Here is a 115343-nt window from a genome sequence, read left to right on the forward strand (position 1 = left end):
GTGTATTTTTAATAATACCCTATACCGATACTTATTATTTAAAAAATTTATCGCTGCTGGTGATGGGCCAAGAATTTCAAATTCCTTTTTGTCTACACCTACATTTTTTTCCTGGATACAAGTAGTTAAGCTACTTGGATGACAAAGAAGAGATTTTACTATTTCATTCGCTGCTTTTTGTGTTGCAATCTGATTCTTACCACAAATGATAAGCGCTATTAATCTGCTAAATGGTGGCATTTTGGCTTCACGTCTTGACTTAAGTTCAATTTCATAAAATGAGTCCCTTTTTTGATGCAGCAATGCTTTTATTATTGAACTTTCAGGGTTATTGGTTTGCACTATTACCATTCCTTTTTCATTAAACCTTCCTGACCTGCCTGCAACTTGGTGCAATAATTGATACGTCTTTTCCGCTGCTCTCAAATCAGAATTTTCGAGGCTCAAATCTGCATTCATTACTCCAACCAAAGTTAATTTGGGAAAATTGTGCCCTTTAGCAATTATTTGTGTGCCGATTATAATGTTCACCTCTTCTTTCAACACTAAGTCAATTACGTTACTAACCGACTTTTGATCGCTGCTTATCATCGCAGTTTTTGCGTTTGGTATTAATTTCACCATTTCTTCAAGTAACTTTTCAATTCCTATGCCGTAGAGGGACAACGGCTGTTCACTTTGGCAATTAGAGCATTTTTCTGGAAGTTTCAATTGATAAGAGCAGTGGTGGCACAAAAGAGCATTTTTTTTCTTGTGATATGTAAGCCAAACAGCACAATTTAAGCAGGAAATTTTATATCCACACTTTTTACAAACTGCCAGTTGTGCATACCCTCTGCGGTTTAGAAAAAGCATAACCTGCTGTTTTTTCTCTATGGTTTGTTTGATGCTTTCAAAAAGCTCAGAGGAGATCCATTGCTTGTTGTTCCTCATATCTACTACTTTAATGAGTGGCAATTCTGCACCACCAAATCGTTTAGTTAGCTTTACATGATTGTAATTCCCGTTTTTAACATGATGAATCGTTTCAAGCAGTGGAGTAGCTGATGATAAAATAATCGGAATATTTTCAAATTTGGCTAAGATTATCGCCATATCTCGAGCATTATATATAATTCCCTGTTCTTGTTTAAAAGATGAGTCGTGCTCTTCATCAACGATAATCAATTTTAGGTTTTTATAAGGCAAAAAAAGCGCTGACCGTGCACCAATAATTATCTGCGCATTTCCATTTGCTATATTGAGCCAATTATTCCGGCGAGTTTTTGGAGTGAGCCCTGAGTACCATTCAACTAAGTTTTTTGATATCTGACCGCGAACACGATTTACCAATTGTGAAGTTAAAACAATTTCAGGTAGGAGGATTAAAATTTGTGTATTACCTTCTCCTGATGTCATTTCAACATATTCTGGTGTCATACTAGTACGTGGCAAAGACGGTATGCTAAATGTTACAGTGGGTTTTGCCTTGAGTATAAAGGTGTCATTCCAGTGCTTGACACTGGAATCCAGGAATTTTGATTGTAAATTAGGTATTGGTTTTAAGTTAAAATAAACATTTGTAATGAGGTTATATGAAAAACTGGATCCCAGTGTCAGGCTACTCGGATGACACCCTCTTGGTAGACCCAAATCACAATGTTCGTACAGTTGTGTCTCTGGGCACTGGGATGGTAAAGTCTGAGCAGCATTTGGAACGGCAGTGTAATTCTTAATCAATTGTGCAATCACAGAGAGATAAACTTCCGTTTTTCCAGATCCTGTCTCACCGTCAAGCAAAGTCACTGAATACTCGTTCAAATTGCTGATTATTTTATCACTAGCTATCTGCTGTTCAGGGCTTAATTGGCAACTTATTTCACTTGTTTCCTGCTTTTGTTCAACACAAACTAATTTATCTATGTGATTTACTTTTAACACTCCTCCCATTATCACTTTGGCAAGCATACCAATAGGTATTAAATTGTATTGTGCAACCCACTCTGCAAATGCAATCAATTTTGGTCTAATATTTGGTAAATCGATTTTTTGCTCAATAAATTTTAATTCTCGGTTACTTTTATCACTGTATTTCCAAACTATTCCGATTAAGCGTTTTTTGCCAAATGGCACCACTACGTAATCTCCAAGTAAAATCTCAGTATTTTCCTCAATTGCATATGAAAATAACTGATCAATTGGAAGTGATAGTAATACGTCAACTGTTTTTGCCATAGTGATTGAGTTTAACATTGTTTTAAAGAGCTTGTAACTTTATTAAGCTTGGCAATATAGATGAATCGGTACAGAGAAAATCTTAACGTTTAACACATTTTTCATAGTACAGACCGTATGATTGATAAATAAAATGATTTATAGAATTTGTGGAGGCTACCAATGGTCAACGACAAGATTACTTTGAACTTTGAAATAGAAAAAGGCGAACCTATAGATCGATACTACTTTTCTGCACATATAAAGCTTACAGATGAAAGCAAAAATCTTTTGCGCGAGAAGCTTGGCAGTACAATTCAATTCGATAATCTAGATGATCACTTCAATCTTAACCATGAGAATTTTTATATCTACTACAACAAATATAGTGAGCACAATGGTAGAAGTGAGCTACACGTTAGGGATGATAACGGTAAATATTTAACCTCCAATCTTCCACTTAATTACTATGGATTCTCAATGGAACTATCACCTGACGGAGCGTCAATTGCAGATTATGGTTTTTATCCTCTGTATGCAATCTATAACCCAAATCACTATGATAAAGCAAAGGAAAAAGTATTTGATGATCACGGTGAATTGTCACCAATTGCATCAAATGTGTTAGATAATTTTTTAAGCAACACAAATAGCTTAACCACACAAGATATATTACAAAATGTATTCTCACAACTGCAGAAGAAAGCTGATGAAGAAGCAGAAAGATTGGCAAGAGAGAGAGAAGCAGAAAGACAAAGGGAGGAAGAGTTAAATGAAAAGAACGAGGAGTTAAAAGAACTTGTAGAAAAGGATGAGATTAAAATATTCAAAGTGGTAAAAGGTAATGATTTAGGTAATGGGCATTCAGCAGTAGTTTTACAACTTGATGGGGAAGAAGGTGACAAGATACCTCTCGACTCTAGTAAATACTACATAGCAGAGTATAGACACCACCCAGAATGGGAAGGCGATGAATATTTAAATTTTGTTAGCCCTGATAGTGATATGCTGGTTAATTATGAAAACTTATTTTTTGTGCTCAATCAAAGCTCCTACTCAGACTTTGAAAGTGGGTTTTATTCAGAAAACAGAACCGATCCCCATAATTATGCTAAATATTCAAAGGAACCATATTTGAGTGGTGACCAGCTATCTGAAAAATTATCTAATGAATTGGAGGAAGATAGCAATCAGATAGGTACTGAATTTACAATTGATGATGAGCAAGTAGACGAAGAAGTTGTGGTAGAGAGTGAAGCCAAGTCTGGGGAGAAAGGAACGGTTGGTGAGGATAACGCAAAAAATACTATACAGGAAGAAGAATCTAACTATATAGATCAAATGCAAGCGGATGATAGCAGCAGTTATAAACCAGCTTTGCAAAGCAATCGTGATGATTATGCTGATACGAAAAAAGCTCTGCAGGAAAAATTGCATGGAGATGAAATACACAAGCAAAGTAATGAGAAAGCTCAAAAAGATATAGAAGTAAAAAAAGTAACTGTGGAAACTGACAGTAGCAGTAATAAGACTGAAAAACAAACAAAACCAACAGAAGATGAACAAGAAACTGTTATGGCAAGTGTGATAGAAAATATGGATAAAAATTCTGATATTGAAGCAGAAACTTCTAACAGTGTTGCAAATTCACAACATCCCTTAAAAATAAAGACAGGAAGTCCTCTTGAAGTGGGAAAGTATAAGGTGGAGCTGCAAGTGACATATGATGATGTAAAGAATTTTTATGATACCGTACGTGGTAAATATCATGCTGGCGATGGATATAACTACGAACAAGTAATGGTTTTATATAATGAAATTGTTAGGCCCGCTCACAATCATCATTACGAGCTGTTTACTCTTGATGAAGCACATGTTGCTAATGATCACCTGTTTATCAAGGGTCAGGATTTTGGAACTCTAAATGATTTTAATGAGATGTTCTATAAAAGTGATGAGTTAATGTGATGTAAAAAGCAAGATTCAATCTGGTGAACGAGAGTTAACTGACAGAGGAGATTGACACGTATGCCTTTATCTTTAAGATTGTTTATCAAGTATAGACATCAGCTCGCCCCATTCTCTTTTACCAATATTACTTTCTTCTCTAGTAACGTTTTCCCCTTTAATTAATTTGCGAATTATTTCTAGACCAGTTCTTGAAATACAGGCTGATTCTAGGCAATATTCAACAAAGGCATTGTAGGCCAGTGGAACCCATTTTTTTATTATATCCAGCATAACTTCTGCATAAACTCTGATTTCATATTGGGCATGCTTATCAGCTCTAAGCTTCAAAAAATGAAGGAGATTATGCAGATCTATTTTCCAATAAAATTGCGTGTAGTAATTAAGCATTAGGTTAGTTCTGGCAATTTCTCTTGCAAGCCCCTGCTCAATAAATTTTTCATAATGAGAATATACTAAATTAGAGTCATTTGTTAGAGAATCTATTATTTCCTTTGAGGTATCTGGATCAAAAGCTTCCCCGCTACCTTGTTTATTATTGTCAGATTGTTTTGCAACTTGTTCTGGTTTAGGTGTATAAAATTCATTATCAAGTATTGAATACCTTGCTGAATATTCATTCACATTTGCAGTTCTATGCCTTATCCATTGCCTTGCAACAAAAATTGGAAGTTTCACGTGAAACTTAATTTCACACATTTCAAATGGAGTTGTATGATGATGTCTCATTAAATACTTTATAAGTGCTTCATCCTGACTTATCTGTTTTGTTCCCTTGCCATAAGAAACACGAGCAGCTTGAACTATAGCGCTATCAGAGCCCATATAATCCACTACTCGAATAAATCCATGGTCTAATACCTTATGTTCTTCATATAAGATTGCATCTATTTCTTTTACTATAGTTCGTTTGGTTGCTTCATTCATAAAATATCCTCAAGACGAAATGGAGATATCAGCTCCACATGAATTGAGTTTTTCATGCATTGCTTCATATCCTCTCCATAAATGATGTGAATTGTTTATTATAGTTTCTCCACCGGCTACCAAAGAAGCAAGCACCAAAGCTGCTGTTGATCTTAAGTCAGTAGCATATAGATTAGCTCCAGATAAGCTTTTTATTCCACTTATAGTAGCTTTGCTTTTCTCGATGCTGATATTAGCACCTAACTTTCTCAATTCATCTGCATGTGTAAATCTGTTTTCAAAAATGTTCTCTTCAATTACTGATATCCCATCAGCGATGCACATTGCAGACATCAGTTGTGGTTGCATATCACTGGGAAAATTGGGATATGGATCTGTCGCAACGTTAGCAGACTTAATAGAGCCATTTTTTCTGGAAATAACAATGCCTCCATCATACAGTTCAACCATAGCTCCTATAGTCTCCAACTCATTTGTAATACACCTTATATCAGATAGATTTATTCCTTCCAACTCCAACTTACCACCGGTTATTATAGCAGCTAGTGCATAGGTGCCTGCTTCTATGCGATCTGGTATTATTTTATGAACACATCCATTTAGTGCTTCAACTCCTGTTATTATGACCTTTGTATTATCAATTTCAATATCAGCACCCATTTTCTTCAGAAAATCTATTAAATCAAGAACTTCCGGCTCAGTTGCAGCATTGTTTATTGTTGTCACTCCTTCTGCAAATGTTGCTGCCATTATTACATTTTCTGTTGCGCCAACACTTATTTTCTCAAATGTGATTTCTTTTCCTTGTAGCTTTCCTTTCACTGTTGCAATTATATTATAGCCGTCAATTTCAATTTTAGCTCCCATTTCTTCTAATGCTTTAATATGCATATCAACGGGACGCTTTCCAATGTTGCATCCACCAGGAAATGCTGTTCTCGCTTTGCCAAATCTGCTAAGCATTGGACCCAATATTAGAAAAGAAGTTCTTAGCTTACTTGCGGTTTTATATGGCATCACGTGATTGTTGATATTGCTGCAGTCAATTTTCAAAGTATGGTTCGCTTTATAATTTTTATTGTGCATAAAGTTCACTTCTGCTCCAAGACTTTCAAGCAACTTAGACATTAGATGCACATCAATTAAATCAGGTACATTATGCAAAATTACCGGGGAGCTACTTAATAGACTTGCTGCCATTATTGGTAAAACAGCATTTTTTGAGCCATTAATCTTGATTTTTCCGACCAAAGGTTTGTAGTTATTTCTTATTAATATCTTGTGCATTTAATTAGATATAAAGTATAATTCATTAGTTTATTGAAGTCTTACTAAGTATAATAGATTGACCGTAAAAGGCAAAATTTGCTTTTTCTTCCTCATCATCCCAGTGTCATGCTACCTGCATGACACCTGATGCGAATTGCCCCCGAAATTTTATACTATGAATTACTCAAATGACGCTCTCGAGCTTTATCAAACCAAATAACACCAATTGCAACAATGAAATAACCAGCTGCTCCTAATGTAAGGCGAATTACTGCATCGAAAGTTGACAGAGGAGGAGACGGCATTAGAATGCTCAAAACACTATACACAAGATTATTTGTTGCATGAGCAATAGTTACTGGCCAAATCGAGTTGTCTTTTTCAAACAACCAGGTAAACATTATAGACATTGCACAAATATAAAGGGTATAAGCACAAATAGTCGGGAATGTAAAGCCATCCATACGCGTCAAGTTAAGAGATTGTGAGCAAATTTAGAGAGGTTAAAGTGGATACTCTAGCCCTTCTACGTTTGTCTTTTAATGAAAATCGCGACCAAGTTATAGTGAGTTTTTTAAGAAATGCTTTTAAACTATTAATTTTGGTTAATACTAAAAATAACTCTCTAACCCGCCTTTTTAGCTCAATAAATGCCTTTGTTAAGCTAAGTTCTGTATTCTTTTTCACTTCTGTGCAACCAACTATGCCGTGAAATATATGAATTGCGCACAATTTAGCATATAGTTCACATAATACTCTGCATGGCTTTCCTTTTAGCTTATCAAGCCTGATATGGCTTTTATACAATTTAAATAATAACTCAATTTGCCACCTTACTCTGTAAATCGTTAATACTTGCTCAGCACTAATTTTATTTTCTGGAACATTAGTTATAAATATTGACCAGTTCAACAATTTTTGATTTCTTTTAGAGGATGTATATCCCTGCGATCTTGCTAATCTATTAGCTTTCCTTCTTCTGGCCATAGACTGTTCTTCAGTTAGTTTCTGACATATAATTCTTACTCTAATTTTTGCTTCTTTTCCTAACAATACCTCGTTTTCTAAAAATAACTTATCCTCTAAACATTCTAATAACTCCATTTTTTGATTTGTTTCTACATCATATATGTTGGTATCGGATTTATAACGACTTATGAAATAAGCTCCTATTTCATTGATTTGTTTAAAAGAACTTGGCACAAAATAACCGAGATCAGATATTAGCAAATCATTGCTTAATATATTACTTAAATGTTTCCTATATCCCTGGTCTGATCTTACCCCCTCCGTTAAATTAAGTTGGTCTATTATCTGATTCATGTAGTCGAAAACTAATTGTAACTTTATTCCAGACTTAGTATTGCTTTCATAGCCACTGTAGCTAGTACCATAACCTTTATACATCTCTTCCATACTGTTAGGTAGAGTAATATAGCTACTGTCCAATAATTTAACACTATTAAATTGCTGTAAGATTTTGCAATCAACTTGCAAGATATTTTTAAAGAGAATCACAGATTCATTATACATCCTTTTCATAAATTCCACTGCTTCTTCAGTAAATCTAAAATCCAAACCTTGTTTTGTTATATCTATCGAGTCCTCGTTTAGTAATTGACACATTGTTTCTACGCTACAATTATCAACTCCTATATTACCCAAGACCATGGCTTTTACGAATGATGAACCTTTTAGCTTTCTCTTTCTTTTTATAAACCTTGTTGTAATTGAGATTTTCTCTGCTTTTTCATTAAAAAATTCTTTGAGCTTTTTTGATAAGCAAGTTATTTTATTCATTGGTTCTCTCACTAAAAGTATATCTGGGAGAACTTATACCTTATTATTCTATCTCTTTCATACCTTTATTTCCTTAACTTGACGCGTATGGTAAAGCCATCCTTCCACAAAGCTGAGCCAGCAACCACATAAGTTGGTATGTGCCATACTGACCAAATAATACCGACAATAATTGCTCTGATATAAAAATTTGATATTTTGCTTTTAAGATTTTTCAAAAGATAGCCACGCCAACCGATCTCTTCACCAAGAGACATAATGATCCACATCACAAAGGTTGATAATAAAACAAATAACATCACTAATGGACTCAAAACTGCACTCAAATCCTTTACACGGTCTAACGTAAAAGACTCTCGGAAAAATGAAAAACCGCAGTAAATTGACAAAAGACCATTGGAAATTAGCATACTTACCAGAATAAGTATAAACCCTAATAGACAGTTTTTTGGCGAACTAAGTTTAAAAAGATCCCTTACCTTCTGTTTATTATAAATGGTTAGCAAAATTGCAACTGAAGCCGGAACAAATGTTGTTAATAATGTTATGTCTTTGAAAGGTAAGCACCAAGCTATAATGCACGTCAAAAAATATGTAATTACAAAAAATAATGTACAATTAATAGTGGTTAAATTCATGCATACGCCCATCAATTCCTTTTCTGCATTATTGATCTTTATTCATAAATTGTCAATAAAATACTTCTTCAGGGATGAATAGAATATTTTTTCTTTTTGAATTGCTATTGATAGTTTAATTTTTATATGTATTCCCTTTCACAACCGTTTGTCATCCCAGTGTCACGTGCTGGGATGACAGTAGGAGAGCTGCTTGCATGACAAGAGGAGGGTACTGGAATGACAAGAGGAAGACACTGGGGTGACATCAACTAAACTTGTCCAAATATGAGCGATGCATTAGTGCCACCAAAACCAAACGAATTAGAAAGTGCATATTGAATTTTATGCTCCTGAGCTTTAAACGGTACAAAATTTAAATCACATCCTTCTGAAGGCTTGTGTAAATTTAAGGTTGGCGGAATAATTCCATTATTTAACGCAAGAATACTGAATATTGCTTCAACGCTCCCTGCAGCACCAAGTAAATGTCCTATAGAAGATTTAGTTGAAGAAACAGGTATTTTATAAACGTAGTCACCGAATAACTGTTTCATTGCTATTACTTCAATTTTATCTCCAAGTGGCGTTGAAGTTCCATGTGCATTGATATACCCTACTTGATTGGGATTAATTTGTGCGCTCTTTAAAGCAAGCTGCATTGCCTTAAATGCGCCTCTTCCTTCTGGATGTGGTGCTGTAATGTGGTGCGCATCTCCTGTGAGTCCGTACCCAACCAGTTCAGCATGTATTTTTGCCCCCCTTTTTTTCGCATGTTCGTATTCCTCCAGCAGCAATATACCTGCTCCTTCACCCATAACAAAACCATCGCGTTCTTCATCCCATGGCCTTGAAGCTTCTTCCGGTTTATCGTTAAATTTAGTTGATAACGCCTTCATAGATGCAAAACCTGCAATTCCAACTCTACACAGTGCACTTTCTGCTCCACCTGCAATCATAACATCCGCTTCACCAAGTTTTATAGTTCTTGCTGAGTTTATGATTGCATGCGCACCTGTTGCACATGCGGTTACTGCTGAATCGTTTGGACCTGTAAATTCGTATTTAATAGAAATATGGCCAGATATCAAATTTATTAGACTTGCAGGGACAAAAAATGGACTGACACGTCTGGGCCCTTTTTCCTGCATGGTAATAACATTTTCCTGAATTGACGGAAGACCACCTATACCAGAGCCAATAGTCACACCAACACGTTCCCGATTGATATTTTGGCTTTCCAAAATTAATGAATCATCTACTGCCTGAATAGCTGCTGCAATACCGTAATGGATAAAACGATCTGTCCTTTTTGAGTCTTTCTCAGAAATATAATCTAGTGGATTGAAATGGTGCTCAATGTTGTCTGATTGCAACGGCACCTGCCCTGCAATTTTGCAAGCAAGATCAGAAGAGTCAAATCTATCCGTATTGATTGCTTTTATGCCAGACTCACTTTTTATTAGCCTTGACCAAGTGTTGTCAACATCTGCCGCTAGTGAAGTGATTAAACCAACACCAGTGACTACTACTCTTCTGCTCATTTAACACTAACTATTAGCCTTTTTTATTATTAATGTACTCAACTATTTGCTCCATAGTTTCCATTTTTTGTGCGTCTTCATCTGGAATTTCTATTCCAAACTCTTCTTCTGCTGCCATGATGATTTCAACTGCATCTAAGCTGTCTGTACCATGCTCCGAAAGCTTTGAAGAGCTGTTGAATTTCTCTACATCCTTACTAATATGCTCTAGTATAATCTTTTTCACTTTTTCTTCTATGTCTTCTCTAGTGCTCTTTGCTAGTTCGCTATTCACATTTCTTACCAAAAAAATAACCTATTCTTTGATGTTATAAAAAATTTTTATGTTTGCAATATCTTTTATAACTGGTAAACTACAGTAAAGTTTTCTACTGCCCTAGCTGGCTAGCGTTACGTGCTAAACAATTAACAATTCAAAAATGCTAGACGAAACAACAAAAAATTTGCTTATTGTAGAAGTAAATAAACTCTTACCCGAAAATAGCGAGAATAAGCTTATATCAGCTATGCGTTATATACTCCTTGCTCCTGCAAAACATATACGCTCCTTTTTAGTCGTAGCTTCATCGCGAGTGTTTAACGCGGAAGCTAAAAAAGTAATATCAGTTGCTGCAGCAATTGAATTTGTTCATGCTTACTCTCTAATTCACGATGATTTACCGTGCATGGACAACAGTGATACTCGCAGAAGCCAGCTAAGCTGCCATAAAAAATTTGATGAAGCAACAGCAGTGCTTGCCGGAGATGCACTACTTACTCTGGCTTTTGAGGTATTATCTTCGTTAAATGAGAAACGCTGTGAGATCATAAAAGTTCTTTCTCAGGCAATAGGAATTAGGGGAATGGTGGGAGGACAGGCTTTAGATATTAACAGTGAGCATATAGATTTTAGCCCCCAACCCTCTGTCATTCAAGTAGCTGACACTGGGATCCAGAAGGCTTTGCCTACAAGCATTTCGTGCAAAAAGCCATGCGATAGTGGAGCTGAACATGAAATGGATTCCAGTGTCAGCTACTTGCATGACACCCTTTCTACCTTAAAACTACAACATTCGTACGGCTGTATGTATGACGCTGGAATGACGTCGGGCCAAGCTGATAAAATAAAAGAAATTCATTTGATGAAAACCGCAAAACTATTTGCAGCTTCATGTGAAATAGGTGCTATAATCGGGGGTGCTACAGACAAGCAACGTAAAGCGTTATATAACTATGGAATAAATCTAGGGCTTATCTTTCAAGCTAAGGATGATATTGAAGACTACGAACAAGATAAAACAAATAATCTTATGTCTGTGCTTGGTAAAAGTGAAGTAGAGGACTATATAGACGGCCTCTTTAAACAAGGCTTGGATAATTTGAGTGCGCTTTCAGGGGATACTAATTATTTATATGATTTATTGAATCAAGTAAAGAAAGATGGTTAGAAAAATTATATTACAAATGCTTATTTCCGTAGTAATGATTCTCACTTTAACTTCTGCTTTTGTGTTTACTATTGTCTATATAAACAAAGGTAAACCGGAAAAAAAGGACAAGCTTTATGAGATAAATGCCACGCATGGTGGTTTGATACAGACGATAGCACATTACCTAGTGAAGCCAATACTTGAATCAGCACTTGACCGCTATATTGAAAAGCATGGGCTGACAGAATATTTAGAAGAAATAACGCAGCAAAAGGAAGAAGATTCAATAAATTTTTATGAAATTACTGAAGGCAGTGGCAGCAAGGCTTTTTGTGGCCTGGAAGTCCTATTGCAAATATATAAAATTTCTAATAATAACTCAGCAACACTCCCTAGCAAAGTTTCTGATGTTACTTTGAAAATAGGTCAAGATGACCTAAAAGAAGTGAGTTTAGGGGTAATAGGTATGAAAGAAGGCGGAGAGCGTGTAGTTACTATTGCCAATGAGAACAAAATGAATTTTAATTCTTATTACGTCAAACTGATCGAAGTAAAGGATAAATATCCCGACTCAGTAAATAATCTGATGGTTTTTAATGACTTAATTAACAAGACTGGAAAACAAGTAAGGTGCGGTGATGAGATATCGGTTAAATATAGCGTAAAGGAGCATAATGGGGAATATATAGTCAAAGATCAAACAGTGCAATTTAGGGTTGGCGATAAAAAAATACCACTTGCTATAGAGCTTGGAGTTGTGGGAATGAGAGCTGGTAATAAAAGAACTATTCTTTCTCCGCCTGACCTTTTGACTATTACTGACGATATGTTAATAAAAGACATAGATTATGATGAAGAAAATATCTCAATAATTGACTTAAGCTTAGATGTTAAGCAAGAGGTCGCAGCACACCATTCTACTGTTGAAAAACAGCCTAAAGAATATAGCTGAAATTTTAGGTCTACTGGCTAATCTTCTGAACACTCTCTATACTACTTAAAGTAGGCTTTTCGTTTTTCCTAAAGTATAAACTTAGATAAATCAAGCTGCTTCGAAATTGACTCAAGTTTATCTTTTACATACTTGCTGTCTATAATGAATTTTTCGCTATTTTTCTCAGAAGCAATGAAACTTATTTCATCTAAAAGCTTCTCCATGACAGTGTGAAGCCTTCTTGCGCCTATATTTTCCACTTGCCTATTAACTGTAAACGCTATTTCAGCTATGGTTTTTATACCATCATCAGTGAACTCAAGTGTCACATTTTCTGTTTTCATTAAAGCTATGTACTGCTTTAACAAACTAGATTCTGGTTCCTTTAATATTCTTATTAAATCCTCTTGAGTAAGTGCCTTAAGTTCTACCCTGATCGGTAATCTGCCCTGCAATTCCGGTAAGAGGTCAGATGGTTTAGACTGATGAAAAGCACCAGATGCAATAAATAATATATAGTCTGTTTTTACATGGCCATACTTAGTTGTAACAGTTGTTCCTTCAAGTAATGGTAACAGATCGCGTTGCACTCCTTCTCTGTTTACTTCACCTTTTACTTCTGTACGCGCTGCAATTTTGTCTATTTCATCCAAAAATACTATACCGTCATTACTAACAAGATCAATGGCTTCTTTGATTATCTTATCTTCATCCATTAGCCTTTCACTTTCTTCATTAATTAATATTTCACGCGCTTCTTTTACCTTCACCGTAATAGTTTTTGTTTTTTTGCTCCCGTTAAACATCTTGCCCATTATTTCTGTTACATTCATCACACCAACTTGCCCACCTGGCATGCCTGGTATATCGAAAGTAGGTAACATACTCTTGCTCTCTCTGACGTTAATAGAAACTTCTCCGTCCTCAAACTCTTTATTCCTCAACCTTTCTCTAAAATTTTTTTTACTCTCTTCGGTTGCATTTTCGCCTACCATAGAGTTTACTATTGTTTTCTCAGCTAAAATTAAAGCCTTTTTAGCTAAGGCTTTACGGGCTTTCTCTTTAACTAAAACTATTGCTGCATCAACTAAATCGCGTATTATCGAATCAACGTCACGTCCAACGTACCCTATTTCAGTAAACTTCGTTGCCTCAATTTTTATGAACGGTGCACCGGCAAGTTTTGCTAAGCGACGAGCTATTTCAGTTTTACCAACCCCTGTATGACCGATCATCAATATATTCTTAGGTATGATTTCATCACGCAATGGAAATGGAACCTGATTGCGACGCCAACGATTTCTGAGCGCAATAGCAACAGCACGCTTTGCATCATCCTGTCCGATTATGAATCTGTCCAATTCTTTAACTATCTTCTGTGGTGGCAGGTCATCTAACAAAACTTGAGTGCTGTCATTAACTTGAACATCGCTGTTATTTGAATCAAAACCACTCTTAGTATCTTTATAGAGGTTATCTTTTTCATCGTAGGTGTCACTACTACAAGACCGCCCTTCTGAAAGGGTTATAGGCTGATTGGAAAAATTGGTGCACAAAGTTTTTTGTTCAGAAGACATATCACTCCTCTATTTTTTCAATAATTATATTATGATTTGTATAAACACATATATCAGCAGCTATCTTCATAGCCTTTTTCGCAATTTCCTCTATTGATATTCCTTTAATGTCAATTAAAGCTCTTGCTGCAGATAGAGCAAAATTTCCCCCAGAGCCAATAGCTGCAATTCCATCTTCAGGTTCAAGAACATCACCTGTTCCCGTAATTACTAATGAAATAGATTTATCTGCAACAATCATCATAGCCTCTAATTTTCTTAGATATTTATCCATTCTCCAGTCTTTTGCAAGTTCAACACATGCCCTCATTAATTGCCCTGGGTGCTTGTCAAGTTTAGATTCTAGTCTTTCAAAGAGAGTAAATGCATCGGCTGTTGCTCCAGCAAAACCGGCAATTACAGAATCACCAGAAAGACGCCTAACTTTTTTTGCTCCGGATTTTATAACAGTGTGGCCCAGTGAAACTTGTCCGTCACCTATTACCACTACGCTTTCACCCTTTCTAATTGATAATATAGTAGTGCCATACATTTTACTGTTGTCGTGTTGAATCATTTTTCTATCACTTTAAATAAGAATCTCATTATACTTTAATCTTTAGTCAAATTTGCTAAATATGTTTAATTATAGCTTATAATATAATACCTTCCTTATAACATTTAAAGTGTAGATGCAAAACATAATTCACCCAGATTTGGAAAAAAGTATAAATAATTGGTTCGGAGCAAAATTTAACGGCCTTACATTGCCATTTTATAGCTCTATAGATCTTAGAAACTCTGGCTATAAAATCGTTCCAGTAGACGCTAATTTATTTCCTGCGGGGTTCAATAACTTAAGTGAAGAATCAAGAACGATGGCAGCAAGATTGATAAAAAGCTATTTTAAAAGACATCAATACAAAAAGGTTCTTATAATACCGGAAAATTATACACGCAATAAAATGTATATAGAAAACGTATTTGTTATAGAGAAAATACTACAACTCGCAGGTTTTGAGACTAGAATTGGCCTTTTATATAATGAAGTATACAATTTAATAGAACAGTATGAAACTGTTGTGAAAGAAAACTCTCTGCTAAAGACAACTTCAGGATTTGTGCCTGATGTTATTATACTGAACCGTGATATGACGAGCCACATTCCAGACACGCTGAAAGACGTAAAGCAAGATATAGTACCAAGCCCACTATACGGTTGGCATAGCAGGCAGAAATTTAAGTATTTTGAAATCTATCAAGAATTAGCATCTGAGTTTTGTGGCAAATTTAAAATAGACCCATGGCTAATTTCTGTGCTTACAGAGAGCTGTGATGGAGTTGATTTTGATGATGATTTGTCACTAGGAGCAGTAGCAACTAAAGTTGACCAAATATTATCTCTAGTGCAAAAAAAATATGAGGAATATGAAATAAAAACACAACCTTACGTTTTTATCAAAGCAAGCAATGGCACATATGGGATGGGCATTATAACAGCAACAAGTGGAGAGGAAATATTAAACCTCAATAAAAAAAAGCGTCATAAAATGAAAAAGATAAAAGAAGGAATAGCAATCAATAGCGTTATTATACAAGAAGGTGTACCAACCATTGACATGTTTAAAAGCAGTTCTGCAGAACCGCTAATATACTATATAGGAGATACTCCAACATGTTACTTATACCGATGTAATAGCAGAAAAGATGTATATTCTAGCTTGAATGCCACTGACTGTGAGTTTCATGATGTTAGCCAGGTTGTAGAAGGTAAAATTCTATCACTTTGGAGTATTGTTAGCAAATTAGCAGTACTAGCGTTGGCAGTAGAAATAAAATCTTTTCATCCCTAATTCTTATACCTCTACAGTGCTGTCATTAGAATGACCGTTTATATTATGAACATCATCAAGTTCAGTGGAAGGATCATCATTGACAGGTTGTTGAAACAATTTGTCAAGCTGAACTGCAAGAAATACTGCACTATATATTATGCTGACTGTTACGCTTAAGTTGAAATTATAGATTATACCACTACCTAAGTTTATTGGTATAGTTGGAGTCTCTATCCTTCTTAATATGAAGTTTAATAAACCTAACGACAAAGTTAATGTGCTAATAATAAGGTCCTTCTTACACTCAGCAGACTTTTCAGGATCCTTATTATCCAGATATTCCTTGCATGTATAATAATAGCTTATAGGTTCTGAAATGAACAAAAATAGGATCGTTGAGGTTAAGTTAATATAACTTATTATGTCTGTATTGCTTCCAGTGCAAAAATGGATGATTTTCAACATCATTAGCGCTTCTATGGTGCTGCTTGCAAGATTAGCCGATTTACCCACAATTTTTGCCAGCTCTTTTTTACTCTCAGGGTTTCTGTAATCCTTAATTAGATCCTGTAGAGTAAATGCAGAATGGGCAATGTATAGAATAGATGTCGGAAACTTTACTAGTCGAGCAACATTCCGTATAAGAAAGATATTGGATCTATTATTGTCAATGAACTCGCAGCAAAATTGCAGTGAAATCTTACACAATAGGGCTGTTAAACCTGTTGTGATGCAGATTACCTTCCTGAAATCATGATCATAAATATCATGCACCCTTTGTGCGAGTATGTTAGATTTCTTTTTTAGCTTGTTTGGCATGAAATAGTTAATAACTTCCTGTTATTCTATCACATAAAATCCTAAAAGAAAAGCCCTATGAATCAGGACTTTAAGGGAGATTTATGCACAAATCGGCCAGGCATTTTATAAACAAGGGATCGGTACTGAGAGTTGGCACACGAAAGTAATATCCATCCTTAATAATTGCTTTATATTCTATATCAAGTTCAACTAGAGTTTCTGAATGCTCAGAAACAAAAGATATAGGTGATAGAACTACAGGTACACCATCAGCTTTTGCGCGTAATAGCTCACTTTCAGTGCTTGGCTCTAGCCATTTTACAGGACCAATCTTACTCTGATAACATATTGACCAATCTAAGTTATTGATAGCTAACTTTTCTACTATTAACTCTACGCTTCTTTCTACCTGTGAAGCGTAAGGGTCGCCCTTTTTAATGATACTAAGAGGTAAGCTATGGGCTGAAAATAGGACTCTTGGTTTACCGATTTTTCTAGCCAATTTATAGTACTTAGCTATCAGATTAGTGTGAGCTTCAATAAAATCTTGGTTATCATAATAACGGTGAATCATTTTTGTATTGCATTTTAGGCCATACCGTTTAGCATTTTTTTGCCAATTCTCGATGGATGACAGAGTTGTGGTAGTTGAATATTGTGGATACAGTGGCAGCAGAATTACTTCGTCAGGATCAAACTGTTTTACACTTTCAATAACTTCGTCAGCAAATGGACGCCAATAGCGCATGCAGATGAATACCTTGTGTACATGGTTTCTATTTTCGTTTAATTTTAGTTCTAAAGCATTAGCTTGCATTTTTGTATTCTCTAGAATTGGCGATTTACCTCCAATTTCCTCGTATATTTTTCGTGCAGTATTTTCTCGTTTCGCAGATATAAACTTTGCTAAAAGAAACCGAAAGGGATTCGGTAGATTGATTATTCTCCTGTCATAAAAAAGGTTGAATAAAAAAGGACGGACCGCATTTAGTGAATCAGGCCCGCCAAGATTAAATAAGATAACTGCCTTTTTCACCTACGCACTACTACAACAAGTTACTTCTGGGGTGCCTATAAAATTAGCTACACACTCATCAAATTTAGTTATAGGCACTAAATTTCTTACACTGGCATACAATAAGTGGCCTGATCTCTTCAGGTTACTCTTGGTGGATGTGAAGTTCCAATCGAAAAATGTATCGACAAAAAGACTTGGTACCGTTTCAAGAAGTTCAACAGCAGCTAAAGATAGCATTATACAACTTTGCAGGACATTCAGAAGAACCTTGAGGGGAAAAAGTAAAACTTTAACGAAAAGAGAGGTGCTACTTGTTTCATCCAGTAGTCGCCCTGAGTTAGGCGAATTATACTCGGTGTGTTTTCTATTTTGATCAAAGATAGGAAATTTTATAGTATCTTTCTTAAATTCCGCGTCTATTTCTTTTCTACTATGGTTAGTGATTTTTTCCATTAACTTCTCACGCAGATGAAAAGTTCTGACAATAAAACATGTGGCAATCATTAAGGAAGCACATAAAAGTGCGCATTGCATGAGGCTCATACTGCCTAGCATAGCTGGCAGTGCAAAACAAACAAGCGGTGCTATGATTGTCATTTCAAGAAATGGAATAGTGTTTCTTTTCATTGCAAAAGCAGCACCTTTTTTTAATTCTGTATTATGATGTAAGCTATATTCCAAAAAGCTTAAAAAGGCCAAATTAAAAGTTAAAAATCCTTTTGTTCCACAAAAAAGTGATGACTTAAAGTTACTTACTAATTTTTTAGTAGTAGATTCAGCTTGTTTAGTAGTGTTATTTTTACAACATTCACCCATACAATACCTCCTTGATGATTTGTCCTTAATTATAGATAAAAAATCACTTCTATGAAATTAAAATTTGTAATAAAATAAATCTATAAATGTACTATTCTATATAAGGAAATAATATGGCAATTGAGAAGACACTTTCAATCTTAAAACCTGATGCAGTAAAAAATAATATTACAGGCAATATAAATTCCTACATCGAACAATCTGGGCTGAAAATCACAGCACAAAAAATGATGTTACTAACAAAAAAACAAGCAGAGCTGTTTTATGAAATTCATAAAGATAGGCCTTTTTTTGGGGAATTAGTAGAGTTTATGACCTCTGGTTCTGTGGTAGTTCAAGTTTTAGTTGGTGAAAATGCAGTAAGTAAATACAGACAAATCATGGGAGCTACCAATCCAAAGCAGGCAGATAAAGGCACAATCAGGGGTGATTTTGCTGATGATATTAGTGAAAATAGAGTCCACGGCTCGGATAGTCTAGAAAATGCTCGTAAGGAGATAGCTTTCTTTTTTGCTGAATGTGAGTTGGTGTAGTTAACTCAGATTGGCGTCATCCAAGTAGCTGACAACATAGAAACGAAAAAACTTGCTTGACACCCTCCGCCAGCCCCCTTATCATGAAACTGAAGCTATTGTATTTGCTTTCGCCAATCTGCAGATTAAAAGGTAAGGATTACTTAATGTATCGGCGTCTTATGTTCAATTTTTTGCAGTATATAGATACTGTATGTCTTTACAAAACTTCATCTACATCTAGGTTTTTATCTAAATAAGCTGAACGCGCTTATAAAGCGTTACAAGACATCAAAAAATGCCAATACTCGACAGAGATAGTAAAAGACTAGCTAACTCGGGGATTCTTTGTCTTTTTTTCTGCTTAGTAAATTTCTTAAACATTTGCAGCGTAAGTTAGTTGCAATTAAAAGCGGCTGAATCTCGCTTGTCAAGCGTTTAAAACATAAAAAACGCCAATATTTTAAAGCGGATAATAACCCCAGGGCTTCTTTTGCCTTTTTTTTCATTTGGTAAATTTCTTAACGTTTGTAGCTAAACGACAACCGTCATCCCGCTACGTGTTAGCGGCTAAGAGATACCGCGGCGGTATGACGGTTTGCGGCGGCATGACCTCGTCATTCCCCTACGTGTTAGCGGGATCTAGAGATACCGTGACGGTATGACGGTTCGCGCGGTGGCATGACCTCGTCATCCCGCTACGTGTTAGCGGGATCTATGCTTTGAGATACCGCGAATGAATCGCGGTATGACATAGGGAACCCTTTCTTGGGTTAGCTATAGATTTACTTCGCATATTCAGCTAATTTTTATTACAATTACAACAAAATAATTTTGGCTTTGATGAAAACTGTATATGTATGTCAATTGTGTGGTCATAGCACTGGTAGGTGGGTAGGGAAGTGCATTGCATGTGACAATTGGGATACAATTGTTGAGGAAATAGCAGTAAAAACGGGCAAAAGAAGTATATCTGCGCCAATTTTAATAAAGACGTTATCGGGTAGCGAAATTATCACTCCAAGTCGTTTTCTAACAGGAATAGAAGAATTAGATAGAGTTTTTGGTGGGGGTATCGTTCAAGGTGCTAGCATTTTAATTGGAGGCGAACCTGGTATTGGAAAATCCACCCTTTTGCTTAGAATTGCAGCTAATGTTGTGCAACTTTCCTCTTTTGAATGTCTTTATGTATCTGGCGAGGAATCTTTAGAGCAAGTGAGTCTCAGAGCAAAGCGTCTTAAGATAAATGAACCTAAAATTAAGCTTTTGTCTACAGTGTCTTTAACTGATGTAGTAGCAACAATAAAGGAAAACAAAAGTATTAAATTCTTAGTAATTGACTCTATACAAACAATGTATGATAGCAGAATTACATCAGCACCAGGCACTGTAACTCAGGTCCGCACTTGCGCTCATGAATTAACCATTCTTGCGAAACAATATGGTGTTTCTCTTTTAATAGTTGGTCATATAACTAAGGATGGACAAATAGCTGGACCTAAAACTTTGGAGCATATGGTGGATACGGTATTATATTTTGAAGGTGAAAATAGCAATCAATACCGCATTTTACGCACTATTAAAAATAGATTTGGCCCTGCAAATGAAATTGGTGTTTTTGAGATGTCTGAAGCAGGACTTGTGCCTGTTGATAACCCATCATCATTGTTTCTGATGGCCCATGATAGAGAAGTAGTTGGCAGCGCCGTATTTGCAGGAATTGAAGGTTCAAGACCAATTTTAATGGAAGTTCAAGCGTTAATAGCAGGAACTAATATGGCAACCCCAAGAAGGGCAGTAGTTGGGTGGGATATTAATAGATTGGCTATGATCATCGCGGTGCTAAATGCTCGTTGCAAAATGTTTTTGCATGATAAAGAGGTATACCTAAACATTGCAGGGGGACTCAAAATACAGGAACCATCGGCTGATCTTGCTGTTGCTGCTTCCCTTATTTCAAGTGTAGTAAATTTACCGCTGCCAACTTCTTCAATAATCTGCGGTGAAGTTGCACTTTCAGGAGAAATTAGGAATGTCTCGCATGCTGATCTCAGACTAAAAGAAGCACAAAAGTTAGGATTCAAAAAAGCAATTATGCCTAAAAATGGTAATTACTCTTCTCACGATATTGAGATAATTAAGCTTGGTCACGTAAGGGAATTAAGAGAAATTTTTAATTACAATTAAATAACGCTTCAGCAAATTCTTTGCTAGTAAACTCCCTTAAGTCCTCTATACTTTCGCCAATTCCTATAGCATGTAACTTTATCTTATAAGCTTCTGCAAGTCCAATTACCACTCCGCCCTTAGCAGTGCCATCTAACTTTGTTACGATTAGCCCGGTAACATTAACCATTTTGCTAAATGCTTCTAATTGGCTATAAGCATTTTGGCCGGTAGTTGCATCAAGAACTAAAATAACGTCATGAGGGGCAGTATCATCCAATTTCTTTATCGTTCTATATATTTTTGATAACTCCTCCATAAGGTTCACATTATTTTGCAGCCTTCCTGCTGTGTCAATTAGAACAACATCAATGTTATCTTTTATAGCTTGACTTACAGCTCTATATGCCACACTTGCAGAGTCGCTACCATACTCTCCAGTAACAATCAAGCAATCAGAACGTTCTGCCCAAATGTTTAATTGCTCACTAGCAGCAGCTCTAAATGTGTCGCATGCAACAAGCATAACGGATTTTCCCATTTTCTTATATTTATATGCAAGCTTACCTATAGTTGTGGTTTTACCGTTACCGTTTACTCCACATACCATTATTATATGTGGTTTTTTATTTAAAATTAACGGCTGTACAACTGGGCTAAATATAGCTTCTATTTCGTTCATTAACTGCTGTGTGATAATGTTATGTTCAACTTCCTTGTCAAATTTGATGCTTGTGAGCCTGTCAATAATTAATTTGGAAGTTTTATGACCAATGTCCATGCTAATTAGCAATTCTTCTAGCTCATCTAAAAGCGACTGATCTAATTTTTTTTTGTCAGAGAAAATACTTTTCACCCCGTCGCTAAAGCGAGAAGAAGTTTTTAACAGGCCTTTATAAAGATTACCAAATAAACTCAAGGGAATACTCCTTTTAAATTATAAACTTAACGACAACATAGAGACGCTGGTTGTAAAGAAATACACGTATTATGTGTATTTGTAAAGTTAAATAGTCGTTTTACGGGAATTTTGAAAGTAAAATTCCCGTGATACTAGTGTATTTTACTTTAGTTTTTAACCTAAATATGTTATAATGTAGAATAGCGGTTTACAGGTAATTTTATGAGTTATAATGAGAAAATTTTAGATCATTACGAAAATCCAAGGAATGTTGGCTCTCTGGATAAAAATGATCCAAGTGTTGGCACTGGTTTAGTTGGTGCACCATCGTGCGGTGATGTAATGAAATTGCAGATAAAGGTCAATGACAAAGGTGTTATTGAAGATGCAAAATTTAAAACTTTTGGCTGCGGTTCTGCCATTGCTTCAAGTTCCTTGTTAACAGAGATGATAAAGGGAAGAACCATCAGTGACGTTACACAGATAAAGAATACTCAAATAGTGGAAGAATTGTCTTTACCTCCAGTGAAAATACACTGTTCGGTACTTGCTGAAGATGCTATAAAAGCCGCTATTCATGATTATCAAAGTAAGCAAAAGAATTAAGAAGCATGAGTGAATATCAAGAAGTAGGCGGAGGTGAAACTGTAAAAAAGAATAAAAAACTTATCACTATAACTGCGGAAGCAGTAGAAAGGATAAGGTATTTATTGGACCAAAAGAAGCATACTAACCTTGAGAAACCGGAAGAAGCAATAGGAATAAGAGTGCTAATTAAGCAAAAAGGATGTTCTGGTTTAAAATATGATATTGAATATGCATATGATACTCGTCCTTTAGAGTCGGTAATTGAAGAAAACTGTAGTGATGGCCAAAAAGTTAAAGTGTTGATCGACCCAAAATCCGTCATGTTTATTCTTGGCTCTGAAATGGATTATGTAGAAGAAAAATTTTCATCGGGTTTTGTTTTCAAAAATCCTAATGAGAAAGGAAAATGTGGTTGTGGAGAGAGTTTTCATGTCTAGCAACTATTTTGCATTGTTTGAAATTGAACCAGCTTTCAATATCAGCTTTGATGAGTTAGAGAAAAAATATATTGAGCTAAGCAGGACTGATATAAATGAAAGACAGTCCCAAAACATGGAAAATATTAACAGAGCTTATCAGATACTAAAGTCACCGCTAAAACGTGCTGAGCATTTGCTGGATTTTTTTAATGTGAAAAGCCAAAAGGACCACTTAAATTCTGAAATATTAAGTGAATCAATGGAAATAAGAGAGTACTTACTAGACTGCGACGATCTACAATTTGCAAGCAGGATGATTGATGAAAAAATAAAAGATTGCGTTAAAAACCTAATTAACACTTTTGCTGTAAAGAATTTTGATAGAGCTGCTACACAAGTCTTAAGATTGAAATATTTATATAAGTCATTTGAGGAGGTGAAGAAAAATGCAACCAATTCAAATTTCTGAACCAAATTCAAATGAAGTAGTTTTTGGTATAGACCTTGGCACCACCAATTCTTTGATTGCTATGGTGAATAAAGCTGGCAACGTGGAGATATTTAAAGATGAACAAGGAAGAGAACTGCTGCCTTCTGCTCTTTCATATGAAAATAATACATTGAAAACTGGCTACGATGTCGGTCAAAATGCAATCTACTCAATAAAGCGTTTAATGGGTAAAAGTGTTGAAGAATTAAATAAAGAAGGCGTCAATTTTGAAATAGATCATGAAAGCGAAAAAGTTATTAGAATAAAATGCGCAGAGGAAAAGTATCTGACTCCTGTTGAGATTTCTGCTGAGATATTAAAAGCTTTACGTGAGAGGGTAAAAAAGTCTAAGGGGCTGGAAGTAAAAAAAGCAGTGATTACTGTGCCAGCTTACTTTGACGATTCAGCACGTAACGCAACTAAATATGCGGCAAAATTAGCTGGCATAGAAGTTCTTCGCCTCGTTAACGAGCCAACCGCTGCAGCGCTTTCTTACTCCATTGAAAAGAACAATAGCAGTGGAATATATGCAGTGTATGACCTTGGTGGCGGAACGTTCGATATTTCGATATTGAAATTGCACCAAGGAGTGTTTCAAGTCCTTGCGGTTGGTGGTGACACCAACCTCGGCGGTGATGATTTTGATCATTTGCTGAGTTCAATTGTGATTGATAAGTATAGAGAAAAGACGGCTAAGCAACTAAATTCCTTACTTATCGAATCACGCTCTGCGAAAGAGTACCTAAGCAATCACACTATAGGTATCTTCGAATTTAATGTTAACGGCAAGCCATTTGAGTGCGAAATTACCAGAGAAGAATTCGAGCAGGCAATCAGTTCTTTGGTCAATAAGACTATCAATATAGTCACTCGTACTATAAGTGATATAGATCTTAAAATTGATGATATAAAAGGAGTAATTTTAGTTGGTGGTGCAACTAGAACACCATTGGTTCAAAATTCACTAGTCAAACTCTTTGGAAATAAAGTACTAAATGACGTGGATCCAGATAAAGCAGTTGCCATTGGGGCAGCTCTGCAGGCTCATGATTTAACTTCGAGCTCAAAAGATAGGAATATTCTCCTGGATGTTTTACCTCTATCACTTGGCATAGAAACTATGGGAGGCATAGTTGAAAAAATCATACCAAGAAATACGCCACTGCCAGTTTCAGAAACAAAAGAGTTTACAACTTATATTGATGGGCAAACAGCAATGAAAATTCATGTTTGTCAGGGAGAACGTGAAATGATAGAGGATAACAAATCTCTAGCGCAGTTTGAACTAAAAGGTATACCGCCACTGCCTGCAGGTTCTGCAAGAGTTGAAATAGAATTTACAGTTAACGTTGACGGAATCTTGACTGTTACTGCAAGAGAAAAAACTACTGGAATTGAGCAGACAGTTAAAGTAAATTCAAGTTTTGGCTTGAGTGAAGCTGATGTTCAAAATATGGTTAACCAGTCAATAAACAGTTTTGACGAAGATATGAAGGCTCGTTCCCTTGCAGGTGCTAAAATTAATGGAAATAAACTCATACACTTGGTTGAAAACAATAATAACCTTTCCACTGATCAAAAGTTGAAAAACCTATTACAAAATGCAAAAAACGCTTTACAAGGCAATGACTTGAATGAAATTAACAACACTATCGCCGAGTTAGAAAATTCTTCTTTAGAGTTGTGTGAATTAACAAATAGGTAGAAAAAGCTTACACAACCTTGTGCAATACCCTATTTAATCTCAAAGCAACAGGTAACCTGAAATTAAATGGTAACCAATCGACCTTTCCTAATTTAAATGATAAACCAACTATGCTTACACGCCCAATGATATTTTCCATTGGTACAAAACCAACTTCAGGAAACCTACTATCTAAAGAATTATTTCTATTGTCTCCCATAACGAAAAATTGATCGTTAGGTACATAATAAACCGGAGTGTTATATGATAGCTTATTAGAAATGTCATCTACCAAAATCTCATGTTCCTTGCCACTTAAAAGCGTTTCTATATATCTTGGTATGTTACGATTTGACTCATAATCAAAAAAACTTTCAATTTGCCTTCGCTCTACTTTCTGATCATTTAGGTATAATTCTCCCTCTATCATTTGCACTTTGTCACCTGGTGTTCCTATTACTCGCTTAACAAACCTGATGCTGTCATTTCTTGTGGGTTTGAAAACTACTATGTCGCCACGCTTTGGAGGGGTATAAAAAATCCTGCCGCTAAAAATGTTTGGAGAAAATGGAAATGAGTGTTTACTGTAACCGTATGAATATTTACTAGTAAAAATGTAATCCCCTTCAAGTAGGGTGCTTTTCATTGAACCAGAAGGTATATGAAATGGCTCGAATAAAAAACTACGTATTGACAGCGCAATCAACAGTAAAAAAAACAATGAAGATAAAAATCTTCCCGTTCTTATCACCCAGTTTTTGCTTAGTTCTTCCAACTTTGTTTTTCTTATAGATTAAGCTTATTATAATACATAAATTAAAAAATGGTAATATGAAATTTTACTTGTGAATGTTATTCCTCTATTCAAAACGATTTTGAAAAGGCGGTTCATTTCTTTCAACGGTGTCATCCAAGTAGCGTGACACATAACTGTACGAACATTGCAATTTGCAGGTGGCAGATGAAAGTAGCTGATGCACATCTGTACGAACATTTGCTTTTGTTAAGGTAATATGGTGTTATGAAAGTAGCTGACACTGGAATGGCTTTGTTGCATCGCTACTTATGAAAGGCTAACTATAGTTAGGATTATAAGCAACCTATTGAAAATCTTGTTTTTTTGCAATCAATCTGATCAAATTTAAGAATAGTAATTTGTTATTTATATTAATAAATTTAATTCTATTGAAAATAGCTAAAGCATTGAAATTCTTGAATTTTAGCCGGATTGGTAAATGGTAGTGAAATTTCTTTTACTCAAATTTAGGTATTCATTGACCGTTCTTGTTATAAATACCAGAATAATAAGCTACTGATATTCCCTATCTTTTTTATCTTTAATCCATCATAGCTAGCGATGCAACAAAGCCCACTGGAATCCAGGTTGTAACCGTTCACGGATTGTGAGAATGAATAAAGAACTAAGCAGTCGTAACTTTTGGAAGGGATTTTGGCCATTGAGACGTGATGTCAAAAATATCGACAACATTCTTTCCACAAATCTTTCTCCATGTTCCGACCAGGTGAAAAAGCTGTTTTTACGATAGCCGTCTAATTTGCCGTTCTGCAAGGTTGTTGATTGACTTCAGGCTTTCGTAAAAACTTCCACACCATATCCTCGGCCTTAACATCTTAATGGCCATTCTCAAACCATTTACAAGCCTTGTCATTTCATGCCCCCCCTTTTTGCATTAGTTGTGTAGCATCTTTTAATATTAGCAAGGCCTATAATAGTGCAACACTGCCTTACGTATTGCCAATCCAAATTCTACTTGCTGTAAAATAACACAATCTGCTACATCGCTGCTAATCTCAATCCCTCTGTTTATTGGCCCTGGGTGCATAACAATCGCATCTGGTTTTGCGTATGATAGCTTTTGTGAATCAAGTCCATACAAATAAAAATATTCTTTCTCTGAAGAACTATTATTCATGCGCTCTTTCTGCAATCTCAAAAGCATAATTACGTCAGCATCCTTTATACCTTCAATTAATGAATAATGGACTGAATCTACTTCAGGAAAATGCTTACAAATCAAAGTTGGTGGTGCGACCAAGTTTATCTCTGCTCCAAACATTTTTAGCAATCTTATATTTGATCTTGCAACTCTACTGTGCAGAATATCTCCACATATCACAACTTTGAGGTCCTTTATTTGCTTTTTGTGATTGCTGATTACAAGATAGTCTGCAAGAGCTTGAGTTGGATGTTCACTACTTCCATCGCCTGCATTGATTAGCGAGCAGTTAACATACTTTGCCAGTGTATTAATGATACCACTACTTTTATGCCTGATTATTATGTAATCAGGATTCATTGCATTTAATGTTTTGATCATGTCTTTTAGATCTTCTCCCTTGTTAATAGAAGAAGATCTTATTGGCAAAGTTACAACATTTGCTCCAAGGCTTTTTGCTGCTATTTCAAAAGACGCAAGTGTACGCGTTGAATCTTCAAAGAATAAATTTATTACTGTCTTATTTTCCAAGATATGACTATTTGCAACTTCTTTTTTAAGGTACTGGTTGGCCAACTTAGTTATATTTTCTACATCATCGACTGTAAGGTCTGAGATGTTTAACAAATTCCTTCTCTTGTTCATAGTTTCCTTTTCAACTACTTGAACCTATTCTACTTTCTTATTACCTTTTTTCAATAGACTTCTTGTGCAGCAATTGTTTTGGTGAAAGAACGGAAAAAGATAGTAAAGTCAAAATTAAGTTAGAAGGAAGAAAAAGTTCAGCGAGTCAAGAGTAAGGTATATTAGCATAAATCTTTCATCCCAATGTTTAGTGGCGCTGGGGATTACTTCCACTTACACTCATCCGCTATCATAACAGCCTCAAAAAGATGCTTCTCAAGTTCACTTAGAGGCAAATCACTTTGTGAATAATTTCCCCAAGATTTTAGTATATCGGAAGTTTCAACGCCTTCAATAATAGGATATTCTTGGTTTTTTTTAGCGTATAACTCTTGAGCCTGCTTGCTTACTAAAAATTCCAATAAGACTATAGCATTTTCCCTGTTTTTTGCGTTTTTTGTTACTGCTGCACCACTGATGTTTACCATTACACCGTGATCGTTGCGATTAGGAAAAAAAGCCCCTAGCTTGTCTGCAACATTCTTTTTATTTTCTGATGAAAGAATTCTCGCAAAGTAGTAGCTGTTTACTATTGCAACATCTCCCTCACCCGCTGCTACGGCGTAAATTTGATCAGTATCACCACCACTTGGTTTTCTTGCCATATTGCTCACAATTCCGCTTACCCATTCTTTCGTCTTTTCAAAACCATTATTTGCAATCATAAAAGCAATTAACGATCTGTTATATGGACTTGTAGAAGAACGCACTAATATTTTTCCTTTCCATTTTTCATTTGCTAAATCTTCATAAGTACTTAAGTCCTTAGGGTCTACTGACTCTTTATTGTAAACCAATATCCTAGCTCTTTTTGTAAGACCAAACCAATAATCTTCACTGTCTCTAAATCTTGCAGGTATAACACTTTTTAAAACCTCTGAATCTACTTGAGATAAAAGTCCTCTTTTTTTTGCTAGAATTAAGTTGATTGCATCAGCAGTCAAAAATAAGTCAGCTTCACCACCGTTTTCCATTCGTGAAAGTAGCTGAGAATAATCATCAATGATGTAACGTACTTTAATACCTGTATTTTTCGTGAATTCATCAAACAAAGTACGTACTAATTCTTCTTTGCGCGATGAATAAACATTTACCACTTGTGAGTCATTAGTTCCGTCGTTTCTGTATAAATAAGTAATAACTATCAATATAATTGCTATTAAGGATGTGAATATAAAGGCTTTTTTCATATTGGATAAAAAATAACTTCTTTCAGTTAAAGTTACCAAGATGGTACAACTTTAGCAAGTGTAAAGTTCGTTAGATAAATCATAAAAACTTCCTTGACAAGCTTCGCCAGCCCCCTTATTATAACACTGAAGCTATTTATTTATCTTCGCAATCTCTGCAGTGGATTAATGACAAAAAACTTAATGTATTTGGCGTAAATCATGCTTAATTTTTTGCACTATGTGCACCTTATGTCTTTATAAAATTTCTAGGTTTTTACCTAATATAAGCTGAAATGCGCTATTTAAAACATTAAAAAACGCCGATTTAAAAAATGGATAGTGAATAACTAGCTACCCTAGGGTTTCTTTTGCCTTTTTTTCTGTTTAGTAAATTTCTTAATGTTTATAATTTAGATTAGTTGCGGCTTAAAAGCAACTAAATCGCGGTTATTAAGCGTTTAGAATAAAAAAACGCCATACTTGAAAGTATAATGTAAGTAATTAGCCAACCACGGGGCTTCTTTTGCCTTTTTTTTCGTTTGGTAAATTCCTTAATATTTATAGCTAAGAGAGCCCAAGAGAGGTGTCATTCCAGCGCGTGACGCTGGAATCCCAAAAAAAGGATGATGTCATTCCAGTGCTCCTTTTTTTGTCATCCCAGTGCTTGACACTGGGATGGCTTTGTTGCATCGCTAGCTATGATGGATTAAAGATAAAAAAGATGGAGAATATCAGTAGCTTATTATTCTGGTATTTATAACAAGAACGGTCAGTGAATACCTAAATTTGAGTAAAAGAAATTTCACTACCACTCACTAATCCGGCTAAAATTCAAGAATTTCAATGCTTTAGCTATTTTCAATAGAATTAAATTTATTAATGTAAATAATAAATTACTATTCTTAAATTTGATCAGATTGATTGCAAAAAAACAAGATTTTCAATAGGTTACTTATAATCCTAACTATAGTTAGCCTTTCATAAGTAGCGATGCAACAAAGCCATCCCAGTGCGTGACACTGGGATGACACTCTCTTGGATGGAAAGCTACTTTCATGACATCATTCTTTTTCCTGGATCCCAGTGGGCTTTGTTGCATAGCAGCAGAAAAATTAGTGATTACTGACAAAATTCATTATAAATAGCGATTTAACTGTTGAAGAAAAAATATGCCACAAAAAATGAGGGTCAGTAACCATAGCGAATATAACAAATTTCTAGAAAAAAGAGGAAATATTTTTCATTATATCAACGAAGCCATAGAAAAGTGGTACGAGAATGGTCCAAAAATACCAGGTGGCAACAATATTTATAGCGATAAAGTTGTAATTTTGGTGCACATAATAACTTGTTTATTTAGAATAGGCCTGAGGCAAACAGTTGGGTTTATAGCAGGATACCTTGAGCAAATTGGGAAAAATTTGCAAGTTATCAGCTATTCACAATCATCAAGAAGGTTTAAGAAACTCAATATTAAGATCAATGATTGCAGAAAATAATATGGAAGATATCGAAATTGCTATAGACAGTACAGGAATTAGTATATACAACAACACTCCTGGTCATAGCAAAGAAAATAGCGAAGATAGAAAGTATCGCAGCTATGAACAGACAAGAAAATTGCATGTAATGTTGAATACAAACAGCAAAAAAGCCATAGCTGTAAAATACAGTAACGGCTGATCACTATGGAGCTTGTGATTTGCTAAAAGAAGTCGATTTTCAGTATGTCATAAAAGTACTATATGCAGATAGGGCATATGACAGAGAAAAGCTCTATAAGCTGTGTAATCAATATGGTATAAAAACGAAAATTCCTCCGAAAAACAACGCAGCAGAGCATCCAAAGTTAGACTATATGGCTGAGAGAAATGCTGCAATTAGACTAATAAAATCATGCAGCGAAGATGGAATGAAGAGGTGGAAAAGGCAAACAAACTACGGAAAAAGATCTTATATAGAAAGTTTTTTCTCGCGACTGAAACAAACATTCGGGTTTAGTTTTAGGAATAAATCTGAGACAAATAGAGAGAAGGAACTACTTGTTAAATGCTATTTGCTCAATAAGTTCACTGATATTGGTATGGCTAAATTTGAGATAGCTTCATAAATTTATTGTGCGTTACCTACTATCCGAAGAGCGATGCAACAAAGCCATCCCAGTGTCAAGCACTGGGATGACAAGAAAGGGGCTACTTGGATGACATCTTTCAACATTATATCATGAACTTTCTAAAATTCATTGAACTGTGCTTTCAAACGGTGGTGCCGGGGTGTGAGTATAATGATTATCAGTATATAAAAGTCATAGCAGACAGACTTGAAGCGGCAAATGTTGGCAAAATGAGGCGAATAATATTCAATATGCCTCCGCGTTCAATGAAGCATACGCGTCAAGTTAAGGAAATATCGTGAAATATAGCAACATTTGAGATGGGCATTTTATTTGTTACATTTATTTTTTTAGGGAGTTCTTATCTAGAAGAAGATAATTTTTTCAGAAGAATCTATAAATTAATAACTTTATTACTTAATATATAAAATAGTTTTTTCGTTTCCTTTCTTCCTTATACCACTTTTCCTTAACTTGACGCGTATGGCTTGAGATACATTCCCGAGCTGTTTTGCTAGCTCTAATAAACCTAGTTTTGGTTTTAATATTTTTGTTTGTATTGTATTCATTTCTAACACTCCTTTCTTTTATTATTTTATAACTTACTTTTTTAAAGTGTCAGATTAAATCTTGTTTAATACATCTTAGCAGCGTGTGGTAGTTTATGCTTGTTTTGTCTACTAAGTCTTTCAGAGTATATTTTCTCTTTAACCTCCAGCTCCTTACTTTTTGTGCTATTTTGTACCTTATCGAGATATTTGCCATAAATATTATACAGGTTAATATAGCACTTCTCGCAATAGTCCGAATAGGATAAGATATGTGCTTATGGCTATGGTAGAGCAGTAGCATATTATGATCTGTTCGGATTATTGTAAAAAGAGCTATACTACCAAATAAAGATATACAAGAGGGATGCTTCTTTCTATGTTTGAATTTTAGTTGAATATTTCTTCATAATTGTGTATAATTATTAATGCTTTTTAGTTTTTTTTCTCATGGCTCTTTCGAAATTTCTTGATGCACGCAATGATTATGCTTTTAAAAGAATATTTGGCACTGAAAAGAATAAAGATATCCTCATTCATTTCTTGAACGATATTTTAGGCTTTACTGGTTTAGCTGCTATTCACGATGTTGAATTCTTAGCTACCATTTTGGACCCTGAAATTGCCGCTAAAAAGCAGAGTATTGTTGATGTTCTTTGTAAAGACTCTCAAGGTTCCAGATATATTATAGAAATGCAGTTCACTAGGACCAAAGGCTTCGAAAAACGTGCTCAATATTATGCTGCTAAAGCCTACTCAAGTCAAGCTGATCAAGGTGATAATTATCATAATCTCAAGGAAATTATCTTCATAGCTGTTGCTGATTGTATTATTTTTCCAGATAAGACTGAGTACAAATCTAATCATGTCATTTTAGATCAAAATAGCTTTGAACATGACTTAAAGGATTTTTACTTCGTATTCATAGAACTACCTAAATTTATAAAGACAAAAGAAGACCAACTAGAAAATATAGTAGAAAAATGGTGTTATTTTTTCCGATATGCAGCAGAAACAAGGGAAGAGGATCTAGATAAGATAGTTGGTAGTGACGTAATAATAAAACGAGCTTATGAAGAAATGAATAAGTTTAATTGGTCAGAAGAAGAGTTACTAGCATATGAACAAATGAAAAAACGTATAATGGATGAGGTAGCTGCTTTAGCTCAAAAATTTGATGAGGGTCTTAGGTTAGGTCAAGAAAAAGGTAGACAAGAAGAAAAAATCGAAGTTGCAAAAAACTCACTCAAGGCCGGTGTCTCTATTGATGTTATCGCTGAAATCACTGGCCTCTCTTTAGATGAGATCCGAAAATTAAAGGATTAATACGAAAATGTTCAAAAAAGCATATACATCAAGTTAAGGGAAAGTGGCATAAAGAAAAAAAGGGGATGGAAAAAACCACTTTAGATAGTAATTAATAAGGTTAGTGGTTTATACGATTACTCTAGATAAAAATGCTCTAAAAAATAAATGTAACAAATAAAACACCTACTTTAAATTTTGCTATACTAGACAATCTTTCCTTAACTTAACGCCATTGCTTGAACGGATACCTTTTGATTGAATAAGATAATACGATAGTAAATAAAAGGTTGTATTAGAGCTGAATTTTACATCAAAAAATATTTTTCATGATATAAAAAATTATTATTGACTTTTATGCAATTAGAGAACTTATATACAATTACACTTTCATAGAAGATATAAACCTAAATAAAATTTTTATCCTTATTTTAGTCAAATAATTTTTGACAATAAAAGCATAGTTGATATCGTAGTCTTATAAGTAAGTGGCTTGCAGTATTGTAGGCAATTAATTAATCGTGGTGTTGATTGTATGATAGTGATTTCGTTGTTGTATTGGTTGAAGTAAGTTTTTGTATGTTTATTTGTGAGGGTGTTTATGCAAGAAAATGAGCCAGTTTTGCCTCCCATACGCGTCAAGTTAAGAGATTGTGAGCAAATTTAGAGAGGTTAAAGTGGATACTCTAGCCCTTCTACGTTTGTCTTTTAATGAAAATCGCGACCAAGTTATAGTGAGTTTTTTAAGAAATGCTTTTAAACTATTAATTTTGGTTAATACTAAAAATAACTCTCTAACCCGCCTTTTTAGCTCAATAAATGCCTTTGTTAAGCTAAGTTCTGTATTCTTTTTCACTTCTGTGCAACCAACTATGCCGTGAAATATAAGAATTGCGCACAATTTAGCATATAGTTCACATAATACTCTGCATGGCTTTCCTTTTAGCTTATCAAGCCTGATATGGCTTTTATACAATTTAAATAATAACTCAATTTGCCACCTTACTCTGTAAATCGTTAATACTTGCTCAGCACTAATTTTATTTTCTGGAACATTAGTTATAAATATTGACCAGTTCAACAATTTTTGATTTCTTTTAGAGGATGTATATCCCTGCGATCTTGCTAATCTATTAGCTTTCCTTCTTCTGGCCATAGACTGTTCTTCAGTTAGTTTCTGACATATAATTCTTACTCTAATTTTTGCTTCTTTTCCTAACAATACCTCGTTTTCTAAAAATAACTTATCCTCTAAACATTCTAATAACTCCATTTTTTGATTTGTTTCTACATCATATATGTTGGTATCGGATTTATAACGACTTATGAAATAAGCTCCTATTTCATTGATTTGTTTAAAAGAACTTGGCACAAAATAACCGAGATCAGATATTAGCAAATCATTGCTTAATATATTACTTAAATGTTTCCTATATCCCTGGTCTGATCTTACCCCCTCCGTTAAATTAAGTTGGTCTATTATCTGATTCATGTAGTCGAAAACTAATTGTAACTTTATTCCAGACTTAGTATTGCTTTCATAGCCACTGTAGCTAGTACCATAACCTTTATACATCTCTTCCATACTGTTAGGTAGAGTAATATAGCTACTGTCCAATAATTTAACACTATTAAATTGCTGTAAGATTTTGCAATCAACTTGCAAGATATTTTTAAAGAGAATCACAGATTCATTATACATCCTTTTCATAAATTCCACTGCTTCTTCAGTAAATCTAAAATCCAAACCTTGTTTTGTTATATCTATCGAGTCCTCGTTTAGTAATTGACACATTGTTTCTACGCTACAATTATCAACTCCTATATTACCCAAGACCATGGCTTTTACGAATGATGAACCTTTTAGCTTTCTCTTTCTTTTTATAAACCTTGTTGTAATTGAGATTTTCTCTGCTTTTTCATTAAAAAATTCTTTGAGCTTTTTTGATAAGCAAGTTATTTTATTCATTGGTTCTCTCACTAAAAGTATATCTGGGAGAACTTATACCTTATTATTCTATCTCTTTCATACCTTTATTTCCTTAACTTGACGCGTATGGTTTTGCCTCCAGGCTTTCGTGTAGGAAAAGCAACTACAGATGGAAACTGTTTTTTTGATTCGTTTAAGCAAGGACTAGGACAATTAGGAATGAGCGCTGCTGTTGAGGAACTGCGAGAATATTGTAAAGAGTTTGCACAAAATAACCCACCAGAATGGTTCATAAATGCTATTGCTAACAGTTATGACAATAATGGTGTAGTGCGTAGGAAAACTCCAGATTCTTATGCAAAAAATATTCTAAATAACAATAGATGGGGTGATTCCGAAGTTGAAGGTAGAATACTTTGTGGAAAGTATGGTGTAAAACTGTATGTTATGGAAAGACATGTTGTGGATGGAAAAGAGGTATGGACAAATCAGATCATAAATAGTGAAGAAGGTTCTAAGAATGTGGACAACATAGATTATAATGAGGAAAATACTATACACATAATAAATAGAGGCCATGGTCATTTTATTCCAATATTGAGAAAACAAAACGACAGAGGAAGTGGTGAGCCTCTTAATGATCTTGAAAAAAAGATCGAAGGTTACCTTGGCGAATCTTCGCATTTTGTTGATATATTTGGGAACGTTGAAGTAATTTATTTAGGTCGTTACAATAATCAAGACTGCGTTGAAGAAAGAAATTTGAAGTTTGCTGTTTTAACTAATAAAAGAGACTCAGAAGGTCAACAAATTGTAAGGTGCTATACTATTTCTTATAGAATAAACAGTCCTGACTCAAGATTCAGTGAAGAAGAGATGGAATTGGTAAGAAACAAACTACCTGATAGCGATACTGAAGGGAAAAAACGAGCATTTGTGTTTCAAGAGTATAAAATGTTCACAGGAAAAGAAAGGAAGGGGAATGATAGAGAATTAGTCTGTAAATCATTTTCTGAAAAGCAAGAATTTACTAGAGAGTTGAAATGTCCATATAATGAATTTGTAGCATCAATCAGGGGCTTTGGTTCACGTAGTCTTTTTTCTCCTGTACGTGCTTCTACACCAATTGCCCGAAGAAATATACCTAAAGGACATGATAAGGCTTACGCGTATAAGTTTTTAGAAAATCTTCTTAGAATAGAGATGAGTCCTGATGTGCTAGTAGATATTATAGTTGATAGTAAAGATGATACTAAAATCGCTGTAGTAGGACGTCCAAAGGTATTGGGAAGTTCTACAAAACAAATGCGTCATGTTATATCATATTCTTCGGTAAAGAGTGCTATTGAAAGTGTAATAAAAGCAGAAGGTGACTACGAGTTATATGTGAAAAACATGGTAGAACAAGTTATGACTCCACTAGTAATGAGCAGAGAAGGTTTGTGTTTGACAGAAGAACAGTATAATAATCTTAAAGAGAAAGAGGTTATTTCTTCTGGTAAATATGATGAATTTAAACTCACGACTGAAACTAAAAAAGGACAACGTAAAAAATATCACTTAATATACGATAAAGAGATTATAGAAGCCATTAATAGCAAAAAAATTTTTACAGAAGAAAAAATAAAAAAAGCTCGCTCTGATTTTAATGCAAGACTTAGAAAATACATAAGCCATGGAATTGATTATCTAACTGATGGATTAGCTGCAGAAGATATAAACACTGTTACAATAATGTGTGAGGGAGTTGCCAGAATAATATTAACTATGTTTAATCAAGACATACATGCTGCTTTTCCTGAAGAAGGTAATACTCTATCAGAAGAAATTCGTTTATATGAGAGCCAAAACGATGCAAAAGAAACTAAAGCAAAGGTGTTTAGTGTATTGCTACATGACGAAATCACTCAAGAGATAGTCGGAGATTATAATCTTCGTATTAGAATTGTGAATAATGAAGGATATATAGTAAAGAGAACAGCATGTGCGTTGAGTGTTTTAAATTCTTTACTAAAAACTACTTCATATAATATCAATGAAAAAGAAAGTAAGAAATATTTGGATGATTATAATGAAAAGTGTAATTCTACTATTAGAACACATAGTCAAGATTTAGGTAATTATAATGGGAAGATTAATAAAAATAATCTAAATGATGTTCTTTATAATCATGTAGCAAAACATTTGTATGAAGTATTTGATTTTAAACCGTTGGAAAAAAGAGTATTAGCGCCAAGAAGAGAGGCAGGGGATGCTATCAAAGTATATCCTTCTGCTGGTGGTATAAGAGAAGCAGAATATTTAGTACAAGAAGGAGATGAATATAGAAGGTTAAAAATAAATGAAGCAAAAGGTTATAATGATAAAGCAATATTTCGTTCAGGAATGGCTAATAAATTAATAGGAAAAATACTATCTAGTAAAATTGTTTCTCATGTTATTATTCATCTAGTGCCATACAGGTACTTGAAGGATGGTTTTATGGAAAGTGCAGTGGAAGAAGGATTAGGAAATGGAATGCAAAAGATACTAAAGTCTTTTATAGATTTAGTACAGCAAGACTATATTAATGCGCCATTTCACGAAAGAATTGGAGAAGTACTAAATGATGATTGGGTAAATCGAACACTTGAAAAATATCAAGAACAAAATCAGTCTTTTTCTGAAGCAAGCAGTATCATTATAGAGGAAAGTGATACTAAAAGACCGCCAGAAGAAGGTGGTATCGATGAGACTCATATTGAAAAACTACCAAGAGAAGGCGGTGTCAGTGATATTGAACAACGCTTAAAAGGAAAAGGTATTAAGGAAAATATATATAAAGGAGGTTATATGAAAAAACGTAAAAGTAATTTACAGGTGGCATTTGAAGGAGCACACTCAGATTTCTTATGTGATGCAGTGAATAATAATAACCCTGACTTGATTACACAATGGGTGGAAAATAACCTAATGAAAGGTGACGACCAAATAAGAGGTGGTAAAACATCAAGAACTGCTTTTTATGAGGCAGAAAAATCACTAATTAGGAAGTATATTCGTGAGGGTAAGTTTGGTAGTATTGTCACTCTTCTTGATGCGGTTCATAATGAGAAGTTCAAAAATGAGGATAGCTATAAAGAATTAAAAATAAAAGAATGTGAAGTACTGACAGGTGCAATAGTAATGGCAAGAGGGTCTTTGGAAAGAGATGACACTATGCACAAGAATCTGAATGATTTGTTAAAAGATAAACAAGAGAAATTAAAAAAAATGGAAGATATAGATCTTGAAAAAGATGGAGTATCTACTAAAATAACAGAAGCCCTTAACATAGTTCAGGTTAATTCTGCAGGTAGTTCTAAGGGTAAGTAGTAAATTTCAATGTTTTATTAAGGTTTTACAAGTGTGTGGTAGGGAATACTATATTAATTTCGTTTTCCTACCATGTCACTGGTAGTAGGTTTATAAATTCTATATAGTTTTGCGGCGTTTTTATGTTGAGTGATCATGCAGTACCAGACTGATACTACTCCAATAAATAACGATCTCTTAACTATAAAAAACCTCAAATTGTTCGTTCCATATGTGTGATTATGTTTCATTAAAAATGCCTTCCTTGATTTTTGGATGTCAGATAATTTAAACGTAAGATACGCTGTATATGTCAAATATTTATTGTAGAACATAGTGGCCTTAGTCAGAAAAAGTTGTAGAGGAGTTTGGAATATTTCTATACAAGTATTAATAAAAAGAATTGCATTCTATACATTTGCAAGTGGAGTAATAATGATTTATTAATGTATTTTACTAAGAACTTAAATAAAACAGCCATTTCCAGCGCTCAAAACCAAGGGCCGTGAGAAGAGTTTGTTTTGGGATGTGTTGGTCTACCATGTGTACCGTACGAACTTTTTTATACGGTAATTTTATTATACGCTAAAACTAACCACATTAGCCCATTTCACCCACATCTACATACGAACTATTTTGCCTAACTTTATTGCAAAGATTTCAAACTTCTATTTTTATAACCTTATTTTTAAGCTGCTTGTTCTCACAAAGATACGCCCTTTTTTGAAGGAGTAAACAATTGAATTTTTTATAACACTAACTAGCATGGTACTTTCACTAAAATATGTTTTGAAAAAGTTAGTTGACCTGTAAATAGTTCTCTACTAATATTGGCATGTATTTGTTTATTCTGCTGAAGTTGCTCTATACAGGTTTGCTGTAAAAACTTCAGCAGTTTCCGTACTCCTTTAAAGCATCATATTCCTATATATTCAATATAGCTGGTGTTCTCAATTTTGTTGATCTATAGTAAAATTGGCTAAAACTTCCAGTAATAAACAACTTTTAACCTAGCAGTACTCACCATAAAAACTTAACAAAAATATGAGTAGTAAAAAGATTATGTTGAAATTAGCTTGACACATACTACACATTCTATATAATATATTCTATATCTAGGGCTAGGAGGTAATATGGGTATAGGGTCAGTAAAATATATTTCAGAACCTATCAGTGAACAAAGTAAACACACTGATGAGCAAAAACTGAAGTGTGACCTAAGCGCTGGACAAGAGTGTTCAGAAATAGGTAGCCCAAAAACAGAAGCAACTGAATTACCAGTAGATAGTTATTATGAATTCATTAAGCGAGATTTATTTTGGGCTGATAGAAGTTTGATAGATGATAAAAAATACTTAGAGGATTTAATAGATGAGTGGCTTATTCATGCACCTCACTTAAAACTGGAAGAGAGTCAAAAAGAGTTAAATCAAAAATTACTCAATAGTATTATAAAAGATTTTAATATGGGAAATTATGACTCATTTTCAAATCTTAAGCAATTTTTAGAAAGTAACGAGAAAAATAAAGACCTGAAGTACGTTCTTAATCTAAAAAGAGGGCATCTAGGAACAACAGTATTGAATGTGTTTGTCGCACACGATGAAGCCATTCATCCTCTTCTCAAAGCTGGTGCTGATCTAAATATGCAGGATAATAAAGGTAAAACACTTTTGCATGATACTGCTATTTATTCCAGTGAGTATGAAGGTCTAAAGTATCTCTTAGATGCAAAAACTGATCCAAATATACAAGATAAAAAAGGTAATACACCTTTACACTATTATGCTGCTAATTGTAATGATTATAGCAGAAAGGTTATGGATTTACTCATAAGCAAAGGAGCTGATTTAAACATAAAAAATAACAATGGAAAAACCCCACTGCAAATTGCAATTGATAGCAACAATATTATAGAGTGTTTTTTAACTGACAACCAAAAAAAGTTAAGAGACCAACTACGTAAAATGGTTAAAGCTACAGATTCTGATGAAGATTGGGATAATCCTTATGGTCCAGGTGTTGAAGATCTGAAAAAATTTTTAGATAAACATAAAAATAACCAAGATTTAAAGATAGTTTTAAATGTTAAGGGTGATAGTTCAATTTGGCCGTTTTGTCAATTTCCTGATGTAAAAGCTTTACTCTTAAAAGCAGGAGCAACTGACTTTGTAGGTAATAAGCAAGATAATTGTGAAAAATGTGATAGTCTCTTGTCAGAGATGTATCAAACAAATCAACTTGCTAAGCTAAATAAGTTTTTGAGTAAGGTAGTAAAAGCTAAAAGCATGATTGAACTACAGGAAGTTGTAAATGAGATTATAGCTTCTGGAATGAGATTAAATTTTGCTAAAGACAAAGATTATTACTTTGCAGATCACGTACTAGAAAAAATTGCTAAGTTAGAAGGAAGCTATGGAATTGCCAGTGATATAGTATGTGCATTAATATCGAGAGGAGCAAAGTTAAAAAACTCAGATAGTTTAAAAGTCATTGATACAATAGAACGAGAGTTTAAAGATCATAAAGCTAATGTAATCAAGGCTCATGTAGAGTACATTAATTATGCTGAAGAATTTTTTAGAGTTGCAAGGGATGCTACCAGTGGTCAACTGTGTGATGGAAAAATCGATAACAGTGTATCTTACTTAGAATACTCAGAGGATAGTATAATAGATGTTGCAAAAATCACAGATAGAACAAGGAATTTAGGAATACCTCAAGGAGAAAAAGGATATGGAAGGAGTGTAATAAAAATTGGCAAAAGTGAGGTGGAAATTATAACCCAAGATGGCATAAGGAATTACACAGATCTTACAGAAGGCAGCGATATAGTATTAACTTTCTATACCAGTTTGGGAAATATAGACGTTAGACTGTATCCTGACGTACAAGATAAAAGCAAAATTATAGTAGAAGTGAGTAATAGAGAGGAAGTATTGGAAAAATTCAAAGGTCATGAAGAAGAATTAGGCGAGGATTGTGCACTTGGTGATTATTGTGTCTACTGTGCTATTGAACAGGGATATTTTGAAAGGTCTGGAAAATTAATGCATCCTGAAGTAATAAGCGAGTCTAACAACAAATGGACAGAACGTGAAGAGTTAAGAAGGGATTCTATGGAGGAAATTGCTAGAAGGCATAAGTTATTACAAGATTTACGCAATATTGAGTCTAATATTGTAAAAAAGGAGAAGAATTTTGACGTAAAAACTTACCTGATAGATATCTTTAAAATTTTATCTAGGTTCTATGAAGAAAAAGGGGATATTTCTAAAACAGACTTAGCTAAAGCAGCAGAAAAGGAAAGTAAAAAATTGGGGTTAGAAGGTAAATACAACTGGAGTAAGATTTTTGGTTTAGAGGAAGAAATTATTGAAAAGGCAGAAAAACAAGGTGATAAAGAGCAAAAATCAAACATACCTGATGATTTCTATTTAGGGCACGCAATCAATAATGGAAGCTGTTTTTTTGATTCATTCAGGCAAAGTCTGGAACAACAGAAGGGAATCAAAGTTACTGTAGAGCAGTTAAGGAATGAGTGTAAGAGATTTGCGCAAGACAATCCTCCAGAGTGGTTTATAAGTAAAATTGGCAATGACTTTGATGAGGTTGAAGGTGAGTTCGTAAATCGTGGAATTACGTGTAACCAATATATCAATAGCATTGGAAAGAATGAATTTTGGGGACGTTCCGATATCGAGGGCAGAATACTTTGTGATAAGTATGGTGTGAAATTGCATGTTGCAGAAAGTAACCCATTGCACACTATTGATAAGCAACAAGATCCGTTCTTGCATCAGTTAATAGATAGCTCAGGATCAAAAGCAGGTAAGATAGATTATAGTCACAATAGTGTCTTACATATGGTAAATGGAGGCCATGATCATTTTCAACCCCTACTTTATAGAAATAAGGCCTTGGCAAAACAAACGCAAGAACAAAAAGATTCCTTATGCTATTCAAGCTTGCCAAGCTGTAGTATGGATGAGTTAAAGATAGAAAAAGCATCTCATCAACAGAAGGCACTGCTTGTAAGTAGACCATAGCTTTGTATATGATTTGTTACACAGCAATGATGGGAGAAGTTTATTTAGTAAGTTGAAAAAGAAACTATTTTATTTAAAAAGTTTACTTAATGTTTATGGATTTTCAAGTACACTCTCAGATTCAAAAGGGGCTATAGATTGCTCGACATGTACTATTTCCTGGAGTTGTGTGCTGAAGTTTAGAGTATTGCCTTTTTTGATGTTTAAAGAATTTTCCTCTAAATCTACTATTAAAATATGCAGCTAAAATTGGATACATCTTCTACCATTGTTGCACCTAATATGCTAAAATCTTCATCACTTATATTGATTTTCTACATAATTGATTTTGTAACATTTATTTGCTCTTCTATATCAATTTCAACATCTTTTTGTGTGGCCCTTTGTAGTAGCTCCTTTTGCAATAACCTCTTTTAATTTTCTGGCACATACTTTTTTCGATGTTTTTTCATATTGTTGTTTTTATAAACGTTACGACGCTGAGCCGTAAAATTTCTCCCTTTGCTCACTCCACAGCATCGGTATTTCTCTCAAATCAACTAATTTCAAATCTCTTGGCTGTCTCCCATTTACTATGTCTTCTTTAATCTTTGGTGCTAAATAGTTCAACCTCAAAATTTGCTGTATACGTCTTGTACCTATATTAATTTTGGCACTCAGCTCTTTCACACTTTCGTATTTTCCTTCCTCCAGTTGCCGTTTCCACAGGTAGGCTCTTACCACTGCTTTCAGTAGCGCATTATTTGTTTTTCCTTCTGGTTCTACTACTGTGCATTTGTTCCCTTTCTTTTTTATTGGTATAAATTTTTCCTCTGATTCAGAATGCACCTCTATTCCATCTTCTCTCACAAATACTGCTTTTATTAACTTTTTCACTACTTCTTTTTGCTTTCCAAAACTTAAATTTTTCCACTCTTCCGCTTTTTCTTCCCATTTTTCATATAAATCTTCTGCTCTCTTCATTACTTCTTTTTCTACTTCTCCTGCTATTACATTTCGGCTTCCTGATTCACAACCCTTTCCCCTTAAATGATTGTTGCATACGTAATATCGATATCTCTTATTCTCTTTTTTTGAGTATGTCAGCGTCATATTTACATCACAGCTCTTACATTTAATTATTCCCTTTAGTAGCGCTTCCTCATATTTTACTCCTCGATACGGTTGATTACTTATCAATTCTTGTGCTTTTTTCCACTTTTCCTCTTCTATTATTGCTTCATGCTTTCCCTCATACTGTTTGTCATAATGTCTTATCTTTCCCACATATATTGGATTTGTTATTATTCTTCTCACCGTCGCTTTTTTAAAGATATCTGATTTCGTATGGTACCCTTGGCTATTTAACTCTCTTGCCAACTCTGCCATTGACTTCAGCTCCAAATATCTTGCAAATATATGCTTTACTATTTTTGCTTCTTTCTCATTTATTATTAATTCTTTATCTTTTACATCATACCCAAACGGCAAAGTTCCTCCCATCCATAGTCCGTGTTCTTTTGATGTTGCTATTTTATTTTTTACCCTCTCTACTATCATTTCTCTTTCTAGTTGTGCGGCTCCTGATAACACCGTTTGTACGAACTTTCCCATTGGCGTATTATTGTCAAATATCTGCGTTACTGCTACAAAATTTACTCTATGTCTTCTAAAAAATGATGTTACTTCGATGCTGTCTTTTGTTTCCCTTGATAATCTATCTAGCGTATATACTACTACACAATCTACTTCTCCTTTTTTTACATCTTCAAATAATTCCTTTATTGCTGGTCTTTCTAAATTCTTTCCTGAGAAACCTCCATCGTCGTACCTTTTGGCCAATGCTACCCAGCCTTCTTTGCTCTTTATGTACTTCTCACATGCTACTCGTTGCGCATCTAAACTGTTAAACTTCTGCTCTAGACCGTCTTCATTTGACTTTCTCGTATATATTCCACATCTTATCCCTTTACACATTTTCCCTTCCCTTTTGATCACGCAAACCAAATAGGAGCGGCCCATTGTAACTCATTCCCATTATTTTTCCGGCTACTGCTGATAATGATGTGAAAAATTCTTCTCTGTAGATTAAACCCTTATCTGTTACCATTACTGCGTGAGTCTCTTCCCCTCTCTCTAATATTAGCTCTGTTCCCTCTACCATACGCGTCAAGTTAAGGAAAAGTGGTATAAGGAAGAAAGGAAACGAAAAAACTATTTTATATATTAAGTAATAAAGTTATTAATTTATAGATTCTTCTGAAAAAATTATCTTCTTCTAGATAAGAACTCCCTAAAAAAATAAATGTAACAAATAAAATGCCCATCTCAAATGTTGCTATATTTCACGATATTTCCTTAACTTGACGCGTATGGTTAGGGTTAACAGTACCAAACGTTTTGTTAACTACTGCCATAGGGTTCAGCATTGTCATCAAGTGAAGCAAAAATGGTCTGTTTATCAATTCTGGGTGAGGAATCTTAAGGTAGGGTGTATCAAGTGTCAGGTCATCCCATAACAAAATATCCAAATCAATAACGCGAGGTGCCCATTTTTCATAGACCTGCAGACGGCCAATGTCACATTCAATTTGTTTAAGGCCCTTTAACAGCTCTTCAGGAGAAGAAGAACAACTTCCATACACAACCATATTTAGAAATGGCCTGTCCCACCCAGGTGAAGCATCATTTGGTAAAATAGCCTTAGTTTCCAGAATAATTGAAGATTTTAAATTTTTAAAATAGCGTTCCTGCAGTAACTGAGCAGCCTTTTGTAAATGGGAAAAGCGATTCCCCATATTTGAGCCAATAGAAATGTAAATCATTCTTGCAACGCATTACGATAAGTAAAGAAAACACCTCCATGCACACTGGGGACAGGTGGTGCAACTTTGTGAATAGTTACGCCTATAGAAGAAATAATAAGCTTTTTTTGCATCACAAGGTTATTAATGGTCCTGTATATATCATGAGTTAAATGCTCGATTAAGTTGAATTGCTTGCTTTGAACGAGAGATTGAATACTCTGAACTACCTCCAAGTAGCATATAGTATCCTCAAGCCGGTCAGTTGTAAGTCCTAAAGGGGGGGATTTAAAGGTAAAATCAATATTAACACTAACTAATTGAGAATGATACTTCTCTTCTGCACTATAGCCTAAATGAACCCAAAGCCGTAAGTCAGATATAAGAAGATTACATGCAGACATTGCATTCCAACATCACTCAGTTTAAGCTACTTACAACTACTAACACACGCTAGCATTCATCATTCCATCAAGAAAACCCCACAAGAGCCTTGCTCCCTTTTGAGCACCCTGCATAACTTTATCTTGCTCTTTTTCATCTAGATCTTCAATAAGATTTGCACATTCCTCAGAATGCCATTCATCAGCATGCATATGGACCGTAAAAAATTGAAGAGAACGCTCATCACTTATTGAATAGTGTTTTTTTAAACCTTCAATTTTAGACTTGGAAACCTCTGGAGTTTGACGTTCGTAAGCGTACAAGGCTCCAAGACCTGCCGCAAAACCTGATCTTACAATATCAAAGTAACCATCAACTAACTCCTGTGTCTCTTTAATCTGTGCACTTTCACGAAGATCAGATCGCGCAACGCCAAGCCCTTCAGCAAAACGTTGCCATAATTCTGGATGATTTTCATCACCTTGTTCCTCTTCTATTAAATTACCAAGTAAAACCTGTCGCATTTTTAGATCTGGGCACAAAAAATGTATACCACTGATGTAACGAGGAAACGCAGCAACGTGGTGATAATATTCTTTAGCATAGGTTTGTAAAGCTTGCAAGCTTAAGCTTCCTGTATTCCATGACTGGTAAAATGGATGATTTAGTAAGTGCAATTCATCTAACTTGTTATTTAGAGACTTAGTAAATTCCATCATTTCCCCCATTACATTAATATATAGTTCATATACTATAGTTTTCTCATTGTTACGATCATGCTAAGATCAATACAATGGTGGGATTGGTAGGACTCGAACCTACGGCCAATTCGTTATGAGCGAACTGCTCTAACCTACTGAGCTACAATCCCTTTTATCAATATTTATAATACACACAAAAGCAAATTTGTCTATTAGCTTATTTCACTATCAACCCAACTTGACAAATCATTTGTTGCACCAATTTTGCGTGCAATTTCCTTACCATCTTGAAATATGATTAAAGTGGGTATAGATTGCACTCCATACTTACTTGGCGCTTCAGTCCCTTCATCTATGTCGAATTTGCAGATCTTAATCTTGCCTTTTCTATCCTTAGCCAATTGTTCTATACGTGGCATTAGACTTTTGCATGGCCCACACCATTCTGCCCAAAAATCTACCAGCACGAACCCTTTATAGTCAGTGACTTCAGATTTGAAATTTTGATCATTTACCGATGTAATATCATCACTCATAAAATACCTAAATTTTTGTAAAATATAGCGTATCTATTAGCAGTTAATCAACTAAATTCTTACCGCAGAGCTTGAAAAATTGCCCTAAAGTGTTTTGCACAAACAAAAAACTTCTATTACATCTGGTGGTTAAAGATATCCACGTTTTCCCAACCCATTAAGTCTAACTCAATACGAGTAGGAAGAAATTCAAAGCACTTTTGGGCCAATTCTTTTCTATTTTCACGTTCCAGCATTAAGTCTAGCTTTTCCTTTATCCTGTGGAGATACAAAACATCAGATGCAGCATAACTTTTTTGTTTGTCTGTTAAATTTTCATTTCCCCAATCAGAAGATTGCTGCTGCTTATTTAGTTTGGTATCAAGCAGCTCTAAGCACAACTCTTTTAAGCTATGATTATCTGTGTAAGTGCGAACTAAACGTGAAGCTATCTTTGTGCAATAGCACGGAAGTGCCCAAGTTTCCAAGTAATAACGTATTATGCTCACATCAAATCGCGCGAAGTGAAATATTTTAGTTATATTTTTATCCTCTAATATTTTTCTCAAATTTGGCGCTGTATAATCGTTCTTGAGTTGAACTAAGTGAGCGTTGCCATCATTAAAAGAGAGCTGCACAAGGCATAATCTATCTCTGCTATGAAGTAGCCCCATTGCCTCGGTATCAACAGCTATAGACCTTACATCATCTGGTATTGAACTAGCTGGCAAGTCGTCTTTATATAAAAATATTCCCATAAAGCTTTGTGGAATAATTAAAAACTTATGATAATCAAAAATGAGCCTTAAGTATACGAAAAGATCATAGAAGGAACCACGCAAATTTATGGGCTCTCACATTTTTCATGTACACGGGGTTTACAAATCGCTGTATATGCCTATAATTAAGTAAATTTAGGTTAATTTAATTGCGGGAGTAGCTCAGTTGGTAGAGCGCAACCTTGCCAAGGTTGAGGTCGAGGGTTCGAACCCCTTCTCCCGCTCTTTGCTTTCAAAATCATTTCGTCAAAAATCCCTTGACAAACTCCGCTAGCCCCCTTATCATGAAACTGAAGCTATTGTATTTGCTTTCGCCAATCTGCAGATTAAAAGGTAAGGATTACTTAATGTATCGGCGTCTTATGTTCAATTTTTTGCAGTATATAGATACTGTATGTCTTTACAAAACTTCATCTACATCTAGATTTTTATCTAAATAAGCTGAACGCGCTTATAAAGCGTTACAAGACATCAAAAAATGCCAATACTCGACAGAGATAGTAAAAGACTAGCTAACTCGGGGATTCTTTGTCTTTTTTTCTGCTTAGTAAATTTCTTAAACATTTGCAGCGTAAGTTAGTTGCAATTAAAAGCAGCTGAATTTCGCTTGTCAAGCGTTTAAAACATAAAAAACGCCAATATTTTAAAGCGGATAATAACCACGGGGCTTCTTTTGCCTTTTTTTTCATTTGGTAAATTTCTTAATGTTTGTGGCTGAACGACAACCGTCATCCCGCTACTTGTTAGCGGGATCTCTTGTTAGCGGCTGAGATACCGCGAATGAATCGCGGTATGACGTAGGACTGCTGTCATTCCAGCGCGTGACGCTGGAATCCAGTTCTTATTACCTGGTGTAAAGTTAAGTTTCCTGGATCCCAGTGTCTGGGCACTGGGATGACAAGAAAGGAGCACTGGGATGACAAGAAAGAGGCTACTTGGATAACAGAAGAAGGAGGCTACTTGGACAACACCCTGACAACCATCATCCCGCTACGTGTTAGCGGGATCTGGAAATACCGCGGCGGTATGACGTAGGACTGCTGTCATTCCAGTCTGGAATCCAAAAAAGGATGATGTCATCCCAGTGCTTGACACTGGGATGGCTTTGTTGCATCACACTTTATGAGATGGTGATTTATGGTAAATTCATGTAACTATCTCAAATTTAGCCATACCAATATCAGTGAATTTATTAAGCAAATAGCATTTAGTTCTTTTTCTCGATTTATCTCAGATTTATTCCTAAAACTAAATCCGAATATTTGCTTTAATCTTGAGAAAAACCCTTCAATATAAGATCTTTTCCCATAATTTACTTCTTTTTTCCATTCTTTCATGCCATCTTCACCGTATAATTTTATTAACCTAATAGCAGCATTCCTGTTAGACATATAATCTATTTCTGGATGTTCTGCCGCATTGTTTATTGGTGGAATTTTTGTCTTTATATCATATTCGTTACACAACTTATAAAACTTGTGCCTATCACATGCTCTATCTGCATATAGTGCTTTTATGGCATGCTGAAAATCAACTTCTTTTAGCAAATCACAAGCTCCATAGTGATCAGCCGTTACTGTATTTTACAGCTATGGCTTTTTTGTTGTTTATATTCAACATTACGTGCAATTTTCTCGTTTGCTCATAGCCACGATATTTTCTGTCAGTGCTATTTTCCTTGCTGTGTGTTGTTGTATATACTAATTCCTGTACTGTCTATAGCAATTTCGATATCTTCCATATTATAGCTCTTTCCATAAAAGTCCGGATGTGATAGGATAAGGGTAGATGATGATAAGGAGGTTGAATGCCAGCAGCATATAGTTATGATTTAAGAAAAAAAGCAATGGAAGCGCTAGACGAAGGAGAAAGCAGAGAAACAGTGGCAGCAAGATTTAAGATTGGAAGAACTACTTTATGGGAGTGGCAGCAAAGAAGAAAAGAAACAGGAGACTTTCAATCAAAAAAACTTGGAAATGGGGGTTACAATCACAAAATTACCGACTGGGATACCTTTGCCAAATTTGCCAGAGAACACGGAGGAAAGACTCTATCGGAAATGGCTAAACTTTGGAACAACGTTAGTATCCAAACGATCTATCGAGCCCTTAAAAAAATTGGATTTACGCGCAAAAAAAGACATATGGATACAAGGAAAGAAACGAAGAAAAACGTGCTGAATTTTTGAAAATTATAGCGACAAAAGAACCTAAAAACTTAGTGTATATAGATGAGTCTGGCATTGATAACACCGAAGACTACCCCTACGGATATTGCCAGAAAGGACAGCGGTTTTATGCCTTAAAATCTGGAAAGAAAACTCAACGAATCAGTATGGTTGCAGCCTTAAGTGGAAGAAAGATAGTTGTTCCGTTAACCTTTGAAGGCCACTGTAATATGGATGTTTTTAATGGATGGTTTGAGCAATTTTTGACACCGATCTTGGAACCTGGACAGACTGACCTTACCCAGAAAAAGTGGAGAGAAAGAAAGGAGTTTTTTTGGGTAAAATAAAATTTTGGAGGATTAGAAATGGCAAGAGAATATACGGCAGAATTCAAATTGGAAGCTGTTAAGCTGGCAAATGAACAAAGAAAGGTAGGTCAACCAGTTGCAAAAGTAGCAAGAGATCTAGGAATAAGGGATAGTGTATTAGGAAAATGGATGAAGAAATATAACGAAAAAAAGTCAGCGGCAAATGCATTTCCAGGTAGAGGTAACATGGCTCCTTACGACAAAGAGAGGTTTGATTTACAAAGCAAGAGTAACAAGGGAAAGAGACATTTAAAAAAAAGCCCTGGCCAGTCAAAAAGAGTAAAATATTTTTTTATATAGTAACTGCTATAAAGTACAGGAATTATGTAGGATTTTCTGCTAGTGGCTACTATAAGTGGACCACAAGAAAAATAAGCAGTAGAGAATCAGCAAATAAAGAGCTACTCGCAGCTATTCAAAAAATATATCAAGTTTCTAAATGTAGATATGGAGCTCCTAAAATTCATGCTGAATTGAAGGCTTTGGGTAAAAGTTGCAACTTAAAAACAGTGCAAAGTATTATGCAGAAAAATGGTATTCAGGCTATATTGAGAAGAAAATTTAAAATTAAGAAACAACAAACGGACAGTAGCTCCCAATATATTAGACCAAAACTTTATTGTCGATCAACCAAATAAAGTATGGGATTACTTATATAAAAACCAAAGAAGGATGGCTATATTTGGCAACAATAATCGATCTATATTCACGCATGGTAGTTAATGAGCAGTTCAATAAATAAACAATTGGTTATGGACTCTTTATTAATGGCCGTTAACAAGCGTAAACCTGCCAAAAATCTACTATTACATAGTGATCAAGGTTCACAATATACTTCGCAAGGTTATCAATATCTCTTATCCATAAAAAACATAGATGAGTCATAAAGGTTGTTGTTACGACAATTCTGTTGTGGAAAGCTTCTTTAGCTCATTGAAAAGAGAAATACTTATTGATACTTCACAACACTCTGCTCAACAAACTAGAACTGCAATATTTGAATACATAGAAATTTTTTATAACAAACAACGTCACTATTAACTATTGCATTCCTGAGCATTTTGATTCATCATTCTCTTTGTGAAAAACATTCCAAACTTTCTCTCCACTTTTTCTGGGTAAGGTCAGTCAGCTACTTGGATGACAGGGGAGGGAGGTGCTACCCTGACAATCGTCATCCCGCTACGTGTTAGCGGGATCTAGAGATACCGCGAATGAATCGCGGTATGACGGTCTGCAGCGGTATGACGTAGGGCTGCACTAGCTATATCATGCATTTTATTAACCGACACTATAAACAATATCCTTACAATTATGAGATTGAACCACAACTTGCTCAAGCGTTAAGCTGCTGCGTTTAGCGTCTTTACTGTGATTTTCCCCAAGAACATTTGTTCTTTCTCGTTTTATTTCCTCAATGAATTTCCCATTAACATCTTTAGGATCAATCTCTTCTTCAGAATATATAAGGTTAGTGCAATTTGTTTTTCTATAATAATGCACGCCAAGACATATAATTGATAATGCAAGTATACCAGAACCTATAAGTAATGATAATCCTATGTTATTAGTCAAAGGGTTTTGGTAAAATTTTTGTACACCATTAACACCATGTGTTGCAAGTAGCCCTAGAGGAAACGCTATATTTGCAGCAACTACACCAGTAAATAATGCAGTAAATATTGGTCTGTCGTTAATTACTGATTTTATTTTATTAGTTCTAGTAATTACTTTTTCGTCAATGTTAGTGAAGCCTTGTTTAGCTTCCCAAGCATTAAGTACAAAATTTGAATGAGTGCCATTGCTATATTCCAGTCTTACAGATTTTATAGCTTTATCTTTTGGCTGGTGCTCCAACACCTCAGCTAAAATTTTATCCGCATCTTTTTTTTGAATGGAATGTTCTTCAGTATCTATAAATTGCCTTGTTGCAAAAAATATTGGACCAATTGCAAGCAATGCAGCAAGTGCGATAACTGGTATAGTGATATATTTTGGGCTGTTTGTAAAAAATGCAATAAATTTTGCTTTATCTTGTAAATATAATAAAGCTGCAGATATACTGAGTATAATAGCACTTGCACCAAAAATTATAAAACCCTTCTGCTGCATGGCATACTTTGCTCTTGGCAAGAATCTGTTTGTTTTTTTATTTTTTAAAATTGCATCGTCATTTATGTTAAATTTACTATTTGTAAGCAAAGACTTTTTAGAGCCATCTGCTGCGCTTGTGTATGATGGTAGTGAGCCAGTTGGAGGTATACTTGAGCTGTTAGTTCTTTGTAAATCTTCTAATATTTCACTATTCCAAGGTGGACTAAATACTGTCTCTTGAGAAGGTGATCTGCTTAGAGTTGAATTTTGTGGCACGTCAACATGAGTTTCTTCACCTTTTGTTTCTTCTAGGGAAGGAGGTGATACTTGAGTCTCAAGAGTTAACGGATCTCTTGAATTAGCATTGCTGTTTTTTTTCTCTTTAAATTCTTCCTCTAACAAAGCTTCTAAAGCTGTATTTTCATCATTTTTTTTCGGAGTACTTGTCCTAAGTGCTGGTATTGGTAAAATTCCTGGTGTTATCTCGCCATCTTCACTTATTGATGTGGAAGAAATTAATGTTACTGTTTGTTCTTCATTTACTGGTCCAGGCATATTCACTCCAAAATTAATTACTATGCTGCATTGATTACGCTATAGTTATTAAGATATAGTAAATACCAATTTACGGATAATTATTAGTATAGAAATTGTCTATCAAAGATTCTTTCATTCAGAGGGTAATCTTTGTCAAAAAGCAAAGTGATTGTGTTCTCATGGTCTTTTTGTATTTTTATCTGTGATATATCATGAAATTCTTTGTAATCTGATACTACAAGTGCTGGACGGTTTTTTGTGTCTTTAATGTCAATTTGTACGATTGTATCGTTTGATATTAACGCTCCATTCCAATGCCTGGGGTAATAGCTATTGATAGAGGTTAATGCAAGTAAATTTGAATTTAGCGGCAAGATTGGGCCACCGGCAGAGAAGTTATATGCAGTGCTACCTGTGGGAGTAGATAATATTACTCCGTCCCCTCTAAATTTTTCTACTTTTAGCTTATCATTAATAGTGATATTCATTTCTACTATTTGGTTTGCTTTTCTAAAAACATATACTTCGTTTACTGCTATGTAATGATATCTCTTGCCACTTGTGTCTGTTGCTTCCATTTTTAGCAAAGTTAACTGAGTTGAAGTTGCATGCTCTATATGATCAATTAAATCTTCACTGCAGCTAAAGCATTTATTCATCAAAAACCCAACATTGCCAGTGTTTATCCCATACACATGCATGTTTTTATTTTCTATGACGTAATTGTGCAAAGTGCGTAGCATAAAGCCATCACCGCCAACAACTATCAATAGATCGATTTCGGACTTATTTTCTTCTGTTATATTGATAAAATTAAGTTTCTTTAATAGTTTAGATACTTCCTGCGATTTTGGTGATGGAGAAGCAACATAGCCTATATTTTTGTATTTATGCATGCTTCAGTAAACTCTCTAAAACTTAAAGAGGAGGAGAATTAGAAAATGCTTCCATATTTATCGTTAAACTTAGCTAATTTGCTAGTTTTACTTGCTAACCCGCTTGTCAAACTTCCAGTCCATGCAGGGTGAGTAAGAGGATCTCTATCAAGTTTTACCCTATCTCCCTCCTTTCCATAAGTGGAACGAGTTTCAAACTCTTGACCGTCTGTCATAACTATAATAATTTTATGATAATTCATTGTTGTTTATAAACTTTTAGTCAGTTAACATTCTAGTGAACTTAATTCACTAAGTCAATCATTATTCTAAAATATTGACAAAAAATAAATAAAATCTTATACTTAATAAGGAATAAGTAATAATTATCATGATTTTCGCTTTCCCTGGTCAGGGCTCTCAGTTTGTAGGAATGGGAAAGAGCTTATATAGTGAGTTTTCCGTTGCAAGACAAGTATTTAATGAAGTAGATAGCATATTGGATAGAAAGCTGTCTCATTTAATCTTCAACGGTCCTATTGAAGAATTAACCATTACAGAAAACGCTCAGCCAGCTATAATGGCAGTATCAATTGCAATGCTACGTGTTATGGAGCATGTGTTTGGCAAATCTCTTTTCACTGATCACAATGTTAAATATGTTTGTGGGCATTCAGTTGGCGAATATACAGCGCTGTGTGCTGCAGGAGCGTTAACGCTTGAGTCTGCAATCAAGCTGCTGAAAGTTCGCAGCGAAGCAATGCATGAAGCTTCACTGAAATGTAAAGGCGGAATGGTTGCGTTGCTTGGAGCAGAGATAAATGAAGTGGAAGATATATTGAAATCAGTTCAAATTGACGGAATTTGTGAAATTGCAAACGATAACGGTGGCGGACAAGTGGTTATAAGTGGCACTAGAGAAGCTCTTGAAATGTTACCCGATTTATTCAAAAACTCGAGTGTGAGGAAACTAATTAAATTACAGGTTAGTGGGCCTTTTCATTCATCTCTTATGAAACCTGCTGATGAAAAAGTTTTGGAGTTTTTGAAGGGTATTAAAATAACCCGTCCTATAGTTCCTTTGATATCAAATGTTACAGCTAAAGAGGAGAGTGATCCCAAAGTTATAAAAACTTTACTCGCCAAGCAAGTTGTAAGCAGAGTGAAATGGAGAGAAATGGTTTTGTATATGTCAAGCCGTGGCATTAACAAATTTGTTGAAATTGGCCCTAATAAAGTTTTATCTAATTTGGTCAAAAGAATTGACCAATCTATCAGTACAAAAAATATAGATAGTATTGGTGATATTGACAGCTTCTTTAATGAATCATTAGTACTAACAGCGAAAAATTTAAAAGTTGGATTAAGTTAAAACACATCTATTTGATGTCATTCCGGTGCATAACGCTGCCTAGCTGGAATGACAGAGGGTAATGCAAGAAATCAACGAACTGCCTGTCATTTCGTTTGGTTTTTTAATTCCAAGTAGCTGTAAAATAGTAGGGGCAATGTCAGATAACCTTCCGTCTCTTAGTTTTAGATTATTGCAAGACACAATAAATGGCACTTTATTTAGAGTGTGTGCTGTATGAGGTGTATTATTTTCTTCATCGAACATACATTCCACATTACCATGGTCTGCAGTGACAATTAACGCGGTGTTGCTTGACTTTTTAACAGCACTCAGCACTTTTGCAAGACAATCATCTACAGCTAGCACAGCTTTCTCGGCTGCTTTTATATTACCTGTATGTCCTACCATATCAGGATTAGCGTAATTTACAACTATCAGCGCGAATTCTTGGGAGTGAATTTTTTCTACAAGCTTTTCTGTGAGCTCGAAGGCTGACATTTCGGGCTGCAAATCGTAAGTTTGAACTTTTGGTGAGGGAATGAGTATTCTTTCTTCACCAGAGAAAGGTTCTTCTTTTCCACAATTGAAAAAGAAAGTCACATGAGCGTATTTCTCGGTTTCGGCGATACGTAATTGTCGTAATTTATTGTCTTCTATTGTTTGTCCTAGAGTATCAGCGAAAGAAGTAGGAGGAAAAATATAAGGAATTTTGAGATCTTCTTTATACTTCATCATACTTAAAATTGAAGAGAATTTTGCTACCTTAGCGTAATCTGTTTTGCCAAGCAAAATACTTGCTAATTGTATCATTCGATCAGCACGAAAGTTAGCCAACAGCACTCCATCTTCTGGTTTTATACCTTGATAATCACCTATTACTGCGGGCCTGATAAACTCATCAGTTATGTTATTTTGATAGTTATTCTCAATCAACGATACTGCATTATCATGACAAGGTGCCTTTGCAAATGCGATAGCCTCATAAGCTTCGATTGTTCTCTTCCACCTGTTGTCACGGTCCATAGCATAGTAACGCCCAGAAACAGTAGCAATTCTTGTGTCATTTCCCTTTATACTCTTTGTAAATTCTTGAATGCATTTTTTTCCTGAATTTGGCAATGTGTCTCTGCCATCTAAAAATGCATGTATCACCACTTTTATTCCATGCTGTGATATTTTATTTGCTAAAGTTGAAATATGCTTTTGATGCGAATGAACACCGCCATCTGACACTAATCCCATTATATGGCATACTCCGTTCTTACTTTTTAGATTACTAATAAAACTTTGTAGATTTGCATTGTTTTCTATTGTTGCAATTTCTTGATTAATGCGCTGAAGGCTTTGCATTACTACTCTACCACTGCCAATATTCATGTGGCCAACTTCTGAATTACCTATTTGACCACCAGGTAACCCCACATCAGCTCCACAGGCGGATAAACTGCATTTTGGATAATTAGAGCTAATATATTGCCAACAGGGTGGATTTGCGTTGCTAATAGCATTGTATTTACTGCTTTCTACTCCATTTCCCCAGCCATCTAGTATACATAAAACGACTGATTTAATGTTCATACAAAATCAATACTAGAATTTCACAGAGAAGAGCTCCCCGAGCCGGATTCGAACCAGCGACCAATTGGTTAACAGCCAACTGCTCTACCACTGAGCTACCGAGGAATAAACTGGTTTCAATTTATCATATTGAGCGCTGATTGTAAATGGTTTTTGTATACAATTATGATCAAAACAATGTTAAATGCGCGAAAAAGTGTACATTGACATGAGATACAAGCCTAATGAAAAAAGCTACGAATGCCGGTGAAAAACATAGCAATTTTATTTTCATTTGCAGCTTTTATCACATCTTGATCTTTCAGCGAGCCACCAGGCTGAATTATAGCTGTAATTCCATGTTTTGCGCTTTCTACTATGCTATCTGGGAATGGAAAAAATGCATCTGAAGCAAGCACTGCACCTTTACATTTTTCACCTGCTTTTTTCACTGCAATGTTCACACTATCTATTCTGCTTGTTTGCCCTGCACCGATGCCAATAGCACAACCATCTTTTGCTATAACTATTGCGTTGGATTTCACATGCTTACATATTTTCCAGGCAAAAATAAGATCTTTTTTTTCTTTGTCCGTTGCAGTGCATTCTGTTACTTGTTCTGCTTTTATTGTGTGGTCATTATTTTCTTGCACCAAAAACCCACCAACAACATTTTTAGTTTGGTATTTCACATTTTGTTGAAAAGATTTATGAATAATCACTCTTAAATTTTTCTTTCTTTGTAAAATTTTTAGTGCCTCATTGTTTACCGATGGTGCTATCACTACTTCCAAAAATATCTCGTTTAATTTTTCTGCTAGCTTTAAATCTATCTCCCGGTTTAAGGCAACTATACCACCAAAACTGCTTACTTCATCGCACGATAGAGCTTTTTCATATGCCTCCAAAGCATTATTACCAATAGCAGCGCCACATGGGTTATTATGCTTGATTATCACTGCTGCAGGTTCTTCGAATTCAGCAGTTATGTTAAGTGCGGACTCTATATCTACTATATTATTATAACTCAACTCTTTTCCATGTATTTTTTCCAGCGGATATTTGGTGAATTGATTGCTATAAAATGCAGCTTTTTGATGAGGGTTTTCACCATACCTTAATTCTTGTGCTTTATGCCCATATAGTGCGAAAAACTCTGGTAACTCATTATTTTTACTCTGGGATAAAAACCAACTGTGAATATTAGAATCGTAGTGTGCAGTGAGAGCAAATGCTTTGGTTGCTAAGTGTTTTCTATATTCCAATGTTGTTTCATTGTTATTTTTTATCATCTCAGCTTTTAGTGCTTCGTAGTCTTGAATGCTAGAAATAACTGAAGTAAAACGAAAGTTTTTTGCTGCAGCTCTAATTAACGCCACTCCGCCGATATCAATTTGTTCTATAATTTGCTCTTCATTTGAGCCGCTACTTACTGTCTCCCAAAATGGGTATAGGTTAGTTATAAGCAGGTCTATTGGCTCAATACCTAGATCTTGCACTTCCTTTTTATGCTTTTCTCGATCATAAAGTATTCCTCCATGAATTTTAGGGTGTAAAGTTTTCACTCTACCACCCAGTATCTCTGGAAATTGTGTGTAATCTGAGACCTCTTGTGTTTTTATTCCTGCACTAGATAGCACTTTATAAGTATTGCCCGTTGAAAGAATTTCTATTTGTTGCTGCGTTAAAAACGATGCAAGATCAATTATATTCGTTTTATCGTATACTGATATTAAAGCTCTTTTTATTTTCATTTTTATATGGAAAGTTTTTTAAGATTATATCTAAGAAAAGGAAATTTAGCTATTACATTTCTACACTAATTTAAAGCAGTCTATTCTATAAATTTTTTTACCATGCTTGATTTCAAGCCACGAATAAAATCTTCAATACTGCAAGGATTTCTCCCTTCCATTTGTACAACTTTAGGAATTAAAGTGCCACCTTTTAAACTTATGTGCATATTATCGTTAACAATCTTACCTTGTTCTGAAGCGAGAGCTTCAAAGTCAGCATCAAGTATCCTGATACGTTTACTTTCTATCTTAATGAATGCTTTTGGGTAAAACGCTTTAACCTTTCTATAAGCAACTTCACAGGCATCACTTGCATAAATTTTATAGTCTTCCACTTTGTCAGCGTAACATGCATTGTTATCGTTCTGTTTTAAGGGAAGCTGTTTTTCAATTTCGTTTAGCACTTTCAGCAGTAAATCACTGCCTAGCTTAGATAATTTATCATGCAATGTCTTGTAATTATCGTTCTTTTCGATAAGAAATTTTTCCTGTTTTAAAATAGGGCCGGAATCTAATCCTTCATCCAATTGCATAATGCTAACCCCGGTTTCTTGATCTCCTGCTAAAATTGTGTGCTGTATCGGGGCTGCACCACGCCACCTTGGTAGTAATGAAGGATGAATATTAATACAACCATATTTTGGAATATTCAAAATTTCTCTTGGAAGTATCAACCCATACGCGGCTACAACTGCAACGTCTGGTTTGAAATTTCTAAATTTTTCTTGCTCTGCCGAAAACTTTAGAGAGATAGGAGTACATACCTCTATGTTACTTTCTTCAGCGATAACATGTACTGGAGATTTCGTTGGCTTCTGTCCACGCCCCGAAGGTTTTGGAGCCTTGGTGTATACTGCCACCACTTCGCTCTTTGATTTCAGTAACAAGCTCAGAGAATTAACAGCAAATCCTGGTGACCCCATGAAAATAATTCTCATGGTGTCTTTGCTTTAAGAATTCTCTGCTAATTTACCACTTACAGCTTCTACTAATTTGGCAAAATCATCCTTATAATTAACGGCCATCTCAGCAAGAATTTTTCTATTTAAATCAATGCCGGCAAGTGTAAGACCATGCATAAACCTACCATAAGTAAGCCCATGCTCTCTTGCTGCTGCATTAATACGTATTATCCATAAGCTACGGAAATCACGTTTACGGGTTCTTCTGTCTCTATAAGCATACTGCAGTGCTTTTTCAACTCTTTGTAATGCAATTCTATAACAACTTTTTGCGCGCCCTCTATAACCCTTTGCCAGTTTCAATATTTTTTTATGACGAGCGTGAGTAGTGACTCCACGTTTTACCCGAGCCATTTTATTTTACCTCCATTTTGTTAAATACCGTAAGGCATATGAAGCTTAACTATACGCGAGTCAGATTTACCAAGAATCGTTGTACCGCGCTGATTACGAATATTAGATTTACTTCTCTTGACCATGCCATGCCTTTTGCCTGACTGAGTAGAAATAACTTTACCCTTAGCTGTAAGGTGAAAGCGCTTTTTCACAGAAGATTTGGTTTTTAATTTTATTTTCTTCATATTCCAAATAAATTTACAAGCACTACTATTGAGTTCTTTAATAGTAATTAAGCATTAGTATAAATAATTTTATTAAAGAATCAAATTAAAATTGTATATTAAAGGAGTTTAAAAGTAATTACGCCCAATATGTGTGTTATACCTTCTTTATTCCCAAGTGGCAACAATACTTGCCTCATTTTAACACTTTCACTTTCTTCCTCTTCATTGATCGGGCATTTACTCTCTATTACAGTATCAAGTTTATCAATAACTGCATCTATTTTATATAGTCGCAAAAATGGTGCATCAATTGCATACTTATTATCAATGCGCGTCTTTTTCTCAAAACCATAGAATTCAACAGCCTTTTCTCCTGCATTTTCACAAATATAACCTTGATCCTTGACTTCAATGACAAAACAATGCTGCCATGATTCCATTATTTCTGCAGTGTCTATTTCATGCCTTTCTGGCCAATCTCTGTCTGATCCTTTTATGTCATTCCAGTGTTGAGTCACCACATTTGCTATTCTTTTTTCTTTGCCTACATAAATTTCCATTCCAATTTCCACATATAAAACACAGATATGAGGTAAATTTATCGTGAATATATTGATTTTTTCTTACCACAAGGTGCATGTCACTAGAAGTTCTGAGATCTAGAGAGTGGTATTGATTTTATTTCCATTACAACTTATTATTTATAGATAACCTCAATAAAAACGATGAAGCTAAACGAAATCAGAGAAAGATTTATAAAATTTTTTGTAAATAATGACCACGAGCAGGTTTCTTCTTCTCCTTTGATTCCAGAACATGACCCAACGCTCATGTTCACAAATGCTGGTATGGTGCAGTTTAAAAATATTTTTACTGGTGCTCAAAAAACTGAAATGAAACGTGCTGTCTCAAGTCAAAAGTGCCTAAGAGCAGGCGGTAAACACAATGATCTGGAAAATGTTGGCTATACAACTCGGCATCACACATTTTTTGAAATGCTCGGAAATTTTAGCTTCGGTGATTACTTTAAGGAAACTGCGATAGAATTTGCGTGGGAATTTATCACTAAAGAGTTATCTCTTGATAAAAACAGACTATCCATAACCGTCTACCATACTGATGATGAGGCGTACGAGATTTGGCGTAAGATAAGTGGCTTTTCAAGTGATAAAATCATAAGAATTACAACGGATGATAACTTTTGGAGTATGGGAAGCACTGGTCCGTGCGGTCCATGTTCTGAAATTTTTTATGACCATGGGAGTCCTAATTTACAAGAGGGCGATAGAATTGTTGAAATCTGGAATCTGGTATTCATGGAGTTTAACAAAGATGAAGAAGGTAATTTACACAAATTGCCAAAAAAATGCATCGATACTGGAATGGGCCTTGAAAGAATAGCGGCTGTTATGCAAAACGTCCATGATAACTATGATATTGATCTATTTTCTGCTCTGATAAGTAAATCACAAGAGTACTGTGGAAGAACGGAAAATAAAATAGCGCATAAGATCATAGCAGATCATCTTCGCGCGGCTGCATTTCTCATCGCAGAAGGAGTGCTTCCTGGAAATGAGGGCAGGAATTACGTATTACGCAGATTAATTAGGAGAGCCACACGTTATATTCACCTGCTTGGATATAATGATTCCCTACTCCATCGTATTTTTCCAGTGTTGATAGATAGCACGAGTTCGGCTTATATGGGAGCTGAATTAGTCAGAGCTAAAAGCTTAATAGAAACGACGTTAAAATCAGAGGAAGAAAACTTTAAAGACACTTTGATGAAAGGTATCAATCTCCTGGAGAAATTCACTACAGATTTAAAATCGGGCGATACTTTGCCTGGAGAATCAGCGTTTAAGCTATATGACACCTACGGATTTCCTTTGGATATTACACTTGATATTTTAAAAGAGAAAAAAATAAATTTTGACCAGAAGGGTTTTGATGATGCAATGGGAGAACAAAAAGAGAGAGCACGTGCTAAATGGGCTGGATCTGGTGAAAAATCTGTTGAGCAAGTATGGTTTGATTTGATCAATAAATTTGGCAAAACAAAATTTGTTGGTTATGAGTTCAATGAAGTAAGTGATGCGAAAATACTAGCTATAGTTTCCTCTAAAAATGAAGTAATTGATTCTGCAAAGGAGGGAGAAAAGATAACCATTATACTTGATAAAACACCTTTTTATGGCGAGTCAGGTGGACAAGTGGGAGATACTGGCAGTCTGATCAAATCTGATAGAAGTATTATTATAGTCGAGAATACCAATAAGGTTAATGACCTATATTTGCACAGATGCATAGTTAAGTTCGGTTCAATTTGTAAAGGTAACACAGTTGCAGCAAGCATTGACAAGGAAAGAAGGCAAACCTTAAGAAGAAATCATTCAGCTACACATCTTCTGCACTTTACACTCAGAAAAATTCTAGGTGATCATGTCACTCAAAAAGGTTCCCTAGTTGCACCAGATAGACTGAGATTCGACTTCAGCCATAACACTCAAATGACTCAAGATCAGTTGTTTTGGGTAGAGGATATGGTAAACTCTCTAATCAGAGAAAATCTTTCCGCATCTACAAAAATTCAAAGCATGAATCAGGCAATAGACGAAGGAGCTATGGCGTTATTCGGCGAAAAATATAGCGATCAAGTAAGAGTAGTGAAGATTGGAGATTCAAGGGAACTGTGTGGTGGCACGCACGTTGAACATACTGGAGAAATCGGTTTATTTAAGATAGTAACAGAGAGTTCTGTTGCTTTTGGAGTGAGGAGAATTGAAGCTTTAACTGGTCAGGAAGCAATCAATTATGTACGTGATAATGAAATTAACTTAAAAAAAGTTGCAGAATTCGTAAAAGCGCCAGTGAGTGAAATAACAAGCAGATTAAGTATTTTAAGTCAAGAACACAAAAAATCCGAAACCAAAATAAAAAACCTATATAAAAAGCTTGTGAGTGCAGAGAATATAAAAAGCACCGAAATAAATGGAATAAATTTTATAAGCCACACTTTCACTGATATTCCAGCAAATGTAATAAGAGAGTTTGTTTTGCAGCAACAAAAACCAAAAACGATAATAGCTTTCACGGCAACAGAAAAAGATAAAACAGTCTTGATTATTAAAGTAAGTAAAGACTTAATCAATAAGATTAGCGCAAAAGAACTAATATCCATAGCAGTTGAAAAGAACTGTGGTGGGAATGCTGAATTTGCACAAACAGGCTGTGATAGCAATAAAATAGATGATGCCATTACAGCCATTTATAGCAAAATAGCAGCTTCTAAGCACTCTACGTCATACCACCACGAACCGTCATACCGCCGCGGCGCTAACAAGCAGCGGGATACTTAACCATCGTCTACACCGTCATACCGCGATTCATTCGCGGTATCTCTTAGCCGCTAACAAGAGATCCCGCTAACAAGCAGCGGGATGACGAATTACTATGCCGCCGCGAACCGTCATACCGCGATTCATTCGCGGTATCTCTTAGCGTAGATCCCGCTAACAGGTAGCGGGATGACGGTTGTCAGGCTAGCTGTCATCCAAGTAGCTCGACTACTTGGATCCAGGAAAAAGAATGGTGTCATGAAAGTAGCTGACACTGATTCCTTTATGATGGTGTCATCCCAGTGCCCAGACACTGGGATCCAGGAAACTTAATTGCAAGTAATGCATTGGATTTGGTGAGTATGGGTTTTGCGTTATAGAATGAAGCACTTTTGGTGAATTTATAAAGAAAGCTGGATCCCAGTGTCAAGCACTGGGATGACAAGGTATAAACCTTATCGTCATGCCGCCGCGAACCGTCATACCGCGATTCATTCGCGGTATCTCAGCCGCTAACAAGAGATCCCGCTAACAAGTAGCGGGATGACGGTTGTCGTTCAGCCACAAACATTAAGAAATTTACCAAATGAAAAAAAAGGCAAAAGAAGCCCCGTGGTTATTATCCGCTTTAAAATATTGGCGTTTTTTATGTTTTAAACGCTTGACAAGCGAAATTCAGCTGCTTTTAATTGCAACTAACTTACGCTGCAAATGTTTAAGAAATTTACTAAGCAGAAAAAAAGACAAAGAATCCCCGAGTTAGCTAGTCTTTTACTATCTCTGTCGAGTATTGGCATTTTTTGATGTCTTGTAACGCTTTATAAGCGCGTTCAGCTTATTTAGATAAAAATCTAGATGTAGATGAAGTTTTGTAAAGACATACAGTATCTATATACTGCAAAAAATTGAACATAAGACGCCGATACATTAAGTAATCCTTACCTTTTAATCTGCAGATTGGCGAAAGCAAATACAATAGCTTCAGTTTCATGATAAGGGGGCTAGCGGAGTTTGTCAAGGAATTCTTATTAAAACTAAAGAGCTCAAATGAAAGGAGGTAAACTCTAAAGTATACATTTAGTAGCGCTTTCTATGAGAGAAATCGTATTACCTATTCCGTAAAGCTTTATGAAAGATCCCATTCTTGGACCGGTTTTTTGGCCAAGTAACGTTTCATATAATAGCTGAAACCAGTCACGTAAGTTGGTGTAATCATATTTTTTTCCAATAGAAAATACCTGAGATTGAATTTCTTCAGCAGTAGCAGTTGTAGATAGAGAATGTAAAGTGTCCTTCAAATCTAGTAACGCTGCTTTTTCTTTTTCATTTGGAGTTTTATATGATTTTGTTGGCTTGATAAAATCGTGATAATACTTTACTGCAAAGTCTGAAAGTCTATCAAGCATTTTATTATTTTCTGGTGTAACGTTTGGTGCATAAGAGGATATAAAACCCCATAGGATCTCTTTGTTTTCAGCATTACAAGCTGCTGCTAGGTTTAAAAGTAGTGAGAAATTTATGCCTGAAGTTTCTATACTGGGAACATTGCCCTGGTGAATGTGCCAAGCAGGATTATTTATATCCTTTTCTTTGTTCTCATGATAACGCTTTACAAATTCTAAATATTCATCAGTTGATTTTGGTATCACATCAAAATATAAACGTTTAGCTTTTTTAGGACTCTGAAAAATGTACAATGCTAAGCTCTCTGTTGGTGCGTAAGTTAGCCACTCTTCAATTGAAATGCCATTTCCTTTTGATTTTGATATTTTCTTTCCTTCTTTATCAAGAAAAAGCTCGTAGCAAAACAGAAGTGGTGGCTTTTCTCCAAGTATTTCACATATTTGACTTGAAAGCACAGCAGATGGAGTTAAATCTTTTCCGTGAGCTTCGTAATTTACTCCAAATGCGGCCCACCTCATTCCCCAATCAGGTTTCCATTGCAGTTTACATTTTCCTTTTGTCACTGGAACTTCTATTTTTTCCCCGTTTGGGTCTTCATATGTGATTGTTCCTTTCTCTGTATTTGTTTCAATTACTGGAACTTGTAAAACTTGAGAAGTTTTTGGGCATATTGGCAAGAATGGACTATAAGTCTGCTGCCTTTCTTCCCGAAATGATGGAAGCATTACGTCCATCACTTTATCATAATTTTTCAGCAGTAGTAAAAGTTTTTCATCGTAAACGCCAGATTTATAACACTCTGTTGCACTCCTGAACTCGTATTCAAATTCAAACAAATCAAGAAATTTACACAACAATGAATTCATGTGATGACCATAACTCTGATGAGTGCCAAATGGATCAGGTATCATAGTCAATGGTTTATTTAAGTGCTCTCTTAGCATCTCTTGATTTGGCACATTATCTGGTATTTTTCGCAAACCATCCATATCATCTGAAATTGCAATGATTTTGGTTTTTATACCAGGAGCTATTTTTTTTAATGCATTTACAACAACTGTAGTGCGGAAAACCTCTCCAAAGGTTCCTATGTGGGGTAAACCAGAGGGTCCATAACCAGTTTCAAATATTATTTCTTTTTTATTAGGAAACTCTTGCAATACTTTTTCTGCTTCTTGAAATGGCCAATTTGTCATTATCGGGATTAAATAATGTATCTTAACTTAAAGTGCTACTAGTTTCAATGGATTTTTAATATAATGATATAGTGTTAGTGTTAGAGCTATTATTAGAAGGTTAAAGATATGTCCACAGGTAGTATACAAACAGATCAATTATTTAAAGGTCTTACAAGACCTGCAATGCTCTTTGGTGTGAGTTATATGTTTGCAATATTAAACGTCCTGATTTGCATGCTAATTTTCATTAATTCAAATGATTTAAGAGTGATTCTCTTAATGTTACCAGGTATACATGGACTTGGTTATATAGCTTCTGCAAAAGAACCGTTGTTTATTGAATTATTTATGGTAAAATTGGGAAAGTGCTCGAAATGTTTAAATCGTTTTTACCATGGAGCCAATTCTTATGATATTGCTTAACGTTGTGTGATGCTGAGGTTTAGGGCTATTCAATCAAAGAATAAATCTACTCTGAACAGGGAAGTTCACGCTGCTGAATTTATTCCTTATTCTTGCTATTGGAATAGCACAACCTTGATGACAAAAGAAAATTGGTTGGTTAAGGTTATAAAATTAAGTGGTTTTGCATTTGAAACTGCCGATGACGAGGATTTAGTCATACAGAACAACATCAGGAATCAGATGCTAAGAAGCATTTCATCTCCGGCATTTAGTTTGTATTTTCATACTATCAGACGTAAGAAAAATATTTTTTCTGATGAATTTGCAAGTCAAGGTTTGCCGAATTTTTTCGCTAATCACGTAAATCTAAAATGGAGAGAAAAACACGCAACAAGGCAATCATTTATTAATGACCTATACATTACGATTATCCGTAGAGCGGACACAAAAGGAGTAGAATTTTTGTCACATCTACTAAAAAAATTCGGACATGTAACTTCAAAACATGCTTGGGAAAGTGATATACGTGCCACGTATGAAGATTTAGAGGAAACGACAAATCGTGTAGTGACAAGCCTTAGAAATTATTCGCCTAAAATTCTTGGAGTAAAAGAAACTCCAGATGGTTTGTTCTGCGAAATAATGGAGTTTCTATCTAGAATCGTAAATTGTGGCTTCGTTACAAATACGCTTTTTCCGCTAAGAACTGAAATATCAAGATACTTACCAGTACATAGGTTATTCTTTGGCCGTAAGATGATACAGGTTGTGACTCATAATGAGAGTAAATATGCTGGAATAATTAGTATCAAAGAATATGGAAATCATACTTCTGCAGGAATGCTTGATTCGTTTTTACAACTTCCTTACGAGTTTATAATTACGCAATCTTTTCAATTTATAAACAGGCAAATGGCGATTGGAAAAATACAGATACAGCAAAATCGAATGATACAGTCTGCAGATAAAGCTATTTCTCAAATAGCAGAAATTTCTCAAGCGCTTGATGACGCAATGAGTGGTAAGATTGCGTTTGGTCAACATCACCTGACTATTTTATGTATAGAAAAAAGTCCTAAATCATTGGATAACGCTCTGTCGTTGGTAGAATCAGAGCTTTCTAATTGCGGTGTTTACCCTATACGTGAGAGAGTTAACCTTGAACCAGCATTTTGGGCGCAAATTCCTGGTAATTTCGATTATATAGTGAGAAAAGCTACAATAAGTAGTCTTAATTTGGCTGGATTTGCATCTCAACATAATTATCCTACTGGTAATAAATTCAATAACCACTGGGGAGATGCCGTTACAGTTTTTGACACGACATCTGGTACTCCATTTTTTTTCAACTTTCATATAAGGGATGTTGGACACACTATGATAATTGGCCCAACTGGTGCTGGTAAAACTGTTTTAATGAATTTCCTGTGTGCCCAAGCGATGAAGTTTTCTCCAAGGATATTCTTTTTTGATAAAGATCGCGGTGCAGAGATTTTCTTAAGAGCACTTAGTGGTATCTATACTGTAATAGAACCAAGAACTAAAACAAATTTTAATCCTTTACAACTTGATGATACCTCTGATAATAGAACATTTTTAATGGAGTGGATAAAGTCTTTAATTTCGGTATATAATGATAAATTTACTTCAGAAGATATTGCACGAATTAATGATGCAATTGAAGGAAATTTTAAATTAAGAAAAGAAGACAGATTCTTGAGAAACCTCGTACCGTTTTTAGGGCTTGCAGGTCCTGATACTCTAGCTGGGGCAATATCTATGTGGCATGATAATGGTTCTCATGCTGCAATATTTGACAATAAAGAAGATTTGCTAGATTTTTCACGAGCAAGAGTATTTGGTTTTGAGATGGCTAGCTTGCTCAAAGATCCTGTTGCTCTTGGACCGGTCTTGATTTATTTATTTCATAGGATTAGTATATCTCTTGATGGCACTCCATCTATTATCGTTCTTGATGAGGCATGGGCGTTAATAGATAATCCAGTTTTTGCACCCAAGATAAAAGACTGGTTGAAGGTACTGAGAAAACTAAATGCTTTTGTGATTTTTGCTACTCAGAGTGTTGAGGATGCAAGTAAAAGTACTATTAGCGATACGCTTGTACAACAAACAGCGACACAGATTTTTTTACCAAATCTGAAAGCTACTAGTGTCTATCGGGATGTTTTTATGTTAACTGAACGTGAATATATATTAATTAAGCACACAGATCCGAGTACTAGATTCTTTTTGGTGAAACAAGGAGTCAATGCTGTAGTAGCTAGAATAGACTTAAAAGGCCTGGATGATATAATCAACGTATTATCCGGACGTGCAGAAAGTGTTCTATTGTTACACGATATATTAAATGAAGTTGGGGACAACCCAAAAGTATGGTTGCCTATATTTTATCAGAAGGTAAAAAATGTTTAAGACTAAGCTGTCATTGCTATTAATTGCGATATTTTTACTAAATATAGACTTTTTACTCTCATATCCAGTGCTTGCAGATGGAGTAAGTGGTACTGACAAGACAGAATTTGTTAGCAGATTTAATTCCACTGGCAGTTTTAGTCGTGCCTCTAATCCTGATTGTGGAGCGTTTAAAACAGCTGCAGCACTTGCTGGAATAGCGATTGCTGTTGGCGCAATATTTACTGGCATTGTTTTGATCGTTTCTTCTGCTGGTTTGTTTACCGCTCTTGTTATTGTTGGAATGATAGCTGCAATTGTTGGAGTCTGGAAAGCGATAGGAGGGCTTGTTGTTTGTGAACATAGTTTTGTTAAACACCCAGTTGCACGTGATCATGATGGAAAATACAAAAATTTTAAATTAGAAGACACAGGTTATAGTGGCTGCACCAATGAAAATTACCAAACAGAAGAGGAATATTTTTCTTGTTTGCAAAATAAAGCTCGGGAAGACGTGAACAAAAAAGATTATGACGGGAAAAGAGCAGAAAAAGAAGCCTTAAATTCTAACGTTCAGGAGAGTACAGAGAGTTATTACTGGCCAAAAAATGGTGTGCAATACAGTGAATATATAGAAGTATGTCATCGAAACCCTTTAACTTTTGGTAATCTTTTTAATAAGGTAGACTTTAATTCCAGAGGAAAACCTGGATACATAGACTTTGATGTCAGGGAGAAAGACACTGGATACGTAGATGGGTCATGGTCCTCGAAGGTTGATGGTGGTCTGGAATGTAGAGTTCTCAAAGCAGGACAGAGCGAACCCATACATGGAGCTACATTCAAAGCAGTGAGAAAAACGGGCAGATTATGTGTGGAGTTAGCCAGTGTTAGCATGCTTGGTATCGAAATGACTCCTTGGCCGCAAGGGGTTGATATGGGGTGCACGGAATTGCCACCTGACCCACTTGCTCCTATGTGTGAAAAATCTGTGATGATATTCAAAAATAAAGATGGTACAGGAGAGGAAAAAGTTCCTATTGGTAATAATGATGACTATAAAACTATTATCAGATCTAAAGAAAAAAGACTCAACGGACAAGGGGGGAAAATTTTTGTAGGTTATGATAATGCTGGCTGTTTTAGCTCGTATGTTTCTGAAGCTTGTTATAACCAGGCAGGGAGTAAATCATTAGCTCCTATTCCCGTAACTTCTATGATAGTGCAATGCATTAAGGAATCGTTAGATAATTTAGTTGCAGGTAAAGGTGCACCAAATGGTGAGAGTTTTATATCTGTAGCACAGAAAAGGCTGAAAAACACTGTAACTGCTGTTTTAGTTTTAGCTTTAATACTGTTCTCTATAAAAGCCATGTCTGGTGGAGTTCAGAGGCCTCAAGAAATGTATATGTTGATCATAAAATTCGCTTTAGTGATTTACTTCACAACAGGCAGTACCATGTCTCATTATTATGGAGAATTAACTCGTCTCTCAAATGGTTTGTCAGAGATAGTGCTAAAAGCATCATCTGAAAGTAAAGGCATATGTAATTATAAAGCAGGTACAGATTATGAATATACTCGTGCAGGAAAGAGGGTATCTTACAGTTATCTTGCACCTTGGGATAGGCTTGATTGTAGAATTTTATTTTATTTAGGTGCCCCTTTAGATGGAATTGGTGGCAAAATTGGTACTGGAGGTGTTGCAACGTTAGCAGTCTTGCTTGGTGCTGCTCCTGTCTTATTAGTTGCAGGTTCGGTAATCGGTATTATTTTTGCTGGTGGACAAATTTTAGTAGCTCTTGTCTGTATATTTATGGCCGTTCTGATGATGATGGTTATTTTGTGGCTGTGCTATGTATTTATTTTATCTCTAGTTGCTTTAAGTGTAATCATCATTTTATCACCTTTGTTCATTCCTATGGTTTTATTCCAACACACCAAAGGATATTTTGAAGGCTGGGTGAAAGAGTTGATTACCTATAGCTTATACCCGGTTATCCTTTTTGCGTTTTTGTCCTTTATGTTCATAGCATGTGATAAAATCTATTTTAAAAATTTAAATTTTGAACTGGACGAGTCATATAAAAATGAACAACCGGACAAGTCATATGAAAAGAAACAAGCAGAAATCTCATATAGTAAGAAAAAACAGTGGTTTAAATTGAAAGATGGGGAATGTGATAAAAATGAAACTACTCTTGCATGTATGATGCAAAATTATAGCTTTAAAAAGAGCAGCATACTTGGTCTATTCGACTTTACATACATGGAGTTTGGCAGCTCTCTCATCGGAGAATTATTAAAATTGTGTTTAGTATTATTCCTCTTTTACCACTTTTTAAACATTCTTCCTGGCATGGCTGCTGAACTTGCTGGTAACCATAGAGCAGCACTTGGCTCAGGTCAGACACCTGGACAAATGGTGGGCAAAGCTTTATCTGCTGCCAAAGCTGCTGCTGGGGGTGTTGCTGGAGTTGCTGGTGCTGCTGCTAAGAAGTTGAGTGGTGGAGACAAGAGTAAATCTCGAGGTTCTGGTTCTAGTAGCTCCGAGAGTGTTAACAAAAGCACTGAATGAGTTGGATTTATGCTAAAATTTTTGCTGATAATACCGTTTTTTTTTCTGTCAGGCTGCGGGGAACATCACTGTATTAAGCCAGAAAATTTATCGGGTTTGCGTGAAAAACTAGATATAGTGTCAACAGAGCAGAAATGGGTTGATTCTGGTGTTAATATCTCAGATAGAATAAGAGTAACAGAGATTGATATAGTGCCTAGTAAGGTTAATTTTTGTCCTAAGCAGTATGCAGATTTTGCAATTGGGCCTGGGAGAAATGACGTTGCATTACCATTTGCACTTAAAAAAGGCGATACGATAAGCTTTAGTGTGATTGGAAGTAAAGTGTGTAAAGATAAAGAGAGTGAGACAAAAATCAGGTATTTGAAAATCGACGAAAAGTGTAGCGAGCAAGAAACGGAACATTTTGCACATGTTTTAAATCAAGAGAAATGCCAAGGTGGCAAGGATGGGATATGTCCTAATAAATATATAATAGGCGATGCGCAATGGTTGAGTGGAAGAGAGTACTGGTTTTCGAAGTTAGATCAAGATGAAAGAAAAAAGGAAATTGAAAATATTATTAACTCTATAAAACAAGGAGAGAATATAGATTGCAGCAAGCTTTCAGAGAGCAGTGCAAGTAAGATAGATACGCACATTTTAAATTCACTCTGTAGACGTATATGTAAATTTTCTTCTGGTCGTAGAGGCGAGGATTGCGTGTATATTGAATATAATAATATAGAAATTGAGCTATTCAATGCTTTAAATTCTAGTGGTGAATCTGTTGTTGCTGAAATTATTAGTAACGTATTAAAGGGAAAACAGGTAAAAACTGACATTACATTTCTAAAAGTTGGTATGGATAATGAAACTCTTGAACACATTCCAGGTGGTGGTTTATGTACTAGTTGTGATCATAAGATGGAGAATGACCATCAAATACCAAGTTTAACTTTTAGTCTATGTAGCAGAAATGACAAGAGCTGCTACAATACAAATGACAAAGGCGGGTTCAACATAAGAGTAACGAAGAACCATAGTCTGGAAAATAGCTTGTATATAAGTGTTTCCGATAAATTCCCTGAGCATAAGCCTGGTGAAAATCAAGCGGATATATCTGTAGATATCAGCAAAGTTCATGACATGGAAAACTTGAAAGGAAAATTAAAAGACAAAACAGGCACCATATATTACGGAATAAGAGACCATGGCTGCGATTACAAAAATGAAGGTCAGTTTAGCATTAACCTAACAACTCAAGAGCCACCTACAAAAACTTTTAGTGCAATATATAATTTCTTTGATGAAAAAGTGAAAACTGCATTTTTCGGCTCTAATTATAAAGACCCTAACGCAATTCACTCTGATACTAGTCCTGTAAAGTCTCTTTACGAAAGTTTTATAAAATCAAGCGGAACAAATACCATTAGATCTACTATAATATCACTATTAGTACTATATATAATCTTATATACTCTTTATTACTTTTTTGGATTAACTCATATTTCTATATATGAGTTTTTAATTATATGCGTAAAGATAGGAATCATCGCCCAGCTATTGCAGGATAATAGCTGGGACTTTTTTTATAACAACGCATTCTCTATATTTATTAACACTCCAAAACAACTAATAGAAATAGCAAATTTTAGAGGCACTACTTCAAATGTTTTTGAGTTTCTTGATTTGCCGCTCAATAGGTTCTTGTCATCGCATTCAGTATTGTTAATAGTATCTCTTATATTTTCTGGCCCTTTGGGCATTGTATCTTTTTGCTTGGTGATTTGGGGTTTAATCACAGTGAGCTTATCTATTTTTAATGCCTTATTTTCTTTTATTACATCTATAGCAATAGTTGCGTTATTACTTTCTTTAGCACCTATTTTTATTATTTGTCTTTTATTTGCGTATACTAGGCAGATGTTTCAAAACTGGGTTAAAAATTTAGCAAGATTTGCAATTCATCCAGTGGTCCTTTTAATTTTTATATCACTGATAAGTCAGGTTATGGATTATATTGTGTATTCAGTATTTGATTTTGAGGTCTGCTCTACATGTATACTTAATATTAACCTAAAGATTTTTAACCCTTGTATTTTTTATGGTTATGCTTCCAAATATACACCTAATATTACCGCTATGATGGCTTTTGTTATTTTGGGACACGCTATGAAAGCTTTAGTTGAAGCTTCTTCGGCAATATCTGACTCGTTGTTTGGTGCTTATGTAGCAAGCGAACCTGGAAGACAGTATCAACAAAGCTTAATGGGAACAGTAGGGTTAGATGAACAAAGCGTTCAAAGAAGAGAAAGAGGAGATGCCTCTCAACAATCAGGTAGGTCAAGACCTCAAATACCACAAGGGACTCAAAGGTCAACGCCTCAGATACCACAACCAGGAAGACAGCAATGATAAGTAAAAGATCACTATTATTGATACTGTGTCTTGCAATCACTGGTTGTAATATGGATTGTGTCGAGCCTGGGTTGCAGAGCAAAAACACCAGCGTTAATGTGGATGTTCCAGTTCGTAAAGCCGATAAAATTCATTGGGTTGATTCTGGTCAGGTAATTAGTCAGGGTGAGAAAATCAAATTCACCCTCGATGGATCAGTAAATTTTTGCCCTTTTAAAGAAGACAAAAATCCAAGGAAAGTACTTGTGCCAGCTAGCTTTTGTGCTGATGGCTCAGAACCAAATTATAGTAAGGCTGCGGATATTAATAGTGTACCTAACAATTATGGTGTTAATGAAAGTAAAAACGAACTATGTGGTGGCAAAGGATTTGGCAGCAATAGACGTTATGTGGACACTGGAATTAAAGTAAATCCTGGTGACAAGTTAAGCTTCAGCTTAGTTCCCAGAAAAATAACAATTGATTACGACAATCCAGAAGGGAAAGGCATCAATTTTGATGACAATTGTTATAAAGCTGTAGAAAATGATCGTAAGGAAACTGTATATAAGAAAGCTACAGTGAGTGAAGTACATCAGGGGGGAGAGTTTTTTTGTGATGGTAAAGATGGTACAAAAAATAAAATACAATTTTTACCTCTTGATAAAACAAAAGCAAAGGAAAGCAAAGTGCTAGTTGGCAATGGGTATACCCCATATGATAATAAGGTGCATTTTAATAAAGGTTATATTCAAGACAACGAACCATGGGTATATGGTTCACTACTTGATTTACGCCGCGCTAAAATAGGATTGAACGAGTTATGTGATGGAAAAAACTGTAGTCTTGATGAGAGAAAAAAGTACTCCTCCTATGAGCTTAACTGTTACCATCAAAATATATGCTATACTGAGAAGGGTATATGGAACTATGGTTTAGGTCAAGCAGGAGAACGGAACTGTGTCTCCTCTATAAGGTATAAGAAGTACGATAAAGGAAATAAATGTGATATGTATTCTTATCTAGAAAAAATGGAAGGGAATGTTAAAGCAGGTAGTTTTACTGAAGATGATAAATCTTGGGCTGAGGCTCTTGTTGCAAAAATTGGTGATCCTGATGATAAAAATACCGCTAAAGGTATTCAATGTCTTCCAAAGAAAGAGGGTGCAAAAGGGGATAATATGTGTTCGCAAATTGGCGATAACAATAAATTCGAGGATTTTTCTCTGGAATTGAACAATGATTATCCAGTAAATGACGAGGTAACGCCCGGTAGCAGTGTGATGCTTGCCATTGCAGATTATGGTCACTATGGAGCTAATAGAGGTGGGTACCATGTTAAAGTGACTAGATCGTGTGAATATATCAATGGCAAAAAACTGTATGTGTATTTGGGTGATAGCCCGCCAGGGGATCCATCTGCTCCAAAGACTAATGATTTCAAAAAAGTAGAGAACTTAGATAAAACAAAGGATAAGGTATATTATATAATAGATGGAGGTCTTTTAACAGATGAATGCAAAGACAAAAAACCTATAACAGATGAATGCAAACCTAAGAAGATATATTTCGGCATCAATGTAAGCAACGTAGAGAAAGATGACATTACGGACAAAAATGGCAAATATTACGAAAACAATAAGTATAGTGTAACTTTATTTGTCAAAAGAAAAATTAATGATTTTATTTCATCGAATATAAACAAGATATTTGATTTTATGAAAAAAGAAGTAATTGGTGACAGCGTTAAAGATTCATACAAAGGATATATAAAAGGTCTTCTTCAGGGAGTAAGAGCTTTGCTTACTCTATACGTTATATTTACTGTCATTGGCTATATGCTTGGAACAATACAGCTAAGTAAATTTGATTTCATTGTAAGGATGTTCAAGATAGCATTTATAGCTTTTGCCTTTAGCGATAGAAGCTGGGAACTCTTTGGTACAACTTTATCCAGACTTTTTGTAGATGGTAGCATTTATTTAGTTGATAGTTTTTCTGGCTATGTAGGAGAAGGGGAGAGAAAATTTGCATTCTTAGACTTGACAGCAGGAGTATTATTCACAGCAGAAACTTGGTTAAAGTTTTTATCATTGATGCTCTCTGGTCCTTTTGGCTTTATTGCATTTTGGGTAATATTCTGCGCTACTTATGCGTTTTTAAAATGCATTATTAGCGCTACGTTTAAATATGTAATATCTACTGTTCTAGTGGCGTTTTTACTGTCATTAACACCTTTATTTATCGTATTTATTCTATTTCAAAAGACTAAACCCTTGTTTGATAATTGGATAAAAACGTTGGCTCATGTTTCATTAGAACCAGTCATTTTATTTTCATTTTTATCTCTTTTAAATCAGTTGATGTATTCAGTTTTATATAACCTCACAAATTTTTCTGCATGCTATCAATGTTTAATTAGCGTAAATTTCTTATCGTATGATCTGTGCTTGATGAAATCAATACTGCCTCTTGGATACAGTCCTGGCACTAGCGTTGATGTTGCACTCAGTACCGGAGAAAGGGCTGGTGGACACTTTGCAGCATTACCTATAGACCTAATCCAGGCGTTTATATACCTCATTATTGCCGGTGCAATGGAAGCTTTTGTTTCTATACCGGAAACTATGGTACAAACACTATTTAGCTCTGGTTATGGAGTTACTGGCGGTGTTGGTACAGTTGCTAAGAGCGCATCGCAAGCTATGCTGTCAACCGTTGGCCTTGATGATAAGACCCAAAGTATGATACAGAGTATCAAGCAGAAAATGAGTAAAGATCGGGGAAAAATTGAGGCTAAATTACCTAACACACCAAAGCAACCAGACAAAAAAGAAGATTCTAAAGGAAGTTCTGATAAAACAACGAGTGATAGACCTAAAACATTAAAACAATCAGATCAGCAAAAAAATTCTGATGAAACAATAAGAAGTGATCCTAGTGCTAAAGCTAAAAACAAGGAAGAAAATGGAGAGGAGTAAGATATGAATGATGTTATGGAGTAACTAATTAAAAAGATATTTTAAGTAAAGTTTTAGAAATTTATTCTGTATTTGGAAAAAGTTTAGATATGCAATCACGTTTAGGCAAATGTTGGTTTAGGGTATTACTTCTTGCAGCTTATGTGCTGATCACAGGTTGTAGTAAGAACGATATGCCTTTTCCAAGGTGCATATCTGCTGACTATTTTGGTCCTGAACCTATTGCAGTAAGCGCTCATTTTTCAAGCGATCATGATGCTTTTATTCCAGAAGGTGAAGATGAAAGCGTTATTGATCCTGACACTGGTGAAATTAATTCTGGTTTTCACCATAACCAAGTGGTGAAGTGGAAAGATACTGGATTAGAAACCAATGGAGATAGCTTAATAGTGCGAGTAAATGGTGCATGGACATCTTGGAGTAATAATAACAAGAAGGAATCTAAAAAAGGCAGTTATACCTTACAAAGCTTGGAGCAGTTAAAATATGCAACTAAATTTGAAGGTAAACAAAGTGATAATAGTTTACCTAATTTTCACTTAGTTTGTAATGATTATAAACCTAGCATACAAAAATTTTCAAGTAAGTCTGATACAAGTTGCACTGTAAATTGCAAGTGCATTAATGAAGATGATAGCGCAAATACAGTATCACGTGGTGCTCCATGTTGGTTTACCAATGGTCATGGTGCTTATCTTTTGTTTCAAACGGGGAAAGATGATCCTAACGAAAATCTAAAGTTAATGCGCGATCCTCAATATCCTACTGTACATCTAGGTTACAACTCCGTGGCAGAAAATGGGAGCGGTCTTTTTACTTTAGACAGAGATAGCACTAAATTAAAAGACAGAAATTGTAACCCGGTGAAATTAAAAAAGGGATGGAAAATATATGTAAAAATATTAGATAGATATTACTTAGATAATGTAGGTGGCTACTCTTTTGAGTTCTTAAGTGGAGTGCAGCAGCCAAGTAGTTTTGGGTTTTTTGATTACATTTATAACTATCTAAAATGTGTATTATTGATTAACGAAAATTGCAAAGAACATTTTAATAGCAATGATCCTGCAGTTGCACAAGCTATGTTCGAAAATATAGCTGAAAAAAGTACGAGCTTTCACAATTTTGTTCTTTCCTTGCTTGTTCTATTTGTAATGATTTCATCGCTTCTTTATCTTTTTGGCATGATACGAGAAACTAAGCATGATATGCTCATCAGAATGATGAAAATCACTCTAGTAATAGTGCTTATATCTCCTGGAAGTTTTAGATTTTTCTATGATCATTTTCTTGTTTTATTCGTTAAAGGTCTTGAACAATTAATAAGTGTAATTACTAACTTTGCTCCCAACATGAACACCGGAAGTATTGCTCAAGGAGATGAAGCTAAGTTGTTTAGCTTCATGGAGGACATGTTCAATAAATTTTTTGCTTATTCTGTTTGGAAAAAGTTTGCAGCGTTTTTACATTACCAAATGTGGGCAAGCCTTCTTATGATACCGGCAATTTTCATAGGGATTGTGCTATACTTCTTGCTGTGCTTATATGCTTACATAATATTTCTCTCTGGTTTTATGGGTATAGCTTTTCTTATAGCCATTATGCCACTGTTTCTAATTTCTATTTTATTTTCACCGCTGAAAAGTCTATTTGAAGGTTGGATAAAATTCTGCATCAGCTTTTGTTTACAGTCGATTATGATATTTGCTCTCTTGTCATTACTGGCTTCCATTATAATGAATACCTTTTATAGGCAGTTAGGTTTTACTGTATGCTACAATAAATGGTTTGAGGTAAGGTTATGTGCTCCAAAATGGGTGTTTGGTGGTTTTTGTATCGTTGATAAGCAGTACTTTGGTTGGACCCCAGGGCAAATTTTTGTACCTTACACTCTTGGAGAAGCTTCTTCTCTTAACATAGATAAAAGTATAGAAGGTATAGAAAAGATAAGCAGAGAAGGTGGTACAATAAAATTTACTGGAGGCGCTGGATATATCCCGCTTCCACCGGATTACCCTAAAGATAAAAATGGTGAACATATAAAAGGGTTTCGTTATATAGATTATCCTTTCTTTAATCCAATGCCTGGAACTAAAGATAATCCAGCAGACCACTATATTGCAGAAAGTGATATGGTAGTTAGTAATGGCTGCAGTGCAAAAGATCTAGTACGCTTAACAAATAGTTTATCCCATGCATCAGAGAGGGCTGACATTATATTACTGATCAACAATATAGAGAAAAGGATAGGTGATGTTAGTGAAATAATAAAACGCTACTGTCAAGATATAAATAAATGCAATAGTTATAGGGAAATAATTAATGAAATAAGATCTTTAGTGCGGAGTGCGGTAGAAAAACAAGGTTGTAGAATACTGAAACTTCATGATTTATATAAGGATCCCAACAGTGAATACTGTCAGAAATGTAAAGATTGTGAGGATTGCAAAAATTATCAAGAAAATAGCGATTACCAAAGGGTGCAAGACATACAGAGAGGTTATTTAATCAATGCAGGGGAAATCTTTATACTATTCTTGCTTTCATTTTTAATGTTCTCCTTACGCACGTTCGTACAACAAATGGGCTCAAGTATCGCTGGTGGTGGATTCAGCGTTTACAATATATCTAGTATGTATCAGGCATCGCCTTTGACTGGCATAATGGAAGGATTCAAACAGCAGTGGCAAAATTTTGCTGGTAGAGGACTTGAGTCTTTAGGCAGTTGGGCTACTCATTTACCGGATAGATTAGCCGGAGGTGCAGCTAATCTGCTGGGGAGAGTACCAAGAGTTGGAGGAGTGCTGAAATACGCTATTGATGTGCCACGTAAATTTGTAGGTGCTACTATTGAAGCAACAAAATTTGCAACATCACCTAAAAATGACGTTGATAAACTTGAGGAAAAGATCTACAGGGCATTTGGAGTTGATAAAGAAGATATTGTGCATAGAAGAATTGATAGATATTTAGAATATTACAAAGGGTATGTAGGATCACATTTGGGCTATACAATAGAAGATGCTATGAAGTTTACTTGGGAGCATGGCCTTGATTCTATAGGAGTTAGCCGCCGTACAGGAGAAAAAGATGGTTATCCAAATAACTTACTTTTTAGAGCAAAATCGCATAGGCAAGATTTCTTGAATAAGCTTCATGATGACACCATAGGCCGTAAGAGAGAACCAGAAAAAGACAATCCTGATCAATCAAATAAGGTAGAACGAGAGTTAGGCACGGAACTAGTAAGAGATAACCATGATCAGCCACTAGAAGAAGGCGACCCTCTTCGACTACGAGGGGGAGGTCAGCCAGATAAGGTAGTACGAGAACTAAGCACAGAACAAGAAGACAAGCCTAATCAACTACAGCATGATCAGCCAACAGAAGAAGATAAGCCTGATCAATCAAATGAAGTGACACGAAATTTAGGCACGGAATCAAAAGGTTCAGATGAAATTGATGATTTTGGATCTGCTTTTGAAGGTATGGAAAAACGTGCTGAAAGAGAAGGCAGAAGAAATCAAGATAAAGTTTACAACCTCTCACCACTTTTTGAAATGAACACTCCAGAAGCTGTAGAAAAACGTGCTGAAAGAGCTAGAAGAAAAGAAGAAAGAGATCGAAAAGACGAAGTTTATAATCTTAAGCCTTTATTTAAAGAACCAAAAAATCCAGAAGAGTACGTTAAGGCACTTTTTGAAATGAATACCCAGGAAGCTATAAAAAAACGTGCTGAAAGAGAGGAAAAAAGAAATCGAGAAGACAGTAAAAGGAAATTACCGGAACCAATGAGGAAACCAGATGCAAAAGGAGATGAGAAGAGGATTGAAGATGAAGACTAATAAAAATTTCAAAGGCCTTGATTATTATAAATTGCAGCAAGACAAAGATGGCAACATAAAGTTAAATGACTACGACGACATTTTAAATGCGCGTAGGGCAAGGGTAGACTTGTTGCGGGATAACACATCACTTGACAAGGATGTCAATTTTGCTAAATTGAATAAAGCTTTGAGTGAGAAATTTGTAGATAATCATAGTTTATTGTCTGAATTTGATAAGGAAGACAAAGAGATTGTACAAGAAAGGGTTAAGGTGTTTAGTATTTTAGAAAGTCTTGAAGACCTTAAAAGCGTGAAAAGTGAAGATCTGTTAGAGGTTAGCTTACTGCTGTCAGATCTTAGCTTCATAGAGAGAAATGTTGTACTAAATACCGATCAGAATTCTGATCTAGCAGGATTTAAAAACCTATTTATTGAAAAAAAAGCATCTGGTGAAGAGTATAGTGAAGAAGAATGTAGAGGCTTTCTTGATAATATAGATAAAATCAATACTATAATTAAGTTAGAGTTAGAAAGCAGAATTGAAGGGCTAAATCATGATGAAAAAAATGATCATGATGATTTACAAGATGAGATTGGTCAAGCAATTAATGCAGCAGGCAAATCAGAAAAAGATAACTGATGAGTCTTGTGTTTGTGTTTTTCTTACAAGCGACTCGATAGCTTCTCTCTATTAAACTGCTAAAGCCATATTGACATTAATCATATAGTATAAATAATTAATTATTTTGGAGCTTATTTAATATGCTACGCATCATTGCAGGCAAATATCGCGGAAGAAAAATAACTACAGGTAAGCATTTAGCTGCACGGCCAACTATGAGTATTGTCCGAGAAGCAATATTTAATATGCTTTCCTCAAGAAAACCTATTTATAACTTGAATGTACTTGATTTATTCTGTGGTAGTGGTTCTTTTTCATTTGAAGCGCTTTCTCGCGGCGCTAAACATGCATTTATGGTAGATTCAGATTATTACAATTTGCAATTGCCTAAAAAAACAGCAAAAGATTTTGGAATTACGGACAATGTTACGCTAATTTGCTGCAGTGCTAACTGCTTACCACAACCTATTTCAAAATGTGACATAGTTTTTATAGACCCACCTTACAATAGCAATCTAGTTGAATCAACGTTGAATGGACTAGCTCACTCAGGCTGGTTAAGTGATGATGCATTGATAATTCTAGAGATTAGGAAAAACGAAGATTTTGAGTGCAATAAAAACTTCAGTATAATCTTGGAACGCACCTACGGTATAGCGAGAATAATTTTTCTTTCTCTATTAACTTGAACTTGCATATACTTTTCATTGATGAGTTCCAGTTCTATTTTCGTCAAGTTTCCGGAGAAATTACTTATTCTGTACTGCCCTAGATCAAAATTTTTATTAAATTCAGAGTCTATTAAATATTCATGTGCTTCTTCAATAAATTTATTTTCTTTTTCTTCGTAACTGGTGTATTTTGTTGTACCATTATTATCCTCACGATAAACTAAATGTTCTTTATGATCAGCATGAATATTTTTATTTTCACAAACCTTTTCAGGATCGTGCTCAAGTACTTTTCTACCAACAATCAATAGCTTATAAGAAATTTCCTATGATTCCTTTTAAGCGAGTTTTGAATTTTTGAAATGTCATGACATTGTTGATACGGTTATCAAGAAACGATAAAGTATCCACAAAATCTTCTGAATAATCATTGATAAAAAAAAGTATCGTACTTAAGTACACTCCAGCTAATATTGCTCTTTTTGTATAGTAGTTAAAATCTGTTGATTGGTCATGAATGCCATACCAAATCGCACTAATAGTTCTGTATAAAAGTTTACTAGAAAAATATGTATTTTTTGGTGATACGGAGAATGATAAAACATTTTTTAAAAGTTCTCTATAATTCGGTAGCTTAGCATAGTTTGAAAGGTGTATTTGAATAGCTAACTTTACTCGCTCTCGCACTTTCATATCTTCTAAATTAGAATTTCTTAATTCAGCTTCCATTGAGCTATTTAAGTCCTCTGCTATGTGCTCCAAAGCGCTATATATTCCATTCTGAAATTTGCAAAAGCTATTAGCTAGATTAAGGTCAGTGCACACCTTTAATAGGGTTTCATCGCTTATCCCTTCAAATGGAATAACCCTAATTAGCTTATCTATTATTAACTTTTGTTCCACGCAACATCATACTAAACAGCATGTGTGATTGTACCTGAGATTTTCAAACATTCTACAAAATGCTTCACCACGTTCCTCGAAATTTTTCCATTGATCAAAAGAAGCACACGCGGGAGAAAGTAATATTGTTACTTCTTCTGCGCTATTTAAGGCCTCTTCAAAAGCCAATCTGAATGCATCTTCTAGATTGCAACATTTAACATAATCTACTTTATTCTCCATAACATTTGCAAAAGCTTCGGTTGATTCTCCAATAAGAAAAGCTTTTCTAACCCTTGTAAAATGCTTGCTTAATGATTCTATTCCACCTTTTTTGCTTCTTCCACCAGCGATCCAATTTATGTTTTCATAAGATAAGATCGCCTTTTCGCTCGATTTTGCATTAGTTGCTTTGCTATCGTTCACGAAAAACACATTTCTTATTTTGCCAAGCAGTTCATTCCTATGCCTCAGTCCTGAAAAGGACTTGATTCCATTGATAATAGTGTTGCTATCTACTCCAAGTACCTTACATACGGCATATGTGGCTGCTATGTTTTCTGCGTTGGATATTAGGTTTATTTTCACGTCGCTTACTGATAAGCTATGATTCTCTAGTTTTAACGAGATCTTCTGGATCCCAGTGCCCCTTTTGTCATCCAAGTAGCTGACACTGGGATCCAGATAATTTCGATCTATACCAGTAATCTGTTCACTATAATCAAGCAAATTGTTACCTGCCAATGATATTAGATCTCTTGCACCACCCTCTGTCATCTGAGTAGTTGGCAATGGTTTTTCTTTTCTGGATTCCAGCGTCACGCGCTGGAATGACATCGGGGAATATGTTACTGAGATTGGAATTTTGTCTCCAGTGAATTTGTTGAATATATCAGCAGTAATCTCATTGTCACATCCTATTACGGCAACCTCACTACCGTTTATCAGTTTTAATTTAGTTGCTATGTAGTTCTCCATACTTCCATGCCTATCTATGTGATCTGGTGTAATATTGAGCAGTGCTGAAATGTCCACGTTAATTTCATTCATCAACTCCAATTGAAAAGAGGAGAGTTCGATTACATAAATTTCTGCATCTCTTTCTAGATCCAAAACAGGAACGCCTAAATTTCCACCAATAGCTACTTTTTTCCCTGCAGATTTTAATATGTGCCCTATTAGTGATGTAGTGGTTGATTTACCATTTGTTCCTGTGACGCCTATTACCTTCTGGTTCGTAGTTTTAGCTTCAAGAAATAGCTCAATGTCTGATTTTATTTTGCAATCAAATCTCCTTGCAAGTTTTACTATCCAATGTGGCTCTGTTGGCACTCCAGGGCTTAAAACCAATGCACTGATCTCATGCCAATTGTATTCCTTGGGATGAATAAAATTACATTTTTTATACATCATTTTTGCATTTGCTATTTGCTCTTCATGATCATCCCATGCATATATTCTTGCACCACTCTTTGTTAGAGCGTTAATGGCGGATAAACCAGTTTTACCAAGACCAAAAACCGCGACGTTTTGATTTTTATATTTGTTTAGTTGCACTGCTAGATAACTTATGCGAACCATTTTATAAAGATATCGTACAAATTACAACAGACTTCTTTCGTAGGTTACAACTGTCATTCAATAGAAACAAAAAACTTCCTTGACAAACTCCGCCAGCCCCCTTATCATGAAACTGAAGCTATTTATTTATCTTCGCAATCTGTGCAGGTTAATGACAAAAAACTTAGGGTATTTGGCGTCTCATGTTTAATTTTTCGCACTACGTGCATCGCATGTCTTTAAAAATTTCTGGGTTTTTACCTATATAAGCCGAAACGCGCTTACAAAGCGTTTAAGACAGCAAAAAACGTCAAATTGACAAGGGAGAATTTGAATGCTAGCTACTACGGGGTTTCTTTGCCTTTTTTCCTGCTTAGTAAATTTCTTAAACACTTGCGGTGTAGGTTAGTTGCAAGTTAAAAGCAGCTAAATCGCTCTTAATCAAGCGTTTTAGAATAAAAAAACGCCGATATTTTAGTACATGGTAAATAGCCAACCACCACGGGGTTTCTTTTGCCTTTTTTTTCATTTGGTAAATTTCTTAATATTTATGGCTAAACGACAATCGTCATCCCGCTGCTTGTTAGCGGGATCTCTTGTTAGCGGCTGAGATACCGCGAATGAATCGCGGTATGACGGTTCGCGGCGGTATGACGGTTCGCGACGGCGTGACGATAAGCTCGTTATCCCGCTGCTTGTTAGCGGCTAAGAGATACCGCGGCAGTATGACGGTTAAGTGGGGTGTCATCCCAGTGTCAGCTACTCGGATGACAGGAGAAGGAGGCTACTTGCATGACACCATTCTTTTTTCTGGATCCAAGTAATCAGGGCACTGGGATGACAAGAAGAGGGCACTGCTGTCATAAAGGAACCAGTGTCAGCTACTCGGATGACAACAAAGAGCTACTTGGATAACAAGAAATATAGGCACTGGAATTGCAAAGAGTTTGCAAATATTAGTTATTACCTGTAGGATATAGAGAAATTAGTAAGGATTTTAATAGGAATAATATGCCATCTGTTACTTTTATTTTACCTGATGGGAGTAAGAAAAGCTATGAAGCTGCAGAGGGAGAAACTCTGCTCAATTTAGCCCACAGAAGTGATCCAGATCTGCTTGAAGGTGCATGTGAAGGTTCTCTTGCTTGCTCTACATGCCATGTAATTGTTGATCCAAAGTTTTATAATGCTGTAGAAATACATAACCCTATATCTGATGAGGAAAATGATATGTTAGACCTAGCTTTCGGCTTAACAGAGACGTCGAGGCTTGGATGCCAAATAAAAATCACAAAAGATATCGACGGCTTGTGTGTAACCATACCAAGGGGTACAAGAAACATATCATTAGATAAACAGGGGAATCATGCGTAAGATTTTTATCTATATTATCGTCTCTTTACTTTTGTTTATTCCTGTAGCGTATAGTGGTTTTTGGTATTTTTCTGCATGTAAGGTAAAAAATCTTTTAGCTGAAACAATACTATACATTAACGACGAAAAATTTGATATTTCACATGATTTTAGTGGATTTCCTTCTAACCTAATTTTCCGTGTGACAAACCCAAAATTTTCCAATGAGCAATTAACCATCTCATCTGATGCTTTATTGATAAAAAATAGATTGTTTGATAAATCAGTATATATCTACATACCAAGCAATGAAGTCAATATTGCTGTTCATGGTGATGAGAAAAAGAATATAAAATGCCACACAAACGATAGCAGCCGCTTTGTTGTTAGACTAAACGATTTACCATCTTCATTGCGATTCAACAAAAATAGTACCGTGATAGACTATATAGATACACTTCGTTACGAAGATTATGGATTAAAATGTGATGTTTCAGAAAATCAGCAAAGTGTTATAACTGAAGTGAATGATAAAAGTAATTACATTCAATTTTACCTCGATAAAGAACTGAGTGGAAATGCTAAGCTAGGATTTGATTTGTATACTTATCGGTATAAAAATACTGCAAGTCCTGAAAGTTACCTTAGTATCGACACTAAATTTGATTATGAATTTGTAAACGACATCTCAGCTTCCAGAATTAATTTCAATATAGAGAAATTTTTGATTCAAAGTAATAATTTTTCTTTTGCTGCAGATGGTGGGGTAAACAATTACAACTTAGTTACATATTCATTTAAAGACAAAATCAACGTGGCTATATCAAATTATAAAGAATTAATCGCGTTTATGATTGGTGACTCAAAAACTTCAGATGCGTTCGAAAAATTAGTACCTTCCTTATCAGAAAAAACAACTGATAATGGCATTCAATTTTCAATAAAGTACGATGATGATGTAGGGTCAAGCTTTATTGGAAAGTTATCCATCACTGATTTTATGAACCAACTCAGTAAAATAATCCAATTAACCAAGAATGAGAATAGTAATTAGCTTACTTTTCATATTGATATTCCACTCAGGCGTAAACGCTTTTACTCTGGATAATAAACTCAGAGATAAAAGCATGGAAAAACGAGCAACCAGTTTATTTGAAATAATAAGGTGTCCAATATGTTCTGGCGAATCATTGTCTGAATCTGGATCTCAGATCGCGTATGATATGCGAGAAGCAATTCGTAAAAAAATCAATGATGGATACACAGATGAAGAGATAATCTCAGAGTTAAAAAATTCTTACGGCAATTCAATTATAATCGTACCACCTATAAAATCTAGCACTTACATTTTGTGGTTTATTCCACTTACAACTCTGCTTATTGGGTGTTTTTTAATACAAAGATACATCAATACAACCACTTAAACCTTTTATATATAGCTAAAGTGACTTAGGTTCTCTAATTGCACATAAGTCAACAATAATTTTCACACAAATCAAAACAGCATATCTTCTCCATAATCCTTGGTAATTTTACATAAGTTAAAAGTAGCATATGGTTCTCTCCGCGGTCTGAGATGACAATAAATTTGTCAAGCCGCATCATACTTGTTAGGCGGAAGTGGACGGCAACATGTTTACCACGAAGTCTAACTAAGTTCTTGCTTGTCCCTTCCATCGGCATTGCTATCTTTATTTTCAATAAAATTATTGTCCTATGCTCTTTTGATGTTTATTGATAATAAAATTCTGTTTTATCAACCAACATCCTATGCATAATTACAGCTAATTTTCTTGCTACTGCTACAATTGCTTTTTTCATTCCTTTTTTCTTCGCAACCCCAGTTTTTTAATTTAAATGTCCTCTTGGTAACTGTAAGCATTGTTTGTGCAGCTTCATATAACATACTTCTACATTCCGCTGGTCCCATCTTTGATATGCTGCCATGCCGATCAACTTCTCCAGAAGAATATTGCCTTGGTGTCAACCCTATATACCCCAGTTGCGGATTAGCCAACGAAGTAAAGCTTAGAAATGCAGCGGCTGTATGGAATATGAAACAAGCGTAGAAAAAATGTGTACCAAAAAATTTATCGGTGATCTGTGGCGAGTATGCTCAATCTCAAATTTGTTTTTCAGAGAGCCAAAAACTGTCTCAATAATCGATCTTTTTCTTAACAAAATCTTCTCATTTAGCGCCATTAATGAGTTTTTCATACCCTTTTTTATACTGGTTACAAGCTTTAACCCTCTATCGAATAATTCGTGAAAAAGATCTTTTTTGATATATCCTTTATCTCCAAACAATAATCCAGTCAATTTCTTAGTTAAATTTGGCACAGGTATCAACGTTGCCTTTTATCACCTTAACCCCTTGAATTTCGCCAGTTTCATTGATTACTAGATGTACCGAAAAACCACCCATAAGTAGTCTTTCCAATCTTTGCCAACCCTTTGAAAACTTTGTTTCTCGAGGTCCTTTTTGGATGGCAAACAGCGATAGATGTTGCATCTATGTACGAAATCCCTGTCACTTTTGACTGTTCGCAAAACCATTGCATTAAGAGCGCTAAATACCATAAAACCCTCGATTTTAACCTGATAAACCTACTATAGGATGGCAATTTTGGAAACGCTGATTCGTATAATAATTTCAAATAATGCACATAGAAAATTTTAAAATTGTCGCACTTGATATAGCAATATTATGGTAAAAATCTCTGAATGCGTAATCTCTGGCGTCCTGGTTGGTTTTTTGCCACTTGGTAGAAGTTTTTCTGCAAAATTTTCATCGACTGTATTGCAAAAATCATCGACTATACAAAAGATTTCTGTTACTTTCTCTTTCATTGGTAACCTCCTATTTTAGGAATGAATATCAAATACCTTGGAGTTTACCCTATTTCCTTACCTTTTCTATTTTTTCTAATTTACAACTGGGGTTAGCAGTGCTGTGAGAATGGTTGAAAGCGCAAAAGAAAACCTCTCGGAAGTTAAAAATATACTGGTCGATGCAGGTTATACAGGAGAAAATTTTGCAACTCAAATAAAAACGATTATTGGAGCAACTGTAGAAGTAATAAAACGAAGTGAATTACATTCCTTTGCTGTATTGCCACAAAGATGGGTTGTAGAGCGATCTTTCGCTTGGTTAGAAAAATGCAGACGATTGTGGAAAAATTGCGAGCGAAAACTTAACACTAGCCTACAAATGGTCGTTCTTTCCTTCATTTCTCTTCTATTGAGAAGATTTTAAACAGGTTCTAAATCTTTATTTTAAAAATGTCATATTGACCACCGGTACCTGAAAATACTATTCCAATTGATCAGAGCTATCCATTTCCTTAATTTTTGTAACGTTGTCATAGGAGTACTATAACTTTAGTATCAACTATGTTTTATTGTTTTTGCATCTAAAAAAATTTAGCTTATTCAAGCAGCATTTTGCCTTTTTTTGGATGTAGGGATTTTTTAGGAATTGTCTTCTTGAATTCTATGGTATTTTGTTTAACATTGAAACAAGATTCCAGTGTCAGCTACTTGCATGACATTGTTGGTTAATGTTTTATGGCTTTACGATAGCTATACAACTTATCTTAAAAGCAATATAGTGTTTACTATACAATGAATCAAAGATAGTAAGTAAAGTCTATGGAATTTCAAATCGCTACACATTTTCAACCGGCTGGGGATCAACCACAGGTAATCGATAGATTAATTGCAGGGCTAAATAGCAATAAAAGAGATCAGGTTTTGCTTGGAGTTACTGGTTCTGGGAAAACTTTTACTATGGCAAATGTTATTGCAAGGACAAACAGGCCTGCATTAATTATGGCACACAATAAAACTTTAGCAGCACAGCTTTATGAGGAAATGAAAGGATTGTTTCCCCATAATGCTGTTGAATACTTCATTTCTTATTATGATTATTATCAACCTGAAGCCTATTTACCACAAACTGATACTTATATCGAAAAAGATTCTGCAATTAACGAAAGAATTGAGATGCTGCGTTATTCCACCTTCTGCTCCCTTTTGGAGCGCAGGGATACGATCGTAGTTGCCAGTGTTTCCTGCATATACGGTCTTGGTTCGCCTGAGAGCTACCGCAGCATGATCATACCGCTTAGTGTTGGAAATAAAATTCGTATTAATGATTTCCTGAGCAACTTAACTGATCTTCAATACAAGCGCTCTGATGCCAGGTTTGAGAGAGGATATTTCAGAGTGCGCGGCGATATTATTGATATATTTCCTTCCCATTATGAAAATAAAGCTTGGCGTTTATCGTTATTTGGCGATGAAATAGAAGAAATTTCTGAAGTTGATGCTATAACGGGCAATGTTACCAAAGGCGTAAATAAAATCACCATTTTTCCAAATAGCTATTACATAACCCCGCGTGAGGCTTTGTTGCAGGCAATTGAACTAGTCAAAAAAGAGCTGCATGAACGCTTGGATTATTACTACTCGCAAAACAAGATTGTTGAAGCAAAGCGCCTCGAGCAACGCACTAATTTTGATATCGAAATGATGAGAACAACAGGAATATGTAAAGGTATTGAAAATTATTCGCGTTATCTCTATGGAATGGAAGCTGGGGATCCACCACCTACTTTGTTTGAATATTTACCCAAAGACGTAATTTTATTTGTTGATGAGAGTCATGTCACCGTTCCTCAGGTTGGTGCGATGTACAGTGGTAATGAGGCGCGTAAAAAGAAATTGATTGACTATGGCTTCAGGCTCCCTTCCGCTTTTGATAATCGTCCATTAAAATTTGAAGAGTGGGAGGGAGTTAGGCCGCAGACTGTTTACATTTCAGCCACTCCCGGAAAGTATGAGTTGGCAAAGACCAGTAATGTATTTATAGAGCAAGTTATCCGTCCAACAGGGCTTACGGACCCAATCTGCATTGTAAAACCAATAGAGAGTCAAATTGATGATGTAATTCATGAGGCACAAGTGACAATAGGGAAGGGATTTTGTGTTTTAATCACTACATTGACGAAAAAAATGGCTGAAAATTTAGCTGAATATATGAGTGAATTGAATATGAGAGTGAGTTATTTGCATTCTGATATTGCTGCGCTGGAGAGAATAGAAATTATATACAAATTGAGATCTAAAGAAATCGATGTTTTAGTAGGTGTTAACTTGCTGAGGGAAGGTCTTGATATTCCAGAGTGTGGGTTGGTTGCAATTTTGGATGCTGATAAAGAAGGATTTTTGCGATCGGAAACTTCATTAATTCAAACGATTGGTCGTGCTGCACGTAATGCTGAAGGTAGAGTAATTTTGTATGCAGATAAAATCACTGGTTCTTTAGATCGTGCATTGAGAGAGACCGAAAGAAGAAGAAAAAAACAAGAAGAACATAATATATTGCACAATATTATCCCGAAGACTATAATAAAACCTATATCAAACACCTTACAGGAGAGGGCAATAGCAGAACCGAAAGTAAATACTAATAAGGATGATTTGAGAAAGCAAATGATAGAGCATGCTAAAAATTTGGAGTTTGAAGAAGCAGCAAGAATAAAAAAATTATTGTAAGGTTAAGTAATATATGATGCTATGGGCATAGCATGAAAGTGTAAATAATTTTATTGATATCTTTATATTAATACTTTTTAAACATTTAGTACCATGCAATACTTACAATGGACAAGAAAAACCAACACCAGTGCTCTCAGGGTCAGCTAATAAAACACTTAGGTGGCTGAGAGCAGTGGATTAGGTACGACTGTTAACTTTTTTCTCCTGCAAGTATTGCTCGATCTTAGTAGCATCCATTTTAGTTCTAACAGTGGAAGTACTGGAGTTCGATGAGACTGACGACCTACCACTAGCTTCTAGTTCATCTTCATCACTTCCAGTATCACTAGTCGATTTTTGTGAAGACGATCCTGAATAACAACCACTATCTGCAAAACTTGTAGAAGCGTTACCACCAACTTTTTGTAAATCTGAGAGTAGTTGCTTCTCCTCTTTCTCAGGAGAAGAAAGGAGTAAGTCTAGCTTCTCTTTCCCACCAGGAGTATACAGCAAGTATTTTAACTGTGCATCCTCAAGAGAGTTGGAATCTAGTTTCTTCTGCAGCTTAGGACAAAGAAATGGGCGTAGTTCCTTCTTCTCGTCATTAGTAAGAGGTTTTTCTTGAGGAGAAGCCACTTTTGAGAGTGAAGAATTACGGTGAAGCCATTTTGCTAATTTGTCACGAAATGAACGGTGTGACATATTTTTAGGTTCTACACGAGAATAAATAAGTAAGGATATTATATTGCCTGCCTCAGGAGAGAAAGGTTTGGATATTCGCTCTCCCTCAGGAGACAAAAGTAAGGGTAGTTTCTCTTTCCCTTTAGGAGAAAGAACTAAAGGTATCAGCTTTTGCCCCTCAGGAGAAGGTGAAAACAGTAGCTCTTTTCCCTTAAGAGAAAAAAGTGAATGCAGTTGTTGTTTATTCTCAGAAGAAAAAAGCGAGCATAGTTGCTTACTCCTCTCAGTAGAAAAAAGAAAGTCTAGTAGGTTTTCCTGTTCACAAGGATCAGAAATCGAGGATAACTGCTTTCCCGCCTCAGAAGAAAGAAGTGAGGGTAGTTGCTTCTTCCCTTCAGAAGAAGAAAAATAATCTAGAAAACACAAAAAAGCTTTTACTGTTTCATTACTAGCACAAGTAGAAAAACCCGCAAGTGGCAGTGACTGTGGCCGCTTATTGTCTACGGGAGGATTTAGATCTTTCCTTGATTCAGATATCCCTGGAACAGTACTAGTAGTGATAGAAGAATTCGACTGTGGCCGCTCAAGCGACTCGAAACCACTATCTTTAGAAATTTTAGAATTACGGTCCCCGGGCACATTTGGCTTGCTTACGGCATCTTGTGGCAAGGGTTCTGGAATACCACCATTCGTTTTAGAACGTAATGCTCGTATTTTTGGTCTATTGAGAAATCCGCCATCATCTGGTTCAGTAACAGGAGAAGTCACTCCTGAGGGTGGATTACTTAAAGATGGTTTTTTACTTACAGAACCCTCAGGAGTACTTGCACTTGAATACACCGAATCACGTTCTTGCTTTTGTGGCTTCGCTTTAGAACACTCATCACTACTTTTTCGATCACTTTCATCAGTAACTTGCTGTTTTTCAGATTCCTCATTAGAAACCTCAAGATTTAAGAATGTTGAACTATCCCATGCTCTAAGAGAAGGAATCGATGATGATCCACAGGTCAAAGATAGCTGTAATTGACCACAAGTGGATTGACTTGGACCTATTTCTCCGGAAGATAGCTGTGATTGACCACAAGTGGATTGACTTGAATCTATTTCCTCCGGCACCAACTGAAACAGCCCCCTTTTTCCTCCCTCTCTTTCTGATCCTTCCCTGCGAGGCCTCTCTAACCCTTCATCACGACTTCGCTTGGGAACCTCCTCTGTCTGTGATGCTTCAGCTAATAGCGTTCGAGGAAGCTCAGGGTCAATGGCCAGTTCATGGTCTTTGTTGATTACAGAGTTTTTTATTATTTTGGTTATCACACAGTGAGAAATTTCTTTATTAGAAAAGTCTATACCGTATATTCCTCTACTACCAAATACTGGTAGGTGTTTTGGTGAAGTGTAACTTTCAATATTATTTAACACAACCATACCAAAGCTACTATTAATAGTATCTACTTCTTCTTTGGTTAAAAATCTATAATAGTTATCATAACTTACAATAGGAACTAAAATTGAATCCTCATTATTTCCTGAATAAGAAGTATGAAAGACATAATAAAGAGGAGGGCATGCTTTACGAATGAAGCCAGTTATTAAATACTTAATCTTCTCAATAGCTGGATCATCTGAGCTAGAAGTTTGAAGATCACGTCCTATCAAACATGCTTGACTTTCTTCTATCTCATTAATGAACTTAGTTTTATCAAAGAGGCTTTTCTTTATATATACACAATTGTCCTTGACTTTCAAGAAATCATCAGTTCTTTTAGGACTATTTTTATAACCTTTTACTGTCGCTGAGAATGACTCTATAAAATACTCTTGTAACCTTTTATCATAGAAACGCATACAATATAGATAAGATTTCCTGTCAAAGCTTTCATCAGATGTATACTCTTCTACATGTTCTAAACCAAAATTTCTTCCCATAGCACCTGTGATGTCTCTCGCAAGCCCATTAGCTAGCAAACATTTTAGATTGAAAACTATACTTCGACCTATCGGCACTGAAAATCTATACTTTCCATTACTATCTACCAATTGGCTCCGATTGAAATTAAAAGGAAAAGATTTCATATCAAAAGATAAACTAGCAGTACTTTCATCTCCACAGAATGTTTCTACTATCCTTCCTTTCATATTGTCTAAATACTTCATGCATTGATCAGCATCCATACTTTTATCAAATGAGATAACAATATGATCCTTGTTACGTAAACCTCGATGTACATTTTGTACTTTTAGATTAGTATTAATAATATTGTTATAACAAACACTAATATTAAATGCCTTTACTAATGCTTGATTCATTTCACTCGCACTAAACATAATACCCTCCCTACTTTTAATATACCTTAAAATCTTGAACTGCCTTGACCACTACTTTTACTTTTATTGGATTCATCCCTTCTTTTCCTCTCTTCATCTTCACGCTTAAACCTTTCACCAAAATTCTCTAGCTTTTTCTGATCTAATTTAGTTATATCAACTCTCCCTCCTCCTGGTGCAGTATTATCAAATTGCCTTTTGCCTGAGCCATTATTACTATGCATATTAACCTCCAGTAAAAATATTATGTAACTAATATAGTAAAAATAAAATTAAGTGCAAGCACTTTTTTATATTTTTTTTTAAAAAATTTTATTCACTCTTTTTCATAAAATTCAGTTTTCTAGATTCCAGCGTCACGCGCTGGAATGACACCTGTATTTCTCTTTGCCATCAATCCCTACTCTTTAATGTCATACCAGTACCTCTTTTTCTTGTCATCCCAGTGCCCAGACACTGGGATCCAGTCTTTTTTGTCATCTAAAGCTAACACTAGCTATCCCCTCGATGGTGCTTTTTCTGGTGCCTTTCCTATTGAATCCACATGATTATTAACTTTTACATCATCAATCAATCTTTTTGGTGGTTGAGCAGTACTAGCATTAGACTTTCCATTAGAAGCTTGTTCTTGCTGATTGTCAGATGGAATATTCCGTTGATTATTATTACTCAAATTTATCCTTCTTGACTGTGTACTATCGAGTTTAAACTTTCCACCTCTTTTTTGCTGATCTCTCTTCGTCGTCTGCCCTGTAGGTTCCGGTGGACACACCTCTTTCTTCGGTCCCTCCGGCTTCGCTTTTTTCTCTTCTTCCACTTTTGGTTTTGTTTCTTTTACCTCGCGGATCTCCTCCTTTATAACCTCTTTAGGTATTAGTTCTTTCATAGGTTTTGGTAAAAGATCAAGCTCTGGTTTGCTCAGAGGGACTGGCCTTACAAATCCGGGTGAAATTTCAAAAAGGAAAACTGGCACTTTAGGCTTTTCTCTTTCGTCTAACTTGATTTCTACGTTTTCGCAAACTTCTTTATTTTCTTCCTTTAATGATGTTTTTTCTGCTTTTTTATCTTCTTTTTCTGTAGATGCCTCTACCGCAGCCGCCAACTCAACTCCAAACATCTCTGCGAACATTGTAACAATCCATCCGACAACGGCCATTTGTAACCTGAGTTTCAGATCTTGCAATGCAGTTAATCTTTCTAACGCCCTTGCAAACTCTTCTTCTGATAACTCACCACTGCCTAATTTCTCCTGCAATTCTTTTATCTCTTTGTCCAACCTCTGATTGAAACTTAAATCGCGTGCAAAAATCTTCTTGATTAACTCCTTAAGCTTGTCACGCATAAATTTAATTATCGAAAGAAGCCAATTTTTTTCTTTCTTCTCCTTGAGCATTTGGTAGATTTTCGGATCATCTACATCTACTTCAAAAAGGGTAAAGAGAGATTCAAAGAAATTCCAGAAATCTCCGAGTACTCTTCCTTTTTCACCAGTGAAGTAATCCTCATCATCACCTTCTCCGATATGTAGCTCTGCTTGAGATGATATTTCATCGATACAACTAGAAGCCTGACGCTCACACTCGAGCCTCCTGAGCAAATCTTGTCTGGTGAGCTCCTCTATGGCTGCTTTTAGTTCATTTAGCTTCTGCTCTGCAGAGAAATCTTGCTCCCTGATTTTTCCTTGGAAGATCGAGCTACCGTTTCCGTTATTATCTGAAAAATTTTCCATTATTTTTGCCTCCTCAATAAAATTACTGCCTTTGTTGTTACCTGAAAAGCTTTCCACCATTTTTACTTCCTTCATAAAACTTAATAATTTAATTCTACAGTACTAAATATTTAAGAACTATTAATGTAAAGATGTCAATAAAATTATTTATATTTTTACACTATATATATATTATATCATGTGCTATTTAACCTTTCAATAATATTTTTTATTTTTACTGCTTCTTCAAACTCTAGCATGCACTTTTCTTAAATTATCCTTATTAATATTTGCTTTTGCCTCTATTCCACTTTTTCTTGTAAAGTATTTGATATAGATTTTATTATACTCTTTGGCATAACATTTGCAACATACTTTATCTATAAATGGAAATTATTATACTTGCAGCTAGACACAATTTGAAATAATTTACACTATAAAGTTAAGGAACGAGATCCCAGTGTCACGCACTGGGATGACAGCCATACGCGTCAAGTTAAGGAAATAAAGGTATGAAAGAGATAGAATAATAAGGTATAAGTTCTCCCAGATATACTTTTAGTGAGAGAACCAATGAATAAAATAACTTGCTTATCAAAAAAGCTCAAAGAATTTTTTAATGAAAAAGCAGAGAAAATCTCAATTACAACAAGGTTTATAAAAAGAAAGAGAAAGCTAAAAGGTTCATCATTCGTAAAAGCCATGGTCTTGGGTAATATAGGAGTTGATAATTGTAGCGTAGAAACAATGTGTCAATTACTAAACGAGGACTCGATAGATATAACAAAACAAGGTTTGGATTTTAGATTTACTGAAGAAGCAGTGGAATTTATGAAAAGGATGTATAATGAATCTGTGATTCTCTTTAAAAATATCTTGCAAGTTGATTGCAAAATCTTACAGCAATTTAATAGTGTTAAATTATTGGACAGTAGCTATATTACTCTACCTAACAGTATGGAAGAGATGTATAAAGGTTATGGTACTAGCTACAGTGGCTATGAAAGCAATACTAAGTCTGGAATAAAGTTACAATTAGTTTTCGACTACATGAATCAGATAATAGACCAACTTAATTTAACGGAGGGGGTAAGATCAGACCAGGGATATAGGAAACATTTAAGTAATATATTAAGCAATGATTTGCTAATATCTGATCTCGGTTATTTTGTGCCAAGTTCTTTTAAACAAATCAATGAAATAGGAGCTTATTTCATAAGTCGTTATAAATCCGATACCAACATATATGATGTAGAAACAAATCAAAAAATGGAGTTATTAGAATGTTTAGAGGATAAGTTATTTTTAGAAAACGAGGTATTGTTAGGAAAAGAAGCAAAAATTAGAGTAAGAATTATATGTCAGAAACTAACTGAAGAACCATACGCGTCAAGTTAAGAGATTGTGAGCAAATTTAGAGAGGTTAAAGTGGATACTCTAGCCCTTCTACGTTTGTCTTTTAATGAAAATCGCGACCAAGTTATAGTGAGTTTTTTAAGAAATGCTTTTAAACTATTAATTTTGGTTAATACTAAAAATAACTCTCTAACCCGCCTTTTTAGCTCAATAAATGCCTTTGTTAAGCTAAGTTCTGTATTCTTTTTCACTTCTGTGCAACCAACTATGCCGTGAAATATAAGAATTGCGCACAATTTAGCATATAGTTCACATAATACTCTGCATGGCTTTCCTTTTAGCTTATCAAGCCTGATATGGCTTTTATACAATTTAAATAATAACTCAATTTGCCACCTTACTCTGTAAATCGTTAATACTTGCTCAGCACTAATTTTATTTTCTGGAACATTAGTTATAAATATTGACCAGTTCAACAATTTTTGATTTCTTTTAGAGGATGTATATCCCTGCGATCTTGCTAATCTATTAGCTTTCCTTCTTCTGGCCATAGACTGTTCTTCAGTTAGTTTCTGACATATAATTCTTACTCTAATTTTTGCTTCTTTTCCTAACAATACCTCGTTTTCTAAAAATAACTTATCCTCTAAACATTCTAATAACTCCATTTTTTGATTTGTTTCTACATCATATATGTTGGTATCGGATTTATAACGACTTATGAAATAAGCTCCTATTTCATTGATTTGTTTAAAAGAACTTGGCACAAAATAACCGAGATCAGATATTAGCAAATCATTGCTTAATATATTACTTAAATGTTTCCTATATCCCTGGTCTGATCTTACCCCCTCCGTTAAATTAAGTTGGTCTATTATCTGATTCATGTAGTCGAAAACTAATTGTAACTTTATTCCAGACTTAGTATTGCTTTCATAGCCACTGTAGCTAGTACCATAACCTTTATACATCTCTTCCATACTGTTAGGTAGAGTAATATAGCTACTGTCCAATAATTTAACACTATTAAATTGCTGTAAGATTTTGCAATCAACTTGCAAGATATTTTTAAAGAGAATCACAGATTCATTATACATCCTTTTCATAAATTCCACTGCTTCTTCAGTAAATCTAAAATCCAAACCTTGTTTTGTTATATCTATCGAGTCCTCGTTTAGTAATTGACACATTGTTTCTACGCTACAATTATCAACTCCTATATTACCCAAGACCATGGCTTTTACGAATGATGAACCTTTTAGCTTTCTCTTTCTTTTTATAAACCTTGTTGTAATTGAGATTTTCTCTGCTTTTTCATTAAAAAATTCTTTGAGCTTTTTTGATAAGCAAGTTATTTTATTCATTGGTTCTCTCACTAAAAGTATATCTGGGAGAACTTATACCTTATTATTCTATCTCTTTCATACCTTTATTTCCTTAACTTGACGCGTATGGTTTGCAAACATTCTGTTACTTAAGCTTAAAAAACGTGTATGATAGCGTTATTTCACTTAAATCTTTTGTATTACTATCAAGCATTATCTCAGGATCTATATAGAAAGATACGGGCATAGCTGCTTTTTGTTTTGGTAGCAACATTTGCTCTTCAAAACAAAAGCATGCAATTTTATTGAAATACTTACCTGCTTTGAAAGGCGTAACATTATACACCGCCATTCCAAATGAAGGCTGATCAGATAGATTTTTTGCGTAATAAAAAGCTAAACTTTGTTCTCCTATGTTTACATCAACATAGTTAGTTTCTGATTTAAATTCCCAAGGTAGATCGGACATTATATCAGCATTGAAATGGACCCTGATCTTTTGGTTAGTTATATTTGTTGTTGTGTTAGTTACTTTTCTTATTGTGCCACCATACCCAGTAGCTTTACAAAAAATGCTATATAGAGGCACCGATGCATATGTAAGACATATCATCGACACAACTAAAGATATTAAAAAGAAGACTATAGAATTTTTATCATTTCTCCTTAAAAAGGAGAACATTTAGTCCCTGTTATTAAGTAACCTGAGCAAACTGAGAAATATATTGATAAAGTCTAGGTAAAGACTAGTTGCACCAAGTATTGCCAGCTTAGTAGTAGCAGCTTCTGAACCATCATTATACTTGTAATAAACATCCTTGATTCTCTGAGCGTCAGATGCAGTTTTTAAAGTAAACACTATTACCGATATGAATGATATTGCAAAATCGAGTGGACCACTTCCAAGGAACAAATTCACTACAGATGCTATAATTAATCCCCAGACTCCCATTCTCAAAAAAGAGCCCATACTTGTTAGATCTCTTTTTGTGATGTTACCATACAAAGCCATAGAGGCGAACATGATTGATGTAATGAAAAATGCTCTTGCTATACTTTCTGCAGTATAAATTATGAAAATATAGGATGAAGACATTCCAATTAATACTGCAAACGCAAAAAATATGGTGAATGCAGACTGAACACTAAGATGTAGAATTTTAGGGTATACAAAAAACACTAGTACAAGTGGAGAAAATATTACTGTATACAACAGGACTGGATTAGAATGAATTACCTGAAAAAGACCTGAAAACACCGTTAGGAACGCGACAAGCCCTGTAACGCCTAAAGCTAAAGCCATATAATTATATACTTTAGTTAGGTAACTTCTAAGCCCAGCACTGTAGTAAGCGCCTTGAGAGCGAATATCCTGTTCATTTCTCATGTAAGACATAATATAACTCCTTTTATCCATTACTTAACACATTATAATATAAAACCATATTTTTATCAAGTGTTTTTATTATAAACAGCTATGCGCTGGCATTTGTTTTAATATAAATAGAATATAGGCCTATTGCTGCTGCATTTGAAACATTTAAACTGTTAATTGCATTTGACATTGGTATTTTTAAAAGATAATCACAGTTTTCTTTAACTAACCTCCGCATTCCTTTCTCTTCGGAACCAAAAATAATTACTCTTTTTTTCTCAAAACTCTTTATTTCATCTATATTTTCTTTAGTATTGCAATCAAACCCATAACACCAGTAACCGACCTTTTTTAAATACTGCATAGTTTTTACTATATTTGTAACGTATATTAGTGGGACAATATCCAATGCTCCACTTGCTGCTTTTGCAATAGATGCATTTTCACTTGGTGAATGGTTATGTGGTAAAACCAATGCGTCGACATTAAAACAAGCTGAAGTTCTTAAAATCGACCCAATATTGTGCGTGTCAGTGACTTGATCTAAAATGACTATAGTAGAGCTATCGTTCGAGCTTTCAGCTATTTCTTCAATGCTTAAGTTATAAAGAATAGGGGCAACATTTAAAGCAATTCCCTGATGGTTAGCACCTTTGGGTAAAACGTCATTAAGTATTTTGCTTTCTACTAATCGAACTTTAATGCCCTTACTGTCTACACATTGCCTAATTTCTTTTTTGTGCTCTCTATAGAAATTTTCTGTTGCTAACAGTTCTATACACCGCCTATTTTTATTCTTCAGTGCTGACATGCAGGTGTGCTTTCCATACAGCCAAAAATTCTCATTAGTTTTTGACGATTTCATCGTATTATTGAAAATCGGGTTTTTATAGAATAAGCAACATTTTACTATGTTTGGATATTGTTGTAAAATTATACAATTCGATTAATGCGTTTATGTCGGACAATGAGTTGGATTGGCAAAAAAATGTTAAGCCAATAGAATGTGGAAAAGTTACTTTGAAAGTTGATCATAAAGTAAATATAAAGTCTATGGTTGATAAAGGTACCTCCGACTTACAAGGGAATTTTCTTAATACCAATAATAGTAACTCATCATTTTGTCTTGACCAAAACACAAAATCAAAAGTTGATAGGGGTAAATATTTTATAAGCGATAAGCTCGATTTGCATGGCTATAATATAGAGGATGCTTACTGTAAATTGATAGATTTTATTATCAAAAATTATCGAGCAGGAAATAGATGTTTATTGGTAATTACGGGATACGGCAGTGCAACAAACAAAACAGACACTATAAAGAGTAACTTAAATAAATGGTTAAATGACACTAAAATCCAGCATATGGTTCTATACTACCAACAAGCTACGAAAAAACATGGTGGTAAAGGGGCTTTTTATGTTTTATTAAGAAGGAATAAAAACCTTGAGTCCTGATACTTAAAATTCCTTTTAAGCCTTAATTTTTCTTGTATAACCATACAGTGTTCGGCAGCGCGTGACGCACAACTGTGCGAACATTGTGATTTGGGTCTACCAGGAAGGATGTCTCCCAGTACCTCTTTTCCCGTCATCCCGCTACGTGTTAGCGGGATCTCATTTCACTTTATGAGGGTGTCATCCGAGTAGCCCCTTTCTCGTCATCCCGCTACGTGTTAGCGGGATCTCATTTCACTTTATGAGGGTGTCATCCGAATAGCTTGACTACTTGGATCCAGATTGGATACTGAGTTGGTGAGTATAAAAGTATAGCTTCTACGTCATACCGCCGCGGTATCTCAGCCGCTAACAAGTAGCGGGGTGACGAGTTACTATACCGCTGCGAACCGTCATACCGCGATTTATTCCATAGCTGTACGAACATTCATTTTTGAAGGTAAACTGCACAGCAAATGGTGTCATTCCAGTGCTTGACACTGGAATCCAGCCGGCTTTGTTGCATCGCTAGCTATGATGGATTAAAGATAAAAAAGGTGGAGAATATCAGTAGCTTATTATTCTGGTATTTATAACAAGAACGGTCAGTGAATACCTAAATTTGAGTAAAAGAAATTTCACTACCACTCACTAATCCGGCTAAAATTCAAGAATTTCAATGCTTTAGCTATTTTCAATAGAATTAAATTTATTAATATAAATAACAAGTTACTATTCTTAAATTTGATCAGATTGATTGCAAAAAAAACAAGATTTTCAATAAGTTGCTTATAATCCTAATTATAGTTAGCCTTTCATAAGTAGCGATGCAACAAAGCCATTCCAGCGTCACGCGCTGCCATGTGATATACAATTTCCTTCGAATTACAACGTACGTGCGCTCTATATGCACTTGATTGACAAATGCTCTCTTATCAAAATCTCAAGAATCTGCACTATATTTAATGCTGCGCCTTTGCGCAGGTTGTCAGCCACTATCCACATATTTAATCCGTGCTCAACAGTATTGTCTCTTCTAATACGCGATACATATACAGCATTCTCCTGTACAACATCAATTTGAGTTATGTATTCACTATCTTCACGCCTGTTGTACACTAAAACTCCACTATCTTCGGCTTCACTTAGCACTTCACGAGCTTGTTCTTCAGTGATATGTTGATCAAATTCCACATTTACTGCCATAGCGTGACCGATAAAGACGGGTACCCTTACACAAGTTGCAGTAACTTTTATATCTTCCTCTAAAATTTTTTTTGTCTCCTCTTGCATTTTCCATTCCTCTTCTGTAGAGCCATTTTCCATGAATTCTCCTACATGGGGAATGCAATTGAATGCTATTTGCTTAGAGAATATCTTGGGTTTTTTAGCTTCGTTCATAAAGATTTTTTTTGTCTGGTCATAGAGCTCATCCATTGCTGCTTTGCCTGCACCAGAAGTTGATTGATAAGTTGAAGCAACGATTCTCTTTATTTTTGCTTTTTGGTGTAATAGATGTAGTACTAGCAGCATCTGTATTGTAGTACAGTTTGGATTGGATATTATGTTGTGGTTTTTATATTCCATAATTTTTTCTTTATTAATCTCTGGAATAATGAGTGGCACACCCTCTTTCATTCTAAAATGGGAACTGTTATCTATCACGATGCATCCAGCCTGTGTTGCAATTGGTACATACTCTTCAGAAACATGAGATCCAGCACAGAAAATGGCTACATTAGTTCCAACGAAGTCATAATCCTCAAGGCATAAAACTGTTAACTCTTTGTCACCAAAGCTCACCTTCTTCCCTTCTGATTTTTTCGATGCAAGTGCAATAACGCAATCTATCGCCTCATCTTGAAATTCAGCAAGCGTGCTTAATACCTCACGCCCTACTCTTCCGGTTGCTCCAATAACAGCAATTTTGTATCTCATATAGATGAACCTCTAATTTTAAAGTTCTATTATATTTTTACTGACAAAATTTACAATTGTTTTAATATTTTTACCTTGCAATTAATTGTAATTTAGCTATTATTATGCAATATTAGTAATATTACATAATGAAATGAAAGATGAGTAAGGAATACGATGAAACTAAGGTTAAACCTGCAATGTCTACACCTCAAGGGCCTGAAGGAACCAATGGATCAAAGGCCCAAAGTGTTCTTTCGAATAAAAGAAAGCCTACAATAAATTTTGATGATAAAAAGTATGGTGTAAAAACCTCTAAAATAGACCAACAGTCTCTAAACAAAAGACAAGAATCTTCAAAGCTAAGAGATCTCTTAAGGTCAATACCAATAATAAGGAGATTTTTAGCAAGGATTTTCACACCTGAAAAAATAGAAATCATCAGTAACCCTATATATGACAACATGGAAGCATATAAAAAATCGCAGGAAGATTACCCTAGTAAGATAAAAGATGAAACTAGTATAGATGATGAACACACAAAAGAAGTAGATAGTAAACTTGAGAAGGGTAATGTTGAACAAGTGGACAACAAGAAAAGTCGTAGTTCATAAATATCAATCATTTAAAAATTATCTCTAGTTATAACATTGTATCTGTTCAGATGCATGGCTCATGTACAAATATTGAAACAAAAATTCCAGTGCTCCTTTCTCGTCATCCCAGTGCGTGACACTTGTATCTTTATGATGTGAGGCATTAGAGCTAAAATACCTCACAGGGAGGGTGAAGCTGATGCGACACTAATGCCATTAAGCCAGATTTTGCTTCCCTCCCATAGAGTTAAAGACTGAACAGTATCTTTTGGAATTATATCCCGTATTACAAGGTTAGTCTAAACTCTCAGTTTATTTATAGTCTTGGAGGCAATTTTATGCAAGTAAATGCTATTTTGGGTGTGGATATTTCAAAAAAGAAATTTGATGTTTGTTTGTTAGTGGACAGTAAAAAACGACACAAAGTCTTTCAAAATAATCAAGATGGTTTTGCAAAACTTGTAGTTTGGTGCAATGGCCATGGAGCAAATCTTACTCATTTATGTCTTGAAGCAACTAGTTGGTATGGAGAAGATTTGGCTACTTTTATGCACGATTTAAGACATAATGTCAGTATAGTAAACCCAGAAAGCTTTTGGCAAAAGTGAGCTGCTCAGAAATAAGACAGATAAATCAGATGCAGCTATGATAGCTAGATTTTGTATCGCCAACAAACCTGCTCTTTGGAAGCCCATTGCACCTGAAATGAGGCATTTGAGGGAGCTTTACCGTTGCATGCAATCGCTAAAAGATGATAAGGTGCAACAGACAAATCGCTTGGAAAACAAAAATATGCATTCCAGTTGCAAAGAAGCTATATCTAAAGTAATTTTGGCAATAGAGGAGCAAATTATTGTTCTCGAAAAAGAAATTAATGAGCATATAAATAACTATCCACATCTAAAAAATATGGTGGAAAACCTTAAGACTATAAAAGGTATAGGATATCTTACTGCTGTTGCTGTTGTCGCAGAAATGCCATCAGTTGATAACTTTGACAATGCTAAACAATTTACAGCTTTTGCTGGTCTAAATCCAGGACATTATCAATCGGGATCGTCAGTAAGTAAGAGAAGTTGCATATGCAAAATAGGATCTGAGCGTATTCGAAAAGCTCTTTATATGCCAGCTATAGTAGTCAAAAACCATAATAATCATTTTCAAAAGTTTTGTCAGCGTCTAGCAAGTAAAGGCAAATGTCCAAAAGTCATAGTTCTTGCGTTAATGCGAAAATTAATGCATGTCTTTTTTGGTATTCTTAAAAATAATCAACCATTTATAGCATTTCTCATAATAGTCCGAACAGGTCATAGGAAGGCAGAATCAACAGCACGACGAAAGGATTCGAATAGAGGAATGTTTTTCCTGGCTCTGTTTTTTATAGCAAACCAATGATGCTCAATTTTGTTGAAATCTGGAGAATAAGGCGGCAGATACAAAATTTCTGCACCAACCCCTTTAGCAAGCTCGATAATCTTATCAGACTTATGAAAAGTAGCATTGTCAAGAATGACAGTCTGTCCAGGTTCCAAGATCGGTGTCAAAAATTGCTCAAACCATCCATTAAAAACATCCATATTACAGTGGCCTTCAAAGGTTAACGGAACAACTATCTTTCTTCCACTTAAGGCTGCAACCATACTGATTCGTTGAGTTTTCTTTCCAGATTTTAAGGCATAAAACCGCTGTCCTTTCTGGCAATATCCGTAGGGGTAGTCTTCGGTGTTATCAATGCCAGACTCATCTATATACACTAAGTTTTTAGGTTCTTTTGTCGCTATAATTTTCAAAAATTCAGCACGTTTTTCTTCGTTTCTTTCCTTGTATCCATATGTCTTTTTTTGCGCGTAAATCCAATTTTTTTAAGGGCTCGATAGATCGTTTGGATACTAACGTTGTTCCAAAGTTTAGCCATTTCCGATAGAGTCTTTCCTCCGTGTTCTCTGGCAAATTTGGCAAAGGTATCCCAGTCGGTAATTTTGTGATTGTAACCCCCATTTCCAAGTTTTTTTGATTGAAAGTCTCCTGTTTCTTTTCTTCTTTGCTGCCACTCCCATAAAGTAGTTCTTCCAATCTTAAATCTTGCTGCCACTGTTTCTCTGCTTTCTCCTTCGTCTAGCGCTTCCATTGCTTTTTTTCTTAAATCATAACTATATGCTGCTGGCATTCAACCTCCTTATCATCATCTACCCTTATCCTATCACATCCGGACTTTTATGGAAAGAGCTATAATTGTAATTTTGTTGGATAATTTGTTTGACAGCAGAGACAGTATCTGGGATCCAGATTGGGCACTAAGTTGGTAAACACGAAAGCGATTAATCCTTTACAACGTTTTTGATGGAACTGCGCGAAAGAACTGGATGCCAGTGTCACGCACTGGCATGACACCCATTTCTTCCTATAGTTGTCTTTTCTCGTCTACCTTATTTTGCCACTCTGCTGAACAGATACATAACATTTGCTATACAGAAACTCTGCGATACCAAAATAAATAAAGAGGTACGCCACTTGCAGTGAATAAGCTTGCGATCAGCAAGGTATTCACAGAAGTTTCAAATATTACCCAGCAGCAAAAGGTTGTTGCTATACTGCCAATTAAAAATTTGTAACAACTCTTTTCTTGCACAATAACTTTGAGAAAAGCAAGACTGCATGCAAGGTAAACAAATAAAAATGAAACTACAGAAAAGTCGATAATTGATGTGATCTGCTTAGCAAAATTGTTGCTTGAAGTGAGGATTAGTAAAGTTGCAGTTCCAACTGAGCTAGTTGTTATGCCCCAGAAAGGAGAACCGTGCTTGTTTCTTTGAGCAAAAAACTGTGGCATCAGTTTATCTTTTGCAAGGCCAAGGGCCACTTGTCCACTAGCTAGTACCCAAGCGTTTAAAGTACCAACACAAAAAATGAACGCAGTTATAGAAATAATCAAGTGCCAATTGCCAGAGGCCATAATTTTTATTGCGTCAACATATGGTGCTCTTGAACTTGCTAAATCATTGCCATTTATTAATCCCATAATTGCAAGATTGTTGATAAAATACACAACAGCAACAGAGATTGTTCCAAGTACCACAGCTCTTGGTATTGTTCTAGCTGGATTATCAACTGACCCTGCAGGTGCTGTTGCCAATTCAACTCCAATAAAACCCCATAGAGTAATAAGTGTAGAACGGGCAAGAATCTGCGATGTTGTAAGATTTGATATTTCTTCACTTATGATGAAGTTATTTCTATCAAAAAAAAACAATGCTGCTATAGGTATTACAAGCAATACAGAAATTTTTATCACCGTCAATAAAAACTCAACACGTCCAGCAGTAGCTACTCCTCTAAAATTTATTAGTGTAATAATTGTAAGTAATAACATCTCTAAAAACAGATGTACGTTTTGAATATCTTCATGGAAAAATGGTGTAAGATAACCAACACCCACAACTATTACGGCTGTTGTGCTAACCCATGAGATCACCCAATACGTCCAACCAACAAAAAAAGCTGCAGCAGGGCCAAAAGCATGCTTTACATAGACGTGAGGGCCACCCGTTTCCGGAAATTTTGCGCAGAGTGAGGCAAAAACTAAAGCAAGAGATATAGCACCAAGCCCTGATATTATCCAGCTTATAAGGCTATACATGCCATATGGAGCAAGGCTAATTGGAAGCATAAAAATTCCAGAGCCAATTTGGCTGCTAATCACTAAGGCAAAAATAGCCCAAAAACCTATTTTATTTGACACAATAATTCTTATCTAAATAGATTAACAATATACCCTAAACTCAGAAATTTCAATTGATCTTTTAACATAAAAACTTGCATTTTTTTCAATTTATTCCTAAAATAGATTATATTAACAGATTATTAAGAGGGGGTTATGAATCCGAGATTAAAAGCATTTTTGGTTGTTTGTAGTATTATTGCATTTTTGATTGCACTTTTGTTTCTCGTGTATTATTTAAATCTTCTTGTTAACTATATCCTTGACCCGATTCTAGTTCGTCCCTTTGAAAGATTATACAAAAACTTAATTGTTGATGGTCTTTATGCCTATTTATCTACAAGCACTTCTAGCCCTGCACTAGCATTTTTGGCTACAGGTTTTATTGTTATTGCTGCGTTTATTTGCCTGAATAAAATGCTTCTTCCCTTGCAAGAGAAGATCATAAACAACTATACCTCCTTTAAAAACAACAATATTGATAGCAATAGCATGTTGTTTGAGGTTTATAAAGATCCAACAATAAAATTAAAGGACAAAATCTTATTCTTCAGTATACACTTGATATATTACCTACAGCTTCCATTTTTGTATATTGCATCAAAGGTATCAGCTCTACGTGGGTTTCTTATATTTAATTTTGGTTTATTATTGTTAAATTATGCACTGCTAATTCCAGTAGCACTTCTTGAGTTAATAAAATATCCATCAGTAAAACTCTTTTCACCTTTGGGTTTGAATGTAAAGCAGCTAAGCTTTTTGTTTAATGTAAGTGATGTGGGCACTGGTAGTCAAAGTGTTCATACTAGAAGTTTTGAGGAAAGTGTCATAAACTGCGCTGAAGAACTAAAACAGAAATTTGGAACTCAACCAAATGTACTCAATAAAGAGTTTGAAGACTACATAAATAATTCAGATGAGCTTACAACTGAGCAAAAAGAGCAATTAAAACTTTATCTTAACTTTAATTGTTCCAATGAAGCAGCTTGGCAAGAATCAAAAACTGGACTAACTCTCACACAAGCTGCAAACTTAGTTTCAACTGCTGCTAAGAATCAAAAATCAGATGTGAATTCACTATTACTAATGAATTTAAAGGATGGACTTGGTTTATGTACTCTGGGAATGTTCGATCGTATTATTTATTCGCTTAGTTGTCTTGAAGCGAAAAATAATTTCTTGGTTCAAATAAATGGAGCAGTGAACGTATTAACACCTAAATTTACTGAAAGATTTTTAAAAGAATATTGCAATTATAAAAAATTAAAAATTTTGGTAGACAAGTTTGAAGATTTTTACTCCGAAGATTATGCGGATAAAAATAATATAAGCGATGAGGTGAAGAGCAACATTAACCAATCAATAATAGAAATAAGAGAATTTGTCTTTAAAGAGCTTTACATAAAATTTTACGAAGAGTATGGAAAAAGTATTCAAAGAGGTGCCATAAAGCAAAAATTAAGGGAATTAGTTACAGATGATAGTATAAAGGAAGCAGTGTATTATTCAATGTATAATATAGAAATCCCTGCAGAACCACCTACTTATCTTGAAAGAGTAAAAGCATTTTTTGGAGGTCATGCAAGGTCTCCTGCTGCTTAGTGGTGGGCTCATGTCATGGTAGAAAATTTTGACTTTAGCTAAAAAAATTACTTCCGCATACTTGAAACCTCATTATAATGACAATTAGAGATGTTTCTCGAGCTCAAAATTTGTCTCCGTCTGCAGACTTTTCATTTAAATTTCAGTTAAAAATGTGGCGTATCTTCTTCAGTGTATGTGGGTGCACACGCATACTTAATCTCTGCCCAATGTGCGTTGCATTTTTTCTGAATCTTGTTCATATGGGGGATTCTATGCCTAAAATTCCAGACACTTGACTTTAGCTAAAAACCAACTGGCGCCTATGGTTTTTTATAGTTTTATCTTCCCTTTTCTGAATGGCTTGCAAGCTGCTATCTCTACAAAAACTATGTTTTTCTTCAGAAGAGAGTTATATTGTAACTATGGACAAAATAATCATAAAAAAATTTGGTGGGACTTCGCTAACTGATTTAAACCGAGTTGCAAATTTGATAAAAAACGATATTGAGAAAGGTTGTAATGTAATCGTTGTTGTATCTGCTGTTGCAGGATTTACTGACCAAATGGCTTTTCAGGCTAGGCAAATCTCAAATTTAAGTTGCAGACAAGAGTTATCAGAGTATGACGTTATGCTTTCAGCAGGAGAACAAATCTCTTGCGGTCTATTAGCTATCACTCTCCAATCGATCGGAGTTAATGCTAAATCGTGGCTTGCCTGGCAGTTACCAATTGTAACTGATGATTTTTATTCTGAGTCTAAAATAAAAACAATAAAGATTGACCGTGTGAAAAGATCTTTTGCTGAGGGTTATACTGCTGCGATCATTGCTGGTTTTCAGGGTATAAATGATGATAGAATCACTACTTTTGGAAGAGGAGGCTCTGATATATCAGCAGTTGCCTTCGCGGTAGCCTTTGGTGTTAGAATTTGCGAAATTTTTACTGATATTGATGGAATATATACAGCAGACCCGAGAATTGTTCCAAAGGCACGCAAGCTCAAATTTATCTCTTACGATGAAATGTTGGAAATGTCGTCATCTGGTGCTAAAATACTGCATAATCGTTCAGTACAACTTGCAATGAAACATAACATTAAAGTGCAAGTGCTATCCACTTTTAAGGAAGTAGAAGGCACCACAGTGCTACACAAAAGGGATGTACTAGAGAGATACTTAATTACTGGAATAACTTATAGCACTAATGAAGCTCTTGTAACTTTCACTAACCTTGCAAATAACTTGCGTACTTTAAGAGATATAGCAGGAGCAAACGTTAAAATTGATATGATACATGGGTCAAGTTTTGTTATCTCCAAATTTGATATTGATTTAATGGAAAAGTTACTGAATAAGAATGAAAATTATGCTATAAACGATAATGTAGCTAAAATTTCAATAATTGGTATTGGTGTTATGTCTAACACTGAAGTGATGCACCGCACACTCAAGGTTTTAAGCGAAAAAAAGATAGAAATACTTGCTATCACAACATCTGAAATCAAAATCAGTATAATTGTTCAAAAAGAATGCGCTGTAGCTTTAGTCAAAGATTTACATACTGAGTATGAGCTTGATATGCAGCACTAGGATAGGCTTGACGTCCAGTTGTCTAAGAGTATGTCTTGAAAAGGAATGAGGAAAAAAATATGATAGTGTAAGTAAAAAATAGGAGGGAAAATTGTATCCAAGTGATATAAGTGATAAGGAATGGGAAATTTTGGAGCCACATGTTGCACAAGGAAAGATAGGGAGGCCAAGAAAGCACAATATCAGAACAATTATTAATGCAATAAGGTATATAATGAGAGGTGGTTGTCAATGGAGAATGCTGCCGAAAGATTTTCCTCCATGGAAGACGGTGTATGACTATTTTCTCAGGTGACGTAGTAATGGCAAATTGGAAAAAATACATAATATGCTAGTAAAAGAGGTAAGAAAAATGTTTGGTAAAAATGAAACACCTTCAGTAGGAATAATTGACAGTCAATCAGTAAAAACCACTCAAAAAGGGGATCCAGAGGATATGATGCTGAAAAAAAAATAAAGGGTAGAAAACGTCATATTGTTGTAGATACAGTGGGCTTAATTATTGCGGCTGATGTTCATAGTGCAAGTGTTCAAGATCGTGATGGTGCTCTAAATCTTTTCACTCAAGCTAAATACAAGGCTCCAACTTTACGTAAGTTTTTTGCTGATCAAGGATACATAGCAAAACCGCTGTTTATTGGAGACAGGATACGATTACCAAGAAAGCTGTTGATGTTACAGGATTTTTCGACAATCTGGACCACAATTTAGCACTGCAGGCTATCAAGAAGCACACAGACTGCAAATGGGTCATACTGTATGTTGAAAGGTGGATGAAATCCCCTATTCAGCAAGCAGATGGCAGTAAGGTAGTTAGGGAAAAAAGGAGTTCCGCAAGGAGGTTCAATAAGCCCAATCATTTCAAACATATTTATGCACCATGCATTTGATATATGGATGAAACAAAATCACCCAACAGTACCATTTGAAAGATATGTGGATGATGCGATAGTGCACTGCAGAACTAAAAGACAGGCAGAATTTATGCGAGCAGCAATTGAAGAAAGATTGGCACAATGTAAGCTAAAATTGCAACCTGATACCAATGCCATTCCAAAACTCCATCATTATACTGCCTTAGTATAACCTTCTCACTTCTATTGTCTATTTGTTTGTTATGTAATAGAAATTGGTATGAGATTGAAGAATTAAGTGTGAACGGTTACAGAATTTTTGCCAGGAGAAACATATAGTTAAAGTAATTCAGATTTGTAAGATATGTTTATCTGCAATTATAGCTTCAACAGTAGGCAATGTTGCTTTTAATTACCTCAACATTTTCTCTTGGCAATTCTTTAATGAACCGAGAAGTGCGCATCGGTTGCCACTGGTTGTTAATTTCCCTCCTATCTGCACATGAAATGATTAACCTTTCTTTGGCTCTGGTTATGCCAACATATGCGAGTCTCCTTTCTTCTTCTAAAGCTTTACCACTTTTGTCATCAAAAGATCTTTGATGAGGAAATAATCCCTCTTCCCAACCAGGTAGAAACACGCACGGGAATTCAAGTCCTTTGGCTGCATGAAGAGTCATAACATATACGGTGTCATCGTTATTCATATTATCCACTTCCATCACCAAACTTATGTGCTCCAAGAAAGTTGTGGCATTATCGAAATTTTTTAAAGATGAGATGAGCTCCTTGACATTTTCTATTCGTGCTAAGCCTGTTACCTCCTCATTTTCAAGCATTTCAATATACCCTGATTGGTTTGCTACGATTTTAACGAATTCATGCAGTGGTTTTACGCTTACTATTTCTTCCCAAGCTTTAATTTTATTTAAAAAATCATTTAGTGAGAGTTTAATTCTTTCGGTTACTTGATTACTATTAACTAATATTTTTGCTGCCTCAAAAAAAGAAATTTTGTTATCCTGAGCAGTCGTGTATATTTTCTTTAGAGTTGTAGCTCCTATGCTTCTTTTTGGCCGGTTTACGATCCTTTCGAAAGCTAAGTCATCGTTATTGTTTGTAACGAGTCTTAAATATGCAATTATATCCCTGACTTCCTGACGTTCGTAGAATTTTACGCCACTTATAATCTTGTAGGGAATTGAATATTTTATAAAATACTCTTCGAGAACTCTAGTTTGAAAAGTGGCCCTTACCAGCACTGCAATGTCACTAAATCTGTATTTATTGAGCTTTAATATCTGTTCGCTTATGAACCTTGCTTCAGCTTTTCCGTCCCATAATTTTATTAGATTTACCTTTTCCCCTTCAATGTTTGTTGTCCACAATTTTTTTTCTAAGCGAGTCTTATTGTGATTGATAACATATGACGCAGTTGCAAGTATGTGGGATGTTGACCTGTAGTTACACTCTAGTTTAACGGTTTTTGCATTTTTAAAATCATCAGAAAACTTCAAAATATTTTCAACTTCTGCACCACGCCAACTATATATCGACTGGTCATCATCTCCTACACAGCAAATATTTGAGTGCTCTTTTGCAAGGTATTTTAGCCAAAGATATTGTATCGCATTTGTATCTTGATATTCATCTACCATGACATATTTAAACTTGTTTTGGTAGTAGGACAGAACTTCGGTCTTTTGATTAAAGAGTTGTATGTTATATAGCAATAAGTCACCAAAATCGACAGAGTTAAGGAATCTCAACCTTTCCTGATACTGGTGATAGACTTTGAGTGCAGTTACGTACACTGGCCTAAATGATTGAATATCTTCCACTTCAGATGGCAATAAGCACTTCTCTTTCCATTGCTGAATAATATTCATAATGGTCTTACATTTTTCTGATAGGTAATCAGGGCTTATTTCATTGATAATATTTTTTATTACCTGTAATTGGTCATCCACACCAATGATTGTAAAATTGGGGTTTAAGCCCACAATTTCTGCGTGCAGGCGCAAAATTTTTGCTGCAATTGCATGGAAAGTGCCAAGCCATGGTATGTTTGTGCCCGTTAGCTCAAGTACCCTTGATACCATCTCATTTGCTGCTTTATTTGTGAATGTAACAGCTAATATTTCATCAGAATAAGCGTGACCATTTCTAATTATGTGTGCTATTCTTGAAGTAATCGTTCTTGTTTTTCCGGTTCCGGCTCCTGCCAATATTAAAACCGGTCCATCTATGTTAGTTACAGCTGATTGTTGTTCTGGATTTAGCAGTGAGAGATAATCGTTCATCGTAGCCCTATAGATTATAACTTCGTAAAGTTAAACCTATGATTGAAATATTGTAAAGGTTTTATTGAATAGAACAGTTAAAGAATGCTTCACTCAAGTACTACATATTTAAACGTAGGTTTTACATCTATTTTGTTTTAGTAGTTTCAGGTGTATGTCGAGTAACAACAACTTGATTTGAGGTATTGGCACCAGAACTTCTGCTTGTTGGGTGGATAAGTGGAGTTTGGAATGGCTTATATGTACGGTTTAGTTCCTTCATTTCTATTTCTTCAACTTCAACAAGGGGTTTTTCTTTTGGGGTATAGCGATTATGCGTTGCAGGTCGTTCAGTGAGATTTTCATATGTTTCTTTCAACCAAGTTCCGATATCATACATAAATCCATACGCTTTTTCTTTAAATTCTCTCAATGATCTACTGAAACTTGCTAGTGTGTTATTAAAGTAAATTGTCATATAGTCTCTTGTGGTGTATTGATAACTTTCTCCATCTAGTCTGCTACTTTGTGCGTTATACCAATTCTCATTACTAGTGAATCAAATAAGCGGCATTGCAGAGTTTTTTAATTGTGGAGTGAGAAAGAGAGGTAATAAATTTGCACAAAGCGCTCTCAAGCAAAGCAATTGTGTCGTAGATTTTGTTACGCAAAATGTTCTGTTTTATATATAACCAAAACCTCTCAACAGGATTGAGGTCAGGTGAGTATGGTGGTAGGTATATAATGTCGATATTTTTAGGTACTTTTAAATTTTTTGACTTATGCCAACTAGCACAATCCATGATAAGAAATGCCTCCCTTGTTCCTAAATATTGTGACATCTGCTCAAGGAATATATTCATACAATCAGTATTGACGTTTGAGCTAGAACTTTCTCCATTTCTGGGATTAACTGCACTATAGAGATAAAAATTTTGCCTACCTAGTTTTACCTTAACCTGTGTCCTAATGCCTTTTTTAAACCACCCGTGTCCAATCTTTGAATGTGTGCCAAACCGCGATTCATCGAAGAAAAATAGCTCTTTTTCAGGATACATGACAATAGTTTCATTAAGATTTTTTTTTAAATTCCTCTTGTTTACTTTTATCTTGTCCGTTATGCACTGGTCTTGGTGTGATATATGAGAATTTCATTCTTTGCATATTACGGTGTACTGTAGATTTGCTGATATTCAAACCAAACTTTTCTTGAATTCTTATTTTCATTTCTTTTATAGTAATATTGGGGTTTTCCTCTATCCACACCTCAACTTGTTCACGTTGACTTTGATTCAATATAGTTTTTCTACGGCGTTGAGGCGGAGCAAATAATTTTTCTTCTCTGCCAAATTTTAGGTCATGCAGTAAGTGCCTTTCTTGAAATGCAGCATATCTTTGCTACGGCTGTTATACTGTGCTTTTTTGCTGCAATTACAGCATTTAGTTTTTTTGCAACATATGCGTTATTTCTTACTTTCTTCAGCATTT

Annotated in this window: 86 protein-coding genes, 3 tRNA genes and 16 pseudogenes (2 of these 105 cut by a window edge); 44 read left to right on the top strand and 61 right to left on the bottom strand. The window is 35.2% G+C overall.

The genetic code is table 11. The annotated features are described in order from the left end of the window. Positions 1-2232, bottom strand: the 5' portion of a protein-coding gene (priA, locus tag ACQH2Q_RS04880; protein ID WP_425383411.1) for a replication restart helicase PriA. The gene continues 111 nt to the left of window position 1, outside the view; 2232 of the gene's 2343 nt are visible here — the first part of the coding sequence; the start codon lies at positions 2230-2232; its stop codon lies beyond the left edge, outside the window. Positions 2233-2376: 144 nt separating this feature from the next. Between priA and ACQH2Q_RS04885 the strand changes: the two genes are divergently transcribed. Next, entirely contained in the window at positions 2377-4161 is a 1785-nt protein-coding gene (locus ACQH2Q_RS04885) for a hypothetical protein (RefSeq protein ID WP_010963093.1), read from the top strand. A gap of 72 nt (positions 4162-4233) precedes the next feature. Here ACQH2Q_RS04885 and thyX read toward each other — a convergent pair whose 3' ends face one another. The 5 genes and pseudogenes from thyX to ACQH2Q_RS04910 all read right to left on the bottom strand — a co-directional run. Continuing rightward, positions 4234-5088, bottom strand: a complete 855-nt coding sequence (gene thyX / locus ACQH2Q_RS04890) for an FAD-dependent thymidylate synthase (RefSeq protein WP_015589436.1) — start codon at positions 5086-5088, stop codon at positions 4234-4236. 9 nt (positions 5089-5097) lie between these two features. Then, positions 5098-6375 carry a UDP-N-acetylglucosamine 1-carboxyvinyltransferase gene (gene murA, locus ACQH2Q_RS04895; protein ID WP_006279833.1) on the bottom strand — a complete coding sequence of 426 codons (1278 nt, stop codon included), beginning with the start codon at positions 6373-6375 and terminating at the stop codon, positions 5098-5100. 155 nt (positions 6376-6530) lie between these two features. Next, a pseudogene (locus tag ACQH2Q_RS04900) lies at positions 6531-6818 on the bottom strand (CPBP family intramembrane glutamic endopeptidase); the annotation flags it as partial. Between the two features lie 13 nt (positions 6819-6831). Further along, positions 6832-8157, bottom strand: a complete 1326-nt coding sequence (locus ACQH2Q_RS04905; protein ID WP_425383412.1) for an IS4 family transposase — start codon at positions 8155-8157, stop codon at positions 6832-6834. Between the two features lie 89 nt (positions 8158-8246). Continuing rightward, positions 8247-8744: pseudogene (locus ACQH2Q_RS04910) on the bottom strand (CPBP family glutamic-type intramembrane protease); the annotation flags it as partial. Between ACQH2Q_RS04910 and ACQH2Q_RS04915 the strand changes: the two are divergent. Next, positions 8653-8877: a hypothetical protein gene (locus ACQH2Q_RS04915; protein WP_265024127.1), complete on the top strand. Its 225-nt coding sequence runs from the start codon at positions 8653-8655 to the stop codon at positions 8875-8877. The pseudogene ACQH2Q_RS04910 and the gene ACQH2Q_RS04915 sit on opposite strands and share 92 nt — an antisense overlap. A gap of 169 nt (positions 8878-9046) precedes the next feature. On the opposite strand, the gene fabF is transcribed toward ACQH2Q_RS04915, so the two are convergent. Together fabF and acpP are read right to left on the bottom strand one after the other, a co-directional pair. Further along, complete coding sequence (gene fabF / locus ACQH2Q_RS04920; protein ID WP_425383413.1) at positions 9047-10318, bottom strand: beta-ketoacyl-ACP synthase II; 1272 nt, start codon at positions 10316-10318, stop codon at positions 9047-9049. Positions 10319-10331: 13 nt separating this feature from the next. Next, positions 10332-10592 carry an acyl carrier protein gene (gene acpP, locus ACQH2Q_RS04925; RefSeq protein ID WP_006279836.1) on the bottom strand — a complete coding sequence of 87 codons (261 nt, stop codon included), beginning with the start codon at positions 10590-10592 and terminating at the stop codon, positions 10332-10334. A gap of 145 nt (positions 10593-10737) precedes the next feature. Here acpP and ACQH2Q_RS04930 point away from each other — a divergent pair, with 145 nt between their 5' ends. Both ACQH2Q_RS04930 and ACQH2Q_RS04935 read left to right on the top strand, forming a co-directional pair. Then, positions 10738-11745 carry a polyprenyl synthetase family protein gene (locus ACQH2Q_RS04930; protein WP_010082029.1) on the top strand — a complete coding sequence of 336 codons (1008 nt, stop codon included), beginning with the start codon at positions 10738-10740 and terminating at the stop codon, positions 11743-11745. Continuing rightward, positions 11738-12679, top strand: a complete 942-nt coding sequence (locus ACQH2Q_RS04935) for an FKBP-type peptidyl-prolyl cis-trans isomerase (RefSeq protein WP_010963087.1) — start codon at positions 11738-11740, stop codon at positions 12677-12679. Before ACQH2Q_RS04930 ends, ACQH2Q_RS04935 begins: the two co-directional genes overlap by 8 nt. A 68-nt stretch (positions 12680-12747) precedes the next feature. Here ACQH2Q_RS04935 and hslU read toward each other — a convergent pair whose 3' ends face one another. Next, a complete protein-coding gene (hslU, locus tag ACQH2Q_RS04940; protein ID WP_425383414.1) occupies positions 12748-14238 on the bottom strand; it encodes an ATP-dependent protease ATPase subunit HslU in 1491 nt (496 codons plus the stop codon). Between the two features lies 1 nt (position 14239). Then, positions 14240-14794, bottom strand: coding sequence for an ATP-dependent protease subunit HslV (hslV, locus tag ACQH2Q_RS04945; protein ID WP_182309841.1), 555 nt, complete (start codon positions 14792-14794; stop codon positions 14240-14242). A 115-nt stretch (positions 14795-14909) separates the two neighbouring features. Between hslV and gshA the strand changes: the two genes are divergently transcribed. After that, a complete protein-coding gene (gene gshA / locus ACQH2Q_RS04950) occupies positions 14910-16070 on the top strand; it encodes a glutamate--cysteine ligase (RefSeq protein WP_264339719.1) in 1161 nt (386 codons plus the stop codon). A gap of 3 nt (positions 16071-16073) precedes the next feature. Here gshA and ACQH2Q_RS04955 read toward each other — a convergent pair whose 3' ends face one another. From ACQH2Q_RS04955 to ACQH2Q_RS04965, 3 genes are all read right to left on the bottom strand, one after another. Then, positions 16074-16871, bottom strand: a complete 798-nt coding sequence (locus tag ACQH2Q_RS04955; RefSeq protein ID WP_425383415.1) for a hypothetical protein — start codon at positions 16869-16871, stop codon at positions 16074-16076. Positions 16872-16941: 70 nt separating this feature from the next. Then, positions 16942-17889, bottom strand: coding sequence for a ferrochelatase (hemH, locus tag ACQH2Q_RS04960; protein ID WP_007548918.1), 948 nt, complete (start codon positions 17887-17889; stop codon positions 16942-16944). Further along, the gene (locus ACQH2Q_RS04965) at positions 17890-18687 is read right to left on the bottom strand and encodes a hypothetical protein (RefSeq protein WP_264339722.1); all 798 of its coding nucleotides are present in this window, start codon (positions 18685-18687) and stop codon (positions 17890-17892) included. It abuts the gene before it with no gap. Between the two features lie 113 nt (positions 18688-18800). Here ACQH2Q_RS04965 and ndk point away from each other — a divergent pair, with 113 nt between their 5' ends. Next, positions 18801-19220 carry a nucleoside-diphosphate kinase gene (gene ndk / locus ACQH2Q_RS04970; RefSeq protein WP_182309846.1) on the top strand — a complete coding sequence of 140 codons (420 nt, stop codon included), beginning with the start codon at positions 18801-18803 and terminating at the stop codon, positions 19218-19220. 311 nt (positions 19221-19531) lie between these two features. Here the strand turns inward: ndk and ACQH2Q_RS04975 are convergent, their stop codons facing one another. Further along, positions 19532-19708, bottom strand: a complete 177-nt coding sequence (locus tag ACQH2Q_RS04975; RefSeq protein ID WP_179945710.1) for a hypothetical protein — start codon at positions 19706-19708, stop codon at positions 19532-19534. Between the two features lie 334 nt (positions 19709-20042). Here ACQH2Q_RS04975 and radA point away from each other — a divergent pair, with 334 nt between their 5' ends. Next, on the top strand, positions 20043-21386 hold the full coding sequence (gene radA, locus ACQH2Q_RS04980; protein ID WP_425383416.1) for a DNA repair protein RadA: 1344 nt from the start codon (positions 20043-20045) through the stop codon (positions 21384-21386). Here the strand turns inward: radA and ftsY are convergent. Further along, positions 21373-22284: a signal recognition particle-docking protein FtsY gene (gene ftsY / locus ACQH2Q_RS04985; protein ID WP_425383417.1), complete on the bottom strand. Its 912-nt coding sequence runs from the start codon at positions 22282-22284 to the stop codon at positions 21373-21375. The genes radA and ftsY overlap by 14 nt on opposite strands. Before the next feature lie 204 nt (positions 22285-22488). On the opposite strand from ftsY, the gene iscU reads away from it, so the two are divergent. Genes iscU through hscA form a run of 4 tightly spaced genes read left to right on the top strand, consistent with a single transcriptional unit; the run spans position 22489 to position 25468 of the window. Then, positions 22489-22872: a Fe-S cluster assembly scaffold IscU gene (gene iscU / locus ACQH2Q_RS04990; protein WP_151808025.1), complete on the top strand. Its 384-nt coding sequence runs from the start codon at positions 22489-22491 to the stop codon at positions 22870-22872. Between the two features lie 5 nt (positions 22873-22877). Further along, the gene (locus tag ACQH2Q_RS04995) at positions 22878-23291 is read left to right on the top strand and encodes a HesB/IscA family protein (RefSeq protein ID WP_182309603.1); all 414 of its coding nucleotides are present in this window, start codon (positions 22878-22880) and stop codon (positions 23289-23291) included. Next, positions 23284-23742, top strand: coding sequence for an iron-sulfur cluster co-chaperone HscB C-terminal domain-containing protein (locus tag ACQH2Q_RS05000; RefSeq protein ID WP_182309602.1), 459 nt, complete (start codon positions 23284-23286; stop codon positions 23740-23742). Before ACQH2Q_RS04995 ends, ACQH2Q_RS05000 begins: the two co-directional genes overlap by 8 nt. Beyond that, positions 23720-25468, top strand: coding sequence for a Fe-S protein assembly chaperone HscA (gene hscA / locus ACQH2Q_RS05005; protein ID WP_425383418.1), 1749 nt, complete (start codon positions 23720-23722; stop codon positions 25466-25468). The genes ACQH2Q_RS05000 and hscA overlap by 23 nt, the downstream gene beginning before the upstream one ends. A gap of 7 nt (positions 25469-25475) precedes the next feature. Here hscA and lepB read toward each other — a convergent pair whose 3' ends face one another. The 4 genes from lepB to ACQH2Q_RS05025 all read right to left on the bottom strand — a co-directional run bounded on the left by lepB (position 25476) and on the right by ACQH2Q_RS05025 (position 30390). After that, on the bottom strand, positions 25476-26222 hold the full coding sequence (gene lepB, locus ACQH2Q_RS05010) for a signal peptidase I (protein ID WP_010962911.1): 747 nt from the start codon (positions 26220-26222) through the stop codon (positions 25476-25478). 940 nt (positions 26223-27162) lie between these two features. Further along, the gene (locus ACQH2Q_RS05015; protein ID WP_006280416.1) at positions 27163-28050 is read right to left on the bottom strand and encodes an aspartate carbamoyltransferase catalytic subunit; all 888 of its coding nucleotides are present in this window, start codon (positions 28048-28050) and stop codon (positions 27163-27165) included. A 203-nt stretch (positions 28051-28253) separates the two neighbouring features. Continuing rightward, positions 28254-29279, bottom strand: a complete 1026-nt coding sequence (locus ACQH2Q_RS05020; RefSeq protein WP_010082338.1) for a Fe(3+) ABC transporter substrate-binding protein — start codon at positions 29277-29279, stop codon at positions 28254-28256. 952 nt (positions 29280-30231) lie between these two features. Then, positions 30232-30390 (bottom strand): hypothetical protein, encoded by a 159-nt coding sequence (locus tag ACQH2Q_RS05025; RefSeq protein WP_425383419.1) that lies wholly within the window; start codon positions 30388-30390, stop codon positions 30232-30234. 40 nt (positions 30391-30430) lie between these two features. Here ACQH2Q_RS05025 and ACQH2Q_RS05030 point away from each other — a divergent pair. Then, positions 30431-31371 (top strand): annotated as a pseudogene (locus tag ACQH2Q_RS05030) (IS5 family transposase). 113 nt (positions 31372-31484) lie between these two features. Beyond that, a pseudogene (locus ACQH2Q_RS05035) lies at positions 31485-31646 on the top strand (phage terminase large subunit); the annotation flags it as partial. 370 nt (positions 31647-32016) lie between these two features. On the opposite strand, the pseudogene ACQH2Q_RS05040 reads toward ACQH2Q_RS05035, so the two are convergent. Further along, a pseudogene (locus ACQH2Q_RS05040) lies at positions 32017-32139 on the bottom strand (XRE family transcriptional regulator); the annotation flags it as partial. Positions 32140-32372: 233 nt separating this feature from the next. Here ACQH2Q_RS05040 and ACQH2Q_RS05045 point away from each other — a divergent pair. Continuing rightward, positions 32373-33248: an Rpn family recombination-promoting nuclease/putative transposase gene (locus ACQH2Q_RS05045; RefSeq protein ID WP_425383420.1), complete on the top strand. Its 876-nt coding sequence runs from the start codon at positions 32373-32375 to the stop codon at positions 33246-33248. Between the two features lie 622 nt (positions 33249-33870). On the opposite strand, the gene ACQH2Q_RS05050 is transcribed toward ACQH2Q_RS05045, so the two are convergent. Continuing rightward, the gene (locus tag ACQH2Q_RS05050; protein ID WP_264339118.1) at positions 33871-35196 is read right to left on the bottom strand and encodes an IS4 family transposase; all 1326 of its coding nucleotides are present in this window, start codon (positions 35194-35196) and stop codon (positions 33871-33873) included. An 87-nt stretch (positions 35197-35283) separates the two neighbouring features. Between ACQH2Q_RS05050 and ACQH2Q_RS05055 the strand changes: the two genes are divergently transcribed. Together ACQH2Q_RS05055 and ACQH2Q_RS05060 are read left to right on the top strand one after the other, a co-directional pair. Further along, the gene (locus ACQH2Q_RS05055; RefSeq protein WP_425383421.1) at positions 35284-38511 is read left to right on the top strand and encodes a hypothetical protein; all 3228 of its coding nucleotides are present in this window, start codon (positions 35284-35286) and stop codon (positions 38509-38511) included. Positions 38512-39623: 1112 nt separating this feature from the next. Beyond that, positions 39624-42539: an ankyrin repeat domain-containing protein gene (locus tag ACQH2Q_RS05060; RefSeq protein ID WP_425383422.1), complete on the top strand. Its 2916-nt coding sequence runs from the start codon at positions 39624-39626 to the stop codon at positions 42537-42539. A gap of 471 nt (positions 42540-43010) precedes the next feature. On the opposite strand, the gene ACQH2Q_RS05065 is transcribed toward ACQH2Q_RS05060, so the two are convergent. The 8 genes and pseudogenes from ACQH2Q_RS05065 to ACQH2Q_RS05100 form a co-directional block, all read right to left on the bottom strand. Beyond that, on the bottom strand, positions 43011-44495 hold the full coding sequence (locus ACQH2Q_RS05065) for a recombinase family protein (RefSeq protein ID WP_425383423.1): 1485 nt from the start codon (positions 44493-44495) through the stop codon (positions 43011-43013). After that, positions 44488-44679 (bottom strand): annotated as a pseudogene (locus tag ACQH2Q_RS05070) (DUF2924 domain-containing protein); the annotation flags it as partial. The gene ACQH2Q_RS05065 and the pseudogene ACQH2Q_RS05070, both read right to left, overlap by 8 nt. Positions 44680-44863: 184 nt before the next feature. Then, positions 44864-45343 carry a 2-amino-4-hydroxy-6-hydroxymethyldihydropteridine diphosphokinase gene (gene folK / locus ACQH2Q_RS05075; RefSeq protein WP_341817539.1) on the bottom strand — a complete coding sequence of 160 codons (480 nt, stop codon included), beginning with the start codon at positions 45341-45343 and terminating at the stop codon, positions 44864-44866. After that, entirely contained in the window at positions 45340-45726 is a 387-nt protein-coding gene (locus ACQH2Q_RS05080) for a dihydroneopterin aldolase (protein WP_007548841.1), read from the bottom strand. The genes folK and ACQH2Q_RS05080 overlap by 4 nt, the downstream gene beginning before the upstream one ends. Before the next feature lie 39 nt (positions 45727-45765). Then, the gene (locus ACQH2Q_RS05085; protein ID WP_155969607.1) at positions 45766-46422 is read right to left on the bottom strand and encodes a CADD family putative folate metabolism protein; all 657 of its coding nucleotides are present in this window, start codon (positions 46420-46422) and stop codon (positions 45766-45768) included. A gap of 78 nt (positions 46423-46500) precedes the next feature. Continuing rightward, positions 46501-46577 (bottom strand) — tRNA-Ile (locus ACQH2Q_RS05090). Between the two features lie 42 nt (positions 46578-46619). Then, complete coding sequence (gene trxA, locus ACQH2Q_RS05095) at positions 46620-46943, bottom strand: thioredoxin (protein ID WP_425383424.1); 324 nt, start codon at positions 46941-46943, stop codon at positions 46620-46622. Between the two features lie 116 nt (positions 46944-47059). Continuing rightward, positions 47060-47680, bottom strand: coding sequence for a ribonuclease D (locus ACQH2Q_RS05100; RefSeq protein ID WP_015589270.1), 621 nt, complete (start codon positions 47678-47680; stop codon positions 47060-47062). A 172-nt stretch (positions 47681-47852) separates the two neighbouring features. Between ACQH2Q_RS05100 and ACQH2Q_RS05105 the strand changes: the two genes are divergently transcribed. Beyond that, positions 47853-47925, top strand: a tRNA-Gly gene (locus ACQH2Q_RS05105). Between the two features lie 288 nt (positions 47926-48213). Here the strand turns inward: ACQH2Q_RS05105 and ACQH2Q_RS05110 are convergent. Further along, entirely contained in the window at positions 48214-48390 is a 177-nt protein-coding gene (locus ACQH2Q_RS05110) for a hypothetical protein (protein ID WP_338481703.1), read from the bottom strand. A gap of 457 nt (positions 48391-48847) precedes the next feature. Further along, positions 48848-49445, bottom strand: a pseudogene (locus ACQH2Q_RS05115) (transposase); the annotation flags it as partial. A 63-nt stretch (positions 49446-49508) separates the two neighbouring features. Between ACQH2Q_RS05115 and ACQH2Q_RS05120 the strand changes: the two are divergent. Beyond that, positions 49509-50161: pseudogene (locus ACQH2Q_RS05120) on the top strand (IS630 family transposase); the annotation flags it as partial. Between the two features lie 72 nt (positions 50162-50233). Continuing rightward, a pseudogene (locus ACQH2Q_RS05125) lies at positions 50234-51320 on the top strand (IS3 family transposase). A 197-nt stretch (positions 51321-51517) separates the two neighbouring features. On the opposite strand, the gene ACQH2Q_RS05130 reads toward ACQH2Q_RS05125, so the two are convergent. The 3 genes from ACQH2Q_RS05130 to rpmE all read right to left on the bottom strand — a co-directional run bounded on the left by ACQH2Q_RS05130 (position 51518) and on the right by rpmE (position 54005). Then, positions 51518-52885 (bottom strand): hypothetical protein, encoded by a 1368-nt coding sequence (locus tag ACQH2Q_RS05130; RefSeq protein WP_264339076.1) that lies wholly within the window; start codon positions 52883-52885, stop codon positions 51518-51520. An 83-nt stretch (positions 52886-52968) separates the two neighbouring features. Then, positions 52969-53763, bottom strand: coding sequence for an NAD kinase (locus ACQH2Q_RS05135; protein WP_425383425.1), 795 nt, complete (start codon positions 53761-53763; stop codon positions 52969-52971). 38 nt (positions 53764-53801) lie between these two features. Further along, positions 53802-54005 (bottom strand): 50S ribosomal protein L31, encoded by a 204-nt coding sequence (gene rpmE, locus ACQH2Q_RS05140; protein ID WP_007548602.1) that lies wholly within the window; start codon positions 54003-54005, stop codon positions 53802-53804. 128 nt (positions 54006-54133) lie between these two features. Between rpmE and fabD the strand changes: the two genes are divergently transcribed. Further along, entirely contained in the window at positions 54134-55114 is a 981-nt protein-coding gene (gene fabD, locus ACQH2Q_RS05145) for an ACP S-malonyltransferase (protein WP_155969147.1), read from the top strand. A 39-nt stretch (positions 55115-55153) separates the two neighbouring features. Here fabD and gpmI read toward each other — a convergent pair whose 3' ends face one another. The 7 genes from gpmI to ACQH2Q_RS05180 all read right to left on the bottom strand — a co-directional run bounded on the left by gpmI (position 55154) and on the right by ACQH2Q_RS05180 (position 60534). Beyond that, positions 55154-56674: a 2,3-bisphosphoglycerate-independent phosphoglycerate mutase gene (gpmI, locus tag ACQH2Q_RS05150; RefSeq protein WP_425383426.1), complete on the bottom strand. Its 1521-nt coding sequence runs from the start codon at positions 56672-56674 to the stop codon at positions 55154-55156. Positions 56675-56707: 33 nt separating this feature from the next. Then, positions 56708-56779 (bottom strand) — tRNA-Asn (locus ACQH2Q_RS05155). 116 nt (positions 56780-56895) lie between these two features. Further along, complete coding sequence (gene purH, locus ACQH2Q_RS05160; RefSeq protein ID WP_425383427.1) at positions 56896-58407, bottom strand: bifunctional phosphoribosylaminoimidazolecarboxamide formyltransferase/IMP cyclohydrolase; 1512 nt, start codon at positions 58405-58407, stop codon at positions 56896-56898. 80 nt (positions 58408-58487) lie between these two features. Beyond that, the gene (gene fmt / locus ACQH2Q_RS05165; RefSeq protein ID WP_182309908.1) at positions 58488-59387 is read right to left on the bottom strand and encodes a methionyl-tRNA formyltransferase; all 900 of its coding nucleotides are present in this window, start codon (positions 59385-59387) and stop codon (positions 58488-58490) included. 12 nt (positions 59388-59399) lie between these two features. After that, positions 59400-59765, bottom strand: coding sequence for a 50S ribosomal protein L20 (rplT, locus tag ACQH2Q_RS05170; RefSeq protein ID WP_064125369.1), 366 nt, complete (start codon positions 59763-59765; stop codon positions 59400-59402). Positions 59766-59785: 20 nt separating this feature from the next. Next, the gene (rpmI, locus tag ACQH2Q_RS05175) at positions 59786-59992 is read right to left on the bottom strand and encodes a 50S ribosomal protein L35 (protein WP_007548610.1); all 207 of its coding nucleotides are present in this window, start codon (positions 59990-59992) and stop codon (positions 59786-59788) included. A gap of 98 nt (positions 59993-60090) precedes the next feature. Next, positions 60091-60534, bottom strand: a complete 444-nt coding sequence (locus tag ACQH2Q_RS05180; protein WP_010962890.1) for a PAS domain-containing protein — start codon at positions 60532-60534, stop codon at positions 60091-60093. Between the two features lie 165 nt (positions 60535-60699). Here ACQH2Q_RS05180 and alaS point away from each other — a divergent pair, with 165 nt between their 5' ends. Together alaS and ACQH2Q_RS05190 are read left to right on the top strand one after the other, a co-directional pair. Then, a complete protein-coding gene (alaS, locus tag ACQH2Q_RS05185; protein WP_264339079.1) occupies positions 60700-63333 on the top strand; it encodes an alanine--tRNA ligase in 2634 nt (877 codons plus the stop codon). Between the two features lie 565 nt (positions 63334-63898). Next, on the top strand, positions 63899-64075 hold the full coding sequence (locus ACQH2Q_RS05190; RefSeq protein WP_338481703.1) for a hypothetical protein: 177 nt from the start codon (positions 63899-63901) through the stop codon (positions 64073-64075). Between the two features lie 301 nt (positions 64076-64376). On the opposite strand, the gene ACQH2Q_RS05195 is transcribed toward ACQH2Q_RS05190, so the two are convergent. Continuing rightward, positions 64377-65912, bottom strand: coding sequence for a lysine--tRNA ligase (locus ACQH2Q_RS05195; RefSeq protein WP_264339080.1), 1536 nt, complete (start codon positions 65910-65912; stop codon positions 64377-64379). 108 nt (positions 65913-66020) lie between these two features. On the opposite strand from ACQH2Q_RS05195, the gene ACQH2Q_RS05200 reads away from it, so the two are divergent. From ACQH2Q_RS05200 to rsmD, 8 genes are all read left to right on the top strand, one after another. Then, positions 66021-66317, top strand: a complete 297-nt coding sequence (locus ACQH2Q_RS05200) for a type IV secretion system protein VirB3 (protein ID WP_007548615.1) — start codon at positions 66021-66023, stop codon at positions 66315-66317. Positions 66318-66326: 9 nt separating this feature from the next. Beyond that, positions 66327-68732 (top strand): VirB4 family type IV secretion/conjugal transfer ATPase, encoded by a 2406-nt coding sequence (locus ACQH2Q_RS05205; RefSeq protein ID WP_353286577.1) that lies wholly within the window; start codon positions 66327-66329, stop codon positions 68730-68732. Further along, positions 68725-71289, top strand: coding sequence for a type IV secretion system protein (locus ACQH2Q_RS05210; protein ID WP_213863603.1), 2565 nt, complete (start codon positions 68725-68727; stop codon positions 71287-71289). Before ACQH2Q_RS05205 ends, ACQH2Q_RS05210 begins: the two co-directional genes overlap by 8 nt. 9 nt (positions 71290-71298) lie before the next feature. Further along, positions 71299-73686 carry a type IV secretion system protein gene (locus ACQH2Q_RS05215; RefSeq protein ID WP_425383428.1) on the top strand — a complete coding sequence of 796 codons (2388 nt, stop codon included), beginning with the start codon at positions 71299-71301 and terminating at the stop codon, positions 73684-73686. After that, positions 73683-76649: a type IV secretion system protein gene (locus ACQH2Q_RS05220; RefSeq protein ID WP_425383429.1), complete on the top strand. Its 2967-nt coding sequence runs from the start codon at positions 73683-73685 to the stop codon at positions 76647-76649. The genes ACQH2Q_RS05215 and ACQH2Q_RS05220 overlap by 4 nt, the downstream gene beginning before the upstream one ends. A gap of 89 nt (positions 76650-76738) precedes the next feature. Then, complete coding sequence (locus ACQH2Q_RS05225) at positions 76739-80494, top strand: type IV secretion system protein (protein ID WP_425383430.1); 3756 nt, start codon at positions 76739-76741, stop codon at positions 80492-80494. Next, positions 80484-81116 carry a WD_0853 family protein gene (locus tag ACQH2Q_RS05230; RefSeq protein ID WP_425383620.1) on the top strand — a complete coding sequence of 211 codons (633 nt, stop codon included), beginning with the start codon at positions 80484-80486 and terminating at the stop codon, positions 81114-81116. The genes ACQH2Q_RS05225 and ACQH2Q_RS05230 overlap by 11 nt, the downstream gene beginning before the upstream one ends. A 122-nt stretch (positions 81117-81238) precedes the next feature. Further along, entirely contained in the window at positions 81239-81787 is a 549-nt protein-coding gene (gene rsmD, locus ACQH2Q_RS05235) for a 16S rRNA (guanine(966)-N(2))-methyltransferase RsmD (protein ID WP_006280837.1), read from the top strand. On the opposite strand, the pseudogene ACQH2Q_RS05240 reads toward rsmD, so the two are convergent. The 4 genes and pseudogenes from ACQH2Q_RS05240 to ACQH2Q_RS05255 all read right to left on the bottom strand — a co-directional run. Beyond that, positions 81745-82059: pseudogene (locus ACQH2Q_RS05240) on the bottom strand (hypothetical protein); the annotation flags it as partial. The gene rsmD and the pseudogene ACQH2Q_RS05240 overlap by 43 nt on opposite strands. Positions 82060-82081: 22 nt before the next feature. Then, positions 82082-82672 (bottom strand): COQ9 family protein, encoded by a 591-nt coding sequence (locus ACQH2Q_RS05245; protein ID WP_010082414.1) that lies wholly within the window; start codon positions 82670-82672, stop codon positions 82082-82084. A 6-nt stretch (positions 82673-82678) separates the two neighbouring features. Next, the gene (locus ACQH2Q_RS05250; RefSeq protein ID WP_007549232.1) at positions 82679-84232 is read right to left on the bottom strand and encodes a Mur ligase family protein; all 1554 of its coding nucleotides are present in this window, start codon (positions 84230-84232) and stop codon (positions 82679-82681) included. 364 nt (positions 84233-84596) lie between these two features. After that, the gene (locus ACQH2Q_RS05255; RefSeq protein WP_425383431.1) at positions 84597-84740 is read right to left on the bottom strand and encodes a hypothetical protein; all 144 of its coding nucleotides are present in this window, start codon (positions 84738-84740) and stop codon (positions 84597-84599) included. Positions 84741-85222: 482 nt separating this feature from the next. Between ACQH2Q_RS05255 and ACQH2Q_RS05260 the strand changes: the two genes are divergently transcribed. Genes ACQH2Q_RS05260 through ACQH2Q_RS05270 form a run of 3 tightly spaced genes read left to right on the top strand, consistent with a single transcriptional unit; the run spans position 85223 to position 86988 of the window. Then, positions 85223-85585 carry a ferredoxin family 2Fe-2S iron-sulfur cluster binding protein gene (locus ACQH2Q_RS05260; protein ID WP_077188202.1) on the top strand — a complete coding sequence of 121 codons (363 nt, stop codon included), beginning with the start codon at positions 85223-85225 and terminating at the stop codon, positions 85583-85585. After that, positions 85578-86618, top strand: coding sequence for a hypothetical protein (locus ACQH2Q_RS05265; protein ID WP_338481713.1), 1041 nt, complete (start codon positions 85578-85580; stop codon positions 86616-86618). The genes ACQH2Q_RS05260 and ACQH2Q_RS05265 overlap by 8 nt, the downstream gene beginning before the upstream one ends. Further along, positions 86602-86988 carry a cytochrome c-type biogenesis protein gene (locus tag ACQH2Q_RS05270; protein WP_182309927.1) on the top strand — a complete coding sequence of 129 codons (387 nt, stop codon included), beginning with the start codon at positions 86602-86604 and terminating at the stop codon, positions 86986-86988. Before ACQH2Q_RS05265 ends, ACQH2Q_RS05270 begins: the two co-directional genes overlap by 17 nt. A gap of 344 nt (positions 86989-87332) precedes the next feature. Here the strand turns inward: ACQH2Q_RS05270 and ACQH2Q_RS05275 are convergent, their stop codons facing one another. Both ACQH2Q_RS05275 and ACQH2Q_RS05280 read right to left on the bottom strand, forming a co-directional pair. Beyond that, entirely contained in the window at positions 87333-87581 is a 249-nt protein-coding gene (locus tag ACQH2Q_RS05275) for a transposase (RefSeq protein ID WP_182309100.1), read from the bottom strand. Then, a pseudogene (locus ACQH2Q_RS05280) lies at positions 87574-88414 on the bottom strand (IS982 family transposase). Before ACQH2Q_RS05280 ends, ACQH2Q_RS05275 begins: the two are co-directional and overlap by 8 nt. Before the next feature lie 133 nt (positions 88415-88547). On the opposite strand from ACQH2Q_RS05280, the pseudogene ACQH2Q_RS05285 reads away from it, so the two are divergent. Then, a pseudogene (locus tag ACQH2Q_RS05285) lies at positions 88548-88820 on the top strand (transposase); the annotation flags it as partial. 395 nt (positions 88821-89215) lie between these two features. Continuing rightward, complete coding sequence (gene uvrB, locus ACQH2Q_RS05290) at positions 89216-91123, top strand: excinuclease ABC subunit UvrB (RefSeq protein ID WP_425383432.1); 1908 nt, start codon at positions 89216-89218, stop codon at positions 91121-91123. Between the two features lie 180 nt (positions 91124-91303). On the opposite strand, the gene ACQH2Q_RS05295 is transcribed toward uvrB, so the two are convergent. The 3 genes from ACQH2Q_RS05295 to ACQH2Q_RS05305 all read right to left on the bottom strand — a co-directional run bounded on the left by ACQH2Q_RS05295 (position 91304) and on the right by ACQH2Q_RS05305 (position 95903). Then, positions 91304-94114 carry a hypothetical protein gene (locus ACQH2Q_RS05295; protein ID WP_425383433.1) on the bottom strand — a complete coding sequence of 937 codons (2811 nt, stop codon included), beginning with the start codon at positions 94112-94114 and terminating at the stop codon, positions 91304-91306. Between the two features lie 26 nt (positions 94115-94140). Beyond that, entirely contained in the window at positions 94141-94338 is a 198-nt protein-coding gene (locus tag ACQH2Q_RS05300) for a hypothetical protein (RefSeq protein ID WP_264339090.1), read from the bottom strand. Positions 94339-94610: 272 nt separating this feature from the next. Beyond that, positions 94611-95903: a hypothetical protein gene (locus ACQH2Q_RS05305; protein WP_425383621.1), complete on the bottom strand. Its 1293-nt coding sequence runs from the start codon at positions 95901-95903 to the stop codon at positions 94611-94613. Positions 95904-96395: 492 nt separating this feature from the next. Between ACQH2Q_RS05305 and ACQH2Q_RS05310 the strand changes: the two are divergent. Beyond that, positions 96396-97202: pseudogene (locus tag ACQH2Q_RS05310) on the top strand (IS4-like element ISWen1 family transposase); the annotation flags it as partial. A 14-nt stretch (positions 97203-97216) separates the two neighbouring features. Here ACQH2Q_RS05310 and ACQH2Q_RS05315 read toward each other — a convergent pair. The 4 genes from ACQH2Q_RS05315 to rlmB form a co-directional block, all read right to left on the bottom strand. Continuing rightward, positions 97217-98542, bottom strand: coding sequence for an IS4 family transposase (locus ACQH2Q_RS05315; RefSeq protein ID WP_264339118.1), 1326 nt, complete (start codon positions 98540-98542; stop codon positions 97217-97219). Between the two features lie 106 nt (positions 98543-98648). Beyond that, positions 98649-99185 carry a cytochrome c oxidase assembly protein gene (locus tag ACQH2Q_RS05320; RefSeq protein ID WP_213863166.1) on the bottom strand — a complete coding sequence of 179 codons (537 nt, stop codon included), beginning with the start codon at positions 99183-99185 and terminating at the stop codon, positions 98649-98651. After that, entirely contained in the window at positions 99186-99899 is a 714-nt protein-coding gene (locus ACQH2Q_RS05325; RefSeq protein ID WP_425383622.1) for a Bax inhibitor-1/YccA family protein, read from the bottom strand. A gap of 79 nt (positions 99900-99978) precedes the next feature. Further along, a complete protein-coding gene (rlmB, locus tag ACQH2Q_RS05330; protein WP_213863167.1) occupies positions 99979-100743 on the bottom strand; it encodes a 23S rRNA (guanosine(2251)-2'-O)-methyltransferase RlmB in 765 nt (254 codons plus the stop codon). Between the two features lie 92 nt (positions 100744-100835). On the opposite strand from rlmB, the gene ACQH2Q_RS05335 reads away from it, so the two are divergent. Continuing rightward, the gene (locus ACQH2Q_RS05335; RefSeq protein WP_319606719.1) at positions 100836-101336 is read left to right on the top strand and encodes a Smr/MutS family protein; all 501 of its coding nucleotides are present in this window, start codon (positions 100836-100838) and stop codon (positions 101334-101336) included. Positions 101337-102218: 882 nt separating this feature from the next. Here ACQH2Q_RS05335 and ACQH2Q_RS05340 read toward each other — a convergent pair. Beyond that, positions 102219-103253, bottom strand: a complete 1035-nt coding sequence (locus ACQH2Q_RS05340) for an aspartate-semialdehyde dehydrogenase (protein ID WP_010962945.1) — start codon at positions 103251-103253, stop codon at positions 102219-102221. Between the two features lie 140 nt (positions 103254-103393). Between ACQH2Q_RS05340 and ACQH2Q_RS05345 the strand changes: the two genes are divergently transcribed. Beyond that, on the top strand, positions 103394-103846 hold the full coding sequence (locus ACQH2Q_RS05345; protein WP_015589289.1) for a hypothetical protein: 453 nt from the start codon (positions 103394-103396) through the stop codon (positions 103844-103846). 320 nt (positions 103847-104166) lie between these two features. Continuing rightward, a pseudogene (locus ACQH2Q_RS05350) lies at positions 104167-105121 on the top strand (IS110 family transposase); the annotation flags it as partial. 14 nt (positions 105122-105135) lie between these two features. Here the strand turns inward: ACQH2Q_RS05350 and ACQH2Q_RS05355 are convergent. Then, a protein-coding gene (locus ACQH2Q_RS05355) for an IS630 family transposase (protein ID WP_264705388.1) occupies positions 105136-105995 on the bottom strand; the annotation gives its coding sequence in 2 pieces (ribosomal slippage) (positions 105136-105671 and positions 105671-105995; 861 coding nt in all). Positions 105996-106292: 297 nt separating this feature from the next. Then, a complete protein-coding gene (locus ACQH2Q_RS05360) occupies positions 106293-107567 on the bottom strand; it encodes an APC family permease (protein WP_010082345.1) in 1275 nt (424 codons plus the stop codon). A 135-nt stretch (positions 107568-107702) separates the two neighbouring features. On the opposite strand from ACQH2Q_RS05360, the gene ACQH2Q_RS05365 reads away from it, so the two are divergent. The 5 genes from ACQH2Q_RS05365 (at position 107703) to ACQH2Q_RS05385 (ending at position 111805) form a co-directional block, all read left to right on the top strand. Continuing rightward, entirely contained in the window at positions 107703-109148 is a 1446-nt protein-coding gene (locus ACQH2Q_RS05365) for a hypothetical protein (protein WP_425383434.1), read from the top strand. Between the two features lie 404 nt (positions 109149-109552). Further along, entirely contained in the window at positions 109553-110719 is a 1167-nt protein-coding gene (locus tag ACQH2Q_RS05370) for an aspartate kinase (RefSeq protein ID WP_155969028.1), read from the top strand. Positions 110720-110810: 91 nt separating this feature from the next. After that, entirely contained in the window at positions 110811-111014 is a 204-nt protein-coding gene (locus ACQH2Q_RS05375; RefSeq protein WP_007549940.1) for an IS5 family transposase, read from the top strand. 179 nt (positions 111015-111193) lie between these two features. Continuing rightward, entirely contained in the window at positions 111194-111430 is a 237-nt protein-coding gene (locus ACQH2Q_RS05380) for a hypothetical protein (protein ID WP_238513961.1), read from the top strand. 162 nt (positions 111431-111592) lie between these two features. Continuing rightward, complete coding sequence (locus ACQH2Q_RS05385) at positions 111593-111805, top strand: hypothetical protein (protein ID WP_065094389.1); 213 nt, start codon at positions 111593-111595, stop codon at positions 111803-111805. 154 nt (positions 111806-111959) lie between these two features. On the opposite strand, the gene ACQH2Q_RS05390 is transcribed toward ACQH2Q_RS05385, so the two are convergent. From ACQH2Q_RS05390 to ACQH2Q_RS05400, 3 genes and pseudogenes are all read right to left on the bottom strand, one after another. Beyond that, the gene (locus ACQH2Q_RS05390; protein ID WP_155969319.1) at positions 111960-113876 is read right to left on the bottom strand and encodes an ATP-dependent helicase; all 1917 of its coding nucleotides are present in this window, start codon (positions 113874-113876) and stop codon (positions 111960-111962) included. 127 nt (positions 113877-114003) lie between these two features. After that, positions 114004-114345, bottom strand: a pseudogene (locus tag ACQH2Q_RS05395) (WD_0964 family protein); the annotation flags it as partial. Between the two features lie 61 nt (positions 114346-114406). After that, positions 114407-115343 (bottom strand): annotated as a pseudogene (locus ACQH2Q_RS05400) (IS630 family transposase) (it continues 52 nt past the right edge of the window).

It is taken from the genome of Wolbachia endosymbiont (group A) of Melieria omissa (assembly GCF_964031125.1).
GTDB classification, from domain to species: Bacteria; Pseudomonadota; Alphaproteobacteria; order Rickettsiales; family Anaplasmataceae; genus Wolbachia; species Wolbachia pipientis.

What these genes read in the sequence shown, in the direction of transcription:
- ACQH2Q_RS04885 (WP_010963093.1), top strand. Translation starts at nt 2,377, where the DNA reads ATGGTCAACGACAAGATTACTTTGAACTTTGAAATAGAAAAAGGCGAA.
- thyX (WP_015589436.1), bottom strand. Translation starts at nt 5,088, where the DNA reads ATGAATGAAGCAACCAAACGAACTATAGTAAAAGAAATAGATGCAATC.
- murA (WP_006279833.1), bottom strand. Translation starts at nt 6,375, where the DNA reads ATGCACAAGATATTAATAAGAAATAACTACAAACCTTTGGTCGGAAAA.
- ACQH2Q_RS04905 (WP_425383412.1), bottom strand. Translation starts at nt 8,157, where the DNA reads ATGAATAAAATAACTTGCTTATCAAAAAAGCTCAAAGAATTTTTTAAT.
- ACQH2Q_RS04915 (WP_265024127.1), top strand. Translation starts at nt 8,653, where the DNA reads ATGGTTAGCAAAATTGCAACTGAAGCCGGAACAAATGTTGTTAATAAT.
- fabF (WP_425383413.1), bottom strand. Translation starts at nt 10,318, where the DNA reads ATGAGCAGAAGAGTAGTAGTCACTGGTGTTGGTTTAATCACTTCACTA.
- ACQH2Q_RS04930 (WP_010082029.1), top strand. Translation starts at nt 10,738, where the DNA reads ATGCTAGACGAAACAACAAAAAATTTGCTTATTGTAGAAGTAAATAAA.
- ACQH2Q_RS04935 (WP_010963087.1), top strand. Translation starts at nt 11,738, where the DNA reads ATGGTTAGAAAAATTATATTACAAATGCTTATTTCCGTAGTAATGATT.
- hslU (WP_425383414.1), bottom strand. Translation starts at nt 14,238, where the DNA reads ATGTCTTCTGAACAAAAAACTTTGTGCACCAATTTTTCCAATCAGCCT.
- hslV (WP_182309841.1), bottom strand. Translation starts at nt 14,794, where the DNA reads ATGATTCAACACGACAACAGTAAAATGTATGGCACTACTATATTATCA.
- gshA (WP_264339719.1), top strand. Translation starts at nt 14,910, where the DNA reads ATGCAAAACATAATTCACCCAGATTTGGAAAAAAGTATAAATAATTGG.
- ACQH2Q_RS04955 (WP_425383415.1), bottom strand. Translation starts at nt 16,871, where the DNA reads ATGCCAAACAAGCTAAAAAAGAAATCTAACATACTCGCACAAAGGGTG.
- ACQH2Q_RS04965 (WP_264339722.1), bottom strand. Translation starts at nt 18,687, where the DNA reads ATGGGTGAATGTTGTAAAAATAACACTACTAAACAAGCTGAATCTACT.
- ndk (WP_182309846.1), top strand. Translation starts at nt 18,801, where the DNA reads ATGGCAATTGAGAAGACACTTTCAATCTTAAAACCTGATGCAGTAAAA.
- ACQH2Q_RS04975 (WP_179945710.1), bottom strand. Translation starts at nt 19,708, where the DNA reads ATGAAAAAAAAGGCAAAAGAAGCCCTGGGGTTATTATCCGCTTTAAAA.
- radA (WP_425383416.1), top strand. Translation starts at nt 20,043, where the DNA reads ATGAAAACTGTATATGTATGTCAATTGTGTGGTCATAGCACTGGTAGG.
- iscU (WP_151808025.1), top strand. Translation starts at nt 22,489, where the DNA reads ATGAGTTATAATGAGAAAATTTTAGATCATTACGAAAATCCAAGGAAT.
- ACQH2Q_RS04995 (WP_182309603.1), top strand. Translation starts at nt 22,878, where the DNA reads ATGAGTGAATATCAAGAAGTAGGCGGAGGTGAAACTGTAAAAAAGAAT.
- ACQH2Q_RS05000 (WP_182309602.1), top strand. Translation starts at nt 23,284, where the DNA reads ATGTCTAGCAACTATTTTGCATTGTTTGAAATTGAACCAGCTTTCAAT.
- hscA (WP_425383418.1), top strand. Translation starts at nt 23,720, where the DNA reads ATGCAACCAATTCAAATTTCTGAACCAAATTCAAATGAAGTAGTTTTT.
- ACQH2Q_RS05015 (WP_006280416.1), bottom strand. Translation starts at nt 28,050, where the DNA reads ATGAACAAGAGAAGGAATTTGTTAAACATCTCAGACCTTACAGTCGAT.
- ACQH2Q_RS05020 (WP_010082338.1), bottom strand. Translation starts at nt 29,279, where the DNA reads ATGAAAAAAGCCTTTATATTCACATCCTTAATAGCAATTATATTGATA.
- ACQH2Q_RS05045 (WP_425383420.1), top strand. Translation starts at nt 32,373, where the DNA reads ATGGCTCTTTCGAAATTTCTTGATGCACGCAATGATTATGCTTTTAAA.
- ACQH2Q_RS05050 (WP_264339118.1), bottom strand. Translation starts at nt 35,196, where the DNA reads ATGAATAAAATAACTTGCTTATCAAAAAAGCTCAAAGAATTTTTTAAT.
- ACQH2Q_RS05055 (WP_425383421.1), top strand. Translation starts at nt 35,284, where the DNA reads ATGGTTTTGCCTCCAGGCTTTCGTGTAGGAAAAGCAACTACAGATGGA.
- ACQH2Q_RS05060 (WP_425383422.1), top strand. Translation starts at nt 39,624, where the DNA reads ATGGGTATAGGGTCAGTAAAATATATTTCAGAACCTATCAGTGAACAA.
- ACQH2Q_RS05065 (WP_425383423.1), bottom strand. Translation starts at nt 44,495, where the DNA reads ATGTGTAAAGGGATAAGATGTGGAATATATACGAGAAAGTCAAATGAA.
- folK (WP_341817539.1), bottom strand. Translation starts at nt 45,343, where the DNA reads ATGATTTACATTTCTATTGGCTCAAATATGGGGAATCGCTTTTCCCAT.
- ACQH2Q_RS05080 (WP_007548841.1), bottom strand. Translation starts at nt 45,726, where the DNA reads ATGTCTGCATGTAATCTTCTTATATCTGACTTACGGCTTTGGGTTCAT.
- ACQH2Q_RS05085 (WP_155969607.1), bottom strand. Translation starts at nt 46,422, where the DNA reads ATGGAATTTACTAAGTCTCTAAATAACAAGTTAGATGAATTGCACTTA.
- trxA (WP_425383424.1), bottom strand. Translation starts at nt 46,943, where the DNA reads ATGAGTGATGATATTACATCGGTAAATGATCAAAATTTCAAATCTGAA.
- ACQH2Q_RS05100 (WP_015589270.1), bottom strand. Translation starts at nt 47,680, where the DNA reads ATGGGAATATTTTTATATAAAGACGACTTGCCAGCTAGTTCAATACCA.
- ACQH2Q_RS05110 (WP_338481703.1), bottom strand. Translation starts at nt 48,390, where the DNA reads ATGAAAAAAAAGGCAAAAGAAGCCCCGTGGTTATTATCCGCTTTAAAA.
- ACQH2Q_RS05130 (WP_264339076.1), bottom strand. Translation starts at nt 52,885, where the DNA reads ATGCCTGGACCAGTAAATGAAGAACAAACAGTAACATTAATTTCTTCC.
- ACQH2Q_RS05135 (WP_425383425.1), bottom strand. Translation starts at nt 53,763, where the DNA reads ATGCATAAATACAAAAATATAGGCTATGTTGCTTCTCCATCACCAAAA.
- rpmE (WP_007548602.1), bottom strand. Translation starts at nt 54,005, where the DNA reads ATGAATTATCATAAAATTATTATAGTTATGACAGACGGTCAAGAGTTT.
- fabD (WP_155969147.1), top strand. Translation starts at nt 54,134, where the DNA reads ATGATTTTCGCTTTCCCTGGTCAGGGCTCTCAGTTTGTAGGAATGGGA.
- gpmI (WP_425383426.1), bottom strand. Translation starts at nt 56,674, where the DNA reads ATGAACATTAAATCAGTCGTTTTATGTATACTAGATGGCTGGGGAAAT.
- purH (WP_425383427.1), bottom strand. Translation starts at nt 58,407, where the DNA reads ATGAAAATAAAAAGAGCTTTAATATCAGTATACGATAAAACGAATATA.
- fmt (WP_182309908.1), bottom strand. Translation starts at nt 59,387, where the DNA reads ATGAGAATTATTTTCATGGGGTCACCAGGATTTGCTGTTAATTCTCTG.
- rplT (WP_064125369.1), bottom strand. Translation starts at nt 59,765, where the DNA reads ATGGCTCGGGTAAAACGTGGAGTCACTACTCACGCTCGTCATAAAAAA.
- rpmI (WP_007548610.1), bottom strand. Translation starts at nt 59,992, where the DNA reads ATGAAGAAAATAAAATTAAAAACCAAATCTTCTGTGAAAAAGCGCTTT.
- ACQH2Q_RS05180 (WP_010962890.1), bottom strand. Translation starts at nt 60,534, where the DNA reads ATGGAAATTTATGTAGGCAAAGAAAAAAGAATAGCAAATGTGGTGACT.
- alaS (WP_264339079.1), top strand. Translation starts at nt 60,700, where the DNA reads ATGAAGCTAAACGAAATCAGAGAAAGATTTATAAAATTTTTTGTAAAT.
- ACQH2Q_RS05190 (WP_338481703.1), top strand. Translation starts at nt 63,899, where the DNA reads ATGAAAAAAAAGGCAAAAGAAGCCCCGTGGTTATTATCCGCTTTAAAA.
- ACQH2Q_RS05195 (WP_264339080.1), bottom strand. Translation starts at nt 65,912, where the DNA reads ATGACAAATTGGCCATTTCAAGAAGCAGAAAAAGTATTGCAAGAGTTT.
- ACQH2Q_RS05200 (WP_007548615.1), top strand. Translation starts at nt 66,021, where the DNA reads ATGTCCACAGGTAGTATACAAACAGATCAATTATTTAAAGGTCTTACA.
- ACQH2Q_RS05205 (WP_353286577.1), top strand. Translation starts at nt 66,327, where the DNA reads ATGCTGAGGTTTAGGGCTATTCAATCAAAGAATAAATCTACTCTGAAC.
- ACQH2Q_RS05210 (WP_213863603.1), top strand. Translation starts at nt 68,725, where the DNA reads ATGTTTAAGACTAAGCTGTCATTGCTATTAATTGCGATATTTTTACTA.
- ACQH2Q_RS05215 (WP_425383428.1), top strand. Translation starts at nt 71,299, where the DNA reads ATGCTAAAATTTTTGCTGATAATACCGTTTTTTTTTCTGTCAGGCTGC.
- ACQH2Q_RS05220 (WP_425383429.1), top strand. Translation starts at nt 73,683, where the DNA reads ATGATAAGTAAAAGATCACTATTATTGATACTGTGTCTTGCAATCACT.
- ACQH2Q_RS05225 (WP_425383430.1), top strand. Translation starts at nt 76,739, where the DNA reads ATGCAATCACGTTTAGGCAAATGTTGGTTTAGGGTATTACTTCTTGCA.
- ACQH2Q_RS05230 (WP_425383620.1), top strand. Translation starts at nt 80,484, where the DNA reads ATGAAGACTAATAAAAATTTCAAAGGCCTTGATTATTATAAATTGCAG.
- rsmD (WP_006280837.1), top strand. Translation starts at nt 81,239, where the DNA reads ATGCTACGCATCATTGCAGGCAAATATCGCGGAAGAAAAATAACTACA.
- ACQH2Q_RS05250 (WP_007549232.1), bottom strand. Translation starts at nt 84,232, where the DNA reads ATGGTTCGCATAAGTTATCTAGCAGTGCAACTAAACAAATATAAAAAT.
- ACQH2Q_RS05255 (WP_425383431.1), bottom strand. Translation starts at nt 84,740, where the DNA reads ATGAAAAAAAAGGCAAAAGAAACCCCGTGGTGGTTGGCTATTTACCAT.
- ACQH2Q_RS05260 (WP_077188202.1), top strand. Translation starts at nt 85,223, where the DNA reads ATGCCATCTGTTACTTTTATTTTACCTGATGGGAGTAAGAAAAGCTAT.
- ACQH2Q_RS05265 (WP_338481713.1), top strand. Translation starts at nt 85,578, where the DNA reads ATGCGTAAGATTTTTATCTATATTATCGTCTCTTTACTTTTGTTTATT.
- ACQH2Q_RS05270 (WP_182309927.1), top strand. Translation starts at nt 86,602, where the DNA reads ATGAGAATAGTAATTAGCTTACTTTTCATATTGATATTCCACTCAGGC.
- uvrB (WP_425383432.1), top strand. Translation starts at nt 89,216, where the DNA reads ATGGAATTTCAAATCGCTACACATTTTCAACCGGCTGGGGATCAACCA.
- ACQH2Q_RS05295 (WP_425383433.1), bottom strand. Translation starts at nt 94,114, where the DNA reads ATGTTTAGTGCGAGTGAAATGAATCAAGCATTAGTAAAGGCATTTAAT.
- ACQH2Q_RS05300 (WP_264339090.1), bottom strand. Translation starts at nt 94,338, where the DNA reads ATGCATAGTAATAATGGCTCAGGCAAAAGGCAATTTGATAATACTGCA.
- ACQH2Q_RS05305 (WP_425383621.1), bottom strand. Translation starts at nt 95,903, where the DNA reads ATGGTGGAAAGCTTTTCAGGTAACAACAAAGGCAGTAATTTTATTGAG.
- ACQH2Q_RS05315 (WP_264339118.1), bottom strand. Translation starts at nt 98,542, where the DNA reads ATGAATAAAATAACTTGCTTATCAAAAAAGCTCAAAGAATTTTTTAAT.
- ACQH2Q_RS05320 (WP_213863166.1), bottom strand. Translation starts at nt 99,185, where the DNA reads ATGTTCTCCTTTTTAAGGAGAAATGATAAAAATTCTATAGTCTTCTTT.
- ACQH2Q_RS05325 (WP_425383622.1), bottom strand. Translation starts at nt 99,899, where the DNA reads ATGTCTTACATGAGAAATGAACAGGATATTCGCTCTCAAGGCGCTTAC.
- rlmB (WP_213863167.1), bottom strand. Translation starts at nt 100,743, where the DNA reads ATGAAATCGTCAAAAACTAATGAGAATTTTTGGCTGTATGGAAAGCAC.
- ACQH2Q_RS05335 (WP_319606719.1), top strand. Translation starts at nt 100,836, where the DNA reads ATGTCGGACAATGAGTTGGATTGGCAAAAAAATGTTAAGCCAATAGAA.
- ACQH2Q_RS05340 (WP_010962945.1), bottom strand. Translation starts at nt 103,253, where the DNA reads ATGAGATACAAAATTGCTGTTATTGGAGCAACCGGAAGAGTAGGGCGT.
- ACQH2Q_RS05345 (WP_015589289.1), top strand. Translation starts at nt 103,394, where the DNA reads ATGAGTAAGGAATACGATGAAACTAAGGTTAAACCTGCAATGTCTACA.
- ACQH2Q_RS05365 (WP_425383434.1), top strand. Translation starts at nt 107,703, where the DNA reads ATGAATCCGAGATTAAAAGCATTTTTGGTTGTTTGTAGTATTATTGCA.
- ACQH2Q_RS05370 (WP_155969028.1), top strand. Translation starts at nt 109,553, where the DNA reads ATGGACAAAATAATCATAAAAAAATTTGGTGGGACTTCGCTAACTGAT.
- ACQH2Q_RS05385 (WP_065094389.1), top strand. Translation starts at nt 111,593, where the DNA reads ATGCACCATGCATTTGATATATGGATGAAACAAAATCACCCAACAGTA.
- ACQH2Q_RS05390 (WP_155969319.1), bottom strand. Translation starts at nt 113,876, where the DNA reads ATGAACGATTATCTCTCACTGCTAAATCCAGAACAACAATCAGCTGTA.